This window comes from Clostridium sp. AF50-3 (assembly GCF_003477445.1).
In the GTDB taxonomy this organism is placed as follows: domain Bacteria; phylum Bacillota; class Clostridia; order Lachnospirales; family Lachnospiraceae; genus Otoolea; species Otoolea fessa.
In genome coordinates, this window is record NZ_QUDH01000004.1 from 173015 (window position 1) to 288357 (window position 115343).

Here is a 115343-nt window from a genome sequence, read left to right on the forward strand (position 1 = left end):
AGATCCATCTCATAGCCAAATTCTTCGACGACCTTGAGGTGGTTCGGACCGTCCGTTTTGTCAAGTACCAGTCCCTTGTCGCCAACCTGGATGATCAGATAGGAATCCTCACGGGTACAGTAGGAGAGGTTCTTGAGAATCGGAAGCGCCGCATCCTGAATCCGCACATTGTCAGCCGCCGCCCGACCGAGAGAGATGAGGGCGGGACCAAGCTGGTAGGTGTGCGCGTGTTCATCGCGGATCACGTATTTTTTTTCACAAAATGTCTGCAAAATCCGGTGGATTGTGCTGGGCGGAAGCCCGGTTGATTCGGAAAGTTCTGCGATGGAATATTTGTGGTTGGCTTCTTTTAAAAGTTCCAGAAGTTCCATCGCGCGGAGAAGACTTTGTATCATGCAAAGAATCCTCCTGTGTTATTCTGTGATTTCCTCAACCGTCACGGTTGTGCTGTCATCCGGGGCTGCGTCGGAATCTTCTTTCTCGGAAGAAGATTCGCCGTCCTCGGAAACCGGAGCATCTGCGCGGACGGTTTCTGTTTTGACTGGTTCTTCGGAAGAGACATCTGCATCAGCCGGAGCTTTTTCGCTTTCCTCAGAATGTTCAGAAGTTTCCTCTGGAGTCTCAGCCGGATCTTCCTTTTTCTCCGGATTTAAGGAAACATAGCTGCGTTCGGAGGCAGCTGTATCAGAAGCCTTGGAAGCTTCTTTATCGCCGGCATCGTCAAAATCATCGAAATCATCTTCAAAGTCGTGGAAATCCTCATCCAGTTCCTTGTGGAATGATTTATACTGTAAGACGTAAGAAACACCAGCTGCTGCAGCGCCGACGATAGCTGCCAGTGTCAGTAATTTACCAAAATGTTTTTTTGCCATGTTGATACTCCTCTCTATACGATTCGATATCCTTATTGTAATACGAAACGCCTAAAAAATAAAGGGAATCTTTTGTGAACAACGGGAAGTGTGTGAATCACGTGTTACGGGGTACGTATGCGTGAACAGTAACACAGGGGCGGTAATTATGTACAGGAAGCATGAGAAAAATGCTTGTTGTCATACCGGAAATCATGTAGAATAAAATTATATATTTGCTAGGTGGTGATAAAAATAAAATGATGAATTTGAATACAAAGATGACGGCGCAGGAATTGGAACAAATGATTGCACAGATGGAAAGGATATTTACGGTTGTACGTATTTTAGATAAAGATCTACTCCATAAGATGGACGTGAGGAACGGGGAACTCCGATCCGAGGACTGCAAATGCTATTCGTTCTGGGAAAAAGGAAAGAATTGTGAGAATTGTGCGGCACAGCGCGCGCTTGCGATGAAGGGACAGTGCATGAAGCTTGAATTTATCGGTCTGAAGATGTATCAGGTCATCGCGAAGTATCTGGAGGTGGATGGAGTTCCCTGTGTGGTGGAGATGATTTCCTGTCTGGATGATGAGACACTTCTTGACGCAGAGGGAAGAGAAGCACTCGTTAAGAAATTTGCACACTACAGGCGCGAGCTGTATGCGGATGCACTGACGAGGAGCTACAGCCGGAGATATTTTGAAGATCAGTTAAAAGAGCAGCGGATGGATGCCGGTATCGCGATGCTCGATCTGGATGATTTTAAGACCTACAATGATATATATGGGCATGTGGCGGGCGATAAAGTGCTGGTGACGGTGTCGGCGGCGATTATAAGCTGTATCCGTAAGACGGACCGCTTGGTGCGTTATGGCGGGGATGAATTCCTGCTTGTGATGCCGGGCATCAGTCTGGAGGCATTTGTTGAGAAGCTGCATCGGATACAGGATCTGATCTGCAACATGAGTGTTGAAGGATATCCGCAACTGAAATTGTCAGTCAGCATCGGCGGTACGCTGACGAACGGGGAGACAGTCGGGAAGGCGATGTGCCGGGCGGACGAATTTATGTATCAGGCGAAGACCTCCAAGAACATGATTGTGACTGAGAAAGATGGACAGTGGACACCGGAGGAGATCGTGGCAGCCGGGCGGCGCAATGCGAGTCGTTACCGCATTTTGATCGTGGACGATTCGGAGATGAACCGTATGATTCTCTCAGAAATGCTGAAAGGCGAATTCGAGATTCTGGAGGCAGAAAATGGTTCAGCATGTCTCGACATGCTGAACCGTTATGAGACGAAGATTTCCCTGATTCTTCTCGATATCGTCATGCCGGGGATGAACGGCTTCGGGGTCTGGAATACATGAACCGCAACAACCTGATCGGGGATATCCCGGTTATCATGATTTCGGGCGAAGATTCGGGCGAGGTCATCAAGCAGGCGTATGAGTGGGGAGTTTCTGATTATATCAAGCGCCCGTTCGATATGGAGGTTGTACACCGGCGTGTCTTAAATACGATCAAATTGTATGCGAAACAGCGCCGCCTGGTGGCAATGGTGACGAACCAGGTTTTTGAGAAAGAGAAGAATAGCCGGATGCTGATCAGTGTTCTGAGCGAGATCGTGGAATTTCGAAATGGCGAGAGCGGTATGCACGTACTCAATATTAATATATTGACGACGATGATTCTGGAACAGCTCGTCAAGAAGACGGACAAATATCCCTTGTCCTGGTCGAACCGGATGCTGATCAGCACGGCATCATCCCTGCATGACATCGGAAAGATCGGAATTGACGAGAAGATTTTGAATAAACCGGGTCGTCTGACGCCGGAGGAGCGTAAGATCATGGAAAAACATACAGTGATCGGTGCGGACATGCTTGCGAATCTTCAGATGTATGAGGATGAGCCGCTGATGAAAGTGGCGTACCAGATCTGCCGTTGGCACCATGAGCGCTATGATGGAAAAGGATATCCAGATGGTCTAAAAGGGGAGGAGATCCCGATCTCAGCGCAGGTGGTGGCGCTGGCGGATGTGTATGATGCGCTGACAAGTGAGCGCGTCTATAAAAAGGCTTATTCTCATGAGGAGGCGGTGCAGATGATCTGCAACGGAGAGTGTGGTACATTTAACCCGCTCCTGCTTGAGTGCCTGTGTGAGATTCAGGATCCTATTAAAAAGGAGCTGCAGGAGGCAGCATACCGGAGTGAGATGAGTGATCCGGAGCGAAAAAATAAGAAATTTGAACATTATGACAATTCACAGAAGAAGTTTTTCGGCGCGGTGACGCAGGCGATTGAAAAAGAGTATGGAACTGCGGGCGAGGAGCTGAGCCGTATGAAAACTGAGGAAGAGAAATAACAGGAGGCTGTCATGACAATTCAGGAATGCTACAAAGAAATGGGCGGGGATTTTGAAGGAGTTCAGAAACGCTTTGGAGGTGTGGCGCTGGTGGAAAAATTTGCCATCAAGTTTCTGAGCGATTCCAGCTTTCAGGATCTGGAGGATGGATTAAAAGAAAAGGATGCGGAGAAAGCATTCCGCGCGGCACATACCCTGAAAGGAATCTGTCTGAACCTGGGCTTTGATGCCTTCTATGAGGTAAGCGCAGCGCTGACCGAAAAACTGAGAGGCAGAGAACTGACCGGATACGAGGCAGATTTTGCATCGGTAAAAGAGTGTTATGAGAAAACGGTTGCGGCGATTAAGGCATTTGAGGAGAGCAATTAATAGAACGGGGAGAAATGGAATATTTCAGTTCTCCCCGTAAAATTTACTAAAATTTTAGCACTCAACACTTGACGGTGCTAACAGAACGTGTTATAACATACTTCGTAAGAAGAAGATACATATCTGATTACGAAAGAAAAGCAATCAGATGGAATAAATTTGGATGGATAAGGAGGAGCCAATAATGAAGTTAACACCATTATTTGACAGAGTTGTATTAAAGCAGTTAGTTGCAGAGGAGACGACCAAATCAGGTATCGTTCTTCCGGGTCAGGCAAAAGAGAAACCGCAGCAGGCAGAGGTAATCGCGGTTGGTCCTGGCGGAGTGGTAGATGGAAAAGAAATCACGATGCAGGTAAAGGTTGGCGATAAAGTTATCTATTCGAAATACTCAGGCACAGAAGTTGAGCTGGACAATGAGAAATATGTCATTGTAAAACAGAATGATATTCTGGCTGTTATCGGTTAATCGATGGGCAGGATGTCTGGAAGACAGATGCTGATCGGAACGTTTATTCAAGAAAATTATGGAGGTTGATAACCATGGCAAAGGAAATTAAATATGGCGTAGAAGCCAGAAAAGCCCTGGAAGCGGGCGTAAATCAGTTAGCAGATACCGTAAGAGTTACATTAGGACCGAAAGGCAGAAACGTAGTTCTGGATAAATCCTTCGGCGCTCCGCTCATTACCAACGATGGTGTGACCATTGCGAAGGAGATCGAGCTGGCAGACCCGTTTGAGAACATGGGCGCACAGCTGGTGAAGGAAGTAGCAACCAAGACCAACGATGCAGCTGGTGATGGTACTACAACCGCAACCGTTCTGGCCCAGGCGATGATCAACGAAGGTATGAAGAACCTGGCAGCAGGTGCTAACCCGATCATCATGAGAAAGGGTATGAAGAAGGCCACAGATGCAGCCGTAGAGGCAATCAAAGGCATGAAGAAGGACGTTAAGAGCCAGGCAGATATCGCAAGAGTCGCTGCTATCTCTTCCGCTGATGAGGAAGTAGGCCAGATGGTAGCAGACGCGATGGAGAAGGTTTCCAAAGACGGTGTTATTACCATTGAAGAGTCCAAGACTATGAAGACCGAGCTTGATCTGGTAGAAGGCATGCAGTTTGACCGTGGCTATGTATCTGCATACATGGCAACTGATATGGAGAAGATGGAAGCCGTTCTGGACGATCCGTACATCTTAATTACCGATAAGAAGATCTCCAACATTCAGGAGATTCTGCCGCTGCTGGAACAGCTGGTACAGTCTGGTTCCAAGCTGCTCATCATCGCTGAGGACATTGAGGGCGAGGCGCTGACCACCCTGATTGTCAATAAGCTGAGAGGTACTTTCACCGTTGTTGGTGTGAAGGCTCCGGGTTACGGCGATAGAAGAAAAGAAATGTTAAAGGATATCGCAATCCTGACCGGCGGTACTGTTATTTCCGAGGAACTGGGACTTGAATTAAAGGATACCACCATGGATCAGCTTGGTCGTGCGAAATCCGTTAAGGTTCAGAAAGAGAACACCATCATCGTAGATGGCTGCGGCGATAAGAAAGCCATCGCAGACCGTGTGGCTCAGATTAAGGCTCAGATTGAGGAAACCACTTCTGATTTTGACCGTGAGAAACTGCAGGAGAGACTGGCTAAGATGGCTGGCGGCGTAGCTGTTATCCGTGTTGGTGCAGCGACCGAGGCTGAGATGAAGGAAGCTAAGATGCGTATGGAAGATGCCCTGTCCGCAGCAAAGGCAGCTGTTGAGGAAGGCATCATCGCAGGCGGCGGATCTGCATATGTTCACGCAGCAGCAGAAGTTCAGAAGGTAGTAGACGGACTGGAAGGCGACGAGAAGACCGGCGGCCGTATCGTCCTGAAAGCTCTGGAAGCTCCGCTGTTCCACATCGCAGCAAACGCAGGTCTGGAAGGCTCTGTTATCATCAACAAGGTAAAAGAGTCCCCAGTAGGCGTAGGTTACGATGCTTACAATGAGGAATACGTAGATATGGTAGAAGCAGGCATCTTGGATCCGGCAAAGGTAACCAGAAGTGCCCTGCAGAACGCAACCAGCGTTGCATCTACCCTGCTTACAACCGAGTCCGCAGTTGCCAACATCAAAGAAGATGCACCGGCAGGTCCGGCAGCAGGCGCTGGCATGGGCGGCATGATGTAAGTAAGAGAGCCGGAAAATGACGGAAGATGTTACATCAGAGATGCAGTATCGAATGTAGAAAATAAAAATGGTAATTTATAGAAAGAATCTCTGACAGGCAGCTGCCAGGGGAGAGAAGGACTGCTATGCGAAGGTGTGGCAGTCCTTCTTTTTGGGTGAAAAAATTGGCAGGGAAATGAGGCTAAGGATGACTGCATTATTAATACTTATCTGATTGACATTATTTATAAGACACACTAATTAAATAGCGTAAGTAAATTCTATCGTCAACCCCTTTATTCTCCGGTTGACATATTTCAAAAAACTTGCTAAAATCAATTATTAACATCAGACAGTTTTCAATGTCCGGTGTTTAAAATTTACGAAAGTGAGGGTAATATAATGGGTAAGATTATTGGCGATGGCATTACATTTGATGATGTCCTGCTTGTGCCGTCCTATTCTGAGGTTATTCCGAATCAGGTAAACCTGACGACACATCTGACCAAGAAGATTCAGCTGAACATCCCCCTGATGAGTGCCGGCATGGATACGGTTACAGAGCACCGCATGGCGATTGCAATGGCAAGACAGGGTGGAATTGGTATTATTCACAAGAACATGTCGATCGAGGCGCAGGCTGAGGAGGTCGATAAAGTAAAACGTTCTGAGAATGGTGTAATCACTGACCCGTTTTATTTATCCCCAGAGCATACATTAAAGGATGCGGATGAGCTGATGGGCAAGTTCCGGATTTCCGGTGTTCCGATCACAGAGGGAAGAAAGTTGGTTGGTATTATCACAAACCGTGACCTCAAGTTCGAGGAAGATTTCTCCAAGAAGATTAAAGAGTGCATGACTTCTGAGCATCTGGTTACCGCTCCGGAGGGCATTACCCTGACGGAGGCAAAGAAGATTCTTGCCAAGGCACGTGTCGAGAAGCTTCCGATCGTGGACAAGGATTTTAACCTCAAGGGTCTTATTACTATCAAGGATATTGAGAAACAGATCAAGTATCCGTTCTCTGCAAAGGATGCACAGGGACGTCTGCTCTGCGGTGCGGCAGTAGGTATCACTGCAAACGTGCTGGATCGTGTGGAAGCCCTGGTGAAAGCAAAAGTAGACGTAGTTGTTCTCGACTCTGCACATGGACATTCTGAGAATGTTCTTCACTGTGTCAGAATGATCAAGGAAGCATATCCGGATCTGCAGGTAATAGCAGGTAACGTAGCGACCGGAGAGGCAACAAAAGCTCTCATCGAGGCAGGCGTTGACGCGGTCAAGGTTGGTATCGGACCGGGTTCCATCTGTACGACCCGTGTTGTAGCAGGTATCGGCGTTCCGCAGATCACCGCTGTTATGGACTGCTACGCAGTTGCCAAAGAGTACGGCATTCCGATCATCGCAGACGGCGGTATCAAGTATTCTGGCGATCTGACGAAGGCGATCGCAGCAGGCGGCAGCGTCTGCATGATGGGTTCCATGTTTGCAGGATGCGACGAGAGCCCGGGAACTTTTGAACTGTACCAGGGAAGAAAATACAAAGTATACCGCGGCATGGGTTCATCGCAGCGATGGAGAACGGCAGCAAGGATCGTTACTTCCAGAGCGATGCGAAGAAACTCGTTCCGGAGGGTGTAGAAGGACGTGTTGCATACAAGGGAATGGTAGAAGATACCGTATTCCAGATGCTCGGCGGTCTGCGTGCTGGTATGGGTTACTGCGGCGCATCGGATATTCCGACTCTTCAGGAGACTGGACGTTTCATCAAGATTTCCGCAGCATCCTTAAAAGAGAGCCATCCGCATGATATCCACATCACAAAAGAGGCTCCGAACTACAGCGTGGATGAATAAAAATTGGATAGCATAAGCAATCGATAAGATTGTAAACGATATAAAAGCGGCGTTTCTGCTTCAGCAGGGATGCCGCTTTTTTGGCGGGTTACTGTTCACGCATACGTGCCCAGTGACGGAATTTGCCGTGGCTTCGCATTTAAATACGGCAAATTCCTGCTGCCACCACGTTTTCTTACGGCACTTTCGGTTCCAAAAGTGCCTACCCGTGAACAGTAACTTTGGCGGATTCTTTTTCTCAAACTCTTGTGAAAAAACCGGGGATACGGTATAATGATACATTAGAATAGTAGAAATATAACAATTATGCAGGAAAGACTGTGGATATTCAGAAAACGATTGCGGCGGATTACGAAAGGGATATTTGCGATACCGAGGCAGCAAATCGGGCGTATCAGACGGATAGAAACAGGTAACAGGAGGATTAGTATGACCAGAAGAGAACTGAGAGAACATTGCTTTAAGCTGCTTTTCTGTGCGGATTTTTACCCGACGGATGAGATGCAGGAGCAGGTGGATGTATATTTTACAGAGCCGAAAGAGGAGGACGATGTTCCGAGCGGAATCGGCGATATCATCCATAATCCGATGTTAGACACCTTTGACGGCGGATACGTAAAGAGCAAGGTTGAGAAGATTCTGGATGTGCTTCCGGAGCTTGACAAGGCAATCGATGGGGTTGCACAGGGATGGACTACCCGCCGTATGGGCAAGGTGGAACTGACGATCCTGCGCCTGGCATTATACGAGATCAAGCACGATGACGATGTACCGGAGAAGGTAGCGATCAATGAGGCGGTCGAGCTGGCGAAGAAGTTCGGCGGCGATGATTCACCGGCATTTATCAACGGCATTTTAGCGAAGCTGGTATAAGCGATGGCTGGCGTATATTCGGTTTCGCAGGTTAATGCATACATTAAAAATATGTTCGCACAGGACTTTGCCCTGAACCGGATTTCGGTCAAGGGCGAGGTTTCTAACTGCAAATATCATACGTCCGGTCATATTTATTTTACCTTGAAAGACGGTCTGGGAGCGATGCAGGCAGTTATGTTTGCCAGTAGGCGGAAGGGACTTACGTTCCGTCTGGAAGAAGGACAGCAGGTGGTCGTCAAGGGCAGTATCGAAGTGTATGAGCGGGATGGAAGATACCAGCTCTATGCCAGCGAGATCACGCTGGACGGCACGGGCGATTTATTCCGGCGCTTTGAAAAACTGAGAAATGAATTAGAAGAAATGGGGATGTTTTCCCCGGAATATAAAACGCCGATCCCAAAGTATGCAAAAACGGTCGGTATCGTGACGGCTAGCACCGGCGCAGCAATCCGGGATATTATCAATATCTCGGGACGGCGGAACCCTTACGTGCAGCTTGTCCTCTGCCCGGCACTGGTGCAGGGAGCAGGGGCAGCGCCGAGTATCGTGCGGGCGATCCAGACCCTGGATGCGCTGCATCTGGATGTGCTGATCGTCGGGCGCGGAGGAGGTTCGATTGAGGATCTGTGGGCGTTCAATGAGGAGAGTGTGGCGCGGGCGATTTTTGCGTGCCGGACGCCGGTAATCTCGGCGGTCGGGCATGAGACAGACGTTACGATCGCGGACTATGTGGCGGATCTGCGTGCCCCGACTCCTTCGGCGGCGGCAGAACTGGCGGTTTTTGATTACCACCTGTTTGAGCAGCAGTGCATAGCGGCGGCACAGCAGATGACGAAGCGGATGGAGCAGAAGGCGGAGCAGTATGCCTATCGTCTGGAGCGGTTTCGTCTGCGCCTGCAGCTTCACAGTCCGCAGAGCCAGTTAAATGAGAGACGGCAGTATCTGGAAGATGCGAGAGTTAAGATGGCGCGCCAGATGGAGAAAAAGATGTCCGATCTGCGCCATCGTCTGGAACTGGTGTGCAGCCGGATGGATGGTCTATCCCCGTTAAAAAAGATAAGCGGCGGATATGGGTTCGTGACGGATACAGATGGAAAACGTGTGGAGACAGTGACAGGATTGCAAGCTGGGGATACGCTGACCGTCCGTCTGCCGGATGGACGCGTGGAGGCGGAGATCCGGGAGGTTTATCAGGAAAACCTGCCTGGGTAAAAAAGTGGTTCATTGTGTTGCGTGTGAATCATAACAGAGAGATTTGAGAACACGTTTTCTTTCAGGAAAGATTCCGAGAGTATATTAGATAAAACAGGAGGCAGGATCGATGGAAGAAAATAAGGAAGAACTTTCGATCGAGGAAATGTTTGACCGTCTGGATGGCATTATGCGGACGCTGGAGGACAGCCGCAGCACGCTGGAAGAATCGTTTGCGTCGTATGAGGCGGGAATGCGTCTGGTCCGCGCCTGCAGTGAAAAGATAGATAAGGTTGAAAAACAGATTATGGTCGTAAACGGCGAGGAGACGGAGGCGTGACAGAGATGGAAAATGCAAAGGAACGGCTGGCACAGGCAGTCAAAGAAGCGGAAGAGATTGTATATTCTTATCTTCCGGCAGAGGAAGGGCATCAGAAAACGATCTTTGAAGCGATGAATTACAGTGTGAAGGCAGGCGGCAAACGCCTTCGTCCGATTCTGATGCGTGAGGTATACCGTCTGTTTGGCGGTCAGGGAAAAGAGATTGAGCCGCTGATGGCGGCGATCGAGATGATTCATACATCTTCCCTGATTCATGACGATCTTCCGTGTATGGACAATGATGAGTACCGCCGTGGAAAAAAGACGACCTGGGTTGCATATGGGTATGATATGGCAGTTCTGGCGGGAGATGCCCTTCTGATCTACGCGATCGAGACGGCGGCAAAGGCATTTGCGATGACGCCGGATGCGGCAAAGGTGGGACGCTGTATCCAGATTTTATCCGAAAAAACGGGTATTTACGGCATGATCGGCGGTCAGACGGTGGATGTGGAACTGACGAATCAGTCGATTCCGAAGGATAAGCTGGATTTTATCTACCGTTTAAAGACGGGAGCACTTTTGGAGGCGTCGATGGTGATCGGAGCCGTGATGGCGGGCGCGAGCGAAGCTGAGTGCAGGACAGTAGAGCGTATGGCGGCGGCGATCGGTCTGGCGTTCCAGATCCAGGATGATATTCTCGACGTTACCAGCAGCCAGGAGGTGCTTGGAAAACCGGTTCTGAGCGATGAGAAAAACAATAAAACCACTTATGTGACATTGGAGGGAATCGAGAAATCGAAGCATGATGTCAAACAGCTTTCGGAGACGGCGGTTGATATCCTCTATTCCCTGCCTGGAAAGAATGAATTCCTCGAAGAGCTGATCGAGATGCTGGTCAGCCGTGAAAAATAAAAAATCCAATCGAAGACCGGGGACGACAGCGGATGTGGAAAACGGTTTGGGGGATGAAAGAATGGTATTAGATACGATAAAAGGACCGGAGGATGTAAAACGGTTGAGCGAGGAAGAACGCAAGGAGCTGGCGGCGGAAATCCGCGAGTTTCTGATCGAGACGACAAGCCGGACAGGCGGTCATTTGGCGTCCAATTTAGGCGTGGTGGAACTGACGATTGCAATGTTCTGCGCGCTGAATCTTCCGAAGGATAAGATTATCTGGGATGTAGGGCACCAGTCCTATACGCACAAGATTTTAAGCGGGCGGAAGGATAATTTTGATGGACTGCGCCAGTATGGGGGCTTGAGCGGTTTCCCGAAGCGGAAGGAAAGCCCGTTTGATGCGTTCGACACGGGACACAGTTCAACTTCGATCTCGGCGGGGCTTGGTATGGCACAGGGGCGCGATCTGCTGGGCGAGGATTATTCGATCGTTTCCGTCATCGGGGACGGCGCGCTGACCGGCGGCATGGCGTATGAGGCGCTCAACAATGCGGGACGGCTCAAGACGAATTTTATTATTGTTTTAAATGATAATAATATGTCCATTTCGGAAAATGTCGGCGGTATGTCGCGGTATCTGAATAATCTTCGTGCAGATGAGGGCTACAATCTGTTGAAGAAGAATGTGGCGGGCACGTTATCGCGGATCCCGATGATCGGTTCGGATCTGGTCGGCACGCTGCTCCGGACAAAGAACAGCATCAAGCAGCTTCTGATTCCGGGCATGTGGTTTGAAAATATGGGAATCACGTATCTGGGACCGGTGGATGGACATGATATTAAGGGGTTGATCCGTATTTTCAGCGAGGCGAAAAAGATCAACCGCGCGGTACTGATCCATGTGATTACGAAAAAGGGCAAGGGATACCGTCCGGCGGAGAAGAATCCGTCGGCATTTCACGGAGTTGAACCATTTGATATTGAAACGGGAAAACCGCTCCGGAAAAAGGAACATCCGGGCTATACAGATGTATTTTCCAGAGAAATCTGCCGTCTGGCAGCGGAAAATCCGAAGATCGTGGCGGTGACAGCGGCGATGCCGGATGGAACGGGGCTCAAACGGTTCTCGAAAGAATATCCGGACCGCTTTTTCGATGTGGGAATCGCGGAGGAACACGCGGTTACCTCGGCGGCGGGTATGGCGGCAGCCGGTCTGAAACCGGTGGTGGCGGTGTATTCGTCCTTTTTACAGAGGGCATATGATCAGGTCATTCACGATGTCTGTATCCAGAATCTTCCGGTTGTGTTCTGCGTGGATCGCGCGGGACTGGTCGGAAGCGATGGGGAGACGCATCAGGGTATTTTTGATCTGACATTTCTCTCCTCTGTGCCGAATATGAGCGTGATGGCGCCGAAAAACCGCTGGGAACTGGAAAAAATGCTGCAGTTTGCCATCTCCTACGATGGACCGATTGCGATCCGTTATCCGAGGGGCGAGGCGTACCGGGCTTGAAAGAATTTCTGGCACCGGTCGAGTATGGCGTCAGCGAGATGTTGTATGAGGAGAGAGGGACGGCGCTTCTGGCAGTCGGAAGCATGGTCAGCACGGCAGAGCATATCCGGGAGAAATTAAAGAGTGCCGGGCAGCCGTGTACGCTGGTCAACGGGCGGTTTGTGAAACCGATGGATACCGACGTGATCGACCATCTGGCTGGAACGCATCATACGATCGTGACACTGGAGGAAAATGTCCTGCGCGGCGGTTACGGCGAGCGGGTGACGGATTATGTACAGAAGCATTATCCGCAGATCAAGGTAGTTAATATAGCGCTGCCGGATGCCTACGTCGAACACGGAAATGTGTCGGTGCTCCGGAATGAGCTGGGAATTGACAGTGATTCGATTCTGGCGCAGCTGAAACGTGAAGGTGTGCTGGAGACTGACGCGGAAGCATGATGGGAAACAAAAGAGTGGCAGCAGCGGAAGGAAGAACATAGAATGAAAGAACGGTTAGATGTACTTCTCGTCAAGAGAGGTCTGGCAGAATCCCGTGAGAAGGCGAAAGCGATCATCATGTCCGGGATTGTATATGTAGAAGATCAGAAAGAAGACAAGGCGGGTACGACCTCGATGAAAATGCGAAGATCGAGGTACGTGGATCTACCTTAAAATATGTGAGCCGCGGAGGTCTGAAACTGGAGAAGGCGATGACGCATTTCGGAGTGACGCTGGATCAAAAGGTCTGTATGGATGTCGGCGCGTCCACAGGCGGATTTACCGACTGTATGCTGCAGAATGGCGCGGTCAAGGTGTTTTCGGTCGATGTAGGACATGGACAGCTGGCGTGGAAACTTCGCAATGATCCGCGTGTGGTCTGCATGGAGAAGACAAACATCCGTTATGTGACACCGGAGGATATCGGCGAGCCGGTAGATTTCTCTTCGATCGACGTTTCCTTTATTTCTCTGACGAAGGTTTTAGGTCCGGTCAAGGAGATTTTAAGCCCGGGCGGCGAGGTGGTTGCATTGATCAAGCCGCAGTTCGAGGCGGGACGTGAGAAAGTCGGAAAGAAGGGCGTTGTCCGCGAGAAGAGCACGCATCTGGAGGTCATTCAGATGGTGATGGCATATGCGGCAGAGATCGGTTTTGAGATCCGGAATCTGGAATTTTCCCCGATCAAGGGACCGGAGGGAAATATCGAGTACCTCCTGTATCTGCATAAACCGGAGCAGGCATCGGAGGAAACTGTGACTGGTGAGGAAGCACTTGCAAAAGCGGAAAAAGAGTGTCCGGTTTCACCGGAACAGGTTGTTGAGGAAGCTCACATGGAGTTAGACAAAACATGAGAAATTTCTATCTGATTGTAAACCGCGAAAAGCCGCGCGTAGAGGAGGCCGCCGATCTGATTTGCAGCTTTTTTGCAGAGCAGGGCTGCCGCTGCATTCGCCTGGACCGTCACGACGGGCTTCGACGGGATGTTGGGGTGATACCGGCGTATCGCTATACGGATCGTCGGACCGTGCCGGAGGACACAGACTGTGTGATCTGTCTGGGCGGTGATGGAACGTTGATTCAGGCGGCGCGTGATCTGGCGGGACGGAAGATTCCACTGTTTGGCATCAATATGGGGCATCTGGGGTATCTGACGCAGATTGGGCATGAGGAGGACATTCTGCCTGCCATGCGGGATCTGATGGAAGATCACTACCGTCTGGAAAGCCGGATGATGCTCAAGGGGTGCGTGATTTCCGGCGGGAAGGTCATCATGGAGGATATCGCGTTGAATGATATCGTCCTGAACCGTATGGGAATCGATGCGTTCCGGTTTGAGCTGGCTGTCAATGGACAGCTGTTTAACGAGTATTCGGCGGACGGCATGGTGGTTGCGACCCCGACCGGTTCGACGGCATACAACCTGTCAGCGGGCGGTCCGATCGTGGCGCCGGAGGCGGATCTGATGGTATTGACACCGCTCTGCCCGCATTCACTCAATTCGCGCAGCATCGTTCTGCCGCCGGATAACCATTTGAGCCTGCGGATTCAGACGACCGGGCGGACGAAGGTTTCGCTGAGCTTTGACGGCGATACGGTGGTTGATATTGAGCCGGGTGATACAATCGAGATAGCAAAATCAGAGATCGAGACGACATTGATTCAGCTCAAACAGGTGCCATTTTTGGAAAATATACGGAACAAAATGAAACAGATATAAAAGGAGTCAGAGCCATGAAAATGGAACGTCACAGCAAGATTGTGGAATTGATTGGAAAATATGAGATTGAAACGCAGGAAGAGCTGGCGGAATATCTGAATAAAGAGGGATACAATGTCACGCAGGCAACGGTTTCCAGGGATATCCGGGAGTTAAAGCTGTCTAAGATCCAGACAGAAAACGGCGGACAGAAATATGCGGTTTTCCATCCTCAGACGGCGTTCAATGATAAATATACCCGTATTCTGCACGATAGCTTCGTTTCCATGGATATGGCGCAGAACATCCTTGTCATCAAGACGGTGTCAGGCATGGCGATGGCAGTCGCGGCAGCGCTCGATGCAATCCATTTTTCAGAGATTGTCGCTGCATCGCCGGGGATGATACGGTCATGTGTGCAGTCCGTACGGTGGACGATACGATCGTGCTGATGGACAAGATCCGCAAGCTGATTGCGGGATGAGGGAAGGTGGGTTCACGCATTTTTTGCGGGAACCGCTGATAAGGAGGAACGGAAAGCGGATGCTTTATCATTTACGAGTGAAAAATCTGGCTCTGATCGATTCGGCGGAGGTGGAGTTCGGGGACGGACTCAACATTCTGACCGGTGAGACGGGAGCCGGAAAATCGATCATCATCGGTTCGGTCCAGATCGCGCTGGGCGGAAAAGCACCGAAAGAGATGATCCGCCGGGGCTGTGACAGCGCCTACATTGAACTGGTTTTCTCCATCGATGATGAGAGAAGCGCGAGCAGCTGAAGGAACACGATGTTTACCCTGATGAAGAGGGAATTTTAATCATTTCTAAGAAAATCACACCGACCCGGAGCATCAGCCGCATCAACGACGAGACGGTAACGGCTGCAAGGCTGCGGGAGATCACGGGTCTTCTGATCGATCTGCACGGACAGCATGAACACCAGTCGCTGGTGAATGCGTCAAAACATCTGGAAATCCTCGATGCGTATGGCGGGGAGAAACTTCTCCCATTCAAACAGAATACGGAAGCTGCCTATCGCTTGTATATGCAGTTAAAACAGAAATGTGCCGCATTTGCATCCGATCAGGAGACGAGACTGCGGGAGATGGATTTCTGCCGGTTTGAGATCGAGGAGATTGAAAATGCCGCGTTAAAGGATGGCGAAGAGGAAAAGGTGGCAGCCGATTTTAAGCGGTTTTCCAATGCCAGACGGATCGCTGAGAGTCTTTCACAGGCATATGACGCGGTGTCCGGCGATGCGGTGTCGCGGGCGTTCCGTGAGATCGATGGTGCGATGGCATTTGACGAGGGATTGAAGGGGATCCGTGACGAGCTGTGCGATGTAGATTCCCTTCTTTCGGATCTTTCCAGGGAGATCGCCGGATATATGGACGATATGACCTTTGACGAAGCGGCATTTCAGGAGACACAGGAGCGGCTTGACCTGATCCGGAGCCTGGAAACCAAGTATGGGAAGACGATCCCGGAGGTACTTCAGGCGTTGGAAGAAAAGAAAGCGCGACTGCAGGAACTGGAGAATTACGATGAACTTCGGGAACAGGCGGAAAAAGAACTGGAACAGGCGGAAGCAGTATTGAAAGAACATTCCGAGGCATTGTCAGCAGCGCGTAAGCAGTTTGCCGGGGAGCTGGTGGAGAAGATCGCAGACGGGCTTCGGGAACTGAATTTCCTTGATGTGCAGTTTGAGATGGAGTTTAGGCGGCTGGATCATTTCACGGCGGGCGGTATCGACGAGCCGGAATTCCTGATTTCCACGAATCCGGGCGAACCGGTTCGGCCGCTCGGTATGGTGGCGTCTGGCGGTGAGCTGTCGCGTATCATGCTGGCAATCAAGACGGTGCTGGCGGAGACCGATCAGGTTCCAACGTTGATTTTTGATGAGATTGACACCGGTATCAGCGGGCGGACTGCACAGATGGTATCGGAGAAGCTGCGGATCCTCTCCAAATGCCGTCAGGTCATCTGCATCACGCACCTGCCGCAGATCGCGGCGATGGCGGACCAGCACTTCGAGATTCGCAAATCCGCGTCCGATGGACGGACGGCAACCTCCATCCGCGCCTTAGACCGCGAGGCAATGGTGGACGAGCTTGCGAGACTGCTGGGCGGCGCGGAGATCACCGAGACCGTGCGGCAGAATGCGGAGGAGATGAAGAAGCTGGCAAAGAAGCGGAAGCTGGAGGGGTGATTATAAATTAAATAATATAAGATTTTCTACCTGTATGCATATGAGCCTACACATGCTGGCAAAGGTTGGAAGATTGCACTGGTGACATGGTATCAGAAATTCAAAGAGAGTGTATTCTTTCGGAAGCTGTTCCTATTAGCCTTTGTTACATCATTGATTTTGTTCCGAACATTACTGAACCGTAACCTCTGGATGAACCCGTTGTTTAAGATTATGGGTGGCTGGGGCATCTGGGAGACAAAGAATGGTGAACAGGTTCTGACCACTGAGTGCATTGAAAATGTGATCATGATGGTACCGTTTTCAGCAGTAGTGATGTGGACGTTTGGAGAGAAGATTGGAAGCGGTTGGAAGAAGATACTGCGCTATAGCGGGAAGATAGCATTTATCTTTTCAGTAAGCATAGAGATGCTGCAGTTACTGCTACGGCTTGGTACGTTCCAGCTATCAGACATCTTCTATAACACAGTCGGCGGAGTGCTAGGCGGATTGATGTACTGTGCGATGATGAAGGTAAGAAAGCGTCTGTAAAACTTGATGAAATTGTGATATACTGGGGGCGGAAGCTCCCTATGCTGCTCTGATAATCACACACCTCTTCGTGGTGAGCAGCAGGGAACGATCTTACAGTCGGCGAAGATGTGAGAAGAATATAGTAAAATATGACGGAGGAATCTTATATGAATTTAGTACAACAATTTCAAAATTTGCTTGATCCGTCTACAGCACTGGGGGCATTTTTAATTAGCTTGATAGCTGGAATTGTATGCTCCTTTTTACTTGGTATGAAATTTCAAAAGGAAATTGATAAGAAAAATAGTATCGAAGCCGAAAAAGTTGGTTCAATTCTTCAAGACATTCATAAAAAGAGTGCATCAGATTCAGAGAGTGAAAAAGTAAAAAAATCCAATAGTATAAAAGTTGGAACAGTAACTGGTACAATCAAACAGGATGTTGAAGAGTAAGGGAATATACTATGCTGAAATATGTATTTGCGAAAATAAAAAGATTATTTCAGAAAAATAGAAAACAGAATAGTATCCAGGTCGGTACCGTAGAAAACGGAAATATATATCAAGACTCGATACTTAAAATTGAAAATCCAGCAATAGCAATCAACCATGTTAAAGATAATCCAGAGGATTTAAAAATAACATTGGATTCAATTTCGAATGTACTGTTAAAGCCGAGTAAAGCTTTACCGCACGGATACCAAGTTGTTGTGAATATGAGGGATGGAAAAGCTGATATACATAGTGAACCAGTAAATGAGGAAGCACGGCAACAGTACCCTCAGAAAGTTAAAGCGACGGCTAAAATAGATATACCTGTAGGTATGTCATTGCAGGAAGCGTTAAAAAGAGCGAGAATTTCACAAACATCTATTAATATCGAAATGATCGATATGCAAAAGATGATTGGAGATAAAATTGATCCGTATCAAGACCAATTTCAGAAAGAATGGAGAGAAAGTACATTTAAAATTGTTCCTGAAGAATTACCAGTGGGTATGAACTGTGTGATTGGAATCGAGGGTATTCCATATAGGTATGACACAGTTATGAGAATGCAACCAGTAGACCCGGATGCGGGTATAATTAAAATATCTAATGAAGAATGCTCAACGGATTTTGTTTTAGCTTTGACGTACCATATGGATACAAAAGCAACAGATTTTACATATCGATTTTCTGGAAAGTCATGGAAAAGTATATATAAATTTTTGAATTTTATGAAGGCAGCAATTCCAGGCAATAGATTGTTTATTCGTGTAACGGCGCAAAATCAAGACTTATTTAGTGTGAAACTGGACCGGTTTTTGTTAGGCGATGAAGATGAGTATAATAGTATCAATTATAATATCGATATTGCTAAAAGACTGCTAATGATTGAAAATCAATATGGAATTCGATTCCCAATGGATCAAGAGCCGTCCGATGAAGATATAGAATTAATAGGATTTTTGTCTAATAGCATTATGAATAAACCAAATGGCTTTACATGGGATAACTTTAATGCGACAGCAAATTTTCATGTAATAGAACCAGATGGAATAAATAGTGATGCTCGTTTAGAATTTAAAGAAACAGTGAGTATTACGATATTAGGACAAAAAATTACTGACTTGCTTGTAAGTGTTGAGCTTGAGTCAGTTAGAATTGCTAATTTAGATAGTATAAAAGAAGCAGTCAAAACGCATAAAACCGAACAAATTCAAATTTCTCTAGTACCTGGAAATAGAGGGAATCATGGAACAAGAATTGTTCTATTATAAAATCAACATATGCTTTTGGCAAGTTTCAGGTGCAATATTATAAAAAAGGAAAGAGGTTATCACCTATGCCCAGAACCAAAGGTAGCAAAAACCGTCCCAAAATCAATACCACCAAAGACTACGCATCCCAGATCGCAGAAAAGCAGGAGACTATTGCATCTCTAAATACTGAGATTGCTTCCATCACCGCCAATATTGATACTTTGAAGGCTGACCTGAAAGAGAAGAAGACTGCTTTGAAGAAGGCCGAAAAAGAAGTGGCATCTCTGGAAGCAAAGAAGGCCAAGGCAGATGCTAAGGCCGCTGAAGAAGCGAGGAAGACAGAAGCAGAGGCTGTGCTGAAGAAGTTGCTGGCAAGAGGGATGAGTGCGGACGAGATCCTCGAAAAACTGAAATAAAACCATAAAACTATAAAACACACACGACCGTGTGGGAAAGGAAAGAATTAAATGGAAGAAATTGTAAAGTTCTTAAAAGAAGCTGAAATATATTACTTGGCAACAGTCGAAGGCGACCAGCCGAGAGTGCGTCCGTTTGGCACGGCACATATTTTTGAAGGCAAGCTTTACATCCAAACTGGCAAGAAGAAGGATGTTTCCAAGCAGCTGCATGCCAATCCGAAAGCAGAGTTGTGTGCATTCAAAGACGGCGAGTGGATTCGCGTCGCTGGCGAACTGGTAGAGGATGACCGTGTGGAAGCAAGACAGTCCATGCTGGATGCCTATCCGAGTTTGAAGAAGATGTATGCCGCAGATGATGGCAACACTGAGGTGTTCTACTTCAAGAATGGTGTGGCTACCATTAGTTCTTTCACCCATGAGCCGAAAGTGATCAAGTTTTGATGATATGCCGTGTGGACAAACTGAACTCCAGGAGTTCATACGGTATTTTTTGAAGATAGCTGTATAGTTTATAACGAAAATAAAAAAAGAACAAAATTTAATGAAATGGAGTGTGACATAAAATGAACTTATCTAAAATACACCACATCGCAATCATCGTATCTGACTACGAAGCCGCAAAAGATTTCTACGTGAACAATCTGGGATTCTCTGTTATCAGAGAAAACTATCGCCTAGAGCGTAAGGACTGGAAGCTAGATCTTCGTGTCAATGAGCACACAGAGCTGGAGATTTTTGCAGAAGAAAACCCGCCGAAGCGTGTGAACCGCCCGGAGGCCTGTGGGCTGCGTCACCTTGCATTTTGTGTGGAGAGCGTGGAGCAGACAGTGAATGAGTTGGCAGAGGTAGGAATTGAATGTGAGCCAATTCGTGTGGATGATTACACCGGCAAGAAGATGACTTTCTTCCATGATCCGGACGGACTGCCGTTGGAGCTGCATGAGTAAAATGAAGAAAACAAGAAAACCAGGCGGTGGCCGGAAGAAGTTGAAGCCAGAGTACGATGCCGGGAAAAATCTGAAAGAGCAGATGGAAAGTGCTGTGGCACTTTATGATTCTGAGATGTCCTTGCAGGCCATCGGAGATGAGTTGGGATTAAATCCCATCAAGGTACGGAAGCTGCTCATCACGGCAGGTGTGTATGAATCAGAAGTGACGGAAAAAGTAAAAAACACTTTTGAAGAATACCGTGAAACTCAGGACTACAAAACCTCCATACTCTCAACCGCAAATGCGCTTCAACTCTCCAAAGCTTCCGTTACCTCGTACCTACCATATCAGAAAGGCGTGTATTTCCCAAGTACTGCATCAAAAGAGAAAATCAGTGTTGGAGCAGAGCGGCAGCGGAGATACAGAGCGATGAAGCGGTGGAGGGCTGATCCGACAGAAGAAAACTTCTGGGGTGTGATTCTGACCTATGCTGGAGTGAAATTTAAGACCTACGCCGGGTTGCCATTCTCTTACGAAATCAAAAAGGGCAGGAATGGCGAGTATACAAAAGAACTGTGGATCGACCGCCGAGAGAAGAGTAAAAGTCTGGCGTGGAGTTCTATAATTTTGGCACTGGGAAATATAAAAGGGGAAGTGGTTGATCGTCCCAAAGCTCTGGGTGATATCCGGGGAGTGACCTACATATACGGAATGTTCTATCGGTTCGGACTGATTGATGTGCCGGACAAGGTAAAGGAGAAGATGGGCCGTCCAAAAGACCGCAACTCAAAGTAATAAAACGTATTATGTATGGCAGAAATAGTTTTGAATTATTGAAGGCAAAAGTACTGCTTCATGAACAATTTCGCTGTGAAATCAACTAAGTGTGGAAAGAGCCCTTACTGCCTTTTTATCGTTATGTTCTAAAGCAAAAACCAGACAACCGTGCTTATATTACGAACGAAATAAGCACAATCGTCTGGTGGTAAGGCATAAAAATCCCCCAGTCGTACACAACTGGGGGAGAAAGAAGGTGGCCCGGAGGTCATCTTCCCGGTCTCGGATCTCGCAAGGTTACCGAAACCTGATCACTGTTGAAAGTATAGCCGATGTAGTAGTGCTAGTCAAGCAGAAAGAAAACTTAGGCAGTCTTTTTAGAATTGCAATAGTCATAGAGATTCAGAAGATAGTCGGGGCTTTCTCTCCAAATTCCGGTATCATAGTCGAAAAGTGTTTCATATACCTTTGAATTTGTGAAGCGTAACAGTGCATCTTCATAGGAAATAGTATCACGCAAAGCGAGTTCTTTGACCGTATCGCGCATGAGACTGACAGCACAGCTTTCTTTCTGCGTATCTGTGAAGTTATAGTTTGACATCTCCATAGCGGTCACTCCTTATATATTCAAGATGATTAACGGCGTCCTGCGTGCGAAAACAGAATTGGTCTTTTAGGCGATTGGGAAGAAGTTTTTCAATAGCTATTTTGTCTGCTTTCGGTGTGCCGGGGATACCAAAGTCAACGCCACCTATATACTGCTGTAAGGTGTGGGCTGTTTGGTCATCTGCAATTTTTCCACTGATGATGTCGATGGTGCCGTATTTTTTCAAAAGTTGTGGGAACAAATCCTTTTTTCGGTTTGCTGCTACAAAATGAAGCCATTCAACAGAGGCTCCTTGGAAACAGTAAGCTAATATGTTGGGATCGTAGTGGAATTTGTAAACAGATATCTGTCCGTCTTCCGGGTTGAAATCTTTTGGAACTGTACCAATACGCATCGCTTTCCTAACCGAAAGCTGAACGTAATTGTACGCTTGCTCGTAGGAAGATGTAAGATAAAAACCTCGGCCAAAATCGAGTCCACCAAAGCAGCGATTCAGGTCAATCGCCGGGATACCAATGTAGCTACCGTGGTACAGAAGCATCCCATCCTGCAATTCAATCATACGGATACACCTCGATTCTTTAACAAGGTTTCAACATCGTGAAGAACACAGGCGTAACCGTTTAGATGAAGGATGTCATAGCATTCAGAAATAAATCCAAGAATGTCGTATTTCTTAAAAAGTTCAGCGCAATCGCTGGGAGACATTTTCCACTTGGACTGAGCCATGCGGAAAACCCAGCACTGCATATCGGCAATGTCAATATTATATTCACCCATAGAGCGTACCTCCTTTGAGTACAACTTCTCAATTTAAGTATAGCTCTTTTTCTGCCGCTTAGCAACGACAGAATTGTAAATTTCAGATTATTTTATGCCTGTCTGCCCCGTGCAGATGGGCTTTTTTCATGCCTGCGAGGAGTTGGTTACGCAAATGGCATCCAGAATCCAGGGCATCACCGTTGAGATCGGCGGCGATACCACAAAGCTCTCCAAAGCGCTGGAAAGTGTAAACAAATCAATCAAGGGGACGCAGTCCGGACTGAAGGATGTCAACAAACTCCTGAAACTGGACCCTTCCAATACAGAACTGGTTGCCTATAAGCAGGAGAAAACGGTATAATTGAGGAAGGCAGTTGGGTATAAGGGGTACAAGTGGTGTAGATGAAAAATATTGTGAAGACGGAAAGAGGGGCTGTTGCATGCTTGTGAGTTAGTGATTTATGGGTATCATGATAAAACAAAAACGATAATTGGAGAACCTCATTGGAATTTTGGAAAATATTGTTAGATGATATAAAAGAACCGGTTTCGTACCTTCCCATGGGAGTCGGAGCGGCGATTATGATGCTTTTGTTATTGCGGCTGGTTGCCGGGGAGAAGGCATGGAGCGACCGCAGGTGTATTATTATTTTTTATTGGGTGTATATGAAACGGTTGTGTGGATTCAGGCGTTTTTTTCGCGGGAGTCGGGTTCCAGAACGGGGATTGACTGGCAGCTGTTTGAGACATGGGGCAGAACCTGGCAGTCCAGGGCATATATGGTTGAGAATGTGATTATGTTTCTTCCACTTGGAGTTTTGCCGTTGGCAGAAAGGCGGTGTGCCAAATGGTGGAAGATGCTTTTGAACAGTATGCTGTTGTCGATGATGATCGAGGGGATGCAGCTTGTGACAGAAAGAGGATATTGCCAGCTGGACGATGTAGTTATGAATACATTGGGCGGTTGTCTGGGATATGGGGTGATGCGGATAATCGATGCGGTGCATCGTCGTTTGCATCATTCATAGAGGGCTGAATTGGAATCCGAGCTTCCAGTTTGCAAGTTTAAGTTCTGATTTAGCTAATCACTTGCAAAAGTAAATTCTGGCAAATCAAAATATCATGATTTTAACACGATATATAAAAACATTGGATTTTCTGGTAAAATATAGGTGAGATTTTGTGAGGTGATCCATATGTCTTTTGTTAAAAATGATAATCAACAACTTACTCTTTTAGATAGCACGTTCAATCTTACAGAAGATAGAATTATAAGACTATGAAGCGAGGTAGTGGATATGGAGAAAGATCCGTTTAAGGAATATTTGAGGGAGTCTGAACCGAATAAAGCTTATAAAAGTTATGCTTGGAGTACAGCAATCGGACTTCAGGCGGTGGACGGACTCAAACCATCTAAATATCTGATTGATACCGCCATTCAGAATATTGAAGGCAAAATCACGATGAAGGAAGCACAGAGTCTTATCGACAGTTACTATGAAGAAAGACCAGTGCACTTGTCCGATGATGAGCGTACCGAAGAAGCAGATAAGGTTTCGTCCCGTATCGCAGAAATTCTTTCTGAAACAGCGTTTTCATTTTCGCCAAACGAGTATGTATCTATCCACCGTAAACTCTTTCAGGGTATTTATGAACACGCCGGAAAGATTAGAGATTACAACATTACAAAGAAAGAATGGGTGCTTGATGGGGCAACTGTTATGTATGGCAGTGCTTCAGAACTGAGAGCCACACTTGAATATGATTTTTCGCAGGAGAAGGATTTTAGCTATAAAGGGCTTTCAATGGACGAGATTATCCATCATCTTGCGGTATTTGTTTCAAGGTTATGGCAAATCCATATCTTCGGGGAAGGCAATACGAGAACAACAGCAGTGTTCTTCATCAAATATTTAAGGACGCTTGGGTTCTCTGCAACCAATGATATTTTTGCAGAAAATGCCTGGTATTTCAGAAATGCACTTGTGCGTGCAAACTATACGAACCTGAAAAAAGGCATTCACGAAACAACAGAGTATTTGGAAGCATTTCTCAGAAATTTGCTTTTGAACGAGAAAAATGAGCTTCATAATCGAAATCTTCATATAAGTGAACTTTTGAACGAAGAAAAAGTGGACATTGGGGACAAAAAAGTGGATGTTGAGAGTGGAAAAGTGGACATTCGAGACAAAAAAGTGGATATTGAAAGTTTACTTTTCGAAAAAAGTAGTGATTTCTCGGCAAAAACGACGATTCATATCCATAGACTTTTTGAAAAGTTTGGCTTTGATGAGGTGTTTGGAAGAAGTGCAGTTATGGAGCTTCTTGAGCTGAAAGGTTCAGGTGCTTCAAAACTTCTTTCCAATTTGGTAAAGGCAGACATTATTGAATCAGTATCCGGTCATGGAAAAGGAAAATATAAATTCAAGAAGTAGTTTAGGTATTGTAGAATTTCCGCTCATCGAGTGGAAATTTTGCTTAATATGATAGAGATATTTTCCAGAAATCCGGATTTCATTATATTGGAAGATGATGCAGTTCTCACACCGCTTCTGATAGATGATGAAATATCTAGTTTGTCGGCAATCCTTTTAAATGAAGCGTATTATGAATTGCTAAAAATCGGACAAAAGATGGTTGATGGCATTCCGGTATTAAGTCCGACTTGCCTGATACCATTTAAGGCGAAAGCGTGGCTGGATTTAAAAGAACGCAAGTTAAATGGAGATCAGGTTGACAGCAAAAATATAAAGAAACATAAAAACGATGTGTTCCGATTAGCACTGTTAATCACAGCCAATGGGCTGCACACTCAGCGCAAGAAGTATTGAGAATTTGCTGGCAGTCGGCTATAATGAGATCGAGAACATATGCGTGCAGAGGGGCGATGAATAGTCATCGACTGTGTGCATAAATAGGATTAATTTTGGGGGTTTTATGGGGGCTGAAAGCAAAACGAGGATGACAGAGGGAAGTATCTCTAAGAAGATTATTTTATTTGCCATACCATTGTTTCTGGGGAATCTGTTTCAGCAGCTGTATAATACAGCGGATTCCCTGATTGTAGGTAATTATCTTGGCAGCAATGCACTGGCAGCAGTCAGTTCGTCGGGAAACCTGATTTTCCTGATGGTAGGTTTTATTAACGGTATTGCCATGGGAGCCGGTGTAGTAATTGCCAGGTATTATGGGGCGAAAAACAAGGATTATCTCCAGAGAGCGATTCATACAACCACAGCCTCGGTCTGGTGGCCGGAATCACACTGACGGCTGCGGGAATGTATCTGGCACCGAAGGTTCTGGTACTGATGGGAACACCGGCAGATGTACTTCCAGAATCGATTGTATATTTTCAAACCTATTTTGCAGGTTCTCTGGGTGTAGTCATGTACAATATTTTCGTTGGAATCCTGCAGTCGGTGGGGGACGGCCGCCATCCGCTGATCTATCTGATTATTTCCTCCTGTGTGAATGTGGTGCTGGATATCTTCTTTATCACAGGACTTGGCATGGGAGTGGGATCGGCAGCCCTGGCAACGGCTATATCCCAGTTTGTCAGTGCGATTCTCTGTATGGTGCATCTGATGCGGGTGAAGGAAGACTACCGGCTGGAGCTTAGGAGGATTCGTTTTGACAGACATATGCTGAGGCAGATTATTCAGAATGGTGTACCTTCCGGTTTCCAGAACTCAGTCATTGCCATAGCCAACGTGTTTGTACAGTCCAACATCAATGCATTCGGTAAAATGGCCATGGCAGGCTGCGGAGCTTATTCTAAGGTAGAAGGTTTTGCCTTCCTGCCGGTGACCTGCTTTACTATGGCGATAACTACCTTTGTGGGACAGAATCTTGGGGCAAAGCAGTATGACAGAGCAAAGAAAGGTGCGAAGTTCGGTATCCTCTGCTCCATCTTCATTGCAGAACTGATTGGTATCACCATATATACGGCGGCACCGGTGCTGATTGCAGCATTCAACCGTGATCCGGATGTGATACATTATGGGGTGATGCAGTCCAGAATCATTGCGTTGTTTTATTGTTTATTGGCATTTACTCACTGTATCGCGGCTGTACTCCGGGGTTCCGGCAATGCTGCCGTGCCCATGATCGTTCTGCTCTGTGTATGGTGTCTGTTCCGTGTCAGCTACATCACACTGGCAGTGCGTCTGATTCCGGATATCCGGGTCATATTCTGGGCATACCCACTGACCTGGAGCATCAGCTCCGTGATTTTCCTGTTTTTGTTTTTAAGGGGAAATTGGGTGCATGGATTTGAGAAAAAAGTGACAGGGAGGTAACCAGATTAATGAATTATGCAGAATGTTTAGAACTGGCAAGAGGAAAAATGGGAAATTACTGCAAGGCCTGTCCGGAATGCAACGGAAGAGCCTGCAAGAATCAGATGCCGGGTCCGGGAGCCAAAGGAATCGGAGATACGGCGATTCGGAATTATGACAAATGGAAGGAAATCCGCGTCCAGATGGATACACTGGTGGAGAAACGTCCCATCGATACATCTCTTTCGTTGTTTGGAAAGAATTTTCAGTATCCGTTTTTTGCAGGTCCGGTGGGAGCCGTGAATATGCATTACGGCGATTCACTGAATGATGTTTCTTACAATGATATATTAGTTTCTTCCTGTGCAGAGTTTGGAATTGCCGCTTTTACAGGAGACGGAATGGACAGCAATGTGATGGTGGCTGCCACGGAAGCCATCAAAAAGGCAGGGGGACTGGGAATTCCTACAGTGAAGCCATGGAATGTGGAAATGGTTCGTGAAAAGATGGCGCTTGTCAAGGATGCAGGTGCTTTCGCGGCTGCCATGGATATCGATGCGGCAGGTCTTCCATTTTTGAAAAATTTCAATCCTCCGGCCGGAAGTAAATCAGTGGAGGAGCTTCGTGAGATCGTGAAGGCAGCAGGAGTCCCTTTTATTGTAAAGGGTATTATGACGGTAAAAGGCGCTTTGAAGGCTAAAGAGACCGGTGCGGCAGCCATCGTGGTATCTAACCATGGAGGAAGAGTCCTGGATCAGTGCCCGGCAACTGCAGAAGTTCTGGAAGAAATAGCAGAAGCAGTGGACGGTTCTATGAAGATTTTCGTGGATGGCGGAATCCGTTCCGGCACCGATGTATTTAAAGCATTGGCACTGGGGGCAGATGCGGTTATCATAGCCAGACCTTTCGTCACAGCTGTCTATGGCGGAGGCCGAGAAGGAGTTGAAGCATATATCCAGAAGATCGGAAGTGAGCTTGCAGATACCATGGCTATGTGCGGCGTATCTTTCCTTGCTGAAATTACCCGTGACTGTGTGAGAGTGTAAAAAAGTAAACTATCAAATATAGCAAAAATTAGTAGAAAGGGTGAGTGATATGCGTTTTAATCGTGTATTTGTAATCGTACTGGATTCCCTTGGAATCGGTCCCATGGCAGATTCTGCGAGATTTGACGATGCCGGTGCGGATACGCTGGGGCACATCTCAGAAACAGTGGAACATCTGGATATTCCGAATCTGCAGAGATTGGGACTTGCCAATCTCAAGGCCCTTAAGCAGGTTAAGCCGGCAGAACATCCGGAAGGATATTTCATGGCGATGAATGAGGCGAGCAATGGTAAGGATACCATGACCGGTCATTGGGAGATGATGGGCATCCGGACGGATAAGCCATTTATCACATTTACAGAACATGGATTTCCCAAGGAACTGATTGACGAACTGGAAAAGCGCTGCGGCAGAAAGATAATCGGCAATAAGGCAGCCAGCGGAACGGAGATTCTGGAGGAGCTGGGTGAACAGGAAGTGAATGAAGGAAAGCTGATTGTCTATACATCAGCGGATTCTGTGCTTCAGATCTGTGGCAATGAGGAAACCATGGGACTTGAGACCTTGTATCATTACTGTGAGATTGCCAGAGAACTGACTATGCGGGATGAGTGGAGAGTTGGCCGTGTTATCGCAAGATCCTATGTGGGCAAAAAGCGCGGCGAATTCAAACGGACAAGTAACCGCCATGATTATGCTTTGAAACCCACCGGACCGACGGCGCTGAATGCACTGAAGGATGCCGGATATGATGTGATTTCCGTTGGAAAGATTAACGATATCTTTGTGGGAGAAGGGATAACAGAAAGCAATCATTCCGACAGCAGTGTACATGGCATGCAGCAGACCATCGATATCGCAAAGCGGGATTTCAAGGGACTTTGCTTTACCAATCTGGTAGATTTTGATGCGTTATGGGGACATCGCAGAAATCCGGTGGGATACGGGGAAGAGATCGAAAAATTTGATAAAAAGCTGGGAGAGCTTCTGCCGCTGCTCCGTGAGGACGATCTGCTGATTCTGACGGCGGATCATGGAAATGATCCGACCTATAAGGGAACGGATCACACAAGAGAGCAGGTCCCGTTTATCGCATATTCACCATCGGATACGGAAAGTGGGAAGCTTGATACAAGTGACACCTTTGCCGTTATCGGCGCGACCATTGCGGATAATTTTGGTGTCAGAATGCCGGAGGGGACCATCGGAACTTCTATTCTGGATCAGATAAAATAAATGACATTGGACTTGAAGTTAAAAACAGAAAGGCGGCGATTATATGGTTGATTATACAGAAGGAACGGGAAAACAGTACCACACAGGAATCGGCCCGGAGGATATCGGCGGATATGTCATCATGCCGGGGGACCCCAAGCGATGCAAGAAGATAGCAGAACATTTTGAGAATCCGGTGTTAGTTGCGGATAATCGTGAATATACCACATATACGGGAACCATCGATGGGGTAAAAGTCAGTGTGACGTCAACCGGCATCGGTGGTCCGTCAGCGGCTATCGCTATCGAGGAGTTATCCAAGTGCGGAGCCCATACTTTTCTGCGTGTGGGCACCTGTGGAGGTATGCAGGAGGATGTACTGGGCGGAGATATCGTAGTTGCAAGCGGAGCTATCCGCATGGAAGGAACCAGCAGAGAGTACGCTCCCATTGAGTACCCGGCTGTTCCCCATGTGGATGTTATGACTGCCATGATCCGTGCAGCGAAGAAGCTGAAGTTCCGCTGTCATGCGGGCGTTGTACAGTCGAAGGATTCCTTCTTTGGACAGCATGAGCCGGAGGTGATGCCGGTCAGCTATGAGCTTGAAAATAAGTGGCAGGCATGGCTTCGGATGGGATGCCTGGCATCGGAGATGGAGTCAGCAGCATTGTTTATCGCAGGTAGCTTCCTTCGGGTGCGTGTAGGTGCCTGCTTCCTGGTTCTGGCTAATCAGGAGCGGGCGAAAAAAGGTCTGTCCAATGAACAGGCCCATGATACAGAGGCAGCAATCCGGACAGCGGTGGAAGCCATCCGTATCTTGATTCAGGAGGATGCGAAGAATGAATAATGAGAGGATAGAAACACTCATCGAGGAAGCATTCGCAGCACGGAAAATGGCCTATACACCCTATTCTCATTTTCAGGTGGGGGCGGCTCTGCTGACTGAAAAAGGCGGGATTTACCGTGGCTGCAATATTGAAAATGCGGCCTATACACCGACAAACTGCGCGGAACGCACTGCCTTTTTTAAGGCAGTCAGTGAGGGTGAACGCAGCTTCACAGCGATTGCAGTTGTGGGAGGCCCGGAAGGAGCTTCGGAATTTGACTGGTGTGCGCCCTGTGGCGTGTGCCGTCAGGTGATGAAGGAATTCTGCCAGGATGATAGATTTCAGATCATTCTGGCACGTTCGGTGAAGGAATATAAGGTCTATACACTGGCGGAGCTTCTGCCGATGGGATTCGGACCGGATAATTTGCAGTAGGAATGCCGATTGCCTCATAAAGCTGGTATGCAGGTGTCAAAGACCCGCGCACTGTAATCTTACAGTTTCATTAATATAACTTAATATATTGGAACACCTTTTGACATTGCAAAAAAAACAGGGTACACTGTATGACAGGCGGGGATGGATTCACCATTTCCGCCTGTATTCAGAAGAAAAAGCGGACGCAGGTCCGATGAAAAATAGAAAAAGTGTGGGGAGTTTGGACGGATGGCTCAGAAAGAGTGGAAACGGGAAGAAATGAAACAGAATCAGGGAAGAACAGAGCAGAACCAGAGAAAAAAGGTTCAGAAAAAGACAGGGTATAGGGCAGTGCTGGCGGCTTCGATGTTTTTGATTGCTGCTTCGGCAGCCCTGTCAGCGTGCAAAAAATCACCGGTGGCTGAGACAACAGCGCAGACACAGGCGGCAGAGGAAACGGAGGGCGCGGTCAGCACGGCGCTCGGAGCGGCGGATCGGGTGCTGGAGGAGAATGGCATGCTGTACCTCAAATACCGCACGGAGATCCGTTCCCTTTCGAAGGAGACAGGCGAGATGAAGACGCTCTGCCAGTTTGACACGGGAGATGAAAACAGCACCTTCTGGGTCTACGGAGGCGGGCTGTATTTTGATCGGATACAGGCGGAGAGTGGCAGCACACAGGGCACGGAGCTTTATGGGCTGTACCGGCTGGATTTGGAGAGCGGTGTGGAAGAGCATTTAGCGGATCTGACGGATCAGCCGTCGGTGCTCTATGCGTCAAAGAACCGCCTGTATGTCAAGGGTTACAACATGAATGTCATTTATACGCTCGATGAGAATGGCAAAACAGCGGGAGAGTTGTCACCGTCAGACACGATCTACGGGGAGATTCCGGCAGGCTGCAGCGAGCTGTTTAATGGGATTCTTCCATATTATACGGAACAGTTTGGGTATATGCCGGTGCAGAATGAAACCTGCCTGGTGATTGCGGATGCGGACGGCAGCCATCGAGGGAGATTTCGGATATTACGAATACATCGTCGGTGCTGTTTGCGAAGGACGCATTCTTTGCCCTGCTTCGGGATGGCAATGGAAATACGCAGTGTTACCGCTATGAGGTCTCTGACCCGGAGAAACGGACGCTTTTATATGAGACGGCGGAAAATATCAGCCTGGTGCAGTATCAGGGCGGATATTTGTACCTGATGGAAAATCAGGCGTCCCAGATCAGTACGGGAAAGTATACGTTTAAACGGATTGCGGCGGATGCTAAGGCAGATGCAGCGGCAAATGCCGCCGAGGCGCAGAATGCGCTTTTTACGGTCGAGGAAGAGCCAGGCATGACGAATGATTTTTCTATGTATGGTAATTTTTATGTGACGGGAAATCAGGCATACTGCCAGCAGTTTAAGGATTACGGCGTTTATCTGGGCGAAAAAACGCTGGATGATGCGGCAAGCGGGGAAGTGACGTTGTTAGAGCCGGTTCTGTTCCAGTCTCCGATCCGGGAGCTGGGGCATGTCGAGGCGCAGTCGGAGACGTTAAAGAGTGCGGATGGAAGCCGGGAGCTGGGAAGTGTGTACGCAGAACGGCTGGTATTTGACGGAGAGGGCGATGCGGTCGAGGCGATGAACCAGACGATGCAGGAGCTGCAGGTGTCGGTTCTGTCGGCGGCGCGGACGGATTCCATGAATCTTGATACGGAGATGAGCATCGATACAGCGGAAACGGACGGATCGGAGGAAGAGGTACTTCCGCAGGAGGCGGATGCAGCGCAGCCGATCTATTCGATGGCTCTTACGATCGACGGAGATGACGCGATTACGTATCTGGATGATCATTATGTCTGCGTCCGTGCGGATGGATACGAATATACGGGCGGCGCACACGGAACGCCGTTCCGCCAGTATTTTGTCTTTGACCGGGAAACGGGGGCACGCCTGTCTTTGAGCGATGTGGTTGAGAATCCGGTGGAGGAGCTGCAGGCGAAGGTTGGTGCGGCATTCAGGGAGCTGGCGGAAAAGACAAATTTTGCCTTTGAATCACCGGAGGATCTGGAACATACGGTGGCAGACGGCATCAGCTACGAATCGCCGTTTTATCTGAGCGAGACGGGCGTGGTTTTCTATTATGCGCCGTATGAGATTGCATCGTATGCGGAAGGATTCCCGGAGGTAACAATTCCGTACAGCGAGTTAGAAATGCGGATTGAACTTAGCAAGTAGGAATTTTCTGAACTGCAACAAATGCGGATTGCCCTTAAGTAGAGAGCTTGAAGTTGAGGAAAAAATCGCTTATAATACTCCATAGAAAAACAGTGTCGAACGAATCTGAAAGAATGGCACAGGATGAGGAGGAAGCAGCATGAAGACAGTTGTTAAGGAAAATGCGAACGGCGGCAAAGGACAGGTAGTTGTAAAATACATTCTGGATGACAATGAGTTAAATGCAAAATGTAAGATGTTTGCCGAGGTAACGATCGCACCGGGATGTTCCCTGGGCTATCATGAGCACCACGGCGAGAGCGAGACGTATTATATCATCAAGGGACAGGGCGAGTACGATGACAATGGAACGAAACGTCCGGTTACCGTCGGCGATAAGACCTTCACGCCGGATGGCTGTGGTCATGGCATTGCCAATACCGGAGATGAAGATCTGGTCTTTATGGCATTGATCCAGCTGGATTAAGAGTGAAGAACAAAACAGAAAAAGGTAACGGTTCACAGTAACCAAAAAAGGCGCTGGCACGGGAGGTGGTTCGATGTGTCGGCGCTTTTTGCCATATATGTCCGGAAAATGCCTATATGTTTAAGCGGAAAAAATTGGAAATCAAAAAAACAGTGGCTCAAAGGAAGAAAAAGGAGGTGTGCCTGCGTGAAACTATTTCATCTTTCTGATCTGCATATCGGGAAAATGTTAAATGGCTATAGCCTGCGCGAGAGCCAGAAGAATGCGTTTTTGCAGATACTTAAATATGCGGAGGAAGAGAAGCCGGATTCGATTCTGATATGCGGGGATATTTATGATAAATCGGTCCCGGCGGGGGAAGCGTATACGCTTTTTGACTGGTTTTTGACCGAGCTATCCGGGCGATGTCCGGAGACGGAGATCCTGATCATTGCGGGAAATCACGATTCACCGGAGCGGCTGGCGTATGGCGCATCGTTTCTGGCACGCCACCGGATCCATATCGCGGCGCTGCCGCCGGCAGATCGGACGGAGTATTTAAAGCAGGTCACACTTACAGATGAGTGGGGACCGGTTCATTTTTATCTGGTACCGTTTATCCGTCCGGGTCATGTGCGCCATTTGTTTGACACCAATGGTTATACCGATGCATTCCAGAAACTCCTGGCGCGGGAGACGATCCACAAGCAGGAGCGCAATGTGGTTCTGGCGCACCAGTTTTTTGTCTGGAACGGTCAGAATCCGGAAACCTGCGATTCGGAGACGGCGGTGCTGACCTCCGGAGGATTGGATGCGATCGATGCGTCGGTGCTGGAACCGTTTGAATATGCGGCGTTAGGGCATATCCATGGGGCACAGAAGGTAGGGCAGGAGCGGTTTTGCTATTGTGGGACGCCGTACAAATATTCGATCAGTGAAGAACACCATCAGAAGGGGATCACGGTGGTGGAACTGGGAGAAAAAGGAAGTGAGCCGCAGATCCGCCGTCTGCCGATTCTCTGCCATCCCGATGTAAAGCGCGTGCGGGGGACACTGGAAGAACTCAAGCTGCTTTCAGATACGATGGAAAAGATGCCGGATGGAAGTGGACGCGCGGACGCGTATGTGAGCGTGGTCCTGACGGACGAAAAAGAAATGTACGATTTCCGGGAACGCCTGGAGGAGTTATTTGCGCATATTTTGGAGATCCGGGTGGACAATGAGAGGACGCGGAAACGACTGGAGGAAGAACCGGAGGAAACAGGGGCGGTGACGCCGTTTCAGGCATTTGCCTCTTTTTATGAGGCGGTGCGCCACTGCCCGATGACAGAGGAACAGGAGACGATTCTGGCGCGCATGGTGGAAGAGGCAGAGGAGGAGGAACGCGTATGAAACCGAAGCTGCTTACAATGTCGGCGTTTGGCTCTTATGGGGGCGTGACGCAGATTGATTTCGAACGGGCGGGGACGGGATTGTTCCTGCTCACGGGCGATACGGGGGCAGGCAAAACGACGATCTTTGACGCGATCTCGTTTGCGCTCTACGGGGCGGCGAGCGGCGCCGGGAGAGAGGGCGCGATGCTTCGCAGCCAGTATGCACCGGAGGACGCGGAGACCTGGGTGGAACTGACGTTTGAGGATAAGGGGCAGGATTATACGATCCGCCGCAGTCCGGCATACACGCGCCTCAGCAAGCGGAAAAATAAGGACGGCGCATACACGGCGACGAGTGTGGCGCCGAAAGCGTCTCTGCTTTTGCCGGATGGAAGTGAGATGTCCGGCCGGATCCGTGAGATCGATGAGAAGATCCGGGCGATCGTGGGCGTGGACCGCGATCAGTTTTCGCAGATCGCGATGATCGCGCAGGGCGAATACATCCGTCTGCTCCATGCATCCTCCAAAGAAAGAAAAGAGATATTTTCGCGCATTTTCCATACCGGGATCTACGGTAGAATCCAGCAGAAGCTGCGGGAGGCAGATCGGACGCTGTATGGAAGGCTGGAGGATAACAAGACCCGGTGCGAGGAAGTCATCCGGCAGGTGACGGTTCCCAGGACGGAGGAGGCGGTAGCTTTGGAGTGGGAAGAAAGATGGCAGTCTTTGAAAGAGCGGTACCGGACAAATGGAGCGGAACTGCTTGCATTTCTGCATCAGTTGTCGGAGGAAAGCCGGAGGATCGAGGAAGAGGCGGGGAGACTGGAAGAGAATGCAATCCAGAAGCTTGCCGCCGGACAGAACCATCTGGAGCTTGTGAAAAAGGAAAAACGGGTACTGGAAGAAAAGAGCCGTTTGGAAGCATTTGGACGGGAGATGGAGGAGAAGCGCCGGGAAGCTGCCGCAGCCTATGAGAGCCGGAAACCGGAGCTGGAGGATCAGATCTGGCGGATGCAGGATGCGCTTCCGCTCTATGCGGAGCAGGAGAAAAAACGGCAGGCATATGAAACTTTGGAACATCAGCGGACGGCTCTGACCCAAAACCTGAAAAAAATGCAGAATCAGCTGGAAACGTGCCGTACACAGGAAGAAATACTTCGAAACCAGGAGCGGGAGGCGGTAGAGGCGCGCGCTGCCCTGGCAGAATGCCGGGGACGGCGGGAGCAGATGGAACGGCGCCAGGCGGTTTTGCAGGAGTTAGGGAAATGCTGTGAAGCGGAGCGGACATGGAGGAAGTCACTGGAAAAACGCCAGGAAAAATTTCAGGCAGCCGCGCGGGCGTACCAGCAGTCAGATCAGTTGTATCAGGACGCGTCCTGCCGCTTTCTGGCGATGCAGGCGGGACTTCTGGCGGCAGAGCTGCAGGAAGGAAAACCGTGCCCGGTCTGCGGCTCGCTGGAACACCCGGCTCCCTGCCGTCTGGAGACAGAGCCGATCCGGGAGGAACAGGTAGAAGCGCTGCGTGCCGGGCGGGATGATGCCGATCAGAAGCAGAGGACAGCCGCTGAGGCGTGCCAGGAGGCGCAGATCTCGCTGGAACATGAGAGCAGACGGCGGATAGAGATCCAGGGAAAACTGTACGGTCAAAATCAGGACAGCCCGGCAGCCCAGCCGGATGTGGATGCTCTGGAGAAGGAGCTACGGCAGATGGCACAGGAAATCCGGCGATGCAGGCAGGCGGAAACCACTTATACTGACCGGATTGCCATGGAAGAAACGATCCGGCAGAAACGGGAGGCGAACGGAGCCGGACAGAAGAAGCTGGAAGCTGCGCTGGAGCTTAAAAGAAGTGAGGTGCAGCAGGTGGCGATCGAGAGCCAGACGAGACGTAATGAGCTGGAGGAACTCTCGAAGCGGCTGGAGTGGAAAGACAGCCGGACACTCCGGGTGGAGCTTGAGAAGCGCAGCCGGGAGCTGGAAACACTTGCAGAGGCGGTGACAGCGGCTGATAAGAAAGCACAGGAGTGCCGGGAAAAATGCCGGGAGCTGGAGGGAAGCTTATCTTCGCTCCGGGAACGTTTTGAAGCAGATTCAGAAACAGAACCGGAAGAAAAAATCCAGCAAAAGATCCGGCACTGGGAAGAGGAAAAAAACCGCTGGTCGCGGCTTCACCGGGAACATGTGTCGGTGCGGACGCGCAACGAGGATGCATATGCGGCACTTCGGGTGTATCTGCAGGAACGGGAGCAGCTTGACCGGGAAAAACAGCAGATCAGCGAACTTTACCAGACGGCGGACGGAAAACTGAGCGGCGCGGCGCGGATCGATTTCCAGACGTATGTACAGCGCCAGTATTTCCGCCAGATGATACAGGCAGCTAACCGCCGCCTGCGCCGGATGACGAAAGGAACCTTTGAACTTCAATGCCGCGGTCTGGCCGATCTGGGAAAACAGGGAGAAGTGGGACTTGACCTGGATGTCTACAGCTTTGTGACTGACCGGGTCCGGGACGTCAAAACACTGTCCGGTGGAGAATCCTTTCTGGCGGCGCTTGCGATGGCGCTCGGCATGGCGGATGTCATCCAGAATGCGGCAGGCAGCGTGAAGGTGGATGCGATGTTCATTGATGAGGGATTTGGTTCCCTGGATGAGGAATCACGGACGCGGGCGGTTCAGGTGCTGCAGGAGCTGTCCGGAGGAAGACGCCTGATCGGCATCATTTCCCACGTGACGGAGCTGAAAGAGGAGATGGGACACAAGCTGGTGGTAAAAAAAGGAAATGGTGGAAGCCAGGTGCATTGGGAGATAGAAGATTAGTAGGACGGCGCAGAGCCGTTGTGTGACGAAAGAAAAGAGGCTATTTACATATGACAATCGTAATTCCAGGAATGGTGACGATATCGCTCTTATCTCTGTTTTACTGCAGTATGCTGCCGGAGACGGGGCGGAAGGCGAGAATGCAGGCATTTGAGCGGCAATACATCGCCCACCGGGGATTTCATGACAACCGGAGCGAATGTCCGGAAAATTCGCTCCCGGCGTTTGAGCGCGCGATCCAGATGGGATATGGGATCGAGCTGGATGTACAGCTGACAAAAGACGGGGTTCCGGTCGTATTTCACGACTGGGATCTGAAGCGGGCGGCGGGCGTTGACCGGAAGATACGCGACTGTACCTTTGAAGAGCTGCAAAGCTATCGTTTGTTTGGTTCATCCCAGACGATACCGGCCTTTGAGGCAGTGCTTGAGCTGGCGGATGGGCGTACCCCGCTTATCATCGAACTGAAAGCAGAGATTGTCCACCGGGAGCTGTGTGAGAAATGCGCGGCGCTTTTAGATTGTTATCCGGGTGAGTACTGCATCGAATCGTTCAGTCCGCTGGCACTCGGCTGGTTTAAGTGCCATCGTCCGAATGTTTTGCGCGGACAGCTTGCGACCAATCACCGCGGCGAGGGATTGAAAACGCCGGTCATTGTGCGGGAGATGCTTACATACTGCATGCTGAACGGATTTTGCAGACCGGATTTCATTGCGTACAACTGCCAGTTCAGCAACACGCTTCCGGTGGAAATGCTGCGTTATTTCTACAAATGTAAGATGGCGGCGTGGACGATTAAAAACCAGGGCGAATTAAACCGGCACCGGAAACAGTTTGATGTTTTTATTTTTGACAGTTTCGAGCCGGATCAATTCGTAAATTTCAACAAAAAACATCCTAAAAGATAGTGAGAAAGTCCTAAATTATGCTGGAAAAGTTGATTTTCTATGAAAATCTGCTATAATGGCTAGGACAATTTAATAATGAGAGATTATTACGAATTCGAGAGGACAAAGATATGAAAAAGAAACAGCTTCTTTCAGGCGTAATGGCACTTTTGTTATCTGCTTCACTCTGTGCATGCGGAGGCAGCAAGACAGCAGAAGGCACCTCAGAAGCAGCTGGCGAGTCCAGCGAAGCAGAGACCAGTAATACTCTTTCAGAAGGAACACCAGTACCAGGCGGCAGCGTTGTGTATGGCATGACGCAGGACCTGGCTAGTCTTGACCCCCATGTAGATACGGACGCAGGAACTAGAGACGTGGTTTTCAATTTGTACGAAGGGCTTGTAAAGCCTACTTCCGATGGCGGATTTATTCCGGCTGTTGCCAGCGATTATACCATTTCCGATGATGCAAAGACTTATACTTTCACATTGAGAGATGGCGTCACATTCCATGACGGCACACCGGTTACCATCGAAGATGTCAAATATTCCATCGATCGTTATGCGGAGATTCAGGGTGAATCCTCCGCTTTTTCTTCGCTTGTAGATAGTGTAGAGGTGCAGGATGACAAGACACTGGTTGTAAACCTGAAAGAAAGTTATTCAGAGTTTCTTCCGATGATGACGATTGCCATCATTCCGAAGTCCAACGAGGACCCGGCAGGCAATCCGATCGGTACCGGTCCATTCAAATATGTTTCCTACACACCGGGACAGAACCTGGAGCTGGAAAAATATGACGGCTACTGGCAGGAGGGCGTTCCGAGCCTGGACAGCGTGGAATTTAAATTTATTGCCGATGTGGACACCGCATTTGTAGAGCTGCAGGCTGGCACCATCGACATTCTGAAATATTTAACCGCCGCACAGGCGGAGACGCTGGGCGATGAAGATTACAACATCGTACAGGGAAGCATGAACCTCGTCCATGCGATGTACTTAAACAGCGCTTACGAGCCGCTTTCCAAGACAGAGGTGCGTCAGGCACTCTGCTATGCGGTAGACCGCGATGCAATCAACAACTTTATTTTCGGCGGAAAAAGCCACATCATCGGCTCCCATATGATTCCGGCAATGTCGAAATACTATGAGCCGGAAGCAGAGACCGTATACAGCTACGATCCGGAGAAGGCAAAAGAGCTTCTGGCAGATGCCGGATACGCAGATGGCTTTGATCTGGAAATCACCGTTCCAAGCTCATACAGCCAGCACGTAGACAGCGCGCAGATCATCGCAGACGAGCTGTCCCAGGTCGGCGTCAACGTGACCTTAAATCAGGTTGAGTGGAGCACTTGGCTGCAGGATGTATACAAGGGAGGCAACTTCCAGGCGACTGTCATCGGTTTTGACGGAACGCTGGCACCAAGCGACTGGCTCAAGAAATATGTGACAGACGATGCGAAGAACTTCATGCATTACTCCAACACTGAGTACGACGATGTATTTAATACAGCATACACAACCGTTGATGACGATGTAAAAGTAGAAAACTACAAGAAGGCGCAGATGATCCTGGCAGAGGATGCGGCAGCCGTTTACATCGAAGATCCGGCGAACCTCGTAGCAGTCAGCAAGAAGTTTGGCGGCTACACCTTCTACCCGACGGCAGCAGAGGATATGTCCCTGTTATATCAGGTAGAGCAGTAAAATATACAGTTACAATCCAGCAAATTCCTGTTGCTACCACGTTTTCTTACGGCACTTACGGTTCCAAAAGTGCCTGCCCGTGAACAGTAACCAGGAAATAACAACAGAATAAGAAGCGGTAAACGCAGGAGGGAATTATGAAATTCTTTATAAAAAAACTGATAACTCTCATTATCACATTGTTGGTCATATCCTTCCTGACGTTTACCGCTTTTTCTGTGATTCCGGGCGATGCGGCACTTTCCAGGCTGGGAAAGGACGCGACGGAAGAGCAGTTAGAGCGGGCGCGGGATGAGATGGGATTAAATGATCCACTTCTGGAGCGGTATGGAAGATGGGTGACCGATGCGATGCAGGGGGATTTCGGGGAGTCCTACCGGTATGAGGGAACCTCAGTCCGCTCCCTTCTGGCACAGCGGCTTCCGGTCACGGTGCTTCTGGCAGTCATTTCCCTGTTCATCATCACGGTGATTTCAGTTCCGCTCGGAATCCTGAGTGCCCGGTTTGCCGGGAAATGGGTCGATACGCTGACGAACTGCCTGACGCAGATTCTGATGGCGATGCGTCATTCTTTCTCGGCATGATCCTGACCTACGTGTTTGGACTGATTCTTCATATGTTCCAGCCGGGTAAATTTATTGAACCGTCGGAAAATTTCGGAAAGTCTGCACAGTACCTTTTATTTCCGGCGCTCGCGGTGGCGCTGCCGAAGATTGCGATGGTGGTGAAATTCCTGCGAAGCTCGATTCTGACCGAGATGAACCGGGAATACGTGCGGACTGCCTACAGCCGCGGCAATACGGAAACGGCGGTATTGTACGGGCATGTGCTGAAAAATGCGATGATTCCGGTTGTGACGTTCTTTGCGATGGTAATCGCGGAGATCCTTGCCGGCAGCATCGTGGCGGAGCAGGTGTTCAGCGTGCCGGGAATCGGAAGACTTCTGATCAGCTCGATCTCCAACCGCGATTATCCGGTTGTGCAGGCGATCGTGCTGTATATCACATCGGTGGTCGTACTTATCAATTTTGCGGTTGATATGATTTATCAGGTTTTGGATCCGAGAGTCCGGACGGCGGAAGAATAGAGGGAAGACGAATGAAACGAAAGAATTATAATCTGATGATAGGGGGCGCGATCACGCTGTTCTTTCTGGCAGTTGCCCTGATCGGACAGTTCTGGACGCCGTATGGGACGACGACGATGGACTCCATGGCAGTCAATCTGGCGCCGTGTGCAGCACACCCGCTGGGAACGGATAACTTCGGGCGCGATATTTTGAGCCGTGTGATGGCGGGAAGCGGCAGCACCTTTTTTGTGGCAGTCTGCACGGTTCTGATCGGGTGTGTGTTTGGCACGATCGTCGGTGCGCTGACCGGCTATTTCGGCGGCTTTTTCGATAACCTGATCATGCGGTTCAATGATATCCTTTTATCGTTTCCGAGCATTCTTCTGGCGCTTATCTTCATCAGCCTTACGAAGCCGGGAGCTACAACATTATTCTGGCGCTGGGAATCCTTTTTATCCCGAGTTTTGCCCGGATCGTCCGCAGTGAGGTGATCCGGTGCCGGGAACTGGATTTTGTCAAGAGTGCGCGGATCCTTGGCGCAGGGCATATCCGGATTATTTTCGCCCATATTCTGCCGAATGCGGCGGTCAGCCTTTTGACGGCGGCGGCGATCGGATTTAACAATGCGGTGCTGGCGGAGGCGAGTATGAGTTATCTGGGATTGGGAATCCAGCCGCCGGAGCGAGTCTCGGGAGAATGCTTTACGAAGCGCAGTCGTACCTGTTCAATGCGCCGTGGTACGCGATCGGACCGGGCGTGACGATCATCCTGATTATTCTGGGATTCAGCATGGTGAGCGAGGGGCTGCGCTCGATGCAGCAGTAAGGAGGCGAAAAGATGGAACCATTGGTTGAGATAAAAAATCTGTCGATCCGTTTTCCAGAAGGAAATTCGACCTTTGAGGCAGTCAAGGGCATCAGCTTTTCGATCGGAAAAGGCGAGATCGTCGGAGTAGTCGGCGAGTCAGGGTCAGGAAAATCCATGAGTGCGCTGGCGTTGATGGGGCTGCTTCCGAAGGACGCCGAGATTGCCTCCGGATCGCTCTGTTTTCAGGGAGAAGATCTGGTGACCATGAAACCGGAAAAGCGGAGACAGCTATGCGGCAGCAAAATGGCGATGGTCTTTCAGGAGCCGATGACCTCCTTAAATCCGGTATTGAAAATCGAACGGCAGGTAGGGGAAAGCCTGCGGATCCATACGAAACTCGGAAATTCTGAGATTCATGAGCGGGTGGTGCAGGCACTCTCAGAAGTCGGTCTGCCGGACCCGGAGGGGCTGTGCGGTAAATACCCGCATGAGCTTTCCGGCGGCATGCGCCAGCGTGTGATGATCGCGCAGGCGATGATCAATTCTCCGAGTCTTCTGATTGCGGATGAACCGACGACAGCGTTAGACTGTGTCGTTCAGGCACAGATCCTGGAGCTTCTGCGGAATATCCACCGGACCAAGGGAACGTCGATTCTCTTTATTTCCCATGATCTGAATGTTGTGCGTGCGCTCTGCAGCCGTGTGATCGTGGTTTATAAGGGCGAGATCGTGGAAGAAGGGCAGACGGAAGACGTCCTTCTGCATCCGAAGCATGAATATACGCGCCATCTGGTGGCGTCGATTCCGGAGGGAGAAAAAGGGGAAAGCTCCGGCGGGGTGATCCTGCGCCTGACGGATTTGAACGTATTTTACGATGTGCGTGGCGGTCTGTTCCGTAAAAAAGGAAAAAAACACGTAATTCACGATCTGAACCTGTCGGCAAGAGAGGGAGAGATTGTGGGGATCGTGGGCGAGAGCGGCTGCGGCAAATCGACGCTCAGCAAGACGATCCTGGGACTTCACGACAATTATACGGGTGAGGTGAAGGTGCGTGACGGTGTCCGTCCGCAGATGGTATTTCAGGATCCGGCGGGATCGCTCAACCCGGCGCGGACGATCGGATGGATTCTGGAAGAACCGCTGCGCCTGCGCGGCATTAGGGACCGCGCAGAGCGCAGGCAGCTAGTGAAGGAAATGCTTGAAAATGTCGGACTGGATGAGTCCTTTGCGGCGCGCCATCCGAGAGAGCTTTCTGGCGGTCAGAAACAGCGCATCAGCATCGGCGTGGCACTTCTCATGGATCCGCGCCTGGTGATCGCGGATGAGCCTGTTTCGGCGCTTGATGTGACGGTCCAGTCCCAGATTTTGAACCTGCTTTTGAAGCTGCACGCCGAAAAGCAGATGACCATCCTCTTTATTTCCCACGATCTGAACGTCGTGCGCGGGCTCTGCAGCCGTGTCATGGTCATTTACAGGGGTGTGATTGTGGAAGAAGGTCTGGCAGAAGAGATCTATGAGCATCCGGCGCACCCGTACACGAAACTTCTGCTGGAAGCGGCGATCGGCGGGGATACAATGGAACTGGATGCGGAGGCAGGAAAGCAGAGTGCGGAGCCGGAGAGAGACAGCCGGATGGAAAAACCAGAGCGGGGACAGACGAAAGAGAACCTTTTGGAAAATCAGGAAAAAGAGCGGTCCGTCCAGAATGCACCAAAGAAGATAGAGGGCAGTGGGGAGAAGTGTATCTTTTATGAGCGATGTCCGAAGAGAAGAGAGGCGTGTGCCCATGTGCCGTTGTCACCGGAGGCAGTACAACTTTCAAGGACACACTGGGCGCGGTGTATTCAGATAGAAGCATAATCTGATAAGCTGAAATAGAGAAAAACGAAATAGCAGCCGAAAAAAGACAGACGGTTCAGCCTATGCCAGGGAAAGCGGCATGGCTTGAATCGTCTGTCAATGTTTTTTCCTGCGGTGGGAAATCAAAGTGCGCGGCTGCTCACTGGAAGAATCCTGCTGCCCCTGCTGTGCCTCACCGGAAAGCTGCAGCGGCTCCCGGCGGTGCCGGAGTGAATGGTAAAAAAGCCAGATCAGATCCACCAGGGCGATCAGAAACGCACATCCGGCTAATAGATGAAATACCTCATGCGTCAGAGCGGGATACGGCAGAGCGGATATGATATAAGGAGAAGTCATGTTCCGCAGGGAGCTCACCGTCCAGGAGAGACTGTCCGCCATCGTCTGGAGAAGCGATTCATAGGTATCCTCGTTCAGGCGGATCAAACGCCCGTTTAATGAAAGTGCTTTGCGTTCGGGCGGCTCTGGATAGCCGGAAGACGGATCGAGCAGATAGAAATGGCAGGTTCCATTTTCCAGAGAGTAATAATAATATCCGGTCTCTTTCTTTCCATCGTAGGCAGCGCACCCTGTATAATATAAGGAAGGAGCGTTCACCGAGACATAGGCTGAGCCGGGTTATAAAAATCTTCAAACTTGCACTGGCTGTTTATCGGCCGCGGGGAGTGTGAATTTTCCCCGGCATTCTGCCACAGGAGCAGGATGGACGCGATCAGCACCAGCGCCGGAAGCCACATCTGCCGGCGGTAAAAACGGCGGCTTTTGATGGGGGAATGTTTTTGTTTTTCAGTCAAATTTTTCATACGCTCTAGTATAGTCAGTTCTGCGTGGAACGTCAAGAGTTAGTGTATACGACAAAATCCTGCTGCCACCACGTTTTCTTACGGCACTTTCGGTTCCAAAAGTGCCTACCTGTGAACAATTACTCCATTCCTGGTCATCTGCGCGTGCTTTTTCAATTATTCTTGCAAACAGGGCGAAAAATTGCTATGATGGGAGTGCTGGCATCGGAAGGAGATTGTGCAGTAGGGGAAAGCTTTCGGTGCATGGCAGTCATTTTTGCATCGGCAATATAGAAGGAGAGGCTAAATGGACGCTTACACGAGTTTTGCGGAAGTATATGATATGTTTATGGATAATATTCCCTATGAGGACTGGTGCGGGTACCTGACTTCTCTTTTAAAGGAATATGGGATCAATGATGGTCTGGTGCTGGATCTGGGATGCGGAACCGGCACGCTGACGGAGCTTCTGGCAAAGGAAGGCTATGATATGATCGGCGTGGATGTCTCGGAGGATATGCTGCAGGAAGCAATCGAAAAAAGGGCAGAATCCGGGCTGCCAATTCTGTATTTATTGCAGGATATGCGTGAATTTGAATTGTACGGGACGGTCCGGGCGGTCGTGAGTATCTGCGATTCGCTGAATTATATTCTGGATTATGACGATCTGGCGCACGTATTTTCGCTGGTCAACAATTATCTGGATCCGAAGGGAATGTTCATTTTCGACCTGAACACGGAGGCAAAGTTTCAGGCAATGGGAAGTGAGACGATCGCGGAGGTGCGCGACGAGGGGAGCTTCATCTGGGAAAATGAGTATGATGAAGAGGGGAAAATTAACTCCTACGATCTGACGCTCTTTATCCGCGAGGAGGATGACTTATACCGCCGCTATCAGGAGACGCATTTTGAGCGCGCGTGGTCGTTGGACGAGATAAAAAAGGCGCTCACAGAGGCGGGCATGGAATTTGTGGCGGCGTATGACGCATTTACGAAGAACGTGCCGCGAAAAGAGAGCGACCGAATCTATGTGGTTGCGAGAGAACATGGAAAAGAGGTATAAATGATGGAAAAGATAAAAGCAGGTGAAATAACGGGACAGACCGGAGATTATATGCTCCGTGCGACGGCGGCGAATGGTCAGATCCGCGCATTTGCGGCGACTTCCCGCGATCTGGTGGAGAAAGCCAGACAGGCGCACAATACCAGCCCGGTGGCGACCGCAGCGCTGGGACGCCTGATGACGGCAGGGGTCATGATGGGATCGATGATGAAAGCAGACAGTGATCTTTTAACCATCCGGGTCGAGGGCGATGGTCCGATCGGCGGTCTGACGGTGACAGCTGATAAGAACGGCAATGTCAAGGGCTACGCGTTCCACCCGGAGGTAATGCTGCCGCCGAATGCGAAGGGCAAGCTGGATGTGGGCGGTGCGCTGGGAGTCGGCGTCTTGAGCGTAATCCAGGATATCGGTTTGAAAGAGCCGTATGTGGGACAGACGATCCTGGTAACGGGTGAGATTGCGGAAGATCTGACTTATTACTATGCGACCTCCGAGCAGACTCCGTCCTCCGTGGCACTGGGCGTTCTGATGAATAAAGAAAATACGGTGCGCCAGGCAGGCGGATTTATCATCCAGCTTCTTCCGGGAGCAGAGGAGGCGACGATCGCGGCACTTGAAAAGACGATCGGTGAGTTGGAGCCGGTGACGACGATGTTAAATAAGGGAATGACCCCGGAGGATATTCTGGAGCTGATTTTAGGACAATTTGGTCTGGAGATTCTGGATAAGATGCCGATTCAGTTTACCTGCAACTGCACCAAGAGCCGTGTAGAAAAGGCGCTGATCAGCATCGGCGGCAAGGAGCTGCAGGAGATGATCGACGAGGGCAAGAGCATCGAAGTCAACTGCCAGTTCTGCAACAAGCACTATGAATTTAGTGTGGATGAGCTGAAAAAATTGTACGAGAAAGCTAAGAAGTAAAAAGAAATGAGATAATAGATAGGGCTGCTGTGCGGAAAAAGGATATTTGGATATGTTCCGCATGGCAGGACAGAAAAAAGGTCACTGTTCACACATGTGTGAGCAGTGACGAAAAAAGGGATACTGCCGAAGCAGTATCCCTTTTTATAATCACTTTACTTAGATCAATATAACGTATTCGCAAAATATATATCAAACATATTTGGAAAACAGGTACACTGGAAAGTTGATGATTAAAGCTTGGTTACGTTAGTAGCCTGCGGTCCCTTAGCACCGTTAACAACTTCGAACTCTACCTGAGCGCCTTCCTCAAGAGACTTGAAGCCTTCCATGTTCAGTCCGGAGTAGTGAACGAATACATCGTTGCCCTGCTCGTCGCAGATAAATCCGTAACCTTTCTGGTTGTTGAACCACTTTACAGTACCTCTGTTCATATGATACCTCCAAAAAAATATAAAAAATAGTGATGGCCGCATGGATTTACGACCTGTTCCAAGAATAGCATAGTTTCATATTGATGTCAAACGTTTTCGCATAAAATTTCTGGAAATTCAGACATTTAAAAATAGTTAAATTTTTGTGGAAAATAAGGGCATTTGTTACTGTACACACATGTGTCCCAGTAACGGGTATTTTCCAGAAAGCCGCGAAAGAAAGTGGGGTTGTCAAACCAGAATACGGGGGGTAAAATAGGAGGAAAGAAAAGGGGAAAGAGGTAGGAAAATGAATTATATTTACAATGCGTATCATCATTTTTTGACGATCACGAAACATAAATGCGAGGTCATGAAAAACTGCTTTGCGGTAGGGCTGTACCGCCAGGGACTTCTGCACGACCTCTCCAAGTATTCCTGGGAGGAATTTGCGACCGGCGTTAAATATTATCAGGGAAACCGCAGCCCAAATGCAGCGGAAAAAGAAGAAAAGGGCTATTCGGCGGCATGGCTGCACCACAAGGGACGCAACAAACATCATTTCGAATACTGGATCGATTTTGCACCGGACAAGTCCTGGGGGCTTGTCGGCAATAAAATGCCCCTTCGCTACCTGATCGAGATGGTAATGGACCGGATTGCCGCGTCGAAGGTTTATAAGGGAAAAGATTACACGGATGCGTGTGCGTGGGAATACTTTGAAAGAGGCAGAGATTTTGTCGTGATGCACCCGAGGACGAAGTACCAGCTGGAATATCTCCTCACGATGCTGAAAGACCAGGGCGAGGAGAGAACCTTTGCGTTCATCCGGGCGCTGCTTGCACGGGAGAGGGCGAAAGAACAGGCAGTCCGGAGAAAACGGATGGGACACGTGATCCGGGAGATAAGAGAGCGTGGACGGGTGCTGTAATTTATAGGGACAATTCTCTCAGATAATTATGTAAGTACAGCACTGCCGTCTCTGGATCTGTGAAAAGCTGTTCTGAATACGGCACAAACAGCTGCTTACTCTTATAGTCTGCTTTCAGGCATTCATGCCACATCGGAGTGCCATCTGCAAGAAGCGGCTGCGGTACAAACAGCCCGGCTGCGCGGGTGTAGCACGTTTTGGCGGTTGCCTTCTTGCGGGCGGAGCGATCCACATACTGACCGACACTTTTGTGGATGGCGCAGTCCTCGTAGATCATATAGTAATAATTCTCATAATCGCTGTAAAATCGTTTCAGTTCCCCGGAATATAATGGAAGGTCGAGCGTCAGGCGGTTTCCCTCCGCCGACAGCTCCAGCTCACCGATGAAAAAATGGAATCCGCTTGTCAGAGAGACGGGGCTTTCATAGTGAAGCAGCAGGTGCTTTTCTGAGTTTCCGTCCGCATATGGGATATCACGGCTTTCTGAACCTTTGAAAGAAAAATCGCCGGTCAGAAAGTCCGGGTAGGCGAGAATCGGCAGAATCTGCGGCATTCCCTTTAAGTCATCCTCGTTATGGAGAATCAGAAGGTGTTTCAGCAGCTCAGAGTGCGTCTGTAAATATTCACCGTAAACCTCGATGAGCTGACCGCCGTTGTACTTATCTTCGCGGGCAATGCCGAGGAACCGCTCGATGCTTTTCTGTTTCAGATTTTCAAGTCCCAGCAATTTTTTTAATGGGCGTATTTTCTTATAAATATCAAAACTTTCAACCGCTTCAAAATTCCAGTCCTTTTTATAAAAAACACAGCGTTTCGTCAGAAATGGAATGTCAAACCCGTCGCCGTTGAAATGGACGAGGATGCGCTTTGTCCGGAGAAGTGCAAAAAAAGCGTCGAGAACCTCTTCTTCCGCATCCCTCGTCTCGGCAAAATACTGGGTCAGAATCCAGGTGTTTCCGTCGTGCCAGACGCAGCCGATCAGATAGACTGAGGCGTAGTCGCCGGAAAAGCCGGTCGTCTCGATATCGAAAAAGAGCAGATCGGAGATAGCTCCTAACCGTTTGGGCGGATAAGAGGAAGTAAAGGTCAGCGGATTTTGAATGGTGATCATTTGGCAGTATCCTCCTGTGTCGGTTTATAATGTCCGCCCCAGATCCGCATTGCGTCGGGGATTGGTTTCAGACTGTAACCTATGGCGTTATTATAAATTCATCGGAAGCGAAAAGCAACCTGTCATTCTAAAGGAATTTCCAAAGACTGAAAGCGGAAAGATTCGTAAAAAAGAACTGTGAAAATTGCTTTTTCTTGTCGAAAAAAGAAAAAGATTTATTGTGCAAAATGACAAAGGTGACGTTGACAAAATTGGAAAAGAGTGGTATATTTACATACAGCAATCAAACTATTTAATGTAACGGTTGTGAACGTGACCGGAGAGCTGCTTTCTGTGGGGGAAAAGCGGCTCTCTTTTTATATATGTTTGACTTTTTGTATAGTGACAGCTACAATAAATTCGTAACTGTTCAGTACCTTCACAGTCACGCGCAAAAATCCATTTAAAATTGCCTACGGCAATGGGATTTTTGCCTGCTGGTCCATGTTTTCGTACGGTCAGCGCAGTAAATGCGCAGACCTATTGAACAGTTGCTATGTTTTTAAAAATTATTTATAAGGGAGACAAACCATATGATAAGAGATGGCTTTATCCGGGTTGCCGCGTCAACGCCGGAAGTGAAGGTGGCAGATGTAGAGTACAACCGGGAACAGGTTTGTGAACAGATAGAGGAGGGGCGCAAAAAGGGCGCTTCGATTATGGTATTTCCAGAGCTGGTGCTGACGGGATATACGTGCGGTGAGCTGTTTATCCAGAAATCGCTGCTGGCGAAGGCAAAGGAAGAGCTTAGGAAGCTGATCGCCTTTACAGCTGGCGATTCAATGCTTGTATTTGTAGGACTTCCGTGGGAATACAACAATAAATTGTACAATGTGGCAGCGGCGATCCAGGATGGAAAGCTGCTCGGTCTGGTTCCGAAGAGATGGATTCCAAACTATTCTGAATTTTATGAGGGACGTTATTTCAACCCGGGCTGGGAAAAGACAATCGACGTTTCCTGGGACGGTTATCAGGTGCCAATGGGAATGGAGCTTTTATTTTCCTGTGACAATGTGGAAAATCTCGTCGTGGGGGCGGAGATCTGCGAGGACGTCTGGGTTTTAAATCCACCGAGTATTGCACACGCGTCGGCGGGGGCAACGGTGATCGTCAACTGTTCTGCCAGCGATGAGGTGACAGGCAAGAGCGAGTACCGCAGAAGTCTGATCAGCGGTCAGTCGGCTCGGCTGCTCTGTGCGTATATTTACGCCAATGCGGGCGAGGGAGAGTCTTCCCAGGATCTCGTTTTTGGCGGCCAGAATATTATCGCTGAGAATGGCAATATCCTGTCGGAGTCAGCGCGATTTGAGAATCAGACGATCTACGCAGATATCGATTTGGAACGTCTGGAATGTGAGCGCCGCCGGATGACGACCTATCAGACAGAAGGCCGTGAGGATTACCGGTTTGTAAGCTTTACGCTGGATCGGAAACCGCTTGCGCTGGAGCGCGCGATCGATCCGACCCCGTTTGTCCCACACGATGCGGGCAGCCGGAACCGCCGCTGCGAGGAGATCCTTTCGATCCAGGCGATGGGATTGAAAAAACGTCTCAAACATACCGGATGCCGCCATGCTGTCGTTGGTATTTCAGGCGGTCTGGATTCAACGCTGGCACTTTTAGTAACCGTGCGCGCCTTTGATCTGCTGGGGATTCCACGTGAAAATATCTTGTCTGTGACGATGCCGTGCTTTGGTACGACTGACCGGACGTACCAGAATGCCTGCCAGCTCACGAAAAAGCTGGGTGCAACCTTGAAAGAAGTCGATATCCGAGAGGCAGTTACTATCCATTTCCGCGACATTGAGCAGGATCCGTCGGTTCATGATGTAACGTATGAAAATTCACAGGCACGCCAGAGGACGCTGGTTTTGATGAACCTTGCCAATAAGATCGGCGGTCTTGTCATCGGTACCGGCGATATGTCGGAGCTGGCGCTTGGCTGGGCGACCTACAACGGCGATCATATGTCGATGTACGGTGTCAACTGCTCGGTTCCGAAGATGCTGGTGCGCCATCTGGTGCGCTATTATTCAGATACCTGTGGCGAGAAAGAGCTTTCTGATATTCTGCTGGATGTACTGGATACGCCGGTCAGCCCGGAGCTTCTGCCGCCGGAGGAGGATGGAAAGATCGCGCAGAAAACGGAGGATTTGGTTGGTCCTTATGAGCTGCATGATTTCTATCTCTACTATATATTAAGATTCGGCTACCGTCCGGGCAAGATTTACCGCCTGGCACGTCAGGCATTTGACGGTGCTTATGATAAGGAAACGATCCTTAAATGGCTGAAGGTGTTCTACCGCCGTTTCTTCAACCAGCAGTTTAAGCGTTCCTGCCTGCCGGATGGTCCGAAGGTAGGTTCTGCTGCAGTATCACCGCGCGGCGACCTGCGTATGCCGAGCGATGCGTGCAGCCGCCTGTGGCTGGAGGAGCTGGAAACACTGGATGAGGATTGCGTTTACGGAGTGCCGGAGACGAAAGCGGCAGGAGGCATCCTGTGATCGCGAGCACGGGCAACGCCCGTGTCAGAGCGGTGACGGCGCTTGCAAAGAAAGCAAAAGCAAGACGGGAACAGGGCGTCTTTTTGGTGGAAGGTCCGAAAATGTTCGGGGAACTGCCGGTGGAGAGACGCCGCGAAGTCTATGTGTCGGAAAATTTTCTGCGCCAGCAGGGGGAAAGAGCAGAAAAACTGCTGGCTGGCTGCCGGTATGAGACGGTGACGGATGAGGTCATGCGCCATATGTCGGACACCCAGACACCGCAGGGTATCCTGGCGGTAGCGGAACAGTTTTCCTATCAGCTCTCAGATGTGCTGAAAAATAGCCCGGACGGAAAGGCACCGGAGCTTGTGATTCTGGAGACGCTGCAGGATCCGGGTAATCTGGGAACAATCCTGCGTGCCGGAGAGGGGGCGGGTGTGACAGGCATTATTCTTGACCGTGGTTCAGCTGATATTTACAGCCCGAAGGTCATCCGTTCCACGATGGGCTCGATCTACCGGGTGCCGTTTATCTACACGGACGACCTGCATCAGACGATCGGGGAAGTAAAAAAGCAGGGAATCCGCCTCTATGCGGCGCATTTAAAGGGGAAACATAACTACGAAGAAGAAAATTATACAGGTCCGTCCGGCTTTCTGATTGGAAATGAGGCAAATGGTCTGACCGAGGAGACGGCGGCGCTTGCTGACGCGTGGGTGAGGATTCCGATGGCTGGAAAGGTTGAATCCCTCAATGCAGCGGTGGCGGCTTCGGTGCTGCTGTTTGAGACGGCACGGCAGAGACGACAGTAAATTGCATTTTTTGAAACAATGTTTTAAGCCGGATAGTTTGTGCAAATAGAGAGCTGTGAAGAAATAAATTGAACTGCAGATCGATATGTTCCATTAAGAAGTTTGTAATAAAACCGTAAGTTCAAAAACAGAGCTGATTGGTTGATAAATGTCAGAAAATATCGTATACTAGTTTTAAGATATCAGGGTCAAAAGACCTATATGGAAGGAGGGGATGACATGGCAGTATGGTGTGTCTGGCTGGCGGTGTTTGTAGTGTGTATCGGGCTGGAAGCAGCGTCGATGGCGCTGACTTCGATCTGGTTTGCTGGAGGCGCTCTGATTGCGTGTGTCCTGTCGATCGCGGGAGTGAATCTTGACATCCAGATGGCAGTGTTTGTCGTTGTTTCATTCCTTCTTTTGTATTCAACAAGACCATTGGCACTCCGGTATATCAATCAGAAGACGGTGCGGACCAATGTGGACGCGCTGGTGGGTAAAAAAGCGCGGGTAACCGCAGAGATTGATAACGACGAGGCGAGAGGGACGGCGATGGTGTCCGGCCAGGAATGGACGGCACGCTCGGCGGATGGAAGCCGGATTCCGAGGGATACGATGGTACAGATTCAGGCGGTCAGCGGCGTCAAGCTGATTGTCAGCAAATGTAAGGAGGAGTAGGAAATATGGGAGCAGTTATCAGTTTTCTTGTCATTGCGATTGTGGTACTTCTGATTTTGTCATCCTGTATCCGGATCGTGCCGCAGGCACAGGCATTAGTTGTAGAGCGTCTGGGTGCTTATCTGGAGACATGGTCGGTTGGCGTGCATTTCAAGGTGCCGTTCATTGACCGCGTGGCAAAAAGAGTCATTTTAAAAGAGCAGGTTGTAGATTTTGCACCGCAGCCGGTTATCACGAAAGATAACGTTACGATGAAGATTGATACGGTTGTATTTTTCCAGATCACGGATCCGAAGCTGTTTGCTTATGGTGTTGAGAACCCGATCATGGCGATCGAGAACCTGACGGCGACCACCCTTCGAAATATCATCGGTGATCTCGAACTTGACCAGACCTTAACCTCCCGTGAGACGATCAACACGAAGATGCGCGCTGCACTCGATGTGGCGACAGACCCGTGGGGAATCAAGGTAAACCGTGTTGAGTTGAAAAATATCATTCCTCCGGCAGCTATTCAGGATGCGATGGAGAAACAGATGAAGGCAGAGCGTGAGCGCCGTGAGTCCATTCTCCGTGCCGAAGGCGAAAAGAAATCGACGATCCTGGTAGCCGAAGGTAAGAAAGAGTCCGCGATTCTGGAAGCAGAAGCAGAGAAGGAAGCGGCGATCCTGCGTGCAGAAGCACAGAAGGAAAAGATGATCCGCGAGGCAGAAGGTGAGGCGGAAGCGATCCTCAAAGTTCAGAAAGCGGAAGCAGACGGACTTCGCTTCATCAAGGAAGCAGGCGCGGACAATGCAGTGCTGCAGCTCAAGAGCCTGGAGGCATTTGCCAAAGCAGCGGACGGCAAGGCGACGAAGATCATCATCCCGTCCGAGATCCAGGCATTGCCGGTCTGGTAAAGGGTCTGACGGAAGTTGGTACGGATGTTCAAAAGGCAGAGTAGCCGGGAGTGAGCGGCTCTAAGTTATAAAAAAAGGTATAAGAAGAGGCTGATGGTTATGTAAAGCAGGAACCGCAGCCTTTTTCGATTTCTTTTTTGACAAGCCTGCGGACATTCGGTATAATATCCCATAGTGATATGTATACCCATATATGTTGATGAAAGGGTATATGCAAGAAGCTATGTGCTATATGAAGAATGAGGCTGTTGTTTGCGAATATAAGTAAGGAGTGGATGCGTTGAACCTGCAGGAAAAAAGAAAGAAAAGCGCGAATATCGCGTTTGCCCTGGATATGCTTCATATCGTAGTGGGTATATTGATCGTGATATTTGCGGTTCTTGCGTTTCTGAACCCGGATGAAAACCGGATTTTGTTTCCGGTAATCTTTCTTCTGGCGGCGGTACTGAATTTTGCCAATGGCTATGACCGCTATCGCCGGGGAAGGGGAAGAAAGCATCTGCGGACCGGCGGAATGATCCTGATGGCAGTGGGAGCAGGATTGTTCCTTTTATGTATTGTCAGTACACTTACAATATGGTGGGGGTAATAAAAGTGAAAACAGAAGTTTTGCGAATGTTAAAAGAAACGGATGATTACCTGTCCGGACAGGAGATCTGTGAGCGTTTAAATGTATCACGGACGGCAGTCTGGAAAGTTATCAAACAGTTGGAGACAGAAGGATATGAGATAGAGGCGGTCCGGAACCGCGGTTACCGGCTGCGTTTCCTGGGCGATGTTCTCAGCCAGGCAGAGCTGGAGAGCAGCATCGACAGCGAGTGGGCTGGAAAAAATATTTTATATTTTGACGAGACGGATTCAACCAATACCGAGATCAAGAAAGCGGCGGAGAAAGATGCCCCGCACGGTACGCTGGCAGTCGCGGATTATCAGTCGATGGGGAAGGGACGCCGCGGAAGAAGCTGGGCGGCGCCGCATGGCGTCGGCATCTGGATGAGCCTGCTTCTGCGCCCGGAGCTTCCTCCGACCTGCGCGTCGATGCTGACGCTGGTGGCGGCTCTGGCAGTTGCCGACGGGATTCGGGAGGTTTGTGATCTGGAGGCAAAGATCAAGTGGCCGAACGATATCGTCGTCAATGGAAAGAAAGTCTGCGGTATCCTGACCGAGATGAGCACGGAATTAGAGTGTATTAATTATATCGTAACCGGTATTGGCATCAACGTGGCAAATCATGAGTTCCCGGAGGAGATTCGGGATGTGGCAACGTCTCTGTATCTGGAGACGGGAAAAGAAGTGCGCCGCAGCCAGCTAATCGCCGCGATCATGCGTGCGTATGAGGGATATTATGATAAATTCATGGAAAACCAGAACATGAAATCTCTGATGGACGTTTATAACAGCCGCCTGGCAAACTGCGTACACAGGTGCGCGTCCTGTCTCCGGGCAATGAGTATACGGGCATGGCGCTCGGAATTGACGAGATGGGCGAACTGCTGGTCCGCACAGAAGACGGAAAGGTATGCAAGGTGATCTCAGGAGAGGTATCTGTCCGGGGCATTTACGGATATGTATAAAGATTTTTATGCGTCGTTAAAGCCTTTAGAGGGCGAAATACCGTATGCGGAAGAAGAGAGGCTGGCGGCATCCGGCGATCCATTACTATCCTGGTACCGTAAAAACCGGCGGCTCCTTCCGTGGCGGGAGAATCCGGAACCGTATTCGGTCTGGATTTCGGAGATCATGCTGCAGCAGACGCGGGTGGAGGCGGTCAAACCGTACTTTGCCCGTTTTATGGAAGCACTCCCGGATATCACCTCGCTCGCGCAGGTGGACGAAGAGAGGCTTTTGAAGCTGTGGGAGGGACTTGGGTATTATTCCAGAGCCCGGAACCTAAAAAAGGCAGCGGTCTGCCTGATGGAAGACTACGGCGGTCAGATGCCTGCGTCGCGGGATGAGATATTGAAACTTCCGGGCATCGGAAGTTATACAGCCGGGGCAGTTGCGTCGATCGCGTATGATCTGCCGGCTCCGGCGCTGGATGGAAATGTGGTGCGTGTTCTGACACGCCTGTTTGCTGACCCACAGGACAGCACGAAGCCGGCGCTTCGAAAGAAATATGAGCGGCGCCTGGAGGCGGAGCTTGTGCGCCGGACGGAGGAAAGAGATTCCTATTTGTCAGCCGGTGATGATGCCGGTGAGGTTTCCACGGCATTACGGTCAGAAGAGTTATTTCATCCAGGTGAATATAATCAGGCATGGATTGAGCTGGGCGCGCTTGTCTGCATCCCGGGCGGACGTCCGCTCTGTGAGAAGTGCCCGCTGGAATCCCTTTGTCTGGCGCACCGGCGGGGAGAGGAGGAGCAATATCCGGTCAAGCCGCCGAAAAAGCCGCGCCGGATCGAGGAAAAAACGGTCTGCCTGATTGAGTGGGAGGATACGGTGGCGATCCGCAAGCGCAGCAGCAAGGGATTGTTGGCGTCCCTCTACGAATATGTCAATCTGGACGGAAAAAAGAGTGCGGCAAAGGCGGCGAAAGAACTGGGGATCGCGGAGGCGGATATTAAGGAAACCGAGGATCTGCCGGATGCAGTCCACATTTTTTCCCATGTTGAATGGCATATGTGTGGACGCAGAATCCGCTTGAAACGGGCATCCGGCTATCAGGATAAAACAGTTTTGATGGTGCGCCGGGCGGAGCTGCAGGATCGCTATCCGATCCCCAATGCATTTCGCGTGTATACAAATATATTAATATGAAATACTGTTAGTGTGGGGGAGCAGGAGAAATGGCGATTATGAAAAAAATGCTTTTTATCATCAATCCGAGATCTGGCAAAGAACAGATTCGAAGTCGTCTTCTTGAAATTTTAGATAGTTTTGTAAAGGCGGGCTATGGACCGTCTGTTTATATTACGCAGGGCCCGAAGGATGCGGAGTATCAGGCGGCGCGTGCGAAAACGAAGGAACTGGTCGTGTGCAGCGGCGGGGACGGTACGCTCAACGAGGTGGTATCGGGGCTGATGACGATCAGCCCGGAAAAGCGTCCGGAGTTAGGATATATCCCGTCGGGTTCCACGAATGATTTCGCATCCAGTCTGGGACTTCCGAAAAATATGCGGAAAGCGGCGCAGACAGCTGCGCTGGGAAAACCATTTCTGGTGGATGTCGGTGTATTCGGCAAAAACCGGTATTTCGTCTATGTGGCGGCGTTCGGAGCATTTACGGAGGTATCCTATTCGACCCCGCAGGAGACGAAAAATATTTTGGGGCATCAGCATATATGCTGGAAGCCATCAAACGCCTGACAGGCTTAAATCCTACCGGATGCGCCTTACGTGGGAACATCTGGGGGAGCAGAGAGAATTGGAAGAGGAATTTATTCTGGGAATGGTGACCAATACGACCTCGATCGGAGGTTTTAAAGGACTGGTTGGTATGGACGTGGCGCTGGATGACGGGGAGTTTGAGGTGCTTCTGGTCCGGAAACCGCGCACGCCGCTTGACATTGCAAGTATTGCTGCTTATCTGATTCAGAGAGAGGGCGAAAATGAATGCGTATTCAAGTTCCGCACCTCGAAACTGACGGTACAGTCGGAGGAGCTGGTGGACTGGTCGCTGGACGGTGAGTTTGGCGGAAGTCAGACAGAGGTCGTGATTGAAAATAAACCAAGAGAGATTGCGATCAGGGTGCCTGAAGTTACTGTTCGCGGGTAGCACTTTTGGAACCGAAAGTGCCGTAAGAGAACGTGGTGGCAGCAGGAATTTGCCGTATTTAAATGCGAAGCCACGGAAAATTGCGTTACTGGGCACGTATGCGTGAACAGTAACTGCCTAAATAGAAATAGATCGAAAAATTTCGAAAATTGTTGAAAAATAGAATTTAATCGTATATAATGTACTTTCGGGATATTGCAGGGAAAGGTGCAGGGAAATAAAAGCACACGAACAATCGAGGGACAATATCACGTTAGATATAAAGAAACTTCTAAGCGAAATAAATCGAAAGGACGTTAATTCGTGGAGAAAGAAAATTTTTTAGGTAAGTTAAGGAAACTGGTAGAGTTAGCAAAGTCCAAGCAGAACGCGCTGGACGTGACAGAGATCAATAACTTTTTTATGGGCGATAATCTGCAGACAGAGCAGATGGAGCAGATTTACAATTATCTGGAGCAGAATAATATTGATGTCATTCCGGAGGTGATCGATGATTCGATCCTCAAGGAAAATGATTCGATGCTCGATGATGATGTGGATGATGAATTCCTCAAGAACGAGGAAGAGGATATCGATCTGGATGCGATCGATCTGTTAGAGGGAATCGGCACGGAAGATCCGGTCCGTATGTACCTGAAAGAGATCGGTACCGTTCCGCTTCTGAGCGCGGAGGAGGAGATCCGCCTTGCAAAGCGCAAAGCAGAGGGTGATGTGAATGCAAAAGAGCGCCTGATTGAGGCAAACCTGCGCCTGGTTGTCAGCATTGCAAAGCGCTATACAGGACGCGGCATGAGCTTCCTGGATCTGGTTCAGGAAGGCAATCTGGGTCTTATTAAGGGCGTTGAGAAGTTTGATTATACAAAGGGTTATAAGTTAAGTACATATGCGACCTGGTGGATTCGTCAGTCTGTTACAAGAGCTCTGGCGGATCAGGCGAGAACTATCCGTGTCCCGGTGCATATGGTAGAGACGATCAACAAGATGTCCAAGATGCAGCGTAAGCTGACGCTGGAACTGGGCTATGAGCCGTCGGTGGCAGAGCTTTCCGAGGCGCTTGGCATGTCCGAGGATAAGGTCATGGAGATCATGCAGATCGCACGTGAGCCAGCTTCCCTGGAAACCCCGATCGGTGAGGAAGACGATTCCAATCTGGGTGATTTCGTAGCGGACGGCAACGTGGTAACGCCGGAAGGGAATGTAGAATCTGTTATGCTGCGTGAGCATATCGATGCATTGCTTGGAGACCTGAAGGAGAGAGAGCGTCAGGTTATTATTCTCCGGTTTGGTCTGGAGGACGGACATCCGAGAACCCTGGAAGAGGTCGGAAAAGCATTCAACGTAACGAGAGAGCGTATCCGCCAGATCGAGGCAAAAGCACTTCGTAAATTAAGAAATCCGGTCCGGAGCAAGCGGATTCGCGATTTCCTGTAAGAGTTGTATCATTTTGATAAAAAGGGAAATTTGTTTGGAATTTCCTGAAAGGTTTAATAAAAAGATAAAGCAGTTTGTACCCGTCCGTGGGTACAGGCTGCTTTTTCAAGTTTTGAAGAATATGAATTATTGTGCATATCTTCATATGACGTCTAAGGATGGAAATGATGTTTGTCAGGAAAGAAGCGTTTCGGATAGAAGTATTGTGTGCTGGATGGAAAATGCACGGACAGATGGGAAGTTATAGAAAGAGGAGAGAAAAATGTCAGAACCAATGAAAAATCCGCCAGCCAGAAATACACAGACGGCGAAACGGAATTATCAGAAAGAAATGGAAAAAGTGCTGGATGCAGCAGTCCGGGACGGCAGAGTTCCGACTTTATTTCTCCACAGCTGTTGTGCGCCGTGCAGCAGCTACGTGCTGGAATATCTGTCGCAGTATTTTTCGATTACGGTGTTCTACTACAATCCGAATATTTCCCCGAAGGAGGAATATGAGGCGCGCACGGAGGAGGTACAGCGGCTGATCCGGGAGCTTCCAGCGGTGCATCCGATCCGGTTTGTAGAAGGAAAGTACGACCCGGAATGCTACTATGAGGCAGTCAGGGGGCATGAGAAGGATCCGGAGGGCGGCGAGCGCTGTGGTATTTGTTTTGAGATGCGCCTTCGGGAAGCGGCGAAGCTGGCAGCCGAGGGCGGCTATGACTGGTTCACGACGACCCTCACGATCAGTCCGCTCAAAAATGCCGGGCGCCTCAATACGATCGGGCAGGCGATGGGAGAAGAGTATCATGTGGCATTTCTGCCGTCGGATTTCAAGAAAAAAGAGGGATATAAGCGCTCGATCGAGCTGTCGGCGCAGTATCATCTATACCGGCAGAATTACTGCGGATGCGTGTTCTCGAAGCGGGAGCGTGAAGAGCAGATGCAGAAGGAGAGGCAGGAAACATCGTGATTTGCGGGGCGATATGTTTGGTCGAAGATGAGTTTATATGGATGATTGCTTGTAGCTGTGAAAGTATGAATCGGCTGTGAGGGGAAAAAAGTGGTACTGTTCACAGGTAGGCACTTTTGGAACCGAAAGTGCCGTAAGAAAACGTGGTGGCAGCAGGAATTTGCCGTATTTAAATGCGAAGCCACGGCAAATTCCGTTACTGAGCACGTATGCGTGAACAGTAACAAAAAAGTTACAAGAAAAGATGGAAACAGAAAGGAAGAAACGCAATGTACCGCTTATGTATATTTGATTTGGATGGAACTCTTTTAAATACGGTTTATGCGCTGACTTATGTGACAAATTTAACATTGGATGCATTCGGACTGCGCCATGTTACACCGGAGGAAACGAAACGGATCGTGGGAAATGGATACCGGATGCAGATGAAGCGCGCGCTGGTGCTGGCGGGGGATGAGAAGCTGGTTCATTATGAAGCGTCGCTTCCGATTTATATGGAGAATTTCTCTAAATACTGCCTGAAAGACGTAGAGCCATATGACGGTATCCGGGAACTGCTGGCGTCGTTAAAAGAGGTGGGTGTACATGTGGCTGTCCTTTCGAACAAGCCGCATGAGCAGGCAATTGTGAATATTGAGACATTCTTTGGGAAAGGATATTTTGATGTGGTGCGCGGCGAGCAGGCGGGAACGCCGAAAAAACCGGCTCCAGACGGGGCGTTCGCCATTTGCCGGGAACTGGGTATAAAACAGGAAGAGTGTCTGTATCTGGGCGATACGAATACAGATATGGAAACTGGGCTGAATGCCGGAATGGACACGGTCGGCGTGCTCTGGGGCTTCCGTGACCGGGAAGAGCTGGAAGGCTGCCATCCGCAGTATATTGTGGCACATCCGTCGGAAGTAGCGGAGATTGTGAAGAAAAAGAATGAGTCACATGGAAGAATGGAGTAGTGTCTGTGTTTGTTCATAGCTGTGAAAAGAGAAACAGTTGTGAAAGAAAATGATATTTGAAATAGTAATTCGAAATGTTTATTGAAAAACATTTACTGAAATAGAAGATAGTTAAGGGTAAAAAAGAAATATGGTAAAACACAAGAATGGATTTAAATGTAAATGGATATCATGGATGCTTGCTTTTTTGCTTGCCTTTTCCTGTGTTCTTACAGCGTGTACGCCACGGCGGGGAACCGCATCGTCTGATTCATCGTCGAATCCGTTAAAAGGGGCAGATGCGTCTGGTGATACGCGCTTAAACGTTGTGACGACGCTATTTCCGTATTACGATTTTCTCCGGCAGATTGCCGGGGATTCGATTCGGCTGACGATGGTCGTTCCGGCGGGCATGGACAGTCATTCGTTCGAGCCGACGCCGGCGGACATGATCACGATCCAGAATGCAGATCTGTTAGTCTGCAACGGCGGTACGATGGAACAGTGGCTTTCGCAGGTGCTTGATTCCTTCGGGGAAGGCATCGGACCGAAGCGCGTCGTGACGATGATGGACTGCGTGGATGTAGTGCAGGAGGAGATCGTCGAGGGCATGGAAGATGGAGAGGCGCACGATCATGGACATACGCATGTTCATGCGGATGGAACAGTTCATGCGGGTGATCACGATCATGAGTCGGAAGATCATGCTCACAGTGAAGAAGAACATGAGCCAGAGGACCATGTTTACAGTGAAGAAGAACACGACACAGAAGAGCATATTCACAGCGAGGATGAGCATGATGTGGAAGATGTGGCGGTTCATGATGAAGATCACGCTCAGGAGTATCTGGATGAGGACGATGGTCACGGCGTCGAGATTGAATATGACGAGCACATCTGGACATCCCCGGTCAATGCGAAAAAGCTGGCCGGCGTGCTGGCGGAGGTGCTGGCACAGGAAGATCCGGCGCACGCGGCTTCCTATGCGGAAAACTGCGCGTCCTATCAGGATAAATTGACGGAATTGGATGCAGAATTCAGAGAAGTTGTCTCCCATGCCAAGCGCCGTCTCGTCGTTTTCGGTGATAAATTTCCACTCCGGTACTTTTTCGATGAGTATGGGCTGGAATACAGGGCGGCATTTTCAGGATGCAGTACGGATACGGAGCCGAGTGCCAAGACGATCGCCTACCTGATCGATAAGGTGCGGGAGGAACAGATACCAGCCGTCTATTACCTGGAGCTTTCCAGCCCGCGCGTGGCGGAGATCATCGGGGAAGAGACGGGCGCGGAACCACTGTTGTTCCACTCCTGCCACAATGTGACGAGACACCAGTTTGATTCGGGCGTTACCTATCTGGAATTGATGGAGCAGAACGTAAAGAACTTGAAAAAGGGATTGTCATAAAAAGAATAGATGATTATGGGAAAAGTCTTTAGCCATGGTGAATGTTTATGACAATAGAAGAGTAGAGCAGTAGTGAAAGGAATTATAGATGGGATTACTCTTAAAATGTGAGCATGTAGGTTTTGGTTATGAAAACCAGGATGCGGTGCTGGATGTGAACCTGGAGGTAAATGAGGGCGATTACATCTGCATTGTCGGGGAAAATGGTTCGGGAAAAAGTACCCTGATGAAGGGCATTCTGGGACTTTTAAAACCGACTTCGGGCAGGATTGAATATTCGGAAGAATTAAAAAAAGCCGGTATTGGTTACCTGCCGCAGCAGACCGACGCGCAGAAGGACTTTCCAGCGACTGTGTTTGAGGTGGTTATCTCCGGGTGCCTGGGAAAACGCGGCAGCCGCCCGTTTTATTCGATGAAAGAAAAGAAAGAGGCGCGGGCAAATCTGGATCGTCTGGGAATCCGTGATCTGGAAAAAAGCTGTTTCAGAGAGCTTTCCGGCGGTCAGAAACAGCGTGTTCTGATCGCGCGGGCGCTCTGTGCGACGGATAAGCTGCTGATTCTTGATGAGCCGATCACGGGACTCGATCCGTCGGCGATTCTGGACTTTTACCAGCTGATCCGGAAACTGAATCAGGAAGAAAAGGTTGCAATCCTGATGGTTTCCCATGATATGGCAAATATTGTGCATCAGGGAGGAAAAATTTTGCAGATGCGGCAGAAGCCGCTGTTCTGGGGTACGATGAAAGAATATGTGAAGAGTGAGATTGCTCATTCTTTCCTGGGACGGGAAGAGTTGGCAACTCTGGGGCACAGATGCGGAGTGCCGATGCAGAAGGATGGAATCAGAAAGATGCAGAAGCCGGAAATGGGTTCGGAAACTGATTCTGAAACGAAACAGCATTTGAAAGACAGAAATGCGGAGAAGGAGGTGTAGAAGATGGGAATTATATCTGAAATGTTATCATACCCGTTTATGGTGCGGGCGCTGATCGGCGGTCTTTTAGTCTCTCTCTGCGCCTCTCTGCTGGGTGTCAGCCTGGTGCTCAAACGCTACTCAATGATTGGAGACGGTTTATCCCATGTTTCGTTCGGATCCCTTTCGATTGCACTGGCGGCAGGCTGGTCACCTTTAAAGGTTTCGATTCCGGTGGTCGTGCTGGCGGCATTTTTCCTGCTGCGGATCACGGAACATGGAAAAGTAAAGAGTGACGCTGCGATTGCGATGATCTCGGCCAGTGCGCTTGCAATCGGTATTATCGTAACTTCCCTGACAACCGGTATGACGACCGATGTCAGCAGCTATATGTTTGGAAGCATTCTCGCGATGAGCCGGGAAGATGTCCAGTTTGCGGCGGTGCTTTCCATGGTGGTGCTTGGATTATATCTTTTTTGCTATAACAAAGTATTTGCGGTTACCTTTGATGAGAGCTTTGCCAAGGCGACCGGCGTCAATGTATCGCTCTATAACGTGCTGATAGCGGTTCTGACCGCGATCACGATCGTGATTGGAATGCGGATGATGGGCGCGATGCTGATCTCCAGTCTGATTATTTTCCCGGCTCTGACCTCCATGCGGGTGTTTAAGAGCTTCCGGGGGGTGGTCATCGCATCGGGGATTCTGTCGCTGATCTGTTTCTTTGGAGGAATGGTGCTGTCCTACACGTACTCAACACCGGCGGGCGCGAGCGTTGTTGTGGTGGATCTGGCGGCGTTTCTGCTCTTTTCACTGATACAGAGAGGGATAGCTGTTACTGCCCGCAAATAGGATGTTTTTTTGTAAAATATACACATTCTGTATGCTCATGTTTCTGTTCACGGGTAGGCACTTTTGGAAACGAAAGTGCCGTAAGAAAACGTGGTGGCAGCAGGAATTTGCCGCGATGATTTGCCAGGGAGTGGTTGACAAATAAAATGGCTTGCGGTTATAATAATATTCGGTTGCCGGAATGGGCAGATCGCCAGCAAAAGCTTGCAGAGTTGCTGGTCGGCGATAGAAAACGAAAATCGAATAGCTTGTCTAAGCGTTAAAGAGACTATAGGGTTTGTACTGTTTCTGAGATAAACAGTAAAGTCCGTAGTCTCTTTTTTATTTGATAAGAAATGCTTTGCAGAAGAAACCTAGGTGTTTTTTTCTGCGAAGAATGTGTCAGAAACGCTCATGAAAAGTGAAAAATAAAAAAGGGAATGGAGATGGAAAAATGGATCAGACCTACATGAAAGAAAAACCAGTTGTCCCGCTGCTGCTTTCGATGGGAATCCCGGTCATCATATCGATGATCGCCGGGGCACTCTACAATATCGTGGACAGCATTTTCGTGGCAATGATCAGTGAGGACGCGATGACGGCGGTTTCGCTTGTCTATCCGATCCAGAACCTCGCGCACGCAGCCGGGGTTGGGTTTGGCGTTGGTATCAATGCGATGGTGGCGAGACGCCTTGGCGAAGGAAAAACACGGATGGCGAACCAGACAGCATCGCAGGGAGTATTTTTAAGTGCCTTACATGGAATGATTTTAACGATTTTAGGAATGGCGGTGATTCCGTATTTCCTGCGGATGTTTACGAGCGATGAGGTAACGATTTCCTACGGACTGACGTATTTTTGCAATGTATTTCTGTTTTCAACGATCGACACGATGGGAATGGCATATGAAAAGGTCTACCAGTCGGTTGGAAAAATGAAAATATCGATGGCAGCCGTCTTGATTGGATGCGGCGTCAATATCGTGCTGGACCCGATCTTTATCTTTGGCTTAGGCCCCATGCCGGAACTGGGAATCCGCGGTGCGGCGTGGGCGACAGGAATCGGGCAGACGGCGTCGCTGCTGTTTTATTTGATTTTAAACCATGTGAAACCGTTAAATGTGGAGATTTCGCTGCGGGAAATGCGTCCGTCGAAGGAGATCTGCGGCGGTATGTATTCAGTCGGAATCGCGGCAACACTCAATATGGCGCTGACATCCCTGCTTCTGACGGCGCTCAATGCGATTCTGGCACCATTTTCGCAGGTATATATTCTGGTGCTGGGTGTTTACTACAAGCTGCAGGCACTGCTTTATCAGGGAGCCAGCGGCGTGGTGCAGGGAATGCGCCCGCTGATCGGTTACAATTACGGTGCAGGCGAGCAGGAGAGGGTGAAAAAGATCTTCCGCGCGGCCTTCATGATTGTTGGCATTATCATGACAGCGGGAACCCTGCTTGGCGAGCTGGTGCCGGATTTCCTGATGGGGCTGTTTACGCAGACGCCTTCGACGGTGGAGATCGGCAGAACGGCGCTCCGGCTCATCAGCCCGGGCTTTGTCATGTCAACGGTTTCCGTCATTGCTTCCGGCGCGTTTGAGGGACTTGGAATGGGACTTAAATCTCTGAAAATTTCCCTGATGCGCTATGCCGTGATTATCATTCCGATCGCATTTGTGCTCAGCCGGATCATCGGTCCTACCGGTGTCTGGCACGCGTTCTGGCTGGCAGAGCTTATCACGGCAGTGTATGCTGGGGCGAGCTGGAAGCGGACGATTACTGTGTCTTTATAGGGCGGTTTTGGTCTCAAAAAGGCTGCATATATGTGAGGCTAAAAACGTTACTGTTCACACGCGCCCAGTAACGGGATTTTGCCGATGCTTGACTTTACTAGGTATTTGTGTAAAATAATAAGTGGCTGATCGGAACTTCGGCAGATTCGGGCGATGTAAAGCTATGCATTGCCGGGATGCCAGGTACCGGGCGGACAATGATTTACAGTCAGTACACATTTGTACAGAAAAGAAGGTAAGTAAAATGACAAAGATTGATATTATTTCCGGTTTCCTGGGTGCAGGAAAGACTACGTTTATTAAACAGCTTTTAAAAGAAGCAATTTCAGGCGAGAAAGTCGTTCTGATTGAAAATGAATTTGGACAGATCGGCATTGACGGCGGTTTTTTAAAAGACGCTGGCATCGAGATCCGTGAGATGAACTCCGGCTGTATCTGCTGCTCCCTGGTCGGCGATTTTGGACGTTCCCTCGAGGAAGTTCTGACCAAATATCAGCCGGATCGTGTTATCATCGAGCCGTCAGGCGTCGGCAAGTTGTCTGATGTTATGAATGCAGTAAAAAATGTAGCTTCTGAGATTGAGGTTATGTTAAACAGTGCGGTTACCGTGGTAGATGTCAACAAATGCCGTATGTATATGAAGAACTTCGGTGAGTTTTTCAACAACCAGATCGAAAATGCAGGCACGATCGTGTTAAGCCGTACCGATGTAGCGGATCCGAAGAAGGTACAGGGTGCGGTTGAGATGCTTCGCCAGCACAATGCAAAGGCAACCATCGTGACCACTCCATGCAGCGAGCTGACCGGTGCACAGCTTCTTGAGATGATTGAGCAGGAAGATGATATGGCAGAGGAGCTGATGAAAGAGGCAAGAGAGCATATGCATGAGCATCATCACCATCATGATCATGACGATGACTGCGATTGCGGCTGCCATGACCACGATCATGAGCATCACCACCATGACGATGACTGCGACTGTGGCTGCCATGATCATGATCACGAGCATCATCACCATGACGATGACTGCGATTGTGGCTGTCATGATCACGATCATGAGCACCATCATCATGACCATGATGATGACTGTGGCTGTCACGATCATGACCATGAGCATCATCATCACGACCATGATGACGAGTGTGGCTGTGGCTGCCATGACCACCACCACGATCACGAAGGACACCATCATGCAGATGATGTATTTACAAGCTGGGGCTTGGAGAATGTCGGCGTGATGAAGAAAGAAGATCTGCAGAAGATTCTGGATGATCTGGCTTATGGTGATAAATACGGCGAGGTTCTGCGTGCGAAAGGCATGGTTCCGAGTGAAGAAAAGGGCGTATGGCTGCATTTTGATATGGTTCCGGAGCAGGCTGAGATCCGTGAGGGAGCACCGGATTTTACCGGAAAGGTGTGCGTGATCGGTGCCGAGCTGGACGAAGAGGGTCTGAAGGCAGCGTTCAACGCGTAAATACAAGGAGAATGAACTATGAATGAAGATAAGATGCCGTTGTTTCTCATCAATGGTTTTCTGGAAGCTGGAAAAACCCAGTTTATTAAATTTACAATGCAGCAGGATTATTTCCAGACCGAAGGAAAAACACTTCTGATTGTCTGCGAAGAGGGCGAGGAAGAGTATGATGAGGAGCTTTTAAAGCAGACTCATACAGCGGTTGTCTATATAGAGGAAGCGGAAAAGCTGACGCCGGAATACCTACAGGATCTGGAACTCCTTTACAATCCGGAGCGAGTTCTGATGGAGTGGAACGGTATGTGGAATCTGGATGCCCTGAAACTTCCGAACGATTGGGATCTGTATCAGCAGATTACGATCATCGATGGTTCCACATTTGATTTATACCTGCAGAACATGAAACCATTGATTGGTGCCATGGTCCGCAACACGGAAATGATTATCATGAACCGTTGCGACGAGATCGAGGATCTGGATGTATACCGCCGTACTTTAAAGGGCATGAACCCGCAGGTTCAGATCGTATTTGAGGACGCAGAGGGCGAAATTGAGGAAGTGACCGAAGCGGATCTTCCATTTGATGTCAATGCCGAAGTGATCGAGATTCCGCCGGAGGCATATGGTATCTGGTATATTGATGCGATGGATAAACCGGACCGTTACCGTGGAAAGACCGTTGAATTTACCGGCATGGTACTGAAAACCCCGGATTTCCCGAAGAACAACTTTGTTCCTGGACGTATGGCGATGACCTGCTGCGAGGCAGATATGACGTTCTTAGGTTTCATGTGCAAGGCAAAAAATGCCCGTCTGCTTGAGACGAAAGACTGGGTCAAAGTACGTGCCCGCGTAGAATATGAGTATATGCCGGAGTATGAGGGCGAAGGTCCGATGCTTTATGCAGATTACGTGGAAAAGGCAGAGCCGATTGAGGAGATTGTGCAGTTCTAAGATTTGCAACGGAAAGCTGTGCTTGAATGAAAAGGTGTGCCCCGGAGTGTGGAAGACTCCGGGGTTTTTAAAAAAGAAAGAGAAATCGAACAAATGCTCGATTTCTCTTTCTTTTATTTAAAATTGGATTACAGCTTTATCTTACTCCGTCATCTTCGGCACCGGAGTAGGTCTTGACCGGTCAAATACCTCGTTGACATCAAACAGGTCACTCAAATGATCGCCGCCGACTCCACTTTCCGGAAGGTCGTAATACATCCGGTAGCCGTCGAGGTTTCGACGCCCCTGTCGCATATAATCGTCGCCGATCTGGACGAAATACTGGGAGGAATCTACGTTACAGAAGTAACGGAATCCCTTGTTGTACAGGTACTGGAAGCGCTCGCTGCTTGTATCATACGGATGCCAGTCCCCAATATCGCTTCCAAACGGGAAGAGGATGATATCACACGGACCGGTCAGCGTTTCGACTTCATTTGCCCATTTATCGGTATCTTCACGGAATTTATCCATGGAGATCGTACCCATGTTGCGGTGTCCCCAGCTGTGGGAGGCAATTTCAAAACCGTCGTCGCGCAGGCACTGGACGACTTTTGCTGCGTTGGCGCGTTCTTCCTCAAAGTTGAAATCCGGGTGTTCCGCTTTGTACTCGTCAGTATTGTAGGCGGAATCGGTGCGGTAGCCCAGGATGCCATTGTAACCGGTAAAAGCAATGCACGCTTTTGCGCCGCGGTAGGAGAAATCCGGATGCTCTTTGATGAAATCATCCAGTAACGGCACCAGATCATAGGAACCGACGGAAACAGAACCGTCGTCCATCTTCATCTCGTTCGTTGGCTTGCCATCCTCGCCGATAATCATACGGGAGGCAAAGCCATCTCCATCCATGTATTCGTAGTAGCAGACATCATCCTGTGACATGACGAACGGCTTCTTACCTTCCGGAAGCATGATATCGCCCTCCTGGAAATGCTTGGAACCGTCCTCTGCGGTCACCTCATATGCTACATCGTGCAGACGTACCAGAACGAAACCGCGCTCATACATCGACTGGAGAATCTTCATAAATTCATCCTTGGTCGTCATGACCTGATTATAACCCTTTTCGCGGCTGTCGCCGTCAAATGCTTTCGAGGTATCCATAATCAGTGTATGGAAGAATACATGCGTTACCTTGCGCGGATCAGCGCGCACCAGTGTTTCTTTGGTGGCGTTGTATTCGTCGATCGCTGCCGTCACGGACTCGTCAGATGCGTATGTACTGCTGGACAGGAGATTGATTGCCCCGTCATAGTCATAACCGTCTGCCAGAAGCTTTGCCTGAGCGATGACACCCTCGAGGCTGTCATCAGCAGGTGCAGATGCATTATCAAGGGAAATTACTCCATTTTCAGAATCCGTTTCGGTTGACGCTGGAACCGAAGATACATGTGCTGCCGGAGAGCGGCGCACCCAGAGGAACGCGGCAATTCCAAGCAGTACAATCAGAATGCCGATTAAAATTAAATACGGAAGTTGGAGGAACCGCCGTGCCGTCGCCTGGAACGTCCGCCACGTGCAGAAAATCCAACGCTTCCAAGGGAGGAATTTCTTCTCATCATAGTTTTCACCTTTTGTTTATTCATATTTATCTGTCGTTTTTTGCGTCAGATAGTAATAACAGGCCGAGAAAGTTTGCCACCGACTCGACACAGCAAGAAAGAGAGCGGAAAACGTTTTTATAAGCCTGTCTGTGTTCTTATAGTATACCATAAAAAGGAAAGGTGGTCTATGACAGTTTCTTACAATTCTCTTTGGCATAGGGACGGGCGGATATGCCATATCTTGAGAAGAGAGTATGTGCAGGCGGAGGAAGATATGAATGAAAAATGTATCATGCAGGGAGAGGCGTGGTATTTGAAATGGAAGCGTGTGGAAAAATGGTGTTGGTTTGTGAAAAAGAAGCTGTTTCGGGAAAAAGGATGTATGTGTTGGGACGAAGGGGGCAGAGACAGGAGAAGAGTGTATTTAAACAAAAATGCTTGGAGAGGGCTGGCAGCGATTGGTGTAGCGGTTGTGCTTACGATGGGAGAATGTGTGTCAGGCATACAGCTTGGAATTGGTAAATTGGGGGGAAATGGTATGCTCACATCTTACGCGGAGGAACTGTGGATTCCCGTTTCAGTAACCGCAGAGACAGCGCAGGCAGCAGAAAATGCCGCTGAGCTTCCCGTCCAGGCACCGGAGGCGATCCTTATGGAGCCTCCACCGGAACTATTTTGTACGAAAAAAATGCGGACGAGGCGCGAAATCCAGCCAGCGTGACGAAGATTATGACGCTGCTTCTGATTTTTGATGCGTTACATTCGGAAAAAATTCATTTGCAAGATGAGGTCACGACCAGCGCGCATGCGAAATCTATGGGGGGATCCCAGGTGTTTTTGGAAGAAGGGGAGGTACAGACGGTCGAAACGCTGATCAAGTGCATCGTCATTGCATCGGGAAATGATGCCAGTGTGGCAATGGCAGAGTATATCGGCGGCAGTGAGGAGGCATTTGTTGCGATGATGAACGAGCGGGCGAAAGGGCTTGGAATGGAGACAGCAAAGTTTGAGGATTGCTGTGGTCTGACGGCGTCTACGACGCACGCGATGTCGGCGCGCGACATTGCCCTCATGTCGCGGGAATTGATCACGAAGTATCCGGAAATTTTTCAGTATTCAACGATCTGGACGGAAAATATAACGCACCGGACCAAGCAGGGAGAGAAAGAATTTGGACTTTCCAATACGAATAAGCTGCTGAAAATGGTGACAAATTTTGAGGTGACGGGACTGAAAACAGGTTCTACATCGCTGGCAAAATATTGCCTGTCCGCAACCGGGCGGAAAGATGGCGTTGATCTGATTGCCGTCATTCTGGCAGCACCGGATTATAAGGCGCGGTTTGCGGATGCGGTCACATTATTAAATTATGGGTTTGCAAATTGTCATCTTTACAAAGATGAAAATCCGGGAGCTGTGCCGGAAACGACGGTGGCAGGCGGCATCCAGGAACAGGTTGCAGGGCGTCTGCGGGGAACCTTTTCTTACCTTTCGATGGGAGGAGAGAATCTGGATGGAATCGAAAAAGAGTGGATGATGGAAGAATCCCGCAAAGCGCCGGTTCGGGAAGGTGATGTGATCGGACATCTGGTCTACCGGCTGGATGGACGGGAATTGGGAAGTGTGGAGATAGAAGCGGCAGAAACGGTGGAGAAAGCGGGACTCTGGGACTATTTTAAGAAGGTAATGGGAGTGTTTGCGGCATAGAAATAAAGAGCTGTCATGTTTGAATAGTGATACACGACAGCTTTTTTGTGTAATAGGAAATTCCTTGGAATTCCCTATTACACAAAAAGGCACTAACGTGCCAATGATGCGCACTCGCGCGAAGATGTAGGTTGTCGCAAGCGACCGCGCTCGGCGCGAGAATGTGCCAAGGCACATTCTTTTTTGCTGGTTATTCATTCTGCAATCCAGCCGCTTTTTCAGAATACGTGGTCGTTACCAGTTTTTCATAAGGAATCCGTTCCTTGAGTTCACCTGCTTCTTCCAGAATATTTTCCAGAAGCTCAAAGCTGTCCCTGTGGAAAATGGTATCATTTTTCCAGGTGTCCTGCGCTTTGTAGCGTTCAACGATGCGGGCGATTGCCGCGCGGTCTGTTTCCGGAACTGAGGTTGGATTGTCTCGGCGATTTCGTCCGCACTGTGGGAGTTGACGTAAGCTAAGCCCTTCTGGATGGCATTCGTGAACGACTGGATAATTTCCGGATGCCTATTTAGATAGCTCTGCTTTGCACAGTAGGCGGTGTAGGGGACATAACCGGAATCGACGCCGAGCGAGGCGACAACGGTGCCATTTCCTTCGGTTTCAAGGGTGGTGGCGAAGGGCTCGAACTCGACCGTGTAATCCGCATCATTACTCGTAAACGCCGCCGCTGTCAGCCCGAAATTGATACTCTGATCGATTGTCAGGTCATTTTTTGGATCGATGCCATTTTTCTTTAAAATATACTCAAAGACCATTTCCGGCATTCCACCCGCGCGCCCGCCAAGCACCTTTTTGCCTTTCAGATCCTGCCAGGAAAAGTCTGGTTCGGCACTTCGTCCAACGAGAAAGTTTCCGGCACGCTGGGTCAGCTGGGCAAAATTGACAGCATAATCGGCGGAACCTTCCTGGTAGACATAGATACTTGCCTCTGAGCCCATGAATCCGATATCGGCATCCCCGGAGATGAGCGAGGTCATAACCTTGTCGGCACCGGCACCGTTTACGAGTGTCAGAGCGATGCCTTCATCCTTAAAATAGCCCAGCTCGATCGCGGCGTACTGTGGCGCATAAAAAATCGAGTGGGCTACCTCATTGAGTGTGACCGGTTCAAGCGCCCCGTCCGCCTCCTTCGCCTGTCCACACCCGGTCAGGGTGGTAAGCAGAGTGAGCACAGCCAGGGCAGCTGCAAATTTAGTTCGTTTCATGGTTGCCTCCTGCGGTTCGTTCATACTATTAAGATATGGGAAATACAGGAAGGTGTGAGCGGTCTGCTGATTTTTCTTTCTGTCTCCAGAGAAGTCCAATACAAAGCCCGACAAGCGACGGCAGAATCCATCCGAGGTTCAAATCAAACAGCGGAAGCGTCTGTCTGGCAAATGCGATGACGGGTTCCAGATCTAGGGCAGACTGCATTTCGTCCGGCAGAGCTGCTAAAAAGTCAAAGATAGAAGCTGCCCAGGAACAAATGGTAACGCAGACATAGACTTTTTTGTTATGCTGGAATGCATTTCCAACCAGCGCCAGGAGAATTAGCGTGATGGCTGGCGGGTAAATCAGCATCAAAACAGGAACCGAGTAAGTGATGATAGCGGACAGTCCTACATTTGACACAATGAGTGAAAAAAGGGTAAAAACGACCGCCCATGCACGGTAGGAAAGGGCATGGGGAAACAGTTTCACAAAGGTTTCCGCACAGCTCGTTACAAGCCCGATGGAGGTTTTGAGGCAGGCGAACGTGATCGCGATGGCGAGGATCCAGGTGCCCATCCGTCCAAGGTAGTAGTCTGCAATCTGGGAGAGGGCGATGCCGCCGTTTTCTGAAAGTTCGAATTGTCCCAGTGACTGTACTCCAATCAGGATGGTAAGCAGATAGATAAATGCCATCAGAAGCCCAGCCAGCATACCGGAATGCAGAACCTCTTTTGCAATGGTTGAATCTTCCCGCACGCCCATCTGGCGGATAACCGAAATGACCACGATCCCGAATGCGAGTCCGGCAATCGCATCCATGGTTTCATAGCCCTGGGAGAGCGCGGAAAAGAAAGCTCCATTCTGATAAGAGGCATCGGGAACTGCCGCTGAAACCTCGATGCTCGGATGAAGCAGGGCAGTCACAATCAGAACGCCTAGAAACAGAAGAAACAGCGGATTGATGATTTTTCCGATCCAGAGCGTGATGCTGCCTGGGCGAATGGAAAATACAAACACCAGCCCAAAGAAGATCAGCGAAAACAAAAACAGCATAGTCTGTTCGGAAAGCTGTGTTCCTAAAAGGGGTCTGACTCCGGCGGTAAAGGAGGTCGTAGCGCACCGCGGAATAGCGAAAAACGGTCCAATTGTCAGGTAGAGCAGACAGGTAAAGAAATAGCTATATCTGTGTCCGACGCGGCGGGACAGATCCTGAAGTCCCTCCGAATGCGTGCTTCCGATCGCGGCAACACCCAGGATCGGAATGCCGACGGCAGTCAGAATAAATCCAATCGCTGCCGGGAGAAACTGGCGTCCGGCAAGCTGACCGAGATGTACCGGAAAAATCAGATTCCCGGCGCCGAAGAACATGCCGAATAATGTTCCGGCAACTAAAAGCCGCTGCTTATGGGAAAGACAGGTCTGCGTCATAGATACTCACTCCTTTTACATGAGAATTGAAAGTTACTGTTCACGCATACGTGTCCAGTAACGGAATTTGCCGTGGCTTCGCATTTAAATACGGCAAATTCCTGCTGCCACCACGTTTTCTTACGGCACTTTCGGTTCCAAAAGTGCCTACCCGTGAACAGTAACAATTGAAAACTCTTTTCTAATCATCATTATAAAGCCTTCCTTGTGGTTTGTGAAAATCTAGTTTATAATAGAAATATGACAAAATGTAATATTCTAAAAGGAGGTGCGGCATGGATGCCAAAAAACTGGAAATATTGATGACGGCGGTAGATCTTGGAAGTTTTTCGAAAGCATCCGAGGTAGTTGGCTACACGCAGTCGGGGCTGACCCATCTGGTGGACAGCCTGGAGCGTGAGATTGGATTTCCGTTGATCCGCCGCAGTTACAGCGGCATCGCGCTGACGGAGGCGGGAGAAAACCTGTTGCCGGATATCCGCCAGTTTTTGCAGGCAAATGCCACCCTGGAAAATAAGATTCAGGCGGTGCGGGAACAGCAGGAGGAGTCGATCCGTGTGGCGGCATATGCGAGCATCGCGATGTACTGGATGCCGGAGATTTTATACCGGTTCCGCCGCCTCTGCCCGAAGGTGGACGTTGATCTCCGCATGGTCGATCATGCGCTGGAACCATTTGAATTATTACAGAGCGGAAAGACGGATGTCATTTTTGCGAGCAGACAGAAAGAACCGAAATGCGAGTGGATTCCGCTGTATCATGAACTTTTGTATGCGATTCTGCCAAAGCAGTATCCCTTAAATGGGCGCAAAGAATTTCCGCTGCGTGAATTTGAAGGAAAAGATTTCCTGATGCCTTACGGGCGGTTTGACATCGATGTACACGCCGCATTTGCAAAAGAGGGAGTCAGGGCAAAGGAGCAGTCCGTCTATGTGGATGACGAGACGGTGATCCGCATGGTGGGAAAAGGACTGGGCATTTCAATGATGTCTGAACTGATGATCCGCGGAAATACGGAAGATGTCTACTGCGTTCCGGTTTCCCCGACCTGCATCCGGGAAATAGGAATGGGTATGAAGCCGGGGGCGGAGGAAAGTGAAAGCATTGCGAAGCTGACGAAATGTGTGATGCAGTTTGTGAGTACGTTAAATAAAGGAAGAAACGTCTCTTTGAAATAACCGGAATCAAAGTCCAAACAGTCCCAGCCTTGCCATTTTCCCGGTATAGAGTATATAATTATTAAGAAGAAACGACTGAGACTGCCGGCTTTTCGTTTTTTGGAAGAGCTGGTAGTTAGGTGTTTTCAGATATTGAAATATTCAGGAAAATCAGAAACATAAATACAGATAAATATATGGAAGGAATACACCGTGAGTATAAATAAAAACCTTTTTGACGCTCTCCCAATCGGCTTTTTCAACTGCCTGGCAAGCGGCAGCAGCAACCGCATTTATTCGGACTGTCTTCTGCTCATTTATCATGAGTATGACCGGGAGATCACCTACCGCATTGCCCGCAGCCGCATCCGGGATGCGCTTGCCATCTATCTTCTGGAAAATCACATTGATTATTTGGACGATGAGATGACAACCGACCGGAATTACAACCAGCTTGCCAATTCTGTGATCCGCAAATTCTGCTCGAAAGAGGTCGGATGGCTGGAGGAGGACACGGACGATGCGACGTATGAGAAGCATATCATGATGACGGAGCAGGGCGTCTTTCTGGCAGAATTTCTCCAGAAGATGATGAAGCCGGAGTGGGAAGAATTTTCAAGTTATATTTTCAATATTTATAATATTTTGCAGAATCCCGACCAGTGGGAACCGGATATCTATGTCAATGCGCTGCGCTCGGTCTACCGCAACGCGAAACAGCTCTCCGGTGCGCTCAAGCGCCTGGCGACCTTTATCAAAAAAATCATCGAGCGGATGGTGCGCGAGGAAAGCCTGGAAAGTCTGACCGAGAACGTCCTCGAATACTGTGAGGGCGATTTTATCCGCGAGTACGCGCGTCTGACGAAACAGCAGAATATTCATATGTACCGTTCCTTTATCCGGTCAAAGCTGGAAGCGATGCAGAACCGGCAGGAGCTGTTTGAGGGCCTGGTGGCGGGATGCGCGAAGGAAGAAGAACTGGAACACATTGAGGCGGAGAATAAGGTGCTGGATATGATCCAGACGATTCTGCAGTTTTTCTCAGTCGATTACGACGAGATCATGCGGGATATCAAGCATAAAATTAATATCTATTTACAGATTGCGATTGGACGCGCGAGATTTCTTCAAAACCGGGACAGCGATGTGCGCGGGCATGTCGAGCAGACGATCCGCGTGATTGCGGCGGAGATGAACACACTCGGTTGGAAGGAAGAACTGCCGGAGTCGATGAACGGGTTGTTTTTGCTGGAAAATAATGAGTTTATCGATACCGACTCGATCCGTTATCCGCGACGGGAGCAGATGATCCGCGAGGCAACCTATGCGGAGCTGGAAGAAATGACACAGGAGGACATCGATCGTGCGAGGGAGGCACAGGAGAGGGAGGCAGAGAACCCGTATTCGAAGGATAAGATGGAGAATTATCTGGAGGCGCTTTTAGGAGATCGGACGGAGATATCCAGCGAGGAGGTTCCGATGAAGAGCAAGCGGGATCTTTTAAGCGCGCTCTCGGCGGTTGCATATGGTTCGGAAAATGGGTATGAGATACAGGCGGAGGATGGTTATCTGGAAACGCAGCAGATGCTTCTGCGGCGCTTTAAAATCGAACGCCGGAAGGAGAAATAAAACATGGGATTTGAAGAAATATGGAATGAATATACATCCTCTGAGAAGGACATGTTCCAGAAAAGTGTCAGGCGTCTTCTGAAGCAGACCTTTATCGTGCGCGACCGTGACGAGGACAGCAAAAAAGCGTACTATTTTGTCTCCAAGCGTTCGGAACCATTTTCAGCGTACCTGGGATATATCGGATACGATATTGTAATTGACCGGGAAAATGGTGTGATTATGCTGCAGAACTGCCGGGATCTCGGCGAGAATGGAAAACTGCAGATCAACCATGTGACACTCAAAAAGATGGAGAGTGTGGTTTTATGCTGCCTCTGGACTCTCTATGCGGACCGGGTGCGTTCTGGAAGTCTTTCGAAAAATATTGAGATTTCGGTGACCGATCTGCGCTATGAGATGGAAAAATACGGCATTCGGGATCAGATTGACAAGAGCAGTTTTGCATCGATTCTGACGCTGTTTACCAAATATCAGCTTCTGCAGGTGATTGGAAAGCTCGGCGAGGAGGACTGCCGGATCTGTCTTTATCCGTCGATGCAGTTTGTGCTGGAACCACAGGAGTTTGGCAAATTTGTGGAAAATGTCAACCGGCGGATGCAGGAAAAGTGGAGCCGTGAGGACGAATGGGAAACGGAGCTGACAAAAGAGGAGGAAGACGGCGATGAAGAATCAGACGATCATGAATAGGAAATCGGCGAAAAAACTTTTGATGGTCCAGTGGTCGCGTTTCCAGAATGTCTGTATCGAGCTGGAAGGTTCGACCCTGGTGACCGGTGTCAACGGAAGCGGAAAATCGACGGTGCTTGATGCGATGACCTATCTCCTGACGGGCAACACGCAGTTTAACAAGGCGGCGAAGGACCGAGACCGGACGGTGCTTGGCTATGTGCGCGGCGACACGCGCAGTAATGGCGAGGCGCGTTATTTGAGAAATGGCAGCGTTGTCAGCTATATTGCGATGGAATTTTCCGATCCGACGCTGGGAGTGCCGCTCACGGTCGGAGTATGCATTGAGTCTCCAAGTGAGTCTGGCAAGCCGGTCAGCAGCTGGTTTATCTGTCCAGGGGCGGCGATTGACGATATCGATTTTACACGGATTGAGGGAAATGCACTCCGCATCACGCCGAAAAATGAGCTGACAGTGAATGGCGAGGCGATGAAGCTTTCCTCTTTTATGGGACGGGACCGCGGCACGGAGGCGGTACTCCGGGCGCTGGGACTCCGCGTGGACGCAGCCAAATACCGGACAAAGCTTCTGAAAATGATGGCATTTAACCCGGAAAATAATATCGACCAGTTTATTCAGGACTGTGTCCTGGAACCGGGAAAAGTCCAGTCGCTGGAGGAACTGCGCGAGCAGAAGCGCCAGTTTGAGCGCCTGCGGGAACTCTATGAGAGTCTCAGACAGGGCAAAATCCAGCTCGAAGAGGTGCTTCGCCAGAGTGATGAATACGAGAAGAAAAAGCGGGTACTCCGCATCCGGGAGCTGATGCTTTCGTATCAGGCGCTCCGGGAGAAGGAAGAGGAAGAAAAGCAGACGAAAAACCGTTATCAGGCTTTAAAAGACCAGTACGGGCGCCTGACCGAGCGGGCGGGAGAGCTCGCAAGACAGCAGGAAGCCGCACAGGAACGCCTGCGAATTGCAGAAAATAACGATATGGTCAAGGGAATGCAGGAAAGCATGGATTCCCTGAAACGCCAGATCGAGGAAGCGGATCGTGAGAAAAAGAACTGGGAGGACAAGCTGGCGCAGATTTTGAAATTGAAGAAGAAGATAAGCGCGCTTATCAAGCTTCTGGAAGCAGATCTTCCGTCCTTATCCTCGGAAAACACCTATCTGGAGACACTGGAACAGGCGGATGGGGAGACGGCGAAGAAGCGGGAGGCGTTTGACGCATTCCGCGAGAAGGTGCACCGTCAGGATGGCATCTATGAGGAAAATAAGATCCACCTGCAGGATCAGTGTAAAGAGCGCGAAAAAGAGATAGGGGCGCTGCAGGAGAAGATCCGCCGTCTGGAATCGAATATCCTTGTGTTCCCGGCGGAGGTGGAAAATGCCCGGAATAAGATTCAGAGAGGGTTAGAAAAACAGGGTATCCAGACCGAGGTCCACATTTTTGCCGAATTGGTCCAGGAGGTGACCGCTCCGGAGTGGAGAAAGGCGGTTGAGACATTTCTGGGAAGAAAGCGTTTCTATATCATCGTGGACGGCGCGCACTGCCACAAGGCGATGCAGATTTTACAGAAAGAGAGGATCTATGATGGAAATGTCGTGATCACGGATAAGCTTCCGGAAACAGAGGCGGTGGAAGGTTCCGCGGCGGAGATTCTACGGATTCCGAACGTCTATGCGAGACGTTACGCCAATTATCTGTTAAACGGCATTCATCTCTGTGAAAATCTGGAAGAGCTGCATGAATACCCGAAGGGCGGACTCATGCGGGATGGCATGCTGGCGAAGAGCTATGCGGTTGCGATGATGGATATGAGACGGACCGAGCTGTGTCTCGGCGCAGACGCGATCCGCTGTCAGCTGGAACAGTCCAGAAAAGAACTGGAAGAATTACAGGTGGTTCAGCGGGTCGATAAAGAGGCACTTTCACAGGTTATCAAATACCGTGATGCGATCAAGGAGATCGACTGGGACGGCGGACACTACGATTTCGGCGCGGCATATGGGCTGAAGGACTGCAAAAAGCGCAGGGACAGCCTGGTAAAGGACCGCGAGGAGATCGAGGCAAATCCGGACTTTACCGCAGTCCTGAAAGAACTGGAGACGGCGGGACGGCTGGCACGCGAGGCAAATGAGAGTGTGAACCAGAACCAGAGTGAGCTCGGCGGCTGTAAGAATGATTTAAAGGGCTGCGAAGGAACACTGGGCCGTATCAGCACGGAGATCTATTTATGCCAGAAGGCATATGAGGAAAAATGCCTTGTCAACATGGAACTCAAAGAGGCGATGCTGGAGGAATATAACCGCGAAAGCGAGAAGCGCGGCACGCTCCGCGTGACGACACAGCTTCCATCGACAAGAGCAAAAATATGCTGGCAGAGCGGGAGCGCCAGCTGGAGGACGCACAGCTGGCGTATTGCCGCCTGGCGGGAATCGACGTCGGAAAGCGCGGCATCGGTTACATCCCGTGGTACCGGGAAGAATACCGGAACCTGGCGCACGTCAAGGTGGAGGAAGCCCAGCAGAAGCTGCAGGAGCAGGCAGGACGGCTGGAGAGCGCGTTTATGAACGATTTCGTGGCGGAGATTGACGAGAATGTCCGCGAGGCAAAACGTGAGATGGACGCGATCAACCGCGAACTGCGCCATATGCCGTTTGGCAACGATACCTACAAGTTTGTGATGAAAGAAAAGCCAGATCGCGCTCTCTTCTTCCGCATCTGCAGGCGTCTGGAAAAATATATGAGTTCCCCGCAGGTCTATATGAATTCGGCGCGCGACGACGAGGAGATGGAGAATGATATTCAGGAGTTTATGAGTATCATTCTGGCGGAAGAAGATGAGTGGGAATACACGGATTACAGGAGATATTTCTCTTACGATATGGAGATCAGCAGCCGTCAGGGACAGACCGAGATCACGGCAGAGTTATCAAAAAAACAGGGTTCCGCCAGCAACGGCGAGAAGCAGACCCCGTATTTCATCATTCTGGCGGCGAGTCTTTTGCAGTGCTACCCGGCAAACACCTGCTGCGCCCGTCTGGCATTCATTGACGAGGCGTTCTCGGCATTGTCGAGAGAGCGGATCGAGCAGATGGTCCGTTATTTCGAAGAAAATCACTTCCAGGTATTCTATGCAGCCCCGCCGGAGAAGATCAACAGTATCGGTCAGTTCATCGATTCAACCGTCAGCCTCATCGTGACAGGACGGTATACGAATGCGGTAGAAGGATTGGTGAAGCAGGCATAGGAAACGAGGAGAAAAAATGGCGGATCGGAAAGAGTGGAAAGAACAGCTTTTAAGTAAATTGCTGGATCAATACGAAAAAAGCGTCACCTACGCCGGTGAAAACAAGGTAAAACAAGTGTTTTCGGTCAAACCATCCGATATTTTCAAGGGCTACAACAAAGATTTTCTCCCGCCGGAACAGCTTTTCCAGGAAAAAGAATTTGAACGACTGATCCGTCAGATGGAATCGGAGGGACTTATTCATGTGGTTCCTCCGAATACTGGTATTCTCCGTCAGATCTGTGCTGTCCCGGAACGTTGGGAAGATTACTATGCCTGCCTGAACCGGACAGAAAAGAATATTCTAAAAAAACGGCTGGAAGAGGTTTATCATCGCTTCTGCCAATGCGATTTATTGGAGGCATATGGAAAAGAAAAGCTTCAGACACTGAAAAACAGCCGTGCGAGAAAGCTGGATGAAAAGAAGGTAGAAAAAGAGATAACCGAGGCAGAAGCTATCTGGAATCTGGTGCAATTTTTAAAAGAAAATCAGGAAAAGCAGAGAACTACGCTGGAGCGGGAAATGTCAGAGGCAGTTCTGCATGACAGTAAACAGTGGGAAAAGATATACCGGAAAAAGGTGTGTGGAATTTTGGAGCACACGGGGCGGTATGATGAACCGCTTGCGGAGCTGGAAGAAGAACGGGAGCGGCAGACGGCGCTTCTGGAGGAATTTTACATTTATTCCAATCCGGCGTATATCTATCTGAAAGGGGATGCGCGGATCTGCCTTGAAGACGGACGCGAACTTCGGATTTATCACGATCTGCCGATGTCGATCCCTTTTGAGACATTCCAGAAGGCAAAAAGCATCCAGATCCGGGATGCGGCGCTGATGACGGTGGAAAATCTGACCTCGTTTCATCGGCTGGAGCGGGAACATATATTTTACCTGTTTCTGAGTGGTTACCATACCCGCACGAAACAGGCGCTTTTGCAGCGGATCGCCAGAGAAAATCCGGGACTTTCCTGGTATCATTTTGGAGATCTCGATCCAGACGGTCTGGCGATCGCGGGGCATCTGATCCGAAAGACGGGACTGCCGTTTCAGCTGTGCGCGATGGGTGTGCAGGAATTGCAGCGGTTTCAGACATATGCGAAGCCATTGGAAGCACCCGATCGGGCGAAGGCGGAAGCAATGATAAAACAGGGCAGCAGCTATGCGGGAATATTGCGGTATATGCTGGAGCACAACTGTAAATTGGAGCAGGAGATTATAAGCTGGCAGGAGACGAGATTGGAGAGTTTTCTGTAAAAAGAATCTTTTCGGTTCAATCCGGATTTTTATATATGATATGATAAAGACAAAGTGAAAGGAATGCAGTGTCTATGGAAAAACAGGAAAAAGCCTACAAAGGCGTCATCGAATATTTCAAGAATCGCATCATGGCGGGCGAGCTGCGTCCGGGGGAGAAGCTTCCTCCGGAGCGGGAGATTGCGCAGATGCTGGAAGTCAGCCGCAATTCCGTCCGGGAAGCGCTGCGGATCATGGATATGACGGGAGTGATTTCCTCCCAGCAGGGCTCGGGGAATTACATCACTTGTGAATTTCAGAAAAGCATTGCGGAGACGATGGGGATGATGTTTGCGATGTCCCAGATTAATTATCAGCAGATCAGCCAGATCCGCTATGCGCTGGAACAGCAGGCGTTTTCCCTGGCGGTTGAACATGCGTCGGAGAGCCAGATGGACGCGCTGGAAGAACTGGTAAAACGTCTTGACCGGAGCATGGACGAGCAGGAAAACGCCCGGATTGATAAACAGATCCATTTTACACTGGCACAGGCGTCGGGAAATGTGCTGCTGCTCAATATTTTAGAGGCGTGTTCCGGCGTGATCGATACCTTCATCCGGAATATGCGCGCGGAAATTCTGCGGACAAAAGAGGCGAAAGAAGCACTGAATCTCTGTCATCGGCAGATTGCGGAAGCGCTGCGGAACAAAGATAATGCAGCGGGGAAGGATGCACTGGACCGGCATTTCCGGATGATAGATGAAATTTTGGAAAAAAATGAAAAAACACATTCTATGTGAAAAGATAAACAATCGTTGACAACCAGAACGCAGCCCACTATACTAACGAATAAAGAAAATTGGTTCTACCAAAATTCTTTTTCTTTTCAATAAATTGGTAGAACCAATATGCGGATTAAAAATTCTTTAAAATTTGTGAGGACCTGAAGAGCATCCATCATTTAAAGATTTTTACAAAGCATCCATATGAAGGAGGAAACAGAATGAAGATTCTTGTCTGTATCAAACAGGTACCGGAAAGCAATAAAGTAGAAGTCGATCCGGTTACCGGCGTGCTGAAACGAGACGGCGCGGCTTCGAAGATGAACCCATACGATCTGTACGCGCTGGAGACGGCGTTCCGGATCCGGGAAGAAGTGGGCGGAAGTGTTCACGTCATTTCCATGGGACCGCCGCAGGCGCAGCAGGTGATCCGCGAGGCATTTGCGATGGGCGCGGACGGCGGAACGCTTTTATCGGATCGCAAATTTGGCGGTGCGGATGTACTGGCGACCAGCTATACACTTGCGCAGGGCATCAAGAGCTGCGGCGATTTTGACCTGATCCTCTGCGGCAAACAGACAACGGACGGCGACACCGCGCAGGTTGGTCCGGAGATCTCCGAGTGGCTGAATATCCCGAGTGTGGCAGATGTTGTCAAGATCAATCAGATTGATGAGGACGGCATCACCGTCAGCATGGATCTGCCGGAAGAGGTCGAGGTGGCGAAAGTGCAGTTTCCGTGTCTCTTAGCCGTTGACAAGGACATTTTTCAGCCAAGACTTCCTTCGTATGTCCGGAAAATGAACACGAAAGACCGTGAAATCCGGATTCTTTCCCTGGCGGATATGGACGATAAAGACGCGATGCACTATGGACTCAATGGTTCCCCGACGCAGGTTCAGCGCATTTTTCCACCGGCTGTCAATGACAAAAAGGAAATGTGGGACGGAAGCGGCGAAGAGCTGGCAGACCGGCTGTATCAGAAGATCGTGGATATGAAATTCGTGTAGGAGGTGGAAGCATGGCTGAGTTAATCATACATCAGGACAAAATCCCGGATAATCAGGAACTTATCAAGCTCTGTCCGTTCGGGGCGATGGAAGAAAAGGACGGAAAGGTGACGATCAGCGCCGCCTGTAAAATGTGCCGTCTCTGCGTGAGAAAAGGTCCGAAGGGCGCGGTTGAATATGTAGAAGACGCGGTAAAACCAAGCGTCGATAAGAGTGCATGGAAGGGCATTGCCGTTTACGTAGATCACGTGGATGGAAAGGTGCATCCGGTTACATTGGAACTTCTTGGAAAAGCGAGAGAACTTTCCAAGGTAACGGGACATCCGGTTTACGCCCTGTTTATGGGAAATGGAATCGAAGCGGCTGCACACGAACTGCTTCATTATAATGTAGATAAAGTATTCGTCTATGATGCACCGGAACTGGCACGTTTCCAGATCGAGCCGTACACGGCTGTTTTTGAAAACTTCATCCAGACAGTAAAACCATCGTCTATTCTCGTCGGTGCGACCACGGTCGGCAGACAGCTGGCGCCGCGTGTGGCTGCCCGTATGAAGACAGGTCTGACCGCGGATTGTACGATCCTGGAAATGGATGAAAATACTGATTTATCCCAGATCCGACCGGCTTTTGGCGGCAATATCATGGCGCACATCAAGACCCCGAACCACCGTCCGCAGATGGCGACCGTGCGCTATAAGATCATGAACGCACCGGAGCGTGCCGAGAAAGAGAGCGGTGAGATTGTGGTCTGTACAATTGAGAAGGAAAAACTGCTTTCCCACGTGAGGGTTCTGGATATCGTAGAAAAGCCGAAGGAAACCTTTATCGAAAATGCTGATGTCCTGGTGGTAGCCGGACGAGGCGTGAAGAAGCCGGAAGATTTGAAAATGCTGGAAAAACTGGCAGATCTGCTGGGAGGTCAGCTTGCCTGCACCCGTCCAATGGTGGAAGCCGGATGGCTGGATGCCAAGTGCCAGATCGGTCTGAGTGGCCGTACGGTCCGCCCAAAACTCATCATCACCTGCGGCGTGTCCGGTGCGGTCCAGTTTACTGCCGGCATGAATCACGCGGAGACGATCGTCGCGATCAATAAAGATCCGAAAGCGCCGATTTTCAAGACGGCACATTACTGCCTGACTGGTGATCTCTATGAGATTCTCCCGAGACTGATTGAGAAGATTGAGATGGGAAGATAAAGATTCACAGGAAGGAGAGCAGGATATCATGGGAAATTACAAGAAAATAGATAAAGATGATATTTTATATATAAAAAACACAATTCAGGATGACGAGCGTGTCCTCGTAGGTGAAAATATCAATGAAGAGTACAGCCACGATGAGCTGAGCGGCACCAGCAGTTATCCGGATGTGGTGGTAAAGGCAAAATCAGCCGAAGAGATCGCGGCGATCATGAAATATGCATACGAAAATACGATTCCGGTGACACCGAGGGGCGCCGGAACGGGTCTGGTTGGTTCTTCGGTTCCGATGGAACATGGCATCATGATCGATACCACCCTGATGAACCAGATTCTCGAATTGGACGAGGAAAACCTGACGGTCACGGTGGAACCGGGCGTCCTTTTGATGGAATTGTCCGCCTATGTAGAAGATCACGATTTCTTCTACCCGCCGGATCCGGGTGAGAAATCAGCGACCATCGGCGGCAACATCAGCACGAATGCGGGCGGTATGCGTGCGGTCAAATACGGTGTGACGAGAGACTATGTCATGGGGCTGGAAGTGGTTCTGCCGGATGGCACGATCACTCAGTTTGGAGGCAAAGTCGTAAAGAATAGTTCAGGCTATGACTTGAAAGATCTGATTATTGGTTCCGAGGGAACTCTTGGCTTTATTACCAAGGCGATCTTAAAGCTTCTGCCGCTTCCGAAGCGTGTCATCAGCCTTCTGATCCCGTTCCCAACACTGAAACAGGCGATCGACACCGTCCCGGTTATCATCAAATCTAAGACGATCCCGACCGCGATCGAGTTCATGCAGCGGGAAGTGATTGAAGACGCCGAGGAGTATTTAGGAAAAGCGTTCCCGGATAAACAGTCGGATGCGTATCTGCTTTTGAAATTTGATGGTAATTCCACCCAGGAGATCGAAGAAGCGTATGACAAGGTGGCCAAACTCTGCCTGGAACAGGGCGCACTGGACGTGCTGATTTGCGATACCCAGGAGCGTGAGGAATCCATCTGGAAAGCCAGAGGCGCTTTCCTGGAGGCAATCAAGGGATCCACGACTTACATGGATGAGGTCGATATGGTTGTTCCGAGAAGTCGCGTCAATGAGATGGTAACGTATCTGCACGATCTCCACAATGAGATTGATATCCGTATCAAGAGCTTCGGTCATGCGGGCGACGGAAATCTGCACGCGTACATCCTGAAAGACGATTTGAGTGATGAAGAGTGGGAAAAACGGATGTCTGCTGCAATGGAGAAGATCTATCAGAAGGCCCATGAACTCGAAGGTCAGGTGTCCGGCGAGCACGGCATCGGATATGCGAAAAAGCCGTATTTAAGAGAATCCCTGCCGGAGAAGAACCTGGATCTGATGAACGGAATCAAGAAAGTGTTTGATCCGAAGAATATTCTGAATCCGCATAAGGTGGCGCAGAGATAGAAGAAAATAACTGCATTGATATTTTTTAGCCACAAGTGTTGCAAAAACGTTTGAGCACCACGCGGTAAGGCTGATTCTAGGAACTGCAGAAGATTTTTGGCAGAAAAACAGAATAGAACAGCAGGTTTTTGAGAAAGCCACGATCTGAATCAAAGAGTTCAAATCGTGGCTTTTTATAGTTGTTGAACTATTTTATAGTTTATATCTATCGACCTATCTTTTCTTCTTCAACGCCTGCATCACCCGAACCAGCGGAATCGTCTTCCTGTAAATCCGTTTCCCACTCTTATTTTCCAAAAATTCCCGAAACGCGCCAATTGCTTTCAAATTCTGGCTCTCATCCGAATTTGAACGGGACCCCGCGCTTGCGTCAATCCCCTTTTTCGGCACCATATACCCGCCGTAGGAATCGCGGAACAGATAGAAATAATCGCGGTCCTCACCCAGCTTTTCAAATTCATTGTAAGCCAGTGTGCTTTCGCGGGTGTTTTTCGGAAGAGAATAGACTTCCAGATGATTTTCACGGAATTCATAGCGGGACGCCGGGAACGGCATGCCGCTTTTTTTGATCTGTTCGGCGAGCTTGTGGGCGGTGTGGTTGGCGGAGCTGTAGGTGCTGGTCGTCAGATAGCAGCCGTAGGCGGCTAAGAGGATGCCCCACCACTCGCTTAGATTGATGATACCTCCGGCGATGAACAGGATGCTTAAAATTGTCCGCGTGATCCGGTTGGAAGCGCAGAAGAGATCGTACTGCATCCGGGACAGGGATTCGAAGGTTTTTTCGTTGTGGTGAATTTCTATCTTATAGTAAATCATGGTAAGCCCTTTCATATAAAAAATCAATCATCACCTATATAAAAACAGTATATAGAAGCATAGAAAATATCTTAAGAAGTAGTATACTGTTTCTTCCCTGTTTCCGCAACTGGATCTGTTAAATCTGTAATGTTGATAAAAAATAAACAAGATTGTTACAAAAATATCACACAAAAATCGACTAAAATCGAGAAAAAATTATATAATTTCGACAAAATAGCTTGCCTAATCGTAAAATAAGTGTTAAAATTAGGTAAAAGATGAATAAAGGACCAAAAGCAGAGACGAAGAGATGCGCCATGGTTAGAAACAGCTGGAAAAGACTGTTTTTTTAAATGGTGCTATTTTTTTGCCTAAATGCTGAAATGGTAATTTATTTAGAAAGTAGTAGAAACTGTTGATGAACCGGTCAGAAAGATGACTGGGGGAGGTTAAGAAGAAGGAGAGAAAACGTATGAGAAAAGTATTATCAGTAGTACTGGCAGCGACGATGGCGATGAGCCTGGCGGCCTGCGGCGGCAGCGGCGCAAAGACTGACACAAAGACTGACACAAAGGCAGCAGACGCAGGAACGGCAGCAGGTGACGAGGCATCTGCAGATGATTACTACATCACCATCAAGTTTTCCAACGTATTTCAGCCGGCAGAGTGGAACTACAAAGCCAGCGAATATCTGGCAGACCTGGTAAAAGAGAAGACCGATGGTCATATCACTCTGGAGTATTACGGACAGAACCAGCTTGACTGCTACGCGGAGTCTGTAGCACAGGCACACAACGGCGCTGTCTGGATGGGTCTGGAGGAGCCGTCCTACTTTGCTGATTACATCGGCGATTACAACGTATTAGTTGGACCGATGCTTTACAAGAACAATGCAGAGTACAATGCAGTGATGGATTCTGATATTGTAAAAGATCTGAATGCAAAACTGGCAAGCGAGCACAACATCCACGTTCTGGATACACATTATTCGTTCGGATTCAGAAGCGTATGTACGAACAAGGTAGTTGAGAAACCGGCTGACTTAAATGGTCTGATCATGCGTTCGACCGAGTCTCCGCTGTTTGTTAAGACGATTACCTGTCTGGGTGCTACCCCGTCTGCAATGAGCTTTACGGAGTGCTTATCTGCTATGTCCAGTGGTGTTGTTGATGGTTTCGAGGTTCCATCTCCACCCTGAAGGATACAGGTGCTTATGAGTACACCAAGAAAGTTGCAAACACGAACCACTTCATCGCAACCCGTTGGTTATTCATGGCTGAGGACGTATATCAGTCCATCCCGGAAAAATGGAGAAACATCCTGGATGAGTGCTGTGTAGAAGCTGGTAAGTGGGAGCAGGAAAATGCTGAAAACGACGAAGCTCCATGATCGAGTTCCTGAAAGACAAAGGCGTTGAGTGGAACGATGTAGATATTGACGCATTCACAGAGGCTTGTGCTCCGGTTTATGACTGGATCGTAGACGAGTACGGCGCAGATCCGGAACTTCATCAGAAACTGGTTGATTTCCTGAATGACTACCGTGCAAAGAACGAATAATGTAGATTGTTCCGAACAAATACAGTATTTTAAAGCAATTATGAAATGGTAAAACGTAACGGTTATCAGAACCGCTGCGGAGAAGAAAGTATATCTGCCCGGGCTGTCAGAACAAAGAAGATTGTCTGAGGTCCGGGCAGACTTCCGACAAACGTATAGTGCCGGAAATATGAAACTGCTGGTAACTGTTCAGTAGGTCTGCGCATTTACTGCGCTGACCGTACGAAAACATGGGCCAGCAGGCAAAAATCCCATTGCCGTAGGCAATTTTTAATGGATTTTTGCGCGTGACTGTGAAGGTACTGAACAGTTACAACTGCTGGAAAGATGGCTGTATGACAGAACAGTCGTCGGTTATGCAAAACTGACTGCCATTATGAATGCATGAGGATAGACTATGGAAAAGAAAAAAATCACACTGGGGTCGGTGCTGGTAAACCTGGATGCAATTATTACCTGCGTGACACTGACACTCTGTACAATCGTTGTAAACGCAAACGTCCTTATGCGCTATTTCCTGAAAAGACCGTTGTATTGGTCGGAAGAGGTCGCTACGGGGCTCTTCGTCTGGACCGTCTTTATTGGAAGCGCATATGCGTACCGTAAGCACGCACATCTGGGCGTAGACATCCTGATCAACATTCTTCCGGAGAAGATAAGAAAAGTTGTTAAGGTTATTATGGATCTTCTGGAGCTTGTTACTCTGATTATGCTGACCAGAACAAGCGTCCAGTATGTGATGAACACGATGGATAAGCTGACGAATACGCTGCGTGTTCCGAGCTGGTATATTTCCGGCGCGGTTCCGATCGGATTTGGGCTTTCACTGATTTTCTGTATTTACTTTTTGGTTAAGGATATTATCAAGGTATTTAAAGGGAAAGGGGGAAATAACTGATGGGACTCGAATTAATTGAACTCGTTCCGATTTTTATGGTATTTATTCTCTATTTCCTGGGAATGCCGATTGTATATGCACTGTTTGGTTCAACCTTCTTTTATTTTACATTTATTGATACAACCAGTAAAAACTGGCTGATCTTACAGAAGGTTATGACCTCTACACAGTCGTTCTCGATGTTAGCGATTCCATTTTTCGTTATGGCTGGTTCCGTCATGAACTACGGCGGCATCAGTGACAAGATGATGGATTTCGCGGAAGTGCTGACCGGTCATATGAAAGGCGGTCTGGCACAGGTAAACGTAGTACTTAGTATGCTGATGGGCGGATGCTCCGGTTCGGCCAACGCAGATTGTGCGATGCAGTCCAAGATGCTGGTTCCGGAGATGGAGAAGAGAGGTTACTCCAAGGCGTTCTCCGCAGCGATCACAGCGGCTTCCTCGGCTGCTACACCGGTTATTCCGCCGGGAGTAAACCTGATCGTTTTTACACTGATTGCACAGATTTCCCTGGGTCGTACGTTTGCGGCTGGTTATATTCCGGGTATTCTGATGGCAATCTCGATGATGATCGTTGTTTCGATTATTGCACATAAGAGAAACTACCCGACCACCCGTGAAAAATTCCCGTCTCTGAAAGAGATCGTGAAACAGGGTATTACCTCTTTCTGGGGTCTGTTCTTCCCATTTGGTATCATCCTGGGAATGCGTTTTGGCATGTTTACCCCGTCTGAGGGCGGTGCGGTAGCCGTTCTTTACTGTATTATTATCGGACGTTTCGTTTACAAGAAACTATCCCTGAAAGAGCATCTGGTTCCGATCCTGCTTGACAGTATCGCCGGTACTTCCAGCGTTGTCCTGATCATGGTTGCAGCGAATGTATTCGGTTACTACATGACCTGGATTAACCTGCCGAGAGTCGTGGCAACTGGTATGTTAAGCCTGACAACCAACAAGTGGCTGTTCCTTATGGCATGCAACGTAATTCTTCTGATTATGGGTATGTTCCTGGAAGGCGGCGCGGCGCTGATGATTATTACACCTCTGCTGCTTCCGGTTGCAAGACAGCTTGGAATCAATGATTACCACTTTGGACTGGTAGCGATCGTTAACATCATGATCGGTGGTATTACACCTCCGTTCGGTTCGATGATGTTCACGACCTGTGGTATCACGGGATGTCCGATCAGTGAGTTCCTGAAGGAAGTATGGCCATTTATCGTGTCCCTTCTGGTTGTTCTTCTGCTTCTGACCTTCTGCCCGTTCTTAATTACATGTGTACCGGATCTTCTGTACGGCGCAGCATAGAAACAGATTGACAAAACGTTAATAAATTGGATATAATAAAGCCTGTGAGATTAAGAGCAGAAAGGCAAACGTAGAAATACGGATGCTTTCTGCTCTTTTTTGTTCCATAAAAGATACCGGTATCGGTCATGGAAGAGTCTTGTGGAGCGAAAAAGAGCTGTGTTCTAGAAGCTTTACGGGCTTGCAGAGGGAGAAAAAATGGCAGTTTGGAAATGGATTGTGGAGACGGCGGCGACCTGGACAGCGGTCGGCATCTGGATTCGCCTGCTGTTTTCGCTGGCGGTGGGAATGTTCATTGGAATTGACCGTGGCCTGAAACGGCGCGGTGCGGGCATCAAGACGCATGTGCTGGTCTGCCTGGGTTCAGCGCTTGTCATGTTGACGAGTGAATATATGTTCCGGACATTTCCATCTGCAAAAGCGGACATGGCGCGGATGGGCGCGCAGGTTATCAGCGGTGTCGGATTTTTAGGGGTTGGCACGATCATGGTAACCGGGCGTAATCAGGTGCGTGGATTGACTACAGCGGCGTGTCTCTGGGTCTGCGCCTGTGAAGGACTGGCAGCCGGTATCGGATTTGTGGACGGTGCGGTTTACGGTCTGATTCTGATTGCGGTTACCTTGAAGCTCCTGACACGTGTGGATACAATGATTCATGAGCATGCAAAGGTGTTCGATTTCTATCTGGAATTTACCAGCAGCCGGTGTGTTGGGGCGTTCATGGATACCATGCGTTCTAAGAATGTGAAAATCGTGTCTTTTGATATTGCCAAGAATAAGTTAAAGGGCGAGGGTCCCTCCGCGACGATGTCGGTGGAAGTGCAGGACAAGTCGCTTCGAAAAACACTTCTGAGCGATATTCAGGCGATGGAGGAGATCCGGTTTGCAGAGGAGCTGTAGCAGCTAAAGGGTTCAGATGGGCTTACGCACGAAATGCAGCAGAAATAGGATGAATTGTCTAAACAAACAGGATAGTTGAAACGAGAGCAAGAAAACATTTAGTATAAATAATGGAGGATCACAGTATGAACGGAAATACATACGACGTAGTGATTATCGGAGGTGGCGTCATCGGCAGCAGCATCGCCAGAGCGCTTTCGAAATATGAGTGCCGCACCGTGCTTCTGGAAAAAGAAGAGGATGTCTGCTCCGGCACATCGAAGGCAAACAGTGCTATCGTCCATGCGGGCTATGACGCAAAGACAGGTTCTTTAAAAGCAAAGCTCAATGTAAAAGGCAACGCCATGATGGGAGATTTATCCAAAGAACTCGATTTTGATTTCAAGCGGAATTCCTCCCTGGTACTCTGCTTCGCGCAGGAGGACCTCCCGGCGCTGCAGGCACTCTATGAGAGAGGCGTGGCAAACGGTGTGCCGGATATTTCCATTCTGACCGGCGATGAGGTCCGCAAGATGGAGCCGAACGTCAGCGGGGAGGTTGTGGCAGCGCTCTATGCACCGACTGGCGGCATCGTATGTCCATTTGGTCTGACGATCGCGCTGGCAGAGAATGCCTGTGATAACGGCGTTGAATTTGTATTCAACACAAAAGCAGAAAAAGTTGAAAAAACGACAGAAGGATACCGTGTGATAACCAACAACGGTGTCTTCGAGACAAAATATGTCGTGAACGCAGCCGGCGTGTATTCTGACGAGATCCACAACATGGTTTCGGAAAAGAAGCTTCACATTGTGCCGCGCCGCGGCGAGTACTGCCTGCTCGATAAAGAGGCAGGCAACCACGTATCAGCGACTGTCTTCCAGCTTCCGGGCAAGTATGGCAAGGGAATCCTCGTCAGCCCGACGATTCACGGAAATCTCTTAGTCGGACCGACCGCGGTGGATCAGGAAGATAAGGACGGAACCTACACGACCGCCGAGGGACTGGCAGAGGCATGTGAGAAGGCAGCCAAGAGTGTCAACAACATTCCGTTCCGTCAGGTCATCACTTCCTTCTCCGGCCTGCGTGCCCATGAGGACGGCGATGATTTCATCATCGGTGAGGCGGAGGACGCACCGGGCTTCTTTGATGCAGCCGGAATCGAGTCTCCGGGACTTTCCTGCGCACCGGCGATCGGTGAATATCTGGCTGGGATGATCGAGGAAAAAGCTGGATTTGGCAAGAATCCGAATTTCAATCCGATCCGCAAGGGCATCGTGAAAGCAGCACGTTTAAATACGGAAGAACGCGCAGAACTGATCCGCAAGAACCCGGCATACGGCGCAATCGTCTGCCGCTGCGAGACAATCAGCGAGGGGGAGATCGTGGATGCGATCACCCGTACACTCGGCGCACGCTCGATGGATGGCATCAAACGGCGCGTCCGTCAGGGTATGGGACGGTGTCAGGCAGGCTTCTGCACTCCGAGAGCGATGGAAATTCTCTCCCGTGAGACGGGAATCCCGATCACAGAGATCTGCAAAAACCGCAAAGGTTCCGAAATGATAAAAGGTGAGGAGGCATAACCATGATTCAGCGTGACATTGTAATTATCGGCGGAGGTCCGGCTGGACTGGCAGCGGCAGCAGCGGCAAAGAAAAGCGGCGCAGAGGATATTCTGATTCTGGAGCGCGACAGCGTGCTGGGCGGTATCTTAAATCAGTGTATCCACAATGGTTTTGGTCTTCATACCTTTAAAGAAGAACTGACCGGACCGGAGTATGCGGCACGTTATGAGGAAGAAGTGAAAAAGCTGGAAATTCCGTACCGCTTAAACAGCATGGTACTGGATATCAATAAAGACAAAGAGATCACAGTCGTAAGCCGCAGCGAGGGACTGGAGCTCATCAAGGCAAAAGTGATTATCCTGGCGATGGGATGCCGCGAACGTCCGAGAGGCGCCCTGAACATTCCGGGGTATCGTCCGGCAGGTATCTACACTGCTGGTACGGCACAGCGTCTCATGAACATCGAGGGACATATGGTCGGTAAAGAGGTTGTCATCCTCGGTTCCGGCGATATCGGACTGATCATGGCGAGACGTATGACACTGGAGGGCGCAAAGGTTAAGGTTGTAGCGGAGCTGATGCCGTATTCGGGCGGTCTGAAGAGAAATATCGTACAGTGCTTAAATGACTTTGATATTCCGTTGAAGTTAAGCCATACGGTTGTGAATATCGAGGGAAAAGAGCGCGTGAAAGGCATTACGCTGGCACAGGTCGGACCGGACCGCAAACCGATTCCGGGTACCGAAGAGCACTATGACTGTGATACGCTTCTGTTATCCTGTGGTCTGATTCCGGAGAATGAGCTGACGAGAAATATGGGCGTGGCGATGAACCCGGTTACCTCCGGCCCAATGGTCAATGACCGTCTGGAAACAGGCATCGAGGGTGTATTTGCCTGCGGCAACGTGCTTCATGTACATGATCTGGTTGACTATGTATCCGAGGAGGCAGCGCTGGCAGGACAGAACGCAGCGAAATATGTGAAATCCGGCGAGACGAAGAAAGGTCACAGCGTGACACTCAAGGCAGAAAATGGCGTCCGCTACACGGTACCGCAGTCGATCGATACCGAGGCGATGGCAGACAAGCTGACGGTTCGTTTCCGTGTGGCAGATGTTTATAAAAACCGCAGCATTTCCGTTTATTTTGACGGAGAGCGTGTGAGCAGCCGCAAAAAACGCGTGCTGGCACCGGGTGAGATGGAGCAGGTAATCCTGACGAAGGAAAGTCTGGAGAAATATCCGGATCTGAAAGAAATAACCATTTGCACGGAGGTGGATGAGTGATGGAAGTAAGAGAACTGACCTGTATCGGATGTCCGCTGGGCTGTCAGCTCACTGTGACGATGGGAAATGACGAGATCAAGGTAGAAGGAAATACATGCCCGCGCGGCGAGGCGTATGCAAAGAAAGAGGTAACCAATCCGACGAGAATCGTTACCTCAACGGTACGCGTCGAGGGCGGCACGATCGAGAGAACAGCGGTCAAGACGGCTTCGGATATCCCGAAGGGCAAAATCTTTGATTGCATGAAGGAGATCCGCGCCGTGAAGGTGGCTGCTCCGGTGCATATCGGGGATGTGATCATTGATGACTGCGCTGGAACTGGGATTGCAGTTGTGGCGAGCAAGAATGTAGAGCGGGCGTAAGGAATCGTGAAGGTGACACCGACAGCCCCGACACAGAATATAGGATGAGAGATGGGAGGTTGTACAGACTCATAGAAAAAGTTTGTGCAGCTTCCCATTTTTGAAATTGAAATATATGAAAAACCTGCTTGCATATTTGGGCAGGATTGGATAAAGTTGTTTTGAAGAAAATCTTTTTTACAGGTACATATTTACAGAGATAAATTACAAGGAGAGAGGCATGGAAAAACGTGAAATTTTAAAGGAGACAGAGCTGTTTGTCCTCGATATGGACGGGACGTTTTATCTGGATACGGATGTGCTCGACGGGGCGTTGGATTTCCTGGAGGAAGTGAAGAAAGCAGGGAAGAGATATGTGTTTTTTACGAATAATTCGTCGAAATCTCCGAAAACATATATTGACAAACTGGCAAAAATGGGGTGTTATATTAAAAGAAATCAGATCATTACATCCGGGGATGTGATGATTCAGTATCTGAAAGAGTATTATCCTGAAAAGAAAGTCTATCTGGTGGGAACGCCGGACCTGGAGGAGAATTTCCGTGAAAATGGCATTCTTCTGACAAGGGAGATGCCGGATGTGGTCGTGATTGGCTTTGATATGACATTGACCTATGAGAAGCTGGAGCGTGCCTGCACGTATATCCGCAACGGCGCTGTGTTCCTGGCAACGCATCTGGATATCAACTGCCCGACGAAGGATGGTTTTATCCCGGACTGCGGCGCAATGTGCGCGGCAATCTCCTTATCGACCGGAAAGGAGCCGAAGTATGTCGGAAAACCATTCAAGGAGACCGTGGATATGGTTCTGGAGATGACCGGGGCAAAGCGCGAGGCAATGTCGTTTGTCGGCGACCGGATCTACACGGATGTGAAAACCGGCGTGGTAAATGGGGCACACGGAATCCTGGTGCTGACCGGCGAGACGAAGCTGGAGGATGTACCGAAGGCGGATGTCGTGCCGGATGCGATTTTCACAGGGCTGAAAGAGATGGGAGAAATACTCAAGACTATGAGAGAAGAGGAAGCATAGAATGACAATGCTTGAATTACTGGAGGAATCTCCGATAATCGCAGCGATTAAGAGCTGGGAAGGGCTGGAAAAAAGTCTTAAATCTGAATGTAAGGTAGTATTTGTGCTGTTTGGCACGATCTGTGATATTGATCAGATTGTAGCGCGCATCAAGGACGCCGGGAAGGTGGCGATCGTCCACGTGGATATGATCCAGGGACTGAGCACCAAGAGGGTGGCGGTCGATTTTATCGCCCACAATACGCGGGCGGACGGTATTATCAGCACAAAAAATACACTGGTGGAGCGCGCGAAGGAGATGGGACTTTATGCGATCCAGAGAACCTTTGTTGTGGATTCGATCGCACTCGATACATTGAAAAAACAGATCGAAATGTTCCGACCGGATGCAGTCGAGATCATGCCGGGGGTGATGCCGAAGATTCTTAAGATCATGCGCGAGTACACCGATATTCCGCTGATCGCCGGGGGACTGCTGTCTGACAAAAAAGATGTGATGGCGGCCTTTGAGGCGGGTACGGATGCCATTTCAGCGACGAATGAAGCGGTGTGGTACGTGTGATTTTAAAACTTAAACGATTTAGACGCTGTGAGTGACAGATATATTTGAAATAATGAAATTGATAAAAAAATATCAATCATTTCGCGATTTCGCTTGATTTTTTACCATGAATGCATTAGAATGATGAAGTAATCTCTTTTGGTAAAAATAGATAAAGAGAAGAAAAGGCGAGTTTTCGCATTGTACAAAATATAAGAACCGTGAAAAGGTAAAGCGGTTGCAAACTATACACATGTACAGTGGGGGACACTGAAATCCCCGGTTCGGTGAGAAATGTCAGACAAAATTTAAGTCGAACGTCCGTGAGACTTAGCGCATGATTCTGGTCAGCGAAGCTGACAATTTCACACAGACGGGAGCCGCCGGATAACAGGAAAGGGGTATTAAGATGGCTAAGATCGATTTAAGCAAGTACGGAATCACAGGAACAACGGAGATTGTTTACAACCCTTCTTATGAGATGCTGTTTGAAGAAGAAACCAAACCGGAGCTGGAGGGCTATGAAAAAGGTCAGGTCAGCGAGCTTGGTGCAGTAAACGTTATGACAGGTATTTATACCGGACGTTCCCCGAAAGACAAATTCATCGTTATGGATGAGAACTCTAAGGACACAGTATGGTGGACTTCAGACGAGTATAAGAACGACAACCATGTAGCATCCAAAGAGACCTGGAGCGCAGTAAAGGATATCGCTTTAAAAGAGCTCTCCAACAAGAGACTGTTTGTAGTAGATGCTTTCTGCGGCGCAAATAAAGACACCCGTATGGCGATCCGTTTTATTGTGGAGGTTGCTTGGCAGGCTCATTTCGTAAAGAATATGTTCATCGTTCCGACCGACGAAGAACTGGCTGATTTCGAACCGGACTTCGTAGTATACAATGCTTCCAAGGCTAAAGTTGAGAACTACAAAGAGCTTGGATTAAACTCTGAGACAGCTGTTGTCTTCAATATCACAAGCCGCGAGCAGGTTATCATCAACACCTGGTACGGTGGAGAGATGAAGAAAGGTATGTTCTCCATGATGAACTACTACCTTCCGTTAAAGGGCATCGCTGCTATGCACTGCTCCGCTAACACCGACTTAAATGGCGAGAACACCGCTATCTTCTTCGGACTTTCCGGAACTGGCAAGACTACCCTTTCTACCGACCCGAAACGTCTTCTCATCGGTGATGACGAGCACGGCTGGGATGACAACGGTGTATTCAACTTCGAGGGCGGCTGCTATGCGAAGGTTATCAACCTGGATAAAGAGTCTGAGCCGGATATCTACAACGCTATCAGACGTGATGCGCTGCTTGAGAACGTTACCCTGGATGAGAACGGCAAGATCGATTTCGCTGATAAGAGCGTAACCGAGAACACCCGTGTATCCTACCCGATCGATCATATTCAGAATATTGTACGTCCGGTATCCTCTGCACCGGCAGCTAAGAACGTTATCTTCCTGTCTGCAGACGCATTCGGAGTACTTCCGCCGGTATCTATCCTGACACCGGAGCAGACACAGTACTACTTCTTATCCGGATTTACAGCAAAACTGGCTGGTACCGAGCGCGGCATCACCGAGCCGACCCCGACCTTCTCTGCTTGCTTCGGACAGGCTTTCCTGGAGCTGCATCCGACCAAATATGCAGAAGAACTGGTTAAGAGAATGGAGAAGAGCGGAGCAAAAGCTTACCTCGTAAATACAGGCTGGAACGGAACCGGCAAACGTATCTCCATCAAAGATACCCGTGGTATCATCGATGCTATCTTAAACGGAGATATCCAGAAGGCTCCGACCAAGAAGATCCCGTACTTCAACTTCGAAGTACCGACCGAGCTTCCGGGCGTAGATCCGGCTATCCTGGATACCCGTGATACCTATGCAAACGAGGCTGAGTGGGAAGAGAAAGCAAAAGACCTGGCAAGCCGCTTCATCAAGAACTTCGCTAAATACGAAGGCAACGAAGCTGGCAAGGCTCTGGTAAAGGCTGGTCCGCAGTTATAATGCCAGAAATAAATGGTAAATAAATCCAAGAGGTAAACTTGGTGAGATAGAAAACCTCCGGTTTGTTTGGATGAGAAATGTGATTCTCATTCGAATGAACCGGAGGTTTTTTTGTTTCATAGGAAATTACATCCTATGAAACAAAAACGCTCCGCGAGGATGCACACTCGCGCGAAGCAGAAACATGTCGCAAGCGACCGCGCGAGACGCCCGGATGTGCCAAGCACATTTTTATTGCTGCTGCAAAACACATGTTTGGATTTGAGTATTTCGTGAAGCTGATGGTTATGCTATAATAGAAGCACTTAGTGAGTTTTTAACTGGATTTTCATGTGTACGCTCGGAATCTTTCTGTGCTTGATTTTGTGAGATGATTTTTTACCAGTGGCGCTCAAATTTTAAATTCATAGAGAAGGGAGGATCCTGCCATGCAGAAAACAGTTTCCAGGCGCGCGTACATTGCCATTGATTTAAAATCGTTCTACGCATCGGTCGAGTGCGTCGAGCGAGGTCTGGATCCGTTGACGACGAATCTGGTCGTGGCGAATCCATCGCGGACGGAGAAAACGATCTGTCTGGCGGTATCGCCGCCGCTGAAATCCTATGGTGTGCCGGGGCGTCCCAGGTTATTTGAGGTGATTCAGCGGATTAGGGAAGTCAATGAGGAACGCCGCAGACGGGCGCCGGGACGCCAGTTCCGGGATAAATCGTGGAGAAATGATGAATTAAAGGCGGATCCGTCGCTGGCGGTCAGCTATCTGGTTGCGCCGCCGAGAATGGCGCACTATATGAAATGGAGCACGCAGATCTACCAGATTTATCTCCGGTATGTGGCACCGGAGGACATCCATGTGTATTCGATCGACGAGGTATTCATGGATGTTACGGAATATCTGGGAATTTACAAGGTTTCGCCGCGCGAGCTGGCAAAGCGCATCATCCGCACGGTGTTAAAGGAAACAGGCATCACGGCGACGGCGGGGATTGGGACGAACCTGTATCTGTGCAAGGTGGCGATGGATATTGTGGCGAAGCACGTGGAAGCGGACAAGGACGGCGTGCGGATTGCCGAGCTGGATGAGCAGAGTTATCGGGAGCTTTTGTGGACGCATGAGCCGCTGACTGATTTCTGGCGGGTTGGACCGGGCTATCAGAAGAAACTCTGGCAGGCGGGACTTCGGACAATGGGCGATATTGCGCGTTGTTCACTGGGAAAACCGGGCGAGTTTTACAGCGAGGAACTGCTGTACCAGATGTTCGGCATCAACGCCGAGCTTCTGATTGACCATGCGTGGGGCTATGAGTCGTGCACGATCGCACAGATACGGGCGTACAAGCCGCAGAGCAGCAGCCTGGGCTGCGGACAGGTGCTTCACTGTCCGTACACGGCGGACAAGGCGCGGATCGTGGTTCAGGAGATGATTGACGGGATCTCGCTGGAGCTGGTGGAAAAACGGCTAGTGACCGATCAGCTCGTTCTAACGGTCGGATATGACATCGAAAACCTGACCCGCCCGGAGATACGGAAAGTATACAAGGGACCGGTGACAACCGATCGCTACGGGCGGCGTGTGCCGAAGCATGCACATGGAACGTGGAATCTGCCGCGTGCGACTTCGTCCTCAAGCGAGCTTCTGGAGGCGATGGCGGCTCTGTATGATAAGATTGTCAACCCGGCACTTCTCATCCGCCGGATGTCGCTCTCGGCATGCCATGTGGTAAATGAGAAAATGGCGAAAGAGCGTGAACAGAAGGAAACATTTGAACAGCTTGATTTGTTTACCGATTACGCAAAAAAGGAAGCAAAAGAGAAGGAAGAACAGAAAAAACGCGAGCGGGAGCGCCGGATGCAGGAAGCGCTTCTGACGATCAAGAAAAAATATGGAAAAAATGCGGTGCTGCGCGGGATGAACTTTGAGGAAGGCGCGACCGCCAAGGAGCGGAACGGGCAGATCGGGGGGCATCAGGCATAGATGGAAGATCAATATAGAGTGAATGAATTTGAAAACTTAAAAGGTGGACGAAGCCAAACCCAAAAAGGGCAGGAAAGTGACGCCCAGCGCCGCTACGGCGATATCCTCGGTCATTCTTACCCATTTCCCTTGCGCCATGCACGGATGCCGGTGGAGGACCGGGCGGCGCAGTTCGCCTCGTTTGCCGCACTGAATGGCTATGAGGAGGCGGTAGAGGAGGAGGCGCGTCTGACCGAGCGGGAGATCGATCTGGATGACAGCGTGCGTGAGATGATCAATCAGACGCTTGTGGAAGCGGAGGAGCAGCTGATGCGTGGCGAGACAGTTCGGCTTTCTGTGACCTGGTTTCAGCCGGACGTGCACAAGGAGGGCGGTACTTATCGAACGGCAACAGGACGCTTGAAGAAAATCGACCATTACCGGCAAGTTTTGTGGTTGGCGGAAATAAGGAGTGGAAATCAGCCTGGACTTGAAAATATAGGCGGGGAGATCGCGGTAAATTTTCCACAGATCTGCCGTGTGGAGCTGATAGAAGAGGAAGTGGAGTGAAATGTTACATGGCAGCACAGTTGCTGAAGCTTTGTATGGACCTCCTGACCGGCAAAGGAAAATATCGTTACTGTTTACGGGTAGGCACTTTTGGAACCGAAAGTGCCGTAAGAAAACGCGGTGGCAGCAGGAATTTGCCGTATTTAAATGCGAAGCCACGGCAAATTCCGTTACTGGGCACGTATGCATGAACAGTAATAAAATATCAGAAATCCGTAAGAAAAAAGCACTTTTACTTTTGGGTGAAATAGGGTAGACTGTTAGAACAGAGAAAACCAGATAGAAGAGCTGAATACAGAGCATAGAGAAAAATATTTCACTGGTTTTAGAAACTAAAAAGTGCCTGGGAAGTTTTGAAAAATTTCAGAGAAGTCCCTGGGAACAGATAGGGAGCAGGCATAAGAACAGTCGGAAGGAGATTCAAATTATGAAAAAAAAATCGTTATATATTGCGGGGATTTGTGCAGCACTGTCGGTAGGTGCGCTTGGGTGCGCTTCCAGTGCAAAAGCGGGCGATGAGGAGACAAAGCCGGTTGTCGAAGATACGGAGGCAGCTGGGGAGGCCACTGCAGCGGAAACTATTTGTGTTTATGGTCCGGTTTCGGAGGTTACCAGCGATTCCGTCACGATCGACAATCAGTCGGGAATCAGCAGTGCCGGCGAGATGGTGATCACATTTTCACCGGAAACGCCGATTTTTGACGCAGAGACAGGCAATCCGGTCGATATGACCGAGGAGGAGACGGGAACCGTTGTATATGCCTACATCGGGGAGGCGATGACGATGAGCGAGCCGCCTATCACGAACGGACAGCTCTTCTTCGTCCATGTAACCGATGTGAGCGCCGTGCCGGTTTACACAGAGATCGAGTCGGTGAAAAAGAGTGCCGAGAATGATGATACCGTCTATGTGAAAGCAGAGGATGGCGTGACTTATACTATCAGCGCTGAGACACATATTCTGCCGTATTTAACCCGGAACATCGTGACCGCAGACGATCTGGAATCGGGAAAGAAATGCGCGATCTGGGCGGACGCGGAAGGAAAGGTATCGAGACTGGTGCTGTTTCAGCAATAAGGGCGGATGTGCATAAAGCGATAAAATTATAAATATGTCATGTAGATCGGACGGTTTGAACAGTGAAAAACACAGCGAAAAACCGTCCGATTTTTGGTTTGACTTTTTGTTGCACAGTAAAATACATTTGTGAAACAAAAAAATTGCATAAATGCATATTGGCTGCGCTGGTTGAAGCGCCGGAAAAGCAGACTTTCAGTCTGTATGTAGATGAATTGCTATATGACAAGACAGATGTAATAAAAAGTGTCAAAATTTCATTGACACAGCTTTTCTCTTAGAGGTATAATCACAGAAGTTTACCGTGTGGAAGCTATATGGACAGAGAAATATGGCGTGGCAAAGATGTCGGATACATAGTAAAGAAGAAAATGAACCGCAGCTGTCGGAAAAATGGTATGGTTTCTGTCAATCGATGGGGATTCGGAAGCGTGAACAGAGCGGTGAAAAAAGGAGAGGGAAAAGAGATGGATCAGGAGATAAAGCAGCGGATTGAGACATTAAAAAAAGAGAAGGATGCCGTGATTCTGGCACATTATTACGTTGATGGGGAAGTACAGGAGATTGCCGATTATGTGGGCGATTCGTATTATCTGGCGGAGCTGGCGACGACGGTGCCGCAGAAGACGATCATTTTCTGTGGCGTGTCATTTATGGGCGAGAGTGCGAAGATTTTAAGCCCGGAGAAGACGGTTATCATGGCGGACCGAAGCGCGGACTGTCCGATGGCGCACATGGTTGAGGTGGAGAAGATCCGCGAAGTGCGGAAAGAATACCCGGATGTAGCGGTAGTCTGTTATGTGAACTCGATGGCGGAGATCAAGGCAGAATCGGATGTCTGTGTTACCTCATCGAATGCACTCAAGATTGTGAAAAAACTGCCGAATAAGGATATTTTCTTTATTCCGGACGAGAATCTGGGACGTTTTGTGGCAAAGCAGGTTCCGGAGAAGCACTTTATTTTCAATGATGGCTTCTGCCATGTACATAAGAGCATTCATGCGGAGGATGTAAAGAAAGCAAAGGAGCTGCATCCGGAGGCAGTCGTGCTGGCGCATCCGGAGTGTACCGGCGATGTGCTGGAGCTGGCAGATTTTGTCGGAAGTACCTCCCAGATTATTGATTATGCGACGAATTCGGATGAGAAAGTCTTCCTGATCTGCACCGAGATGGGTGTGTTCTATGAACTGCTGCAGAAGAACCCGGAGAAGAAGTTTTTCTCCGTAGGTCACCGTCAGTTTTGCCCGAATATGAAGAAGATTCATCTGGACAGTGTACTGCGGGCGCTGGAAAATCCAGAAGAGGAAGTGGAGATGGATGAGGCGATGCGGCAGAGGGCGGTTGGTCCGCTGGCGCGGATGCTGGAATTGGCAAAATAAAGGAATAAATAAAGATACAATATAAACAAATAGACCCAAAAGGATCATTCAAAGGATTCCCACAGAAAATGCTGCAAATCAGCGTTTCCGGCTGTGATTGCCTGTCAGGAAAACATACAATCACAGCTAGAGACCAGACAGCGGCATTTCCTGTGGGATTTAAATTTTAAATGGAACGGCTCTGCTTATTCAGCCACAACCGCTTTCACAATCTCCGCAATATACATATCATGATAGTCCTTCTCCGGATAGAACTTGTTGTCAGCGTCCTTATCGATAAAATCTGCCGGATTCATGGATGTGCGGTACATTTTGCGGCAGATGAGGATGGTGTCAGCTTCTTCAAATGCCGGTACGCCGTCGATGAAGACCGGGGTCAGGCCGGCTTCCTTGATTTTGTCGTGGTCACGGCCAGATACGGAGCCGCAGAGTTTGAGAGCATCGCGGTGTCCGTCTTTTAAGAAGCTGACGGAGAAGAGTTCTTCTTTGTCTATAAATTCTTTGGTGTAGCGCTGGGGACGGATATAGCAGGTAACAGCCGGTTTGCCCCAGAATACGCCTGCGCCACCCCAGCTGGCAGTCATGGTGTTGAATTTATCCTCGGTGCCGGCGGTTAAAAGCATCCAGTCGGAACCGATGCGGGTAAACGGGTTAAAATTTAATTCTTCTGGCTTTATTTCTTTGAAGCTCATCGAAAAATCCTTCCTTTCCTGTCTGAATTGATTATTCTGTGAGTACCTTACCATTATCAGAGAAGAAAATCAAATATATTTTCGAAAATTCATTGACAGATGAGAAAAAAAGAGGTAGTCTTTAAATTAAGGTTAGAGACATCTAACTTGAGTTGCGGCATTCTAACCTGAGTTTGTTCATGCTAATTATGTTTTGTTTTTGATGAAACACAATATAATATGAGCACTTAGTGCGAGTCGTATCTAAGGACTTAATGAGGCTGAGCCAGAGACAAAAGCGGAATTTAGTACTTGCAAAAAGAGTGGCAAGCAGAGTATGCTATATATTTTAAACGAACAGTTAGTCTGCGCTAATAAAAAGCCGGGTTGTGGACGGAAACGGCAGATGTGCGGAAAAATAATTTAGAAGATATGGAAAGAGAGATGATACGATGCAGCAGAGAGAGCAGATTATCAGCGAACTGAAGAGACGGGGGAAACGGATGACCGATCAAAGAAAGATCATGTTGGATGTGATCCTGGAGGGAAGATGGAGCAGTTGTAAGGAGATCTACTACGAGGCCTCCAAGCGCGACCCGGGGATCGGCAAGGCAACGGTGTACCGGATGGTTGCAGTGCTGGAAGAAATCGGCGTTTTAAACCGTTGCCGCCAGTATTCTCTGCGGAATGAGGATGAGCTGTCAAGTATAACTTCAGATGCTAGCTGATAAAAAATCTCAATAAGGAAAGTTAGGTTTGACTATCATGGGGATAAGCTGTTACTATCTACTTGTACCTCAGAAATGAGTCATTAAATGCATCAATATTCGCATTTGAAATGGAATAAAAAGTTTTCAAAAATCATATGTGAATATAATTAGATAATATCAGAGGAGGAGTAATCATGATGGACATTTTCAAATTAAAAAAATTAGGTTTATTTGCAGGCGGCGTTCTGTTTGGAACAGCAGGTGTTAAGATTCTTAGCAGCGAGGATGCAAAGAAATTTTACGTAAACTGTGTAGCAGCCGGACTTCGTGCACGTGACTGTGTGATGACCACCGCTACCAATATCCAGGAGAACGCAGAGGACATCCTTGCAGAGGCAAAGCAGATCAACGAGGCTCGCGGCTATGAGAGCTTTGGTGAGGATGAGGATTTCAACGAGACTGTTGAGACAACCGAGGCCGCACCGGAGTCTGAGAAGGCAGAGCAGTAATTGCGGATGTCTGGAGTGAATCAGAAGAGACTCCGAGAATACATTAAAAATAAAAGGGGGCTGCCGCAGGATAGCATACGATGCTGTTTCGCGGCAGCTCTTCTATAACCGGAGGAAGATGAATCATGAAATTCATTATAAAGCATGAAATCAAAGGAAGAATTCGTATCAGCCTTGCCCGGAAATTCCATACCGTGCGCGAAGCGGATGTTCTGGAACAGTATCTGCTTGGTCTGGACGGCGTGACGGCGGCTAAGGTGTATGAGCGGACAGCAGATGCGGTTATCTATTATAAGGAGGATCGGGAGGCGGTACTCGTACAGGTAGCGGCGTTTGATGGTCAGATTACCGAAAAACAGGAGATGGCAGTTAAAAGCAGCGGACGCGCCCTGAATCAGGAGTACAAAGAAAAGCTGATTCAGAAGGTACTGACCCGCTTTGTGACGAAGACATTTCTCCCGGCGCCGGTCCGGGCGGTGTATACGTCCGTGCAGGCGATCCGTTATATCGTGAAAGGTATCCACTGCCTCGTATTTAAGCGCAAGCTGCATGTGGAGGTGCTGGATGCGACGGCGATCAGTGTTTCCCTTCTGCGCCGCGATTTCAATACAGCTGGCTCCGTTATGTTCCTGCTCGGCGTCGGTGAGCTTCTGGAGGAGTGGACACATAAGAAATCCGTTGGTGATCTGGCGCGGAGCATGTCTTTGAACGTGGAAAAGGTCTGGAAGAAAGTGGACGGGACCGAAGTCTTTGTACCGCTTTCGGATGTTACCGCGGGCGACGAGCTGACCGTCCATATGGGTACAGTGATTCCGCTGGATGGCGTCGTAGTGAGCGGCGAGGCGATGATCAACCAGGCTTCGATGACCGGCGAATCCCAGCCGGTCAGAAAAGAGCCGGGCAGCTATGTTTACGCAGGAACCGCGCTGGAAGAGGGCGAGATTACCTTCAAGGTAGAAAAATCCGCCGGCTCCACCCGTTATGAGCGTATCGTACAGATGATCGAGGATTCGGAGAAGCTTAAATCCTCTGTTGAAGGCAAGGCATCAAACCTGGCAGATGCACTCGTTCCGTGGAGTCTGGGCGGTACCGCGCTTACCTATCTGCTGACCCGCAATGCGACGAAAGCACTGTCGATCCTGATGGTTGATTTCTCCTGTGCACTGAAACTGGCAATGCCGCTTGCAGTCCTGTCTGCGATGCGTGAGGCAAGCCAGCATCACATTACGGTCAAGGGCGGCAAGTTTCTGGAGGCTGTTGCCGAAGCGGAGACGATCGTATTTGACAAGACCGGAACCCTGACCAAGGCAAAACCGGTTGTATCCGATGTGGTATCTTTCAACGGCATGGAGAAGGAAGAACTGCTTCGTATCGCAGCCTGCCTGGAAGAGCATTTTCCGCACTCGATGGCAAATGCGGTCGTACAGGAAGCGAAAAAACGTCATCTGGTACATGAAGAGATGCACTCGAGAGTGGATTACATCGTAGCGCACGGTATCGCTACCTATGTGGGCGAAGAACGCGTCGTGATTGGAAGCCACCATTTCGTATTTGAGGATGAGAAGTGCACACTGCCGGAGGATGGAAAAGAGAAGTTTGAGAACCTTCCGGAAAATTGTTCCCATCTTTACATGGCAATCGGCGGACAGCTTGCAGCCGTTATCTGCATCGAGGATCCGCTGCGTGAGGAAGCACCGTCTGTCATCCGCCAGTTAAAAGAGGCTGGATTTAAGCGCATTGTCATGATGACCGGCGACAGCGAGCGGACCGCAGCGGCGATCGCGAAGAGGGTCGGCGTGGATGATTATTTCTCCGAGGTACTTCCGGAGGATAAGGCGCGCTTTGTTGAGGAGGAGAAGGCGAAAGGCCACAAAGTTATCATGATCGGTGATGGCATCAACGATTCACCGGCCCTGTCAGCGGCAGACGCGGGCATCGCAGTCAGCGAGGGCGCAGAGATTGCCAGAGAGATCGCGGATATCACGATCAAGAAAGATTCCCTGGATGAAGTCGTGCTTCTGCGTCATCTGAGCATGGATCTGATGAAACGTGTCCATGGAAACTACCGTTTCGTCATCAGCTTCAACCTAGGTCTGATTCTCTTGGGGGTGGCTGGTATCATCACACCGTCTATGTCGGCGCTGCTGCACAACAGCTCGACACTGGCGATCAGCTTAAAGAGCATGACGAACCTGCTGCCGGAGGAAGAGCGGGAAGAGGCGTAAGGAGTCTGGATACTGGCTTGATTAGCTTGATTGTATCCTCAATTATAAAATAAGTACAGTGAAACAGATGTAGAATGGGAAGAAAAAAGCCTGTTTTACGTCTGTTTTTCTGCTATCTATTAACATTTGTTTTTTCATATAAATAATGCTATAATCGAAAAGCATCAGAGAGCGTACATTAAATTAAAACGGAGGATAAACCTTTCATGAAAAATGACTTATTCACAATCGGCAGCATCACGATTCATGGTTATGGTCTGATGATTGGCATCGGCATTATCGCTGCGTATTACATGGCAGAGTACCGGGCAAACAAGCGGGGGATGGACGTCGATATGATCCTCTCCATCGCGATCTGCGGTGTCGTGTGCGGAATCTTAGGCGCTAAGCTTCTGTACTATGTCACAATTTTTGATGAGATCCTGGCAAATCCGAAGAAACTTTTGGATATCAGCGATGGATTTGTCGTATATGGCGGCATCATCGGCGGCGTGCTGGGCGGCTATGTGTTGAGCCGGATCAAGCATATTTCCTTTTTCCAGTATGCGGATCTGGTCATGCCGTCGGTTGCACTCGCGCAGGGATTTGGACGGATCGGCTGTTTCCTGGCTGGCTGCTGCTACGGTATGCCGACCCACAGCCATTTTGCGATCGTGTTCCACAATTCGGATTTTGCCCCGAATAACATTCCGCTGGTTCCGACCCAGCTCATCTCAAGCGGTCTGGATTTTCTGCACTGCCTGCTGCTTCTCTATGCGGCGAAAAAGTGCAAAAAACAGGGGCAGGTGGTATCACTGTATCTGATCTGCTACAGTCTGGGACGCTTCGTGCTGGAATTTTTCCGCGGTGATTTGAACCGGGGAGCGGTCGGATCCCTCTCGACTTCACAGTTTATCTCGTTGTTTATCTTTGCGGCGGGCGTGGCGATGTTTGCGTTCTGCGGGAAGCGGACGGAAGTACCGTTAGAAAAGTGAAAATTTTCAAATGTCAACCCAAATAAAAATCATTCTTGACATTTTACCAAAATTGCTGTATGATACCTCTGATATGGAAAATCTTAACATTTTAAGAGTCATCCATGCAAATATATCTGACCACCTGTGAAACAGGGAATGGCCATACGGACAGCCGGGTCAAATGCCGATTGGCAGTGCGAACTGCCCTATTGATTGAGTTAAAAGCTCAATTTTATAAGTTGGTTACTTTACAACCAGTGCTCATGCACATCAACTTGTAAAACGGTCAATAAGAGTGGTAAAAGTAGATATTTGCTATATAGACTCTGAATGTAAGATTTCTGTGGATAAAAAGGTTTGAAGCAATGTGCAGTATATGCGGTAAATAGGGACAAGGGAAGATTTCGCAGATATACGGCAGATTTGTAAAAATAGTGCGAAGCAGAAAAAGAACGTTTTTGCGGATGATGTGGAGACACATCATCCGCTTTTTTGATCAACACCATTTATATTTCAGGAGAAGGAAGATATGGATCACAGCGAAAAATTAAAATTATACGGCTTTAATAACCTGACAAAGGCGCTTAGCTTTAATATCTATGATGTCTGTTATGCCAAGACACCGAGGGAGCAGAAGGATTATATTGCCTACATCGATCAGCAGTACAATTCGGAACGCCTGACCCGGATCCTAACATCGCTGACGGATATGATCGGGGCGCGGGTATTGAGTATTTCCCAGCAGGACTACGATCCGCAGGGGGCTTCGGTCACGCTTCTGATTGCAGAAGGCTCGATGGTGCCGGTGCAGGGGGAGACGCAGGTGGCGCATCTGGACAAGAGCCATGTGACCGTCCATACCTATCCGGAATACCATCCGGAAACCTGTCTGGCGACCTTCCGGGTGGATATCGATGTGGCGACCTGCGGGGAGATCACGCCGCTTTCGACACTCGATTACCTGATCGGTTCGTTTGATTCGGACATCATCACGATGGACTACCGGGTGCGTGGGTTCACGCGGGATGTGGACGGAAAAAAGTTGTTTATGGATCGTGAGATCCGCTCGATTCAGGATTATATCTCCAAGGAAACGCTGCGGCGCTACGATGTGGTCGATATCAATGTGTACGAGGCAAATCTGTTCCATACCAAGATGATGCTGAAAGAGATCGACCTGCAGAATTATCTGTTTAAGACAGATGTTTATGAACTTCCGCCGACCACCAGACTCAGTATTATGGAGAGCCTGCGGCGGGAGATGATTGAAATTTTCAGCGGAAGAAATGTGTTTTAAAAGAAATGCTTTTTGAGAGGAAAGAGAAGAGTTTGACTGGAAAATACCGCGAAAACCAGGGAAATTCGATAGAAGAAACGAATGAGTGAGTTTCAGGAGGAACGGCAGATGGAAGAAGAGAGAAGAAATCTGGAGCCGGGCGTCGGAAGGAGTACACGGCGCAGAAGGGAAGCTTCAGGACAGGAGGAAACAGGGGAAGGCAGTCGAAGAGATGACGCGCTGACCCAGGAGCGCGCGCCGATCTATGAGGCGCTGGAAGCATTTCAGAAGATGCGCGTGGTGCCGTTTGATGTTCCGGGGCACAAGAGGGGGCGCGGCAACCCGGAGCTGACGAAACTTTTAGGAGAGACCTGCATGCGGCTGGACGTCAATTCCATGAAGCCGCTCGATAACCTCTGCCACCCAGTGTCTGTCATCGCGGATGCAGAGCAGCTGGCGGCTGAGGCATTCGGGGCGGCACACGCATTCCTGATGGTCGGCGGTACGACATCGGCGGTCCAGAGCATGGTGCTGACGGCAGTCAAGCGGGGCGAGAAGATTATATTGCCGCGAAATGTCCACCGCAGCGTCATGGGCGCGATGGTGCTTGGAGGCGCGGTTCCGGTCTATGTGAATCCGGCTGGCGATAAGAGACTGGGGATTCCTCTTGGAATGCGTGTGGAAGATGTGCGCCGGGCGATCAAGGAAAATCCAGATGCTAAGGCGGTGTTTGTGAACAATCCGACGTATTACGGCATTTGTTCGGATCTGCGCTCGATTGTAAAGCTGGCACATGAGCATGGGATGTTGTGTTTAGCTGATGAGGCGCATGGAACCCATTTTTATTTCGGGGAAAATATGCCGGTTTCCGCGATGGCAGCTGGGGCGGATATGGCGGCGGTTTCGATGCACAAATCAGGCGGAAGCCTGACGCAGAGCTCGATTCTTCTGACGGGTCCGGGTATGTCCGCCGGGTATGTCCGCCAGATTATCAATCTGACGCAGACGACGAGTGGTTCCTACCTGCTCCTTTCCAGCCTCGATATCTCCAGACGGAACCTGGCGCTTCGCGGGCGTGAGGCATTTAAGCAGGTGGTGGAGCTGGCGGAGTATGCGAGAACAGAAATCAACCGGATTGGCGGTTATTATGCCTATTCGAAGGAGCTGGTGAACGGCGACAGCATTTATGATTTCGATGTGACCAAACTTTCAATTCACACGCGCGATATCGGGCTGGCGGGGATCGAGGTTTATGATCTTCTCCGGGACGAGTACGATATCCAGGCGGAATTTGGTGATTTGGGAAATATTCTGGCATATCTCTCCATCGGTGATCGGCAGCGGGAGGTAGAGCGCCTGGTCAGCGCACTGGCGGAGATCAAGCGCCGGTTCAGCCGGGATAAATCGACGCTGATGGATTTTGACTATATTGACCCGATTGTGGCGATGTCGCCGCAGGAGGCATTTTACGGAGAAAAAGAATCTCTTCCGATCCGCGAGACAGCCGGACGTGTGTGCAGTGAGTTTGTCATGTGCTATCCGCCGGGCATCCCGATTCTGACGCCGGGCGAGCAGATCACGGAAGAGATCATTGACTACATTGCGTATGCGCTGGAAAAAGGATGTTCAATGACTGGACCGGAGGATCCGGGGATTGAGCACCTGAATGTGCTGAAATAGATAAGCAGTAGATAGAAAGGGGAAAATTATGAATTTCTGGTTTTCAGAGAATCATACGCCAAATGTAAAAATTTCCATCCGGGTGGATCGCCAGCTTTACAGCGGAAAGAGCGAGTTTCAGCGGATCGATGTCTTTGATTCGCCGGAATTTGGGCGGTTTCTGACTTTGGATGGATATATGATGCTGACGGAAAAGGATGAATTTATCTATCACGAAATGATCACGCATGTGCCGATGGCAGTGCATCCGTTGGTCAAAAAGGTACTGGTGATTGGAGCCGGGGATGGAGGCGTGATCCGGGAGCTGACCCGCTATCCGGAGATCGAGCACATTGATATGGTGGAGATCGACCCGCTGGTGGTGGAGGTCTGCCGGAAATATCTGCCGAAGACAGCGTGCCGTCTCGATGATCCGAGACTCTCGATTCACTATGAGGATGGGCTGAAATATGTCCGCTTTAAGGAAAATGAATACGATCTGATCATCGTGGATTCGACCGATCCGTTTGGACCGGGCGAGGGACTTTTTACCCGGGAATTTTACGGGAACTGCTATAAGGCGTTAAAAGAGGACGGCATCATGGTCAATCAGCATGAAAGCCCGTTTTATGCCGAGGACGCGGAGGCGTGCAAGCGGGCACATAAGCGGATCGTAGAGTCGTTTCCGATCAGCCGCGTCTATCAGGCGCATATCCCGACCTACCCGTCCGGGCACTGGCTGTTTGGATTTGCGTCGAAGAAATACCATCCGTTAAAGAATTTGGATGAGACAAGATGGAACCTGCGGGGGCTGGACTGCCGGTATTATACGACGACCCTGCATAAAGGGGCATTTTACCTGCCGGCATATGTGGAGGAGATGTTAGAAGATGTTGAAGGCAAATATTGAGACGTTTCTGGCGTGTGACGCCAGCTATGAGGAGGCGGGGATCGTGCTCTACGGCGCGCCGTTTGACTCAACCACTTCGTACCGCCCGGGCACCCGGTTCGGCTCACGGGCGATCCGCTCGGAATCCTATGGGCTGGAATCGTATTCGCCGTACCAGGACCGTGATCTGACCGATTACGCCGTGTTTGACGCGGGCGATCAGGAGCTCTGCTTTGGTGACGCATCGTTGGCGTTAAAGGATCTGCGGGAACGGGCGGCGGAGGTTGCCGGGGATGGCAAGATACCATTTATGCTGGGCGGCGAGCACCTGGTGACGCTGGCACCGGTGCAGGCGCTGGCAGAGAAATATCCGGATCTGCATATCATCCATTTTGATGCACATGCTGATCTGCGGGACGATTATCTGGGTGCGAAACTTTCGCACGCCTGTGTGCTGCGCCGCTGCTGGGAAGTCCTGGGAGACGGCAGAATCACGCAGTTTGGTATCCGCTCCGGCGACCGGGAGGAATGGCGCTGGGGAAAAGAACACGTGACGACGCATCCATTTATCGTGGATATGGAAGCCTTCAGGAAACTCTTCGGAAACTGGAAGGAAAACCGGTGTATTTTACCCTGGATTTGGATGTGCTGGATCCGAGTGTGTTTCCGGGAACAGGAACGCCGGAACCGGGCGGAATCAGTTTTGAGGAACTTCGACGGGCAGTCACGCAGATCTGCAGTGCAGCTTGGATTGTTGGATGTGATGTGAATGAATTATCCCCGGCGCTGGATGCGTCCGGTGCATCGACGGCGGTGGCGTGCAAGATTGTAAGGGAGATGCTGCTGGCGCTGTTGGGAAATCCAAAGATTAAGTAAGAAATGTTTTTGGCGGGTCCCAAGGTCAAAAATTCTCCTGCAAGCAAGCTTGCGTCGAACTTCTGACCTTTTGACCCTGGTATCATCAAATAAAAGTGTGTGTTTGAGACATGAACTGAAAAGTGTTTGAACAAAAGCAAATGTGAAATTTGGATTATAAAATGGAACAAAAACAGAGTACATTTCAGAATACAGGAGGAAAAAAAGATGGGAAAAGCGTTAATTATCGGATGTGGAGGCGTAGCTTCCGTAGCAATTCACAAGTGCTGCCAGAACAGCGAGGCATTTGAGGAGATCTGCATTGCAAGCCGGACGAAGTCCAAATGCGATGCGCTGAAAGAAAAATTAGAGGGAACCACCAAGACAAAGATCCAGACCGCACAGGTGGATGCAAACAACGTGGACGAGTTGATTGCCCTGATTGAGAAATTTAACCCGGATGTGGTGCTGAACCTGGCGCTTCCGTACCAGGATCTGACGATCATGGATGCCTGCCTGGCGACGAAGACCCATTATATCGATACTGCGAACTATGAGCCGGAGGACACGGCAAAATTTGAGTATAAATGGCAGTGGGCATACCGTGAGAAATTTAAAGAGGCGGGCATTACCGCACTGCTGGGAAGCGGCTTTGATCCGGGTGTAACCGGTGTGTTTTCGGCATATGCGCTGAAACATGAATTTGACGAAATCAACTATATCGACATTCTGGACTGTAACGGCGGCGACCACGGCTATCCGTTTGCAACCAATTTTAACCCGGAGATCAATATCCGGGAGGTGTCGGCAAACGGTTCTTACTGGGAAGATGGACACTGGGTAGAGACGAAACCGATGGAGATCAAGAGAGAGTATGATTTTGACGGCGTCGGCATGAAGGATATGTACCTGCTTCACCATGAGGAGATCGAATCGTTGGCGCTCAATATGCCGGGAATCAAGCGGATCCGCTTCTTCATGACCTTCGGTCAGAGTTACCTGACCCATTTAAAGTGTCTGGAGAACGTCGGCATGACTTCGATCGAGCCGATTATGTACGAAGGAAAAGAGATCGTACCGCTGCAGTTCTTAAAGGCAGTGCTTCCGGATCCGGCATCCCTTGGTCCTCGTACTGTTGGAAAAACGAATATCGGATGCATTTTCCAGGGTAAGAAGGATGGAAAAGAGAAGAAGTATTACTTATATAATATCTGTGATCATCAGGAGTGCTACAAAGAGGTTGGTTCCCAGGCGATCTCCTACACAACCGGTGTACCGGCGATGATCGGTGCGATGCTGGTGATGAATGGAACCTGGCAGAAACCGGGCGTTTATAATATTGAAGAATTTGATCCGGATCCATTTATGGATGCGTTAAATAAATGGGGACTTCCGTGGAAGGAATCCTGGGATCCGGCACTGGTGGATTAAGATAAAAATACCTCCATGTAAGAAACTGGTTTTATTTTGCGTTTTTTAGGCGCAGGAAGAGAATGGACAGGGAAGATGGAAGCGAGAAGGAAAGGAAGGAAAACAGATGCAGGAACGGGAGGCGGCTGGGGTTCTCCGGGACACGGCGGCGATCCGCACGCCATTTTATGTGGTGGATGAGACGCTTTTAAAGAAAAATCTGGAAATTTTGAAAGATACGGCAGAGCGGGCTGGATGCCGGATTCTGCTGGCACAGAAAGCATTTTCCATGTATTCGGTCTACCCGCTGATTCGTCAGTATCTGTCGGGAACCGCGGCGAGCGGGCTTTATGAGGCGCGGCTTGGAAAAACGGAGTTTGGCGGGGAGACCCATGTGTTTTCTGCCGCCTACCGCCCGGATGAGTTTGATGAGATTTTAAATTATGCCGACCACATCGTTTTTAATACGCCGGGGCAGGTGCTGAAATATGGTGAAAAAGTAAAAAAAGCCGGAAAACAGGCGGGACTCCGGCTGAACCCGGAGTGTTCCACGCAGGAGGGTCACGCGATCTATGATCCGTGTGCGCCGGGATCACGCATGGGGACGACTCTTCCGA

Annotated in this window: 103 protein-coding genes and 12 pseudogenes (2 of these 115 running past the window's edge); 102 read left to right on the forward strand and 13 right to left on the reverse strand. The window is 49.4% G+C overall.

What is annotated here, in order from left to right; translation table 11 throughout:
- Positions 1–395, reverse strand: partial view of an IclR family transcriptional regulator gene (locus DW085_RS06510; RefSeq protein WP_117796391.1) — the 5' portion only. 370 nt of this gene lie to the left of the window's left edge; 395 of the gene's 765 nt are visible here — the first part of the coding sequence; the start codon lies at positions 393–395; its stop codon lies beyond the left edge, outside the window.
- Between the two features lie 18 nt (positions 396–413).
- Positions 414–872 carry a hypothetical protein gene (locus DW085_RS06515; protein ID WP_118491891.1) on the reverse strand — a complete coding sequence of 153 codons (459 nt, stop codon included), beginning with the start codon at positions 870–872 and terminating at the stop codon, positions 414–416.
- Between the two features lie 239 nt (positions 873–1111).
- Here DW085_RS06515 and DW085_RS20450 point away from each other — a divergent pair, with 239 nt between their 5' ends.
- From DW085_RS20450 to DW085_RS19630, 22 genes and pseudogenes are all read left to right on the forward strand, one after another.
- Positions 1112–2227: a diguanylate cyclase gene (locus tag DW085_RS20450; protein ID WP_347474999.1), complete on the forward strand. Its 1116-nt coding sequence runs from the start codon at positions 1112–1114 to the stop codon at positions 2225–2227.
- Positions 2224–3225 (forward strand): HD domain-containing phosphohydrolase, encoded by a 1002-nt coding sequence (locus DW085_RS20455; protein WP_347475000.1) that lies wholly within the window; start codon positions 2224–2226, stop codon positions 3223–3225. The genes DW085_RS20450 and DW085_RS20455 overlap by 4 nt, the downstream gene beginning before the upstream one ends.
- A gap of 12 nt (positions 3226–3237) precedes the next feature.
- Entirely contained in the window at positions 3238–3594 is a 357-nt protein-coding gene (locus tag DW085_RS06525) for an Hpt domain-containing protein (protein ID WP_107000297.1), read from the forward strand.
- 184 nt (positions 3595–3778) lie between these two features.
- Positions 3779–4063 carry a co-chaperone GroES gene (locus DW085_RS06530; RefSeq protein ID WP_022359940.1) on the forward strand — a complete coding sequence of 95 codons (285 nt, stop codon included), beginning with the start codon at positions 3779–3781 and terminating at the stop codon, positions 4061–4063.
- Between the two features lie 74 nt (positions 4064–4137).
- A complete protein-coding gene (gene groL, locus DW085_RS06535; protein WP_022359939.1) occupies positions 4138–5763 on the forward strand; it encodes a chaperonin GroEL in 1626 nt (541 codons plus the stop codon).
- A gap of 381 nt (positions 5764–6144) precedes the next feature.
- Positions 6145–7598 (forward strand): annotated as a pseudogene (guaB, locus tag DW085_RS06540) (IMP dehydrogenase).
- Positions 7599–8027: 429 nt separating this feature from the next.
- Positions 8028–8471, forward strand: coding sequence for a transcription antitermination factor NusB (gene nusB / locus DW085_RS06545; protein WP_107000295.1), 444 nt, complete (start codon positions 8028–8030; stop codon positions 8469–8471).
- 3 nt (positions 8472–8474) lie between these two features.
- Complete coding sequence (gene xseA / locus DW085_RS06550; RefSeq protein WP_118491893.1) at positions 8475–9686, forward strand: exodeoxyribonuclease VII large subunit; 1212 nt, start codon at positions 8475–8477, stop codon at positions 9684–9686.
- A gap of 109 nt (positions 9687–9795) precedes the next feature.
- Entirely contained in the window at positions 9796–10005 is a 210-nt protein-coding gene (xseB, locus tag DW085_RS06555; protein WP_107000293.1) for an exodeoxyribonuclease VII small subunit, read from the forward strand.
- Positions 10006–10010: 5 nt separating this feature from the next.
- On the forward strand, positions 10011–10901 hold the full coding sequence (locus DW085_RS06560; RefSeq protein ID WP_118492013.1) for a polyprenyl synthetase family protein: 891 nt from the start codon (positions 10011–10013) through the stop codon (positions 10899–10901).
- A 61-nt stretch (positions 10902–10962) separates the two neighbouring features.
- Positions 10963–12842 (forward strand): annotated as a pseudogene (dxs, locus tag DW085_RS06565) (1-deoxy-D-xylulose-5-phosphate synthase).
- A 42-nt stretch (positions 12843–12884) separates the two neighbouring features.
- Positions 12885–13732, forward strand: a pseudogene (locus DW085_RS06570) (TlyA family RNA methyltransferase).
- A complete protein-coding gene (locus DW085_RS06575; protein ID WP_118491895.1) occupies positions 13729–14598 on the forward strand; it encodes an NAD(+)/NADH kinase in 870 nt (289 codons plus the stop codon). Before DW085_RS06570 ends, DW085_RS06575 begins: the two are co-directional and overlap by 4 nt.
- A gap of 14 nt (positions 14599–14612) precedes the next feature.
- Positions 14613–15061 (forward strand): annotated as a pseudogene (locus tag DW085_RS06580) (arginine repressor).
- A 59-nt stretch (positions 15062–15120) separates the two neighbouring features.
- Positions 15121–16787, forward strand: a pseudogene (gene recN / locus DW085_RS06585) (DNA repair protein RecN).
- A gap of 81 nt (positions 16788–16868) precedes the next feature.
- Entirely contained in the window at positions 16869–17318 is a 450-nt protein-coding gene (locus tag DW085_RS06590; RefSeq protein ID WP_243033950.1) for a VanZ family protein, read from the forward strand.
- Between the two features lie 149 nt (positions 17319–17467).
- Complete coding sequence (locus DW085_RS06595) at positions 17468–17752, forward strand: hypothetical protein (protein ID WP_118491899.1); 285 nt, start codon at positions 17468–17470, stop codon at positions 17750–17752.
- Between the two features lie 11 nt (positions 17753–17763).
- The gene (locus DW085_RS06600; protein ID WP_118491901.1) at positions 17764–19062 is read left to right on the forward strand and encodes a hypothetical protein; all 1299 of its coding nucleotides are present in this window, start codon (positions 17764–17766) and stop codon (positions 19060–19062) included.
- Positions 19063–19127: 65 nt separating this feature from the next.
- Positions 19128–19460 carry a hypothetical protein gene (locus tag DW085_RS06605; RefSeq protein WP_118491903.1) on the forward strand — a complete coding sequence of 111 codons (333 nt, stop codon included), beginning with the start codon at positions 19128–19130 and terminating at the stop codon, positions 19458–19460.
- Positions 19461–19511: 51 nt separating this feature from the next.
- The gene (locus DW085_RS06610) at positions 19512–19904 is read left to right on the forward strand and encodes a pyridoxamine 5'-phosphate oxidase family protein (protein WP_118491905.1); all 393 of its coding nucleotides are present in this window, start codon (positions 19512–19514) and stop codon (positions 19902–19904) included.
- A gap of 122 nt (positions 19905–20026) precedes the next feature.
- A complete protein-coding gene (locus DW085_RS06615) occupies positions 20027–20410 on the forward strand; it encodes a VOC family protein (RefSeq protein WP_118491907.1) in 384 nt (127 codons plus the stop codon).
- Position 20411: 1 nt separating this feature from the next.
- A complete protein-coding gene (locus DW085_RS19630) occupies positions 20412–21188 on the forward strand; it encodes a hypothetical protein (protein ID WP_243033951.1) in 777 nt (258 codons plus the stop codon).
- 346 nt (positions 21189–21534) lie between these two features.
- Here DW085_RS19630 and DW085_RS06625 read toward each other — a convergent pair whose 3' ends face one another.
- Genes DW085_RS06625 through DW085_RS06635 form a run of 3 tightly spaced genes read right to left on the reverse strand, consistent with a single transcriptional unit; the run spans position 21535 to position 22557 of the window.
- A complete protein-coding gene (locus DW085_RS06625) occupies positions 21535–21777 on the reverse strand; it encodes a hypothetical protein (RefSeq protein WP_118491909.1) in 243 nt (80 codons plus the stop codon).
- Entirely contained in the window at positions 21758–22339 is a 582-nt protein-coding gene (locus tag DW085_RS06630) for a DUF3990 domain-containing protein (protein ID WP_118491910.1), read from the reverse strand. The genes DW085_RS06625 and DW085_RS06630 overlap by 20 nt, the downstream gene beginning before the upstream one ends.
- The gene (locus DW085_RS06635) at positions 22336–22557 is read right to left on the reverse strand and encodes a DUF3791 domain-containing protein (RefSeq protein ID WP_118491912.1); all 222 of its coding nucleotides are present in this window, start codon (positions 22555–22557) and stop codon (positions 22336–22338) included. Before DW085_RS06635 ends, DW085_RS06630 begins: the two co-directional genes overlap by 4 nt.
- 154 nt (positions 22558–22711) lie before the next feature.
- Between DW085_RS06635 and DW085_RS06640 the strand changes: the two genes are divergently transcribed.
- The 22 genes from DW085_RS06640 to DW085_RS06735 all read left to right on the forward strand — a co-directional run bounded on the left by DW085_RS06640 (position 22712) and on the right by DW085_RS06735 (position 43511).
- Positions 22712–22900 carry a hypothetical protein gene (locus DW085_RS06640; RefSeq protein ID WP_118491914.1) on the forward strand — a complete coding sequence of 63 codons (189 nt, stop codon included), beginning with the start codon at positions 22712–22714 and terminating at the stop codon, positions 22898–22900.
- A gap of 262 nt (positions 22901–23162) precedes the next feature.
- Positions 23163–23567, forward strand: a complete 405-nt coding sequence (locus DW085_RS06645; RefSeq protein ID WP_118491916.1) for a VanZ family protein — start codon at positions 23163–23165, stop codon at positions 23565–23567.
- 270 nt (positions 23568–23837) lie between these two features.
- Positions 23838–24974: a Fic family protein gene (locus tag DW085_RS06655; RefSeq protein ID WP_118492017.1), complete on the forward strand. Its 1137-nt coding sequence runs from the start codon at positions 23838–23840 to the stop codon at positions 24972–24974.
- 48 nt (positions 24975–25022) lie between these two features.
- Entirely contained in the window at positions 25023–25370 is a 348-nt protein-coding gene (locus DW085_RS06660; protein ID WP_118491918.1) for a hypothetical protein, read from the forward strand.
- Between the two features lie 106 nt (positions 25371–25476).
- Positions 25477–25806 (forward strand): MATE family efflux transporter, encoded by a 330-nt coding sequence (locus tag DW085_RS20460; RefSeq protein WP_347475003.1) that lies wholly within the window; start codon positions 25477–25479, stop codon positions 25804–25806.
- Positions 25788–26837 (forward strand): MATE family efflux transporter, encoded by a 1050-nt coding sequence (locus DW085_RS06665; RefSeq protein ID WP_347475004.1) that lies wholly within the window; start codon positions 25788–25790, stop codon positions 26835–26837. Before DW085_RS20460 ends, DW085_RS06665 begins: the two co-directional genes overlap by 19 nt.
- A gap of 8 nt (positions 26838–26845) precedes the next feature.
- Positions 26846–27862, forward strand: coding sequence for an alpha-hydroxy-acid oxidizing protein (locus DW085_RS06670; protein WP_118491920.1), 1017 nt, complete (start codon positions 26846–26848; stop codon positions 27860–27862).
- A 49-nt stretch (positions 27863–27911) separates the two neighbouring features.
- A complete protein-coding gene (locus DW085_RS06675) occupies positions 27912–29099 on the forward strand; it encodes a phosphopentomutase (RefSeq protein WP_118491922.1) in 1188 nt (395 codons plus the stop codon).
- A 43-nt stretch (positions 29100–29142) separates the two neighbouring features.
- Entirely contained in the window at positions 29143–29925 is a 783-nt protein-coding gene (gene udp, locus DW085_RS06680) for a uridine phosphorylase (protein WP_118491924.1), read from the forward strand.
- The gene (cdd, locus tag DW085_RS06685) at positions 29918–30340 is read left to right on the forward strand and encodes a cytidine deaminase (protein WP_022359924.1); all 423 of its coding nucleotides are present in this window, start codon (positions 29918–29920) and stop codon (positions 30338–30340) included. Before udp ends, cdd begins: the two co-directional genes overlap by 8 nt.
- A gap of 231 nt (positions 30341–30571) precedes the next feature.
- Positions 30572–31528, forward strand: a complete 957-nt coding sequence (locus DW085_RS19635) for a hypothetical protein (protein ID WP_118491926.1) — start codon at positions 30572–30574, stop codon at positions 31526–31528.
- A gap of 584 nt (positions 31529–32112) precedes the next feature.
- Positions 32113–32547, forward strand: coding sequence for a DUF3298 and DUF4163 domain-containing protein (locus DW085_RS19640; RefSeq protein WP_243033953.1), 435 nt, complete (start codon positions 32113–32115; stop codon positions 32545–32547).
- A 139-nt stretch (positions 32548–32686) separates the two neighbouring features.
- The gene (locus tag DW085_RS06700) at positions 32687–33013 is read left to right on the forward strand and encodes a cupin domain-containing protein (RefSeq protein ID WP_107000176.1); all 327 of its coding nucleotides are present in this window, start codon (positions 32687–32689) and stop codon (positions 33011–33013) included.
- A gap of 186 nt (positions 33014–33199) precedes the next feature.
- Entirely contained in the window at positions 33200–34384 is a 1185-nt protein-coding gene (locus DW085_RS06705) for an exonuclease SbcCD subunit D (protein WP_118491930.1), read from the forward strand.
- Positions 34381–37182, forward strand: coding sequence for an SMC family ATPase (locus DW085_RS06710; protein WP_118491932.1), 2802 nt, complete (start codon positions 34381–34383; stop codon positions 37180–37182). Before DW085_RS06705 ends, DW085_RS06710 begins: the two co-directional genes overlap by 4 nt.
- 50 nt (positions 37183–37232) lie before the next feature.
- A complete protein-coding gene (locus tag DW085_RS06715) occupies positions 37233–38090 on the forward strand; it encodes a glycerophosphodiester phosphodiesterase family protein (protein ID WP_118472065.1) in 858 nt (285 codons plus the stop codon).
- A 110-nt stretch (positions 38091–38200) separates the two neighbouring features.
- Entirely contained in the window at positions 38201–39775 is a 1575-nt protein-coding gene (locus tag DW085_RS06720) for an ABC transporter substrate-binding protein (protein WP_118472064.1), read from the forward strand.
- Between the two features lie 137 nt (positions 39776–39912).
- A complete protein-coding gene (locus DW085_RS20465; protein WP_347475005.1) occupies positions 39913–40359 on the forward strand; it encodes an ABC transporter permease in 447 nt (148 codons plus the stop codon).
- Positions 40290–40862: an ABC transporter permease gene (locus tag DW085_RS20470; protein ID WP_347475006.1), complete on the forward strand. Its 573-nt coding sequence runs from the start codon at positions 40290–40292 to the stop codon at positions 40860–40862. Before DW085_RS20465 ends, DW085_RS20470 begins: the two co-directional genes overlap by 70 nt.
- Before the next feature lie 11 nt (positions 40863–40873).
- Positions 40874–41335, forward strand: coding sequence for a hypothetical protein (locus tag DW085_RS20475; protein WP_347475007.1), 462 nt, complete (start codon positions 40874–40876; stop codon positions 41333–41335).
- A complete protein-coding gene (locus DW085_RS20480) occupies positions 41332–41604 on the forward strand; it encodes an ABC transporter permease subunit (protein WP_347475008.1) in 273 nt (90 codons plus the stop codon). The genes DW085_RS20475 and DW085_RS20480 overlap by 4 nt, the downstream gene beginning before the upstream one ends.
- 77 nt (positions 41605–41681) lie before the next feature.
- Entirely contained in the window at positions 41682–43511 is a 1830-nt protein-coding gene (locus DW085_RS06735; RefSeq protein ID WP_117796411.1) for an ABC transporter ATP-binding protein, read from the forward strand.
- A gap of 96 nt (positions 43512–43607) precedes the next feature.
- Here the strand turns inward: DW085_RS06735 and DW085_RS06740 are convergent, their stop codons facing one another.
- Positions 43608–44105 (reverse strand): hypothetical protein, encoded by a 498-nt coding sequence (locus DW085_RS06740; protein WP_118481795.1) that lies wholly within the window; start codon positions 44103–44105, stop codon positions 43608–43610.
- A gap of 492 nt (positions 44106–44597) precedes the next feature.
- On the opposite strand from DW085_RS06740, the gene DW085_RS06750 reads away from it, so the two are divergent.
- Positions 44598–45353: a class I SAM-dependent methyltransferase gene (locus tag DW085_RS06750; RefSeq protein ID WP_117796412.1), complete on the forward strand. Its 756-nt coding sequence runs from the start codon at positions 44598–44600 to the stop codon at positions 45351–45353.
- Complete coding sequence (hslO, locus tag DW085_RS06755; protein ID WP_333489824.1) at positions 45354–46274, forward strand: Hsp33 family molecular chaperone HslO; 921 nt, start codon at positions 45354–45356, stop codon at positions 46272–46274. It begins immediately after the preceding gene.
- Between the two features lie 233 nt (positions 46275–46507).
- On the opposite strand, the gene DW085_RS06760 is transcribed toward hslO, so the two are convergent.
- Complete coding sequence (locus DW085_RS06760) at positions 46508–46708, reverse strand: cold shock domain-containing protein (RefSeq protein ID WP_022359797.1); 201 nt, start codon at positions 46706–46708, stop codon at positions 46508–46510.
- Between the two features lie 289 nt (positions 46709–46997).
- Between DW085_RS06760 and DW085_RS06765 the strand changes: the two genes are divergently transcribed.
- On the forward strand, positions 46998–47618 hold the full coding sequence (locus DW085_RS06765; RefSeq protein WP_242995775.1) for a DUF5662 family protein: 621 nt from the start codon (positions 46998–47000) through the stop codon (positions 47616–47618).
- A 1-nt stretch (position 47619) separates the two neighbouring features.
- Here DW085_RS06765 and DW085_RS06770 read toward each other — a convergent pair whose 3' ends face one another.
- Complete coding sequence (locus DW085_RS06770) at positions 47620–48729, reverse strand: ribonuclease H-like domain-containing protein (RefSeq protein ID WP_118491933.1); 1110 nt, start codon at positions 48727–48729, stop codon at positions 47620–47622.
- 575 nt (positions 48730–49304) lie between these two features.
- Here DW085_RS06770 and DW085_RS06775 point away from each other — a divergent pair.
- From DW085_RS06775 to DW085_RS06855, 19 genes and pseudogenes are all read left to right on the forward strand, one after another.
- Entirely contained in the window at positions 49305–51272 is a 1968-nt protein-coding gene (locus DW085_RS06775) for an NAD(+) synthase (protein ID WP_182430822.1), read from the forward strand.
- Positions 51269–52063: an RNA methyltransferase gene (locus DW085_RS06780; RefSeq protein WP_118293277.1), complete on the forward strand. Its 795-nt coding sequence runs from the start codon at positions 51269–51271 to the stop codon at positions 52061–52063. The genes DW085_RS06775 and DW085_RS06780 overlap by 4 nt, the downstream gene beginning before the upstream one ends.
- A gap of 219 nt (positions 52064–52282) precedes the next feature.
- On the forward strand, positions 52283–52720 hold the full coding sequence (locus DW085_RS06785; RefSeq protein WP_118491936.1) for an NfeD family protein: 438 nt from the start codon (positions 52283–52285) through the stop codon (positions 52718–52720).
- A 5-nt stretch (positions 52721–52725) separates the two neighbouring features.
- Positions 52726–53663: pseudogene (locus tag DW085_RS06790) on the forward strand (SPFH domain-containing protein).
- A gap of 236 nt (positions 53664–53899) precedes the next feature.
- Positions 53900–54208: a DUF6637 family protein gene (locus DW085_RS06795; protein ID WP_022359804.1), complete on the forward strand. Its 309-nt coding sequence runs from the start codon at positions 53900–53902 to the stop codon at positions 54206–54208.
- Positions 54209–54234: 26 nt separating this feature from the next.
- Positions 54235–54957, forward strand: a pseudogene (locus tag DW085_RS06800) (biotin--[acetyl-CoA-carboxylase] ligase); the annotation flags it as partial.
- 143 nt (positions 54958–55100) lie between these two features.
- Positions 55101–55193 carry a hypothetical protein gene (locus tag DW085_RS20485; RefSeq protein ID WP_347475011.1) on the forward strand — a complete coding sequence of 31 codons (93 nt, stop codon included), beginning with the start codon at positions 55101–55103 and terminating at the stop codon, positions 55191–55193.
- Positions 55186–56376 (forward strand): A/G-specific adenine glycosylase, encoded by a 1191-nt coding sequence (locus tag DW085_RS06805; protein ID WP_118491937.1) that lies wholly within the window; start codon positions 55186–55188, stop codon positions 56374–56376. The genes DW085_RS20485 and DW085_RS06805 overlap by 8 nt, the downstream gene beginning before the upstream one ends.
- Positions 56377–56414: 38 nt before the next feature.
- A complete protein-coding gene (locus DW085_RS20490) occupies positions 56415–56924 on the forward strand; it encodes a diacylglycerol kinase family protein (RefSeq protein WP_347475012.1) in 510 nt (169 codons plus the stop codon).
- Between the two features lie 58 nt (positions 56925–56982).
- On the forward strand, positions 56983–57333 hold the full coding sequence (locus tag DW085_RS20495; protein WP_347475013.1) for a hypothetical protein: 351 nt from the start codon (positions 56983–56985) through the stop codon (positions 57331–57333).
- A 303-nt stretch (positions 57334–57636) separates the two neighbouring features.
- Positions 57637–58764, forward strand: a complete 1128-nt coding sequence (gene rpoD / locus DW085_RS06815; RefSeq protein ID WP_022359808.1) for an RNA polymerase sigma factor RpoD — start codon at positions 57637–57639, stop codon at positions 58762–58764.
- Between the two features lie 262 nt (positions 58765–59026).
- Entirely contained in the window at positions 59027–59719 is a 693-nt protein-coding gene (locus tag DW085_RS06820; protein ID WP_118491939.1) for an epoxyqueuosine reductase QueH, read from the forward strand.
- Positions 59720–59988: 269 nt separating this feature from the next.
- The gene (locus DW085_RS06825; RefSeq protein ID WP_118491941.1) at positions 59989–60672 is read left to right on the forward strand and encodes an HAD family hydrolase; all 684 of its coding nucleotides are present in this window, start codon (positions 59989–59991) and stop codon (positions 60670–60672) included.
- A gap of 175 nt (positions 60673–60847) precedes the next feature.
- Positions 60848–62059 (forward strand): zinc ABC transporter substrate-binding protein, encoded by a 1212-nt coding sequence (locus DW085_RS06830; protein WP_182430819.1) that lies wholly within the window; start codon positions 60848–60850, stop codon positions 62057–62059.
- Positions 62060–62147: 88 nt separating this feature from the next.
- A pseudogene (locus DW085_RS06835) lies at positions 62148–62849 on the forward strand (ABC transporter ATP-binding protein); the annotation flags it as partial.
- Positions 62850–62996: 147 nt separating this feature from the next.
- The gene (locus DW085_RS06840; protein WP_118491945.1) at positions 62997–63824 is read left to right on the forward strand and encodes a metal ABC transporter permease; all 828 of its coding nucleotides are present in this window, start codon (positions 62997–62999) and stop codon (positions 63822–63824) included.
- A 433-nt stretch (positions 63825–64257) separates the two neighbouring features.
- Positions 64258–65592: an MATE family efflux transporter gene (locus DW085_RS06845; RefSeq protein ID WP_118491947.1), complete on the forward strand. Its 1335-nt coding sequence runs from the start codon at positions 64258–64260 to the stop codon at positions 65590–65592.
- 244 nt (positions 65593–65836) lie between these two features.
- Positions 65837–67066: a CobW family GTP-binding protein gene (locus tag DW085_RS06850; protein ID WP_118491949.1), complete on the forward strand. Its 1230-nt coding sequence runs from the start codon at positions 65837–65839 to the stop codon at positions 67064–67066.
- Between the two features lie 18 nt (positions 67067–67084).
- Entirely contained in the window at positions 67085–68020 is a 936-nt protein-coding gene (locus DW085_RS06855; RefSeq protein WP_022359817.1) for a GTP-binding protein, read from the forward strand.
- Positions 68021–68161: 141 nt separating this feature from the next.
- Here the strand turns inward: DW085_RS06855 and DW085_RS06860 are convergent, their stop codons facing one another.
- Positions 68162–69472, reverse strand: coding sequence for a polysaccharide deacetylase family protein (locus tag DW085_RS06860; RefSeq protein ID WP_243033952.1), 1311 nt, complete (start codon positions 69470–69472; stop codon positions 68162–68164).
- A 669-nt stretch (positions 69473–70141) separates the two neighbouring features.
- On the opposite strand from DW085_RS06860, the pseudogene DW085_RS06865 reads away from it, so the two are divergent.
- A pseudogene (locus tag DW085_RS06865) lies at positions 70142–71310 on the forward strand (D-alanyl-D-alanine carboxypeptidase family protein).
- Positions 71311–71500: 190 nt separating this feature from the next.
- Here DW085_RS06865 and DW085_RS06870 read toward each other — a convergent pair.
- Positions 71501–72516: pseudogene (locus tag DW085_RS06870) on the reverse strand (ABC transporter substrate-binding protein).
- Between the two features lie 28 nt (positions 72517–72544).
- The gene (gene brnQ, locus DW085_RS06875) at positions 72545–73930 is read right to left on the reverse strand and encodes a branched-chain amino acid transport system II carrier protein (RefSeq protein ID WP_118491953.1); all 1386 of its coding nucleotides are present in this window, start codon (positions 73928–73930) and stop codon (positions 72545–72547) included.
- Positions 73931–74205: 275 nt separating this feature from the next.
- Between brnQ and DW085_RS06880 the strand changes: the two genes are divergently transcribed.
- From DW085_RS06880 to DW085_RS06925, 10 genes are all read left to right on the forward strand, one after another.
- Positions 74206–75108 (forward strand): LysR family transcriptional regulator, encoded by a 903-nt coding sequence (locus DW085_RS06880; protein WP_107000149.1) that lies wholly within the window; start codon positions 74206–74208, stop codon positions 75106–75108.
- A gap of 192 nt (positions 75109–75300) precedes the next feature.
- A complete protein-coding gene (locus tag DW085_RS06885; RefSeq protein WP_118491955.1) occupies positions 75301–76716 on the forward strand; it encodes a Wadjet anti-phage system protein JetA family protein in 1416 nt (471 codons plus the stop codon).
- A 3-nt stretch (positions 76717–76719) separates the two neighbouring features.
- Positions 76720–77406, forward strand: a complete 687-nt coding sequence (locus tag DW085_RS06890; RefSeq protein ID WP_117796428.1) for a DUF4194 domain-containing protein — start codon at positions 76720–76722, stop codon at positions 77404–77406.
- Complete coding sequence (locus DW085_RS06895) at positions 77381–79960, forward strand: ATP-binding protein (RefSeq protein ID WP_118491957.1); 2580 nt, start codon at positions 77381–77383, stop codon at positions 79958–79960. The genes DW085_RS06890 and DW085_RS06895 overlap by 26 nt, the downstream gene beginning before the upstream one ends.
- Before the next feature lie 245 nt (positions 79961–80205).
- Positions 80206–80640, forward strand: coding sequence for an SbcC/MukB-like Walker B domain-containing protein (locus DW085_RS19645; protein ID WP_284525733.1), 435 nt, complete (start codon positions 80206–80208; stop codon positions 80638–80640).
- Positions 80641–80656: 16 nt separating this feature from the next.
- Complete coding sequence (locus DW085_RS06905) at positions 80657–81934, forward strand: Wadjet anti-phage system protein JetD domain-containing protein (RefSeq protein WP_118491961.1); 1278 nt, start codon at positions 80657–80659, stop codon at positions 81932–81934.
- Between the two features lie 74 nt (positions 81935–82008).
- Entirely contained in the window at positions 82009–82713 is a 705-nt protein-coding gene (locus DW085_RS06910) for an FCD domain-containing protein (RefSeq protein ID WP_118468026.1), read from the forward strand.
- 203 nt (positions 82714–82916) lie between these two features.
- Entirely contained in the window at positions 82917–83705 is a 789-nt protein-coding gene (locus DW085_RS06915; protein WP_022359830.1) for an electron transfer flavoprotein subunit beta/FixA family protein, read from the forward strand.
- Positions 83706–83716: 11 nt separating this feature from the next.
- Positions 83717–84904, forward strand: coding sequence for an electron transfer flavoprotein subunit alpha/FixB family protein (locus tag DW085_RS06920; RefSeq protein WP_118491963.1), 1188 nt, complete (start codon positions 83717–83719; stop codon positions 84902–84904).
- 28 nt (positions 84905–84932) lie between these two features.
- Positions 84933–86339: an FAD-linked oxidase C-terminal domain-containing protein gene (locus DW085_RS06925; protein ID WP_118491965.1), complete on the forward strand. Its 1407-nt coding sequence runs from the start codon at positions 84933–84935 to the stop codon at positions 86337–86339.
- Positions 86340–86552: 213 nt separating this feature from the next.
- Here DW085_RS06925 and DW085_RS06930 read toward each other — a convergent pair whose 3' ends face one another.
- Positions 86553–87155 (reverse strand): YcxB family protein, encoded by a 603-nt coding sequence (locus DW085_RS06930; protein WP_207663890.1) that lies wholly within the window; start codon positions 87153–87155, stop codon positions 86553–86555.
- A 496-nt stretch (positions 87156–87651) separates the two neighbouring features.
- Between DW085_RS06930 and dctP the strand changes: the two are divergent.
- The 15 genes and pseudogenes from dctP (at position 87652) to nadA (ending at position 103566) form a co-directional block, all read left to right on the forward strand.
- Positions 87652–88526, forward strand: a pseudogene (dctP, locus tag DW085_RS06935) (TRAP transporter substrate-binding protein DctP).
- Positions 88523–88696 (forward strand): hypothetical protein, encoded by a 174-nt coding sequence (locus DW085_RS19090; protein ID WP_182429748.1) that lies wholly within the window; start codon positions 88523–88525, stop codon positions 88694–88696. The pseudogene dctP and the gene DW085_RS19090 overlap by 4 nt, the downstream one beginning before the upstream one ends.
- Before the next feature lie 397 nt (positions 88697–89093).
- Positions 89094–89594, forward strand: a complete 501-nt coding sequence (locus DW085_RS06945; RefSeq protein WP_107000140.1) for a TRAP transporter small permease — start codon at positions 89094–89096, stop codon at positions 89592–89594.
- Entirely contained in the window at positions 89594–90904 is a 1311-nt protein-coding gene (locus tag DW085_RS06950) for a TRAP transporter large permease (RefSeq protein ID WP_181357154.1), read from the forward strand. The genes DW085_RS06945 and DW085_RS06950 overlap by 1 nt, the downstream gene beginning before the upstream one ends.
- Before the next feature lie 198 nt (positions 90905–91102).
- Positions 91103–91804 carry an MgtC/SapB family protein gene (locus DW085_RS06955; RefSeq protein WP_107000139.1) on the forward strand — a complete coding sequence of 234 codons (702 nt, stop codon included), beginning with the start codon at positions 91103–91105 and terminating at the stop codon, positions 91802–91804.
- A gap of 125 nt (positions 91805–91929) precedes the next feature.
- Positions 91930–93369, forward strand: a complete 1440-nt coding sequence (locus tag DW085_RS06960) for an NAD(P)/FAD-dependent oxidoreductase (protein ID WP_117796434.1) — start codon at positions 91930–91932, stop codon at positions 93367–93369.
- 2 nt (positions 93370–93371) lie between these two features.
- Positions 93372–94637, forward strand: coding sequence for an FAD-dependent oxidoreductase (locus DW085_RS06965; RefSeq protein ID WP_118491973.1), 1266 nt, complete (start codon positions 93372–93374; stop codon positions 94635–94637).
- Positions 94637–94999, forward strand: coding sequence for a DUF1667 domain-containing protein (locus tag DW085_RS06970; RefSeq protein ID WP_117796435.1), 363 nt, complete (start codon positions 94637–94639; stop codon positions 94997–94999). The genes DW085_RS06965 and DW085_RS06970 overlap by 1 nt, the downstream gene beginning before the upstream one ends.
- A gap of 220 nt (positions 95000–95219) precedes the next feature.
- Positions 95220–96032 (forward strand): HAD-IIA family hydrolase, encoded by an 813-nt coding sequence (locus DW085_RS06975; protein WP_022359841.1) that lies wholly within the window; start codon positions 95220–95222, stop codon positions 96030–96032.
- 1 nt (position 96033) lies between these two features.
- Positions 96034–96594 carry a glycerol-3-phosphate responsive antiterminator gene (locus tag DW085_RS06980; RefSeq protein ID WP_107000135.1) on the forward strand — a complete coding sequence of 187 codons (561 nt, stop codon included), beginning with the start codon at positions 96034–96036 and terminating at the stop codon, positions 96592–96594.
- Positions 96595–96982: 388 nt separating this feature from the next.
- The gene (gene pckA / locus DW085_RS06985; RefSeq protein WP_107000134.1) at positions 96983–98587 is read left to right on the forward strand and encodes a phosphoenolpyruvate carboxykinase (ATP); all 1605 of its coding nucleotides are present in this window, start codon (positions 96983–96985) and stop codon (positions 98585–98587) included.
- A gap of 428 nt (positions 98588–99015) precedes the next feature.
- Entirely contained in the window at positions 99016–100560 is a 1545-nt protein-coding gene (locus DW085_RS06990; RefSeq protein WP_117796437.1) for a DNA methylase, read from the forward strand.
- Positions 100561–101109: a hypothetical protein gene (locus DW085_RS06995; RefSeq protein WP_118491975.1), complete on the forward strand. Its 549-nt coding sequence runs from the start codon at positions 100561–100563 to the stop codon at positions 101107–101109.
- Between the two features lie 427 nt (positions 101110–101536).
- Positions 101537–102187, forward strand: coding sequence for a hypothetical protein (locus DW085_RS07005; RefSeq protein WP_118491978.1), 651 nt, complete (start codon positions 101537–101539; stop codon positions 102185–102187).
- Positions 102188–102654: 467 nt separating this feature from the next.
- The gene (gene nadA, locus DW085_RS07015; RefSeq protein WP_118492019.1) at positions 102655–103566 is read left to right on the forward strand and encodes a quinolinate synthase NadA; all 912 of its coding nucleotides are present in this window, start codon (positions 102655–102657) and stop codon (positions 103564–103566) included.
- A gap of 185 nt (positions 103567–103751) precedes the next feature.
- Here the strand turns inward: nadA and DW085_RS07020 are convergent, their stop codons facing one another.
- Positions 103752–104258, reverse strand: coding sequence for a flavin reductase (locus tag DW085_RS07020; protein WP_118491982.1), 507 nt, complete (start codon positions 104256–104258; stop codon positions 103752–103754).
- A 431-nt stretch (positions 104259–104689) separates the two neighbouring features.
- Between DW085_RS07020 and DW085_RS07025 the strand changes: the two genes are divergently transcribed.
- From DW085_RS07025 to nspC, 10 genes and pseudogenes are all read left to right on the forward strand, one after another.
- Complete coding sequence (locus DW085_RS07025) at positions 104690–104965, forward strand: transcriptional repressor (RefSeq protein WP_118491984.1); 276 nt, start codon at positions 104690–104692, stop codon at positions 104963–104965.
- 176 nt (positions 104966–105141) lie between these two features.
- Positions 105142–105456, forward strand: coding sequence for a DUF6110 family protein (locus DW085_RS07030; RefSeq protein ID WP_118491986.1), 315 nt, complete (start codon positions 105142–105144; stop codon positions 105454–105456).
- Between the two features lie 125 nt (positions 105457–105581).
- Positions 105582–107681, forward strand: a complete 2100-nt coding sequence (locus tag DW085_RS07035) for a heavy metal translocating P-type ATPase (RefSeq protein WP_118491988.1) — start codon at positions 105582–105584, stop codon at positions 107679–107681.
- Between the two features lie 206 nt (positions 107682–107887).
- Positions 107888–108655: a prolipoprotein diacylglyceryl transferase gene (locus tag DW085_RS07040; RefSeq protein WP_118491990.1), complete on the forward strand. Its 768-nt coding sequence runs from the start codon at positions 107888–107890 to the stop codon at positions 108653–108655.
- A 511-nt stretch (positions 108656–109166) separates the two neighbouring features.
- Positions 109167–109934 (forward strand): adenosylmethionine decarboxylase, encoded by a 768-nt coding sequence (speD, locus tag DW085_RS07045; protein WP_118468053.1) that lies wholly within the window; start codon positions 109167–109169, stop codon positions 109932–109934.
- A gap of 81 nt (positions 109935–110015) precedes the next feature.
- Entirely contained in the window at positions 110016–111593 is a 1578-nt protein-coding gene (locus DW085_RS07050; RefSeq protein ID WP_284525732.1) for an aminotransferase class I/II-fold pyridoxal phosphate-dependent enzyme, read from the forward strand.
- A gap of 28 nt (positions 111594–111621) precedes the next feature.
- A complete protein-coding gene (gene speE / locus DW085_RS07055) occupies positions 111622–112482 on the forward strand; it encodes a polyamine aminopropyltransferase (protein ID WP_107000123.1) in 861 nt (286 codons plus the stop codon).
- Positions 112463–113337, forward strand: a pseudogene (gene speB / locus DW085_RS07060) (agmatinase). Before speE ends, speB begins: the two are co-directional and overlap by 20 nt.
- A 207-nt stretch (positions 113338–113544) precedes the next feature.
- Positions 113545–114747, forward strand: a complete 1203-nt coding sequence (locus DW085_RS07065) for a saccharopine dehydrogenase family protein (RefSeq protein ID WP_022360539.1) — start codon at positions 113545–113547, stop codon at positions 114745–114747.
- 106 nt (positions 114748–114853) lie between these two features.
- On the forward strand, positions 114854–115343 hold the 5' portion of the coding sequence (nspC, locus tag DW085_RS07070; protein WP_118491994.1) for a carboxynorspermidine decarboxylase. Its footprint extends 683 nt past the window's final position; the window shows 490 of its 1173 coding nt (coding positions 1–490); it begins with the start codon at positions 114854–114856; its stop codon lies off the right edge, out of view.

Coding starts and splice junctions, on each gene's coding strand:
- DW085_RS06515 (WP_118491891.1), bottom strand. CDS start 872: ATGGCAAAAAAACATTTTGGTAAATTACTGACACTGGCAGCTATCGTC.
- DW085_RS20450 (WP_347474999.1), top strand. CDS start 1,112: ATGATGAATTTGAATACAAAGATGACGGCGCAGGAATTGGAACAAATG.
- DW085_RS20455 (WP_347475000.1), top strand. CDS start 2,224: ATGAACCGCAACAACCTGATCGGGGATATCCCGGTTATCATGATTTCG.
- DW085_RS06525 (WP_107000297.1), top strand. CDS start 3,238: ATGACAATTCAGGAATGCTACAAAGAAATGGGCGGGGATTTTGAAGGA.
- DW085_RS06530 (WP_022359940.1), top strand. CDS start 3,779: ATGAAGTTAACACCATTATTTGACAGAGTTGTATTAAAGCAGTTAGTT.
- groL (WP_022359939.1), top strand. CDS start 4,138: ATGGCAAAGGAAATTAAATATGGCGTAGAAGCCAGAAAAGCCCTGGAA.
- nusB (WP_107000295.1), top strand. CDS start 8,028: ATGACCAGAAGAGAACTGAGAGAACATTGCTTTAAGCTGCTTTTCTGT.
- xseA (WP_118491893.1), top strand. CDS start 8,475: ATGGCTGGCGTATATTCGGTTTCGCAGGTTAATGCATACATTAAAAAT.
- xseB (WP_107000293.1), top strand. CDS start 9,796: ATGGAAGAAAATAAGGAAGAACTTTCGATCGAGGAAATGTTTGACCGT.
- DW085_RS06560 (WP_118492013.1), top strand. CDS start 10,011: ATGGAAAATGCAAAGGAACGGCTGGCACAGGCAGTCAAAGAAGCGGAA.
- DW085_RS06575 (WP_118491895.1), top strand. CDS start 13,729: ATGAGAAATTTCTATCTGATTGTAAACCGCGAAAAGCCGCGCGTAGAG.
- DW085_RS06595 (WP_118491899.1), top strand. CDS start 17,468: ATGAATTTAGTACAACAATTTCAAAATTTGCTTGATCCGTCTACAGCA.
- DW085_RS06600 (WP_118491901.1), top strand. CDS start 17,764: ATGCTGAAATATGTATTTGCGAAAATAAAAAGATTATTTCAGAAAAAT.
- DW085_RS06605 (WP_118491903.1), top strand. CDS start 19,128: ATGCCCAGAACCAAAGGTAGCAAAAACCGTCCCAAAATCAATACCACC.
- DW085_RS06610 (WP_118491905.1), top strand. CDS start 19,512: ATGGAAGAAATTGTAAAGTTCTTAAAAGAAGCTGAAATATATTACTTG.
- DW085_RS06615 (WP_118491907.1), top strand. CDS start 20,027: ATGAACTTATCTAAAATACACCACATCGCAATCATCGTATCTGACTAC.
- DW085_RS19630 (WP_243033951.1), top strand. CDS start 20,412: ATGAAGAAAACAAGAAAACCAGGCGGTGGCCGGAAGAAGTTGAAGCCA.
- DW085_RS06625 (WP_118491909.1), bottom strand. CDS start 21,777: ATGGAGATGTCAAACTATAACTTCACAGATACGCAGAAAGAAAGCTGT.
- DW085_RS06630 (WP_118491910.1), bottom strand. CDS start 22,339: ATGATTGAATTGCAGGATGGGATGCTTCTGTACCACGGTAGCTACATT.
- DW085_RS06635 (WP_118491912.1), bottom strand. CDS start 22,557: ATGGGTGAATATAATATTGACATTGCCGATATGCAGTGCTGGGTTTTC.
- DW085_RS06640 (WP_118491914.1), top strand. CDS start 22,712: ATGGCATCCAGAATCCAGGGCATCACCGTTGAGATCGGCGGCGATACC.
- DW085_RS06645 (WP_118491916.1), top strand. CDS start 23,163: ATGGAGCGACCGCAGGTGTATTATTATTTTTTATTGGGTGTATATGAA.
- DW085_RS06655 (WP_118492017.1), top strand. CDS start 23,838: ATGGAGAAAGATCCGTTTAAGGAATATTTGAGGGAGTCTGAACCGAAT.
- DW085_RS06660 (WP_118491918.1), top strand. CDS start 25,023: ATGATAGAGATATTTTCCAGAAATCCGGATTTCATTATATTGGAAGAT.
- DW085_RS20460 (WP_347475003.1), top strand. CDS start 25,477: ATGGGGGCTGAAAGCAAAACGAGGATGACAGAGGGAAGTATCTCTAAG.
- DW085_RS06670 (WP_118491920.1), top strand. CDS start 26,846: ATGAATTATGCAGAATGTTTAGAACTGGCAAGAGGAAAAATGGGAAAT.
- DW085_RS06675 (WP_118491922.1), top strand. CDS start 27,912: ATGCGTTTTAATCGTGTATTTGTAATCGTACTGGATTCCCTTGGAATC.
- udp (WP_118491924.1), top strand. CDS start 29,143: ATGGTTGATTATACAGAAGGAACGGGAAAACAGTACCACACAGGAATC.
- cdd (WP_022359924.1), top strand. CDS start 29,918: ATGAATAATGAGAGGATAGAAACACTCATCGAGGAAGCATTCGCAGCA.
- DW085_RS19635 (WP_118491926.1), top strand. CDS start 30,572: ATGGCTCAGAAAGAGTGGAAACGGGAAGAAATGAAACAGAATCAGGGA.
- DW085_RS19640 (WP_243033953.1), top strand. CDS start 32,113: ATGGCTCTTACGATCGACGGAGATGACGCGATTACGTATCTGGATGAT.
- DW085_RS06700 (WP_107000176.1), top strand. CDS start 32,687: ATGAAGACAGTTGTTAAGGAAAATGCGAACGGCGGCAAAGGACAGGTA.
- DW085_RS06710 (WP_118491932.1), top strand. CDS start 34,381: ATGAAACCGAAGCTGCTTACAATGTCGGCGTTTGGCTCTTATGGGGGC.
- DW085_RS06715 (WP_118472065.1), top strand. CDS start 37,233: ATGACAATCGTAATTCCAGGAATGGTGACGATATCGCTCTTATCTCTG.
- DW085_RS06720 (WP_118472064.1), top strand. CDS start 38,201: ATGAAAAAGAAACAGCTTCTTTCAGGCGTAATGGCACTTTTGTTATCT.
- DW085_RS20465 (WP_347475005.1), top strand. CDS start 39,913: ATGAAATTCTTTATAAAAAAACTGATAACTCTCATTATCACATTGTTG.
- DW085_RS20470 (WP_347475006.1), top strand. CDS start 40,290: ATGGGTCGATACGCTGACGAACTGCCTGACGCAGATTCTGATGGCGAT.
- DW085_RS20475 (WP_347475007.1), top strand. CDS start 40,874: ATGAAACGAAAGAATTATAATCTGATGATAGGGGGCGCGATCACGCTG.
- DW085_RS06735 (WP_117796411.1), top strand. CDS start 41,682: ATGGAACCATTGGTTGAGATAAAAAATCTGTCGATCCGTTTTCCAGAA.
- DW085_RS06750 (WP_117796412.1), top strand. CDS start 44,598: ATGGACGCTTACACGAGTTTTGCGGAAGTATATGATATGTTTATGGAT.
- hslO (WP_333489824.1), top strand. CDS start 45,354: ATGATGGAAAAGATAAAAGCAGGTGAAATAACGGGACAGACCGGAGAT.
- DW085_RS06760 (WP_022359797.1), bottom strand. CDS start 46,708: ATGAACAGAGGTACTGTAAAGTGGTTCAACAACCAGAAAGGTTACGGA.
- DW085_RS06765 (WP_242995775.1), top strand. CDS start 46,998: ATGAATTATATTTACAATGCGTATCATCATTTTTTGACGATCACGAAA.
- DW085_RS06770 (WP_118491933.1), bottom strand. CDS start 48,729: ATGATCACCATTCAAAATCCGCTGACCTTTACTTCCTCTTATCCGCCC.
- DW085_RS06785 (WP_118491936.1), top strand. CDS start 52,283: ATGGCAGTATGGTGTGTCTGGCTGGCGGTGTTTGTAGTGTGTATCGGG.
- DW085_RS20485 (WP_347475011.1), top strand. CDS start 55,101: ATGGGCGAACTGCTGGTCCGCACAGAAGACGGAAAGGTATGCAAGGTG.
- DW085_RS06805 (WP_118491937.1), top strand. CDS start 55,186: ATGTATAAAGATTTTTATGCGTCGTTAAAGCCTTTAGAGGGCGAAATA.
- DW085_RS20490 (WP_347475012.1), top strand. CDS start 56,415: ATGAAAAAAATGCTTTTTATCATCAATCCGAGATCTGGCAAAGAACAG.
- DW085_RS06820 (WP_118491939.1), top strand. CDS start 59,027: ATGTCAGAACCAATGAAAAATCCGCCAGCCAGAAATACACAGACGGCG.
- DW085_RS06825 (WP_118491941.1), top strand. CDS start 59,989: ATGTACCGCTTATGTATATTTGATTTGGATGGAACTCTTTTAAATACG.
- DW085_RS06830 (WP_182430819.1), top strand. CDS start 60,848: ATGCTTGCTTTTTTGCTTGCCTTTTCCTGTGTTCTTACAGCGTGTACG.
- DW085_RS06840 (WP_118491945.1), top strand. CDS start 62,997: ATGGGAATTATATCTGAAATGTTATCATACCCGTTTATGGTGCGGGCG.
- DW085_RS06845 (WP_118491947.1), top strand. CDS start 64,258: ATGGATCAGACCTACATGAAAGAAAAACCAGTTGTCCCGCTGCTGCTT.
- DW085_RS06850 (WP_118491949.1), top strand. CDS start 65,837: ATGACAAAGATTGATATTATTTCCGGTTTCCTGGGTGCAGGAAAGACT.
- DW085_RS06855 (WP_022359817.1), top strand. CDS start 67,085: ATGAATGAAGATAAGATGCCGTTGTTTCTCATCAATGGTTTTCTGGAA.
- brnQ (WP_118491953.1), bottom strand. CDS start 73,930: ATGACGCAGACCTGTCTTTCCCATAAGCAGCGGCTTTTAGTTGCCGGA.
- DW085_RS06880 (WP_107000149.1), top strand. CDS start 74,206: ATGGATGCCAAAAAACTGGAAATATTGATGACGGCGGTAGATCTTGGA.
- DW085_RS06890 (WP_117796428.1), top strand. CDS start 76,720: ATGGGATTTGAAGAAATATGGAATGAATATACATCCTCTGAGAAGGAC.
- DW085_RS06895 (WP_118491957.1), top strand. CDS start 77,381: ATGAAGAATCAGACGATCATGAATAGGAAATCGGCGAAAAAACTTTTG.
- DW085_RS19645 (WP_284525733.1), top strand. CDS start 80,206: ATGAGTATCATTCTGGCGGAAGAAGATGAGTGGGAATACACGGATTAC.
- DW085_RS06905 (WP_118491961.1), top strand. CDS start 80,657: ATGGCGGATCGGAAAGAGTGGAAAGAACAGCTTTTAAGTAAATTGCTG.
- DW085_RS06910 (WP_118468026.1), top strand. CDS start 82,009: ATGGAAAAACAGGAAAAAGCCTACAAAGGCGTCATCGAATATTTCAAG.
- DW085_RS06915 (WP_022359830.1), top strand. CDS start 82,917: ATGAAGATTCTTGTCTGTATCAAACAGGTACCGGAAAGCAATAAAGTA.
- DW085_RS06920 (WP_118491963.1), top strand. CDS start 83,717: ATGGCTGAGTTAATCATACATCAGGACAAAATCCCGGATAATCAGGAA.
- DW085_RS06925 (WP_118491965.1), top strand. CDS start 84,933: ATGGGAAATTACAAGAAAATAGATAAAGATGATATTTTATATATAAAA.
- DW085_RS06930 (WP_207663890.1), bottom strand. CDS start 87,155: ATGATTTACTATAAGATAGAAATTCACCACAACGAAAAAACCTTCGAA.
- DW085_RS19090 (WP_182429748.1), top strand. CDS start 88,523: ATGATCGAGTTCCTGAAAGACAAAGGCGTTGAGTGGAACGATGTAGAT.
- DW085_RS06945 (WP_107000140.1), top strand. CDS start 89,094: ATGGAAAAGAAAAAAATCACACTGGGGTCGGTGCTGGTAAACCTGGAT.
- DW085_RS06950 (WP_181357154.1), top strand. CDS start 89,594: ATGGGACTCGAATTAATTGAACTCGTTCCGATTTTTATGGTATTTATT.
- DW085_RS06955 (WP_107000139.1), top strand. CDS start 91,103: ATGGCAGTTTGGAAATGGATTGTGGAGACGGCGGCGACCTGGACAGCG.
- DW085_RS06960 (WP_117796434.1), top strand. CDS start 91,930: ATGAACGGAAATACATACGACGTAGTGATTATCGGAGGTGGCGTCATC.
- DW085_RS06965 (WP_118491973.1), top strand. CDS start 93,372: ATGATTCAGCGTGACATTGTAATTATCGGCGGAGGTCCGGCTGGACTG.
- DW085_RS06970 (WP_117796435.1), top strand. CDS start 94,637: ATGGAAGTAAGAGAACTGACCTGTATCGGATGTCCGCTGGGCTGTCAG.
- DW085_RS06975 (WP_022359841.1), top strand. CDS start 95,220: ATGGAAAAACGTGAAATTTTAAAGGAGACAGAGCTGTTTGTCCTCGAT.
- DW085_RS06980 (WP_107000135.1), top strand. CDS start 96,034: ATGACAATGCTTGAATTACTGGAGGAATCTCCGATAATCGCAGCGATT.
- pckA (WP_107000134.1), top strand. CDS start 96,983: ATGGCTAAGATCGATTTAAGCAAGTACGGAATCACAGGAACAACGGAG.
- DW085_RS06990 (WP_117796437.1), top strand. CDS start 99,016: ATGCAGAAAACAGTTTCCAGGCGCGCGTACATTGCCATTGATTTAAAA.
- DW085_RS06995 (WP_118491975.1), top strand. CDS start 100,561: ATGGAAGATCAATATAGAGTGAATGAATTTGAAAACTTAAAAGGTGGA.
- DW085_RS07005 (WP_118491978.1), top strand. CDS start 101,537: ATGAAAAAAAAATCGTTATATATTGCGGGGATTTGTGCAGCACTGTCG.
- nadA (WP_118492019.1), top strand. CDS start 102,655: ATGGATCAGGAGATAAAGCAGCGGATTGAGACATTAAAAAAAGAGAAG.
- DW085_RS07020 (WP_118491982.1), bottom strand. CDS start 104,258: ATGAGCTTCAAAGAAATAAAGCCAGAAGAATTAAATTTTAACCCGTTT.
- DW085_RS07025 (WP_118491984.1), top strand. CDS start 104,690: ATGCAGCAGAGAGAGCAGATTATCAGCGAACTGAAGAGACGGGGGAAA.
- DW085_RS07030 (WP_118491986.1), top strand. CDS start 105,142: ATGATGGACATTTTCAAATTAAAAAAATTAGGTTTATTTGCAGGCGGC.
- DW085_RS07035 (WP_118491988.1), top strand. CDS start 105,582: ATGAAATTCATTATAAAGCATGAAATCAAAGGAAGAATTCGTATCAGC.
- DW085_RS07040 (WP_118491990.1), top strand. CDS start 107,888: ATGAAAAATGACTTATTCACAATCGGCAGCATCACGATTCATGGTTAT.
- speD (WP_118468053.1), top strand. CDS start 109,167: ATGGATCACAGCGAAAAATTAAAATTATACGGCTTTAATAACCTGACA.
- DW085_RS07050 (WP_284525732.1), top strand. CDS start 110,016: ATGAGTGAGTTTCAGGAGGAACGGCAGATGGAAGAAGAGAGAAGAAAT.
- speE (WP_107000123.1), top strand. CDS start 111,622: ATGAATTTCTGGTTTTCAGAGAATCATACGCCAAATGTAAAAATTTCC.
- DW085_RS07065 (WP_022360539.1), top strand. CDS start 113,545: ATGGGAAAAGCGTTAATTATCGGATGTGGAGGCGTAGCTTCCGTAGCA.